We start from the raw sequence: 110,641 nt of genomic DNA, 5'->3' as shown, positions 1-110,641 counted from the left end.
ACATGAGCCTGGACCCGGCCGAGCGGGTCCAGCGCGGGCACAGCTTCGCGATCGTCGACGAGGTCGACTCGATCCTCATCGACGAGGCCCGCACCCCGCTGATCATCTCCGGGCCGGGGTCCGGCGACGCCAACAAGTGGTTCAGCGAGTTCGCCAAGGTGGTCAAGCTGCTGCGCCGTGACCGCGACTACGAGGTCGACGAGAAGAAGCGCACCGTGGGCGTCCTCGAGTCCGGCATCGACAAGGTCGAGGACCACCTGGGCATCGACAACCTGTACGAGTCCCTGAACACGCCGCTGATCGGCTTCCTCAACAACGCCATCAAGGCCAAGGAGCTGTTCAAGAACGACAAGGACTACGTGGTCCTCAACGGCGAGGTCATGATCGTCGACGAGCACACCGGCCGCATCCTGGCCGGGCGTCGCTACAACGAGGGCATGCATCAAGCGATCGAGGCGAAGGAGGGCGTGAAGATCAAGGCGGAGAACCAGACGCTCGCCACGATCACCCTCCAGAACTACTTCAAGCTCTACGACAAGCTCTCGGGCATGACCGGAACGGCCGAGACCGAGGCCGCCGAGTTCATGAACACCTACTCGCTCGGCGTGGTCCCGATCCCGACCCACAAGGAGATGATCCGGGCCGACGAGGCGGACCGCATCTACCGCACCGAGAAGGCGAAGTTCGACGCCGTCGTCGAGGACATCGTCGAGCGGCACGAGAAGGGTCAGCCGGTGCTGGTGGGCACCACCAGCGTCGAGAAGTCCGAGTACCTCGCCAAGCTGCTGACCGCCCAGGGCGTCGACCATGAGGTGCTCAACGCCAAGAACCACGCCGGTGAGGCCGCGATCATCGCCATGGCCGGTGCCAAGAGCGCCGTCACCGTCGCCACCAACATGGCCGGCCGCGGCACCGACATCATGCTCGGCGGCAACGTCGAGTTCATGGCGCATGCGGCGCTCGAAGCCCGGGGCCTGGACGCCGAGGAGGACCCGGAGGGCTACGAGGCCGCCTGGGACGAGGAGCTCGAGAAGGCCAAGCAGGCCGTCTCCGAGCAGCACGACGAGGTCGTCGAGCTCGGTGGCCTGTACGTGCTGGGCACCGAGCGTCACGAGTCCCGTCGCATCGACAACCAGCTGCGCGGTCGCTCGGGCCGTCAGGGTGACCCCGGCGAGTCGCGCTTCTACCTCTCGCTGCAGGACGACCTCATGCGGCTGTTCAACTCCGGCGCCGCGGAATCGCTGCTGGCCCGCGGCGGTGTCGACGAGTCGATCCCGCTGACCGGACGGATGGTCTCCGGTGCGATCGAGCGCGCCCAGAACTCGATCGAGTCCCGCAATGCCGAGATCCGCAAGAACGTCCTGAAGTACGACGACGTCCTGACCAAGCAGCGCAAGAAGCTGTACCAGGAGCGCGCCCAGATCCTCGAGGGCGAGGCCCTCGACGAGCACGTCGACCGGTTCATCGACGAGGTGATCGGCGGGACGGTCGACGAGCACACCAAGGGCCGGACGCCCGAGGACGTCGATCTCGAGGAGCTGTGGGGTGCGCTGCGGCCCGCCTATCCCGTCTCGATCACGGCCGATGAGCTGATCGAGGAGGTCGGCGGCAAGGAGAACCTGGGTGCCGACGTGCTGCGCGAGGAGATCCTGGGTGATGCGCGCGTGGCCTACGAGAAGCGCGAGGAGGAGCTCGGCGAGGAGGGCCTGCACCAGCTGCAGCGCCGCGTGCTGCTGTCGGTCATGGACCGACGCTGGCGCGAGCACCTCTACGAGATGGACTATCTCAAGGAGGGCATCGGCCTGCGTGCGATGGCGCAGCGCGACCCGCTCATCGAGTACGAGCGCGAGGGCCACCTGATGTTCAACGACATGATCGCGGGCATCAAGGAAGACGTCGTCGGCTACATCTACAACCTCGAGGTGCAGGTCGAGAAGACAGAGCCCGTCGTCCCTCAGGCCGTCAGCGACCTACTGCGCAGTTCCACGGCGATGGGCAAGGCCGCCGCCGCTGCCGCGAAGAAGGCCGATGCTGACGAGTCGGAGAAGGAGCCGGACGAGGCGACCCCGGGCGAGGCCGCCTCCGACGCGGAGGACGACGCGGCGACCGAGGCCCCCGGAGGCACCGCGGACGCGGAGGACTCCGCCGGGGAGTCCGCGCAGCGCGTCGAGGCCTTGGCGGGGGAGAAGCAGGTCGTGCTCACCGCTCGCGGACTCGACGACGGACCGAACTCCCGGCAGCTGCGCTACTCCTCTGCGGAGGGCAGCGACGTCCAGGACGAATCGACCCTCTCACGAGCGCAGCGTCGCCGCCGGGCCCGCCAGGGCACGTCCTCCGCCGCGACGGCATCCGACACTCCACAGGACAAGCCGGAGGGAGCCCCGACGGGCTCGAACCGGGCCGCCCGGCGAGCCCGCAGCAGACGCCGAGGGTGAATCAGCCGATCTCCAGGACCGTCACCCGCCAACCGGAGTGCCGCAGCTCCCACCGCATCGCCAGGAAGCGCGCACGGTCGGGTTCACGCAGCACACAGCTCGCCTCGACCGTGTGCTCGTTGACGACGCAGGTGCGCACTCCGCTGACCAGAAGACGCTGCGGCGGCGCATAACCGGTCGTCGCCCGCAGTCGCCGGGTGAGCGCCGCACGCCGGGACAGCAGCGACCCGACCTCGGGTGTGACGATCCGCGACAGGGCGTTCTCCGGCCGCATGTCGCGCACGATCTCCACGGCACGGCGCGCTACCGGGGCGACCATCCGCTCGACCACACGGGGGTCGTGCAGGGACAGGGTCTCGGGGGCGTCGCTGGTCGCGGCGGGACGCTGGCCGGTGGTGGTCATCAGTGCTCCTGGCGGGAAAGGGATGCGGGCACGATCAGCTCCTGCCCGGGTTCGAGATGGTCGGGATCCGGCCCGATGACCAGGTGATTGGCCTCATGGAGCGCCGGCCAGGCCGACGCGATCTCGGACGGGTCGTCCGGGGCAGGACCGAGCAGATCGTCGGTGATGCTCCAGAGGGAGTCCCCAGCGTGCACCTCGACGGTGCGCGGGGGAGTCGAGGGCGTCGAACCCTCCTGGGCGGGCGCCGGGGCAGTCGACGGTTCGGTGCCCTCGGTGCCTGCGGCATCCGTGTTCAGGGGTGCGGCGTCGCCCGTCGAGGGCTGTTCGCCCCATCCCAGCGGGGGCAGCTGGGGGGAGTCGCCGTCCTCATCCGTGGTGGACCCGGGAGCCTCTGCGACGGGCTCGGGATCGTGCTCGGGCTGCGAGGGTGCCGTGTCCGAGGGGGCCGTGTCCGAGGGTGCCGTGGGCACGAGCTGCGAGGACACCGCGGTCGTCAGCGGCCTCGCCGCATCGCCCTCTCCGGCACCCGGATCGGCCGCGGTGGCCGGGACGAGCACGAGACCGGTCGCCGTGGTGGCGACGGCGGCGCCGAGCGTCACACGCGATGCCACCCGGGGCGCGAGCACTCGCAGGGCGAGGAGCACCGTCACGCCGGTGCGGCTCGCGGGCCCGGCGAGAAGAGCCATCACAGCCAGAGACCAGATCACGACGAGATACCCGCAGAGCATCGTTCCGAAGCCGGCGATCGTCATCAGCACCGCCGCGATCAGCGCGTCCTCGTCCGCACCCCGGGACGCCGTCGGCCACAGGGCGGTCAGCGCGCTCGCCATCACCAGCGCTCCGACTGCCGCGAGCACCGCGCTCACTGCGGCGGATGCCGGACGGGCGGCCGCAGTCGCCGCGGTCTCGTCGTCGGACCCCATGTGCTCCCCTGTCGTCGCTGACTCTGCGCGTTCTCGATCACATCATGCCATTTGATGCAGTTTGATGTCGTGCGAGCTGATGTAGAGCAAAGTAATGCGGACTGCATTCGCGACGCAAGTGCGCAGGGCACGGTGTGGACCGGGACGGTCGGGGGAGGAAGGGCATCGGTGCTGCGGTCCACGAAGCGCCGCAGGGCGACGCGGGCGGCGAGCGGACTCTGCCGTGGATCGAGCACGTCGGGACCGTCCGGACGCCTACAGTGACGCCATGCGATTCGAGCGGATCTTCGAGGACCTGGAGGCGCGCTTCGCCCACCATGAGCGCGAGGAGATGCGCGCGGTCTCCGAGGACCTGGCCCGGGCCGAGCGCGCCCAGCTGTCCCTGGCGGACCGCTTACGGGGTGCGGGAGGCAGCCCGCTCGCCCTCCACCTCGGGACGGCGCTGCGCCTCGAGGGAACCGTGGAAGATGTCGGGGAGGGATGGGTCTCGCTGCACGAGGAGGGCGGCCGTCGCCGCACCGTCGTCCCGCTGCCGGCGATCGCCCTCCTCGAAGGGCTTCCGGTCCGGGCGCGACCGGCGGAGGAGACCCGGCGCTCAACGCTGGGACTGGGATCCGTGCTCCGGTCGATCGCGCGGGACCGCAGCGTCGTGCGCCTGGAGACGACGGCCGGGGGCATCATGGGACGGCTCGCGGCGGTCGGGGCAGATGCCGTGGACGTGCATTCCCTGCCCACAGGGGAGAGCGGCGCCGCCCCCGGTTCCACCCGGATCACCGTGGCGATGGGTGCCCTGCTGGCGGTGCGCCCCCGCTAACGCTTCCCCTCGGACTTCTGGCGCTCCAGCGTGCGCTCCTGCTCGAGGATCTGGGCCGTCGCCGCATAGCTGCGCTCGATGTAGGACTCGATCTCGGAGACCTCGACCCGCCACTGTCCGCGCCCGCCGACCTTGATGGCGCGCAGCTCACCGGATCGGACCAGGGCATACGCCTGCGACGCCGAGATCGACAGCATCTCAGCGACATCGGACAACGGTACGAAGCGAGGCGTCATCGATCATCCTTTCCGGACGGGACCGTCCGTCTGCGTCGGGGACAGTGTCCCATTCTCGCGTCTCCGCCTGGAGGAACCATGTGGACAACGGCGGCCCGCGCCGGAACGAACCGGTCGTCCACAATCGCGCCGACTGCCCTCGCAGGGCACCCACCGTCCCGTAGCCTCCCGGGAGGACTCGGCCACGGGGGCCGGGCACGAGGGCGGGAGGATGTCGTGGCGGGGACTGCACCGGTGATGAGACTGCGTCGGCCGCGATGGAAGGATCCCCGGCTGATCGTCGGCATCATCCTGGTGGTGGCCAGCGTGCTCATGGGCGCCCTGCTGGTCTCCCGCCTGGCGGCCACGGTCCCCGTCCTGGTCGTGCGCAGCCCCATCGTCCCCGGAGACGTGATCGATCCCGAGGACCTGACGACGGTCCAGCTGCGTCTGGGCGAGCAGGAGGACCTCTACGTCGGCACGGTCGAGGCGATCCCGGAAGGAGCCGTCGCCACCAGCGCGATCCAGGCCGGAGAGCTGCTGCCGCTGTCCGCCGTCGGCCAGGCCTCCGACGTCCCGCTGCGACCGATCGTGATCCCCGTGGACACGACCGTCGCCGAGTCCGTGGCGCCGGGAGCGAAGGTCGAGCTCTGGCACACGGGCTCCGCCCCGGAGGACGGCGGCACGGGGAAGGCCGAGCTGCTGGTCTCCGACGGCATCGTCCGACACATCGACGAAGGAAGCTCGTTGGGGATGCGCTCCATGTCCGTCGAGGTGCTGGTGCCCCGTGACGATCTCGCCGCCGTCCTGCAGGTGCTCGCCCAGGAAGAGCGGCTCGACGTGATCGGCGTGCCCGGAGCGTACGGGGTCACCCCATGATCGACATCGTCCTGTGCGCCTCCGGCAGCGATGAGGTGCGGATCGTCCACGACCTCGCTCAGGACCGCAGTCGCAGAGCTCGAGTGGTGCGTCGGTGCGCTGATCTCGCCGAGACCCTGGCGGTGACCGCAGCCGGAATCGGGGACGTCGTCCTGATCGACGTCTCCGTCCGTGGGCTTGGCCGGGAGCCCCTCGCCACGATGATGCGCGAGGCCGCAGTGGTGGGATTGCGCTCCGAGGACGCCCCGGAGCAGACCACCCTGGGGCTGCGGCGCGTCCTGCCCGCCGGCTCATCGATCGAGGAGATCCTCACGGCGATCTCCGCCGCCGTCGCCTCCGACGACGAGGACGCCGCGGCCTGGGTGCAGGAACCCATCGGTGCGGCGCCCGAGAGGTCCGGACGGCTGGTCGCGGTGTGGGGCCCGACCGGCGCCCCCCGCCGGTCGACGATCGCGATGAACCTCGCCGCCGAAGCGGCGCTGGCCGGGCGGGAGACGATCCTGGTGGACGCCGACACCTACGGTCCCTCGCAGAGCCAGATGCTCGGAGTGCTCGACGAGACCCCGGGCCTCGTCGCCGCCTGCCGGGCCCACGATCGCGACACCCTCGACGAGGACACCCTGGACTCGCTGCTCCCGCTCGCCCAGCCGCGTCTGCACCTGCTCAGCGGGATCGGCGTACCAGCGCGCTGGGCGGAGGTGCGGCGCACCTCGATGGACGGGGTCTGGCAGGCGCTCTCGCGCCGCGGCGAGCTCACCGTCGCCGACGTCGGGGCCGTGCTCGAGGAGGACGAGGAACTCAGCTATGACACGGCCGCGCCCCAGCGCAATGCGGCGACGATCAGCGCGCTCGAGAACGCCGACGCCGTCCTCGCCGTGGTCGCTGCGGATCCGGTGAGCATCACGCGCCTGGTGCGTGAGCACTCCCGGCTCGAGGATCTCGGTGTGCGTGAGCTGCACGTGGTGGTCAACCGGGTCGGTTCCCCGGTACCTGCGGACACGGTGCGCGAGCTGATCGGCTCCCGTCTGCCGTCGTCCTCCCTGTACGTGCTGCCCGACGATCCCGTCGCCTGCCGGACCGCGGCCTGGGACGGCGCGCTGCTGGCGGAGTCGGCACCGCGCTCGCCGCTGCGCAAAGGACTGCGGGAGCTCGCCCGGTCCTCGGCGCTGCTCGGCCAGGAGGACCCCGCCTCGGGCCCGGTGGAGGCCTCTGCGCCCGGGTGATCCGCGCGGCCCGGGTGAATCGCGCGGCCCGGGTGAGCCGCGCGGCCTGGTGAGCTGCGCGGGTGAGAAGATGGCGACCATGAGGATCTATCTGCCGCTGACGACCGAGGACCGCGTCGCCTTGGAGACCGCCGCCCCGGAGCTGGACCTGGCAGCGGGGAGGGCGGCCTGGGGCGTGCACGCCGAGGCGCTCCGCGACCGTCCCGACCAGGACGAAGAAGGTCTGGAATACGAGGCGCTGCAGGACGCCGTGCACATCGCCTACCTCGCCGGCCCGACCGATCGGCGAGCCCTCGTCGTCGCCGCCGACGCCTCGGATGCCACCCTCGAGGTCGCCGGGGAGGACGGCGGCGCCTTCGGAGTCATCACCGCCGCACGGACCCAGGCGCGCATCGCCAGCTTCCATGTGACCGAGCTGGACGCGGCAGCGGCCGATGCCGACGACACCGATCCCGCATTGCTGTGGTTCGACGCCTCTGAGGGCGGCGACGCTCTGGCCTTCCTCGACGGCGCGCAACAGCCCTGATCACCGGAAACGGCGAGATCGCAGGTGGCTCGATCACAGGCCGGGCCGTGACCCCGCCCCCGGGTCAGTCGTCGGCGCGATCCGCGTAGGTCCGGGCGGACTTCTCCTCGGCGCGCAGCACCGTGGAGACGTAGGGGACAGCGGCCTTCTCGAGCCGGGGGCCCAGCAGCGGAACCTTGGCCACCAGGTCGCCATCGATGTCGACGCTGCAGGTCAGTTCGCCGGTGGGGGCAAGACGCAAGGATCCCTTCAACCCGGCGGGGGTCCCGGCCACCTCGAGCTCCATGGTGCCGCTGCGGCTGCCGTCGGGCTCGGGGGCGGACCACGTCTGGGTCTCCCGGATGGTGATGGTCGAACCCACGAAACGACGGGCGATGTCCGGGACCTTGTCCGTCGGCATCGTGAGCTCGGTCCGCACGGTGAAGGCGCCGACCGGGTCGCCGTCGACCTGGGAGGACGCGCTGGTCGCCTTCAGGGTCTCCCGACGGATCGCGGTGTACTCCTGATCGGCGTACATCGTGGCGGCGGTGCGCGCCGACAGCGGCAGGGTCAACGTCTCGCGGAGCTTCATCCTCGTCCTTCCCGGGGGAATCGGTCCGTCTCAGCCTACGGCAGGAGCGGCGGCGGCCCGGTCGCGTCCACCCCGGGGGCTCGCACTATCCTGGGCCCATGCCGAGCCTGTCCAAGTTCCTCGCCGACGCCCGCGCCCTGACCGGAAAGGAGGCCGACTGGCTCCAGCACCTCGTGGGGGACTGGAACCTCGTCTCCGATCTGCTCCGATCCGATCTGGTGCTGTGGATCCAGAGCGCGAAGGGGCCGCAGGCCGTGGCCCACTGCCGGCCCGCGACCGGCTCCACGGTCTATTACGAGGATCCGGTCGGGACCCTGCTCGAGGCCGACGCGGTCTCCGAGATCCCCGCGCTGCTCGAGGGGGCGGAGCCCGTCGGCGGATCCACCCCGATCGAACGTGAGGGCCGGGAAGCCACCGGTCTGCTGGTGCCGGTGCGCAAGAACGGCAGCACGCTGGGGGTGCTGGCGGCCGAGAGCCCGGTCAGCGACGGGATCCGCTCGACGAACGAGATCCGTCAGCATCAGCTCGGGGTGCGTGTGCTGCGGATGCTCCAGGCGGGCGCCTTCCCGATCGAGGGAGCGCCTATCCCACCCCGCCGTGGCGCGCCGAGGGTCGGGGACGGCGTCGTCGAGCTCGATGGCAATGGGGTGGTCCAGTGGACCTCGCCGAATGCGCTGTCCGCGTTCCACCGCTTCGGCGTCGAGGGCGACATGGAGGGCATCACCCTGGCCGAGCTGTCCACCGACGTGCTGCAGACGCGCAGCCCGGTGGACGAATCCTTGCCCCTGGTGCTCATGGGGCGCGCCGCCTGGCGCTCCGACATGCAGGCCCGCGGTGGGACGCTCTCCCTGCGCGCCGTGCCCCTGACCGAGAAGGAGCAGCGCACGGGTGCGATCATCTTGGTGCGCGACGTCACGGAGCTGCGCCGCCGGGAACGGGAGCTGATCACCAAGGACGCGACGATCCGCGAGGTCCACCACCGGGTCAAGAACAATCTCCAGACGGTCGCGGCGCTGCTGCGCATGCAGTCACGACGCATGAAGTCCGACGAGGCGCGTGACGCGCTGAGCGAGGCCATGCGCCGGGTCTCGACGATCGCCCTGGTCCATGAGTCCCTGCTGCAGGGTTCGGAGGAGGCCGTCCACTTCGACGACGTGATCGATCGCTGCCTGCGCCTGGCCGTGGACGCCGCCAGCGCGACCGTGCACCGGGCGGGAGCGCCGCGGCTCACCGAGTCCCAGGTGGAGGTGCGCACCGAGAAGAGCGGTCGGGTGGGGTCGATCCGGGCGGAGGAGGCGACTCCGCTGGCCTTGGTGGTCACGGAACTGGCCACGAACGCGGTGGAGCACGGGCTCTCGGAGACCGGTGGCACCCTGAGCGTGCGCAGCGAGCGGACCGGCTCGCATCTGGTCATCAACATCGAGGATGACGGCGAGGGGATGGGAGCGGCCAAGCCGACCGGACTGGGCACGAACATCGCGCTGACGCTGGTGCAGGGCCAGCTCGGGGGGGCCCTGACCTGGCAGGACTGTCCCGACGGGGGGACCCGGGCGGTGGTCGACGTGTACCTGGATCCGCTCACGCTCTGAGCGGACCGCCCGGGGCGGGGAGAGCACGATGACGTCGGCGACGCGCACGCACCCCGCTCCGGGCGGAGGTCCGGCGAATCGGTGGCCCGGACCGCAGGACGAGGGGTCAGCTGGCGCGGCGGGCGCGCGCGTTGCGACGCTTCAAGGAGCGACGCTCATCCTCGGAAAGACCTCCCCAGACGCCCGAGTCCTGACCGGACTCGAGGGCGAACTTCAGGCAAGCCGTCATGACGTCGCACTTCTGGCACACCGCCTTCGCCTCCTGGATCTGCGTGATCGCCGGTCCGGTGTTCCCGATCGGGAAGAACAGCTCGGGATCATGGTTGAGGCACTCGGCACGGTGGCGCCAGTCCATCGTCACTCTCTCTTTCCAGGACGCCACGCCCCACCCCGTAGGGCGTGGCGCGGCGAGGGTCGCTCCGGGTGGGGCGTTCTCGGGTCTTCGGCTCGTCGATGCGGATCCGGCGGCGGCGACAGCTGTCGCGGATCTCGACGTCAGAGCGAGCCGACCTCCATTCTCTGGGCAGGTCGCGGCCTCGACAAGGGTCTGCGTCGCCGAGCTGGGTGGCACTTCCCACAAGCCGGGACCGGGGCGTGATGCCCGGCACGAAGACGTTGAAAATGGCCGCGAAGAGTGCTGGGAGCAGGCGCGCGACGCGGGAGAGGGTGGGGATGACCAGGGGAGAGGCGATCCGTCGGAGGACGCCGACGACGGATACAGTCTCCTCATGCCCACCGATGCCCACTCCACCGGACCCACCGCCTCGCGAGTTGCTGGCTCCGGTCCCGACGGCGCTCCCGGTCCGCGGATCCGCCCGACCGTCGCCGCGCTGCTCGGGGTCGAGACCCTGTTGCTGGCGGCCGCCGCCACCGGCTGCTTCGTGCTGGTCGCCGGCGGGGGATTGAACGGCCGGTTCGGCACTGGGCTGGGGATCTTCCTGCTGATCTTCGCGGCCGGTACCGCGCTGGCTGCACGGTCGATCCTCGTCGCCGGCCGCTTCGGTCTCGGATACGGCATCACCTGGCAGCTGTTCCAGGCGCTGGTCGGCGCGAGTCTCCTGCGCGGCGGCCTGTACTGGCAGGGCGGTCTCGCCCTCGGCCTGGCGATCGTGCTGTTCGTGCTGCTGCTGAACCTGGTGCGGTCGACCCCGTTGCCGGGCGGTGACGACTGATCGACGTGCTGTGAGGGACGATCGGCAGGAGATCGGTCCGGAGTGGAGTCTGATCGACGTGCTGTGAGGGACGATCGGCAGGAGATCGGTCCGGAGTGGCGTCTGATCGACGTGCTGTGAGGACGGGCCCTGCCCCGGAGCGCCGCTCCGGAGCAGGGCCCGTCCTCGGGGTGGACCGTCCGACCGGCCCGGTGTCCTCAGGACGGCTGCGCGTCACTCACCCCCGGCCAGCGCTGCCGCCGGCGCCGTGCGGGCTGCGGCCCGTCCCGGCAGGACCGAGGCCGCGCCCCCGGCGAGGATCGCGAGCAGCAGCACCAGGCCGACCTGCCCCCAGGGGATGGTGATCGTGACCGGGTAGGTCGATCCCAGCAGAGCGTTGATGCCGAACACCCCGTACGCGCTGCCGATGATGATACCGAGCACGGCTCCGACCACGGCGAGCAGGACGCCTTCCCAGCCGAGCATGGCCCGCATCTGGCGCCGCGTGGTGCCCAGCGCCCGCAGCAGGGCGTTCTCGGATGTGCGTTCGACGACGCCGAGGCTGAGGGTGTTGGCCACTCCCACCAGCGCGACCACCACGGCGACGGCGAGCAGGGCCACGACGATGCCCAGGAGGATGTCGAGGATCTGCCCGTACATCTCGCGTTCGGCGCCTCCGACGTCGGTGCTGACCGCGGACCAGCCTGACGTGGCGGTCTGCTCGGTGATCGAGTTGGCCAGGGACATCACGTCGATGTCGGCACGCTCGGCGGTGCCCGGGTCGGCGAAGTCGCCCAGGACCACGGGGGTGGCCCCGCCTCCGGCGATCTGCTCGAGGGTGGCTGGCGTGACCAGGGATATCGCCAGGTTGGCGTCGATCTGCACCTGCAGCTGCTGCGGGGTCCCGTCGGCCCCCTCGACCTGCAGGGTCTGACCGTCGGTGACACCGAATCGCTCGGCCCGATCGGACCCGAGCAGCACGACGCCGTCCTCCAGCTCGTCCGCCATTCCGGGCCGGTGGGAGGTCTCGCGCACCGCCTCGGGGGACGCGCCGTACAGCGTCATCGGTTCGGTGACCCCGACGTCGATGTCCGTGCGGGCGGCGGGCTGAGCTCCGTCGATGCCCTTGATCCCGGCGACCTGTTCGACCCCGTCCTCGGGCATTTCCTCGGCGCTGACGATGAGGTCGATCGGGCGTCGGGAGTCGAGTTCAGTGGTGAGGGTGGTCTCCGCCGTGCGCGCGCCGACGGCCATCATCGTCATCAACGTGGTGCCGATGAGCAGGGCCGCGATGGTGGCGGCGCTGCGCCGGGGATTCCGGGCGACGTTGGCGCTGGCCACCTTCGCCGGAAGCCCGCCGACGTGCCCCATGATCGCGCCGATCAGGGAGGACAGCGGTCGGGTGAGGACGATCAGCACCAGCAGCATGCCGGTGAAGCTGATCACGCCCCCGGCCATCGCCAGCAGGATCCCGAGTGAGGGCGTTCCCTGCACGGCCAGCACTGTGCCACCGACCAGGGCGAGGACGCCGAGCACGACCGCGACGATGCCGATCAGGCCGCGGGCGCCGAGGCCGCGGCGCTGCGAGGGCGGCTCGGGCCGCAGCGCCTGGAGCGGTGCCACCCGGGTTGCCGCGCGCATCGGGGCCAGGCTCGCCCCCCGGGTGATGACCACGCCGGCGATCACCGGCAGCAGCACCGACCACAGGCCGACCGGGACGATCAGGAGCCCGTCGAGCCAGCCCAGCGCGTCGGCCGCGCCGAGAGCGGCTTGGACCAGCAGGTGCCCACCGACCAGGCCGGCGACGGCTCCGAGCACCCCGACCAGCAAGGATTCGCGCAGCACCACGCGACGCACCTGGCCACGGGTGGCCCCGAGGGTGCGCAGCAGGGCGAGGGAGCGGGTGCGCTGAGCGATCGTGACCGCGAAGGTGTTGGCGATGACGACGGCGCTCGTGAACAGGGCGATCACCACGAACACTCCGAGCATCAGCCCCAGCGAGGCCGCGCCTTGGGTGACGTTCTCGGTCGCCTCCTGCTCGGCCTCCTCGACGGTGCGCACCGAGAGATCGCCGCTGCTCGCGGACTCGGCGACCGTCGCCGGGTCCGTGTCCTCGGGGACGGATGCCAACCAGGTCTCGGTGAGCGTGCCCTCCGTGGGGCCCAGCAGGGCAGCGGCATTCGCGTCCGAGACCAGCACCCGGGGCGTGCCGCCGAACACGGAGCCCTCCGCGGTGGGGGCGAGTCCGGTGACCGTGAAGCTCGTCTCCTGGCTGGTGGGAGAGAAGTCGGCCGGCAGCGTGACGGTGTCGCCGAGGGTCACCTTGAGAGCTTCGGCGGCCGCGGTGTCGAGCACGACCTCGTCGGCCTCCGAGGGCAGCTCGCCCTCGGCCAGGGTCTGCTCGGCCGTGGCCGAGGGCGGGAGCATGGTCGCGGAGAGGAAGGCGCTGCCGCCGTCCTCCTGGGAGCTCAGCTGCAGGTAGTTGGCCAGCAGCGGCCAGGTCTGCTCGGCGCCGTCGATCTCGGGAGCCGCCAGCGGCTGCTCGGCGGCGAACTGCTGGTCGGTCAGGGGGCGGGAGATCTCCAGATCCGCCCCCTCGTACTGCTGGGTGGCCTGGGAGGCCAGCGAGGCCTGCATGAGGTTGCCGGCCAGCACCATGATGGCAACGAACGCGCAGGACAGCGCGATGGTCAGGACGGCCGCGAGGTGGCGGCGCAGCGGGGTGAGCTTCAGCGGGGTGCGGCGTGCCATCAGAGCCTGCCCCGCAGGTCCTCGTCGGCGGCCAGGCGGCCGTCGGCCAGGGAGACGATCCTGTCCGCGCGCTCGGCGGCGTCACGTTCGTGGGTGACCATGACGACCGTTTGGCCGAACTCGTCCACGGACAGGCGCAGGAAGTCCAGCACCTCCGCGGTGGTGTGCGAGTCGAGGTTGCCGGTGGGCTCGTCGGCGAAGACGACAGCGGGCGAGGTGACCAGCGCGCGCGCGATCGCGACGCGCTGGATCTGTCCACCGGAGAGCTGCGAGGGCAGGTGGTCGAGGCGGTCGGTCAGGCCGAAGGCGGCGGTGATGGTCTCCAGCCAGGCGCGGTCCACGCGCTTGCCGGCGAGTTCGAGCGGCAGCAGGATGTTCTGCTCGGCGCTGAGCATCGGCAGCAGGTTGAAGGACTGGAACACGAAGCCGACCCGCTCCCGGCGCAGGCGTGTCAGGGCGTCGTCGGAGAGATCGGTGATCTCCGTGCCGTCGATGCGGATCGAGCCGCCGTCGACGGCATCCAGGCCGGCCAGGGTGTGCAGAAGGGTGGACTTTCCGGAGCCGGAGGGGCCCATGATCGCAGTGAACGCTCCACGAGCGATGTCGATGTCCACCGCGTCCAGGGCGGTCACGGCCCCCGCACCGGTGCCGTAGGTGCGGGTCACGCCGCGGGCGACGATGGCGGGTGCGGTGCCCTCCGCGCTGGCGGGCGGGGCGGGGACGGGCTGGGCTGTCATCGGGATCCTTCGTCATGGGGTGTGCTGTCATGAACGATGTTCCCGTGCCCGACGACGGCGAGGCGTCAGCCTCGGGTCGCGACCTGCCGGAAACGGCCCGACCGGGGGATGGGGAGGGGTCATACCAGGGGATGACGACGGCGGTGTCGTCTGGACCGGCGGACAGGTGGGGCAGGTGGGGCAAGTAGGGACGCCGGGACGGGCGCGTCTGCGGACTCGACGGCACCGCCGGCTCCGACGCCTCAGTCGGCTCAGTCGGCTCAGTCGGCGCCCGGGGCGACCAGCCCGGTCTCGAAGGCGATGATCACGGCCTGGACCCGGTCGCGCGCCCCGAGCTTGGCCAGCACACGCCCCACATGCGTCTTCACGGTCGCCTCGGCGACGAAGAGCCGGGCCCCGATCTCCTGGTTCGAGTAGCCGCGGCCCATCAGCGTGAGCACCTCCCGCTCCCGCTCGGTGAGAGCGTCCAGGGCCGAGGTGTCCTGTTCCTGCGGTTCGGGGGTCGCGACCACGCGGGCGAGCAGGCGACGCGTGGCCGACGGGGCGATCACGGCGTCCCCGCGATGGACGGTGCGGATCGCGCCGAGCAGGTCCTCGGGCTGGGCGTCCTTGAGCAGGAACCCGCTGGCCCCGGCACGGATCGCCGAGACCACGTACTCGTCGATGTCGAAGGTGGTCAGCACCACGATCTTCGGGGCACGGCCCTCAGGGGCCTGCTCGAGGATTCGCTGCGTGGCCTCGATGCCGTCCATCCGCGGCATGCGCACGTCCATGAGCACGACGTCGACGGTGCGGGCGCGCAGGTCCTGCACGGCGGCGGCGCCGTCGACCGCCTGCACGACGACCTCCATGTCCTGCTGCGAGTCGATCACCATCGCGAAGCCGGCGCGCACGAGCGGCTGGTCGTCGACCAGGGCGATGCGCAGGGGACGGTCGAGCGGATCGGTCATCGGGGATCTCCTCCGGGGTGGGACGGGTCGGGGTCGGGGGCGGCGGATCTGGTGACGGGGCCGGCGGGGTCGGCGGGGTGACCCGGGGGGCCGTCGAGGCGCGCGGGGACGGTCCTGCTGCCGACGGTCTCGCCGCCGCGCAGGGTGCCGTCCAGCGGGACCACGGCCCGCACCCGGTATCCGCGGCCGGGGAGGGGCCCGGCCTGCAGGGTGCCGCCGAACACGGACATCCTCTCGTGCATCCCGGTCAGGCCGTGGCCCTGACCGTCGGACGCGGGGTCGGTGCCCTGGCCGTCGTCGAGGATCTCGATCTCCAGGTTCGCGGCGGTGCGATGGATGCGGACCGCCGCGGAGGCGCCGGCCCCGGCGTGCTTGAGGACGTTGGTCAGCGATTCCTGGACCAGGCGGAACACGGACATGCCGAGCGCCTGGGAGAGGTCCTCGAGATCGCCGTCGAGGTCGAGATCCACCTCGAGCCCGGCGGCGCGCACCCGGTCGGCCAGGTCCTCGAGCATCGCCGGGCCGGGCTGGGGCCCGAAACTGGTCTCGTCCTCGTGGCGCAGGACGCCCAGCAGGGAGCGCATGTCCGCGAGCGCCGCCCGCCCGGTCTCCCCGATGGTGCCGAGCACGTCGACCGCCTTCTCGGGCTGCTGGGAGGCGACGAACCGGCCGCCGTCGGCCTGGGCGATGATCACGGAGAGGGAATGGGCGACGACGTCGTGCATCTCGCGGGCGATGCGGGCCCGTTCGTCGGCGACCGCGAGGGCCGTGCGCTGCTCGCGCTCCCGGACGGCCTGCTCGGCGCGGTCGCGGATCAGGGCGAGTTGGCGCACTCGGGCTCGCTGGAGGTTGGCCAGCGCCCAGATCGCCACGACCGTGATGGAGCCGACCAGCAGCAGCCCGGCGAAGGTCGCCGCGGACTGCAGCACCCCGCCGTAGGGCGTGAAGTATGCCAGCAGACTCCAGAACCCGGCCTGGGCGAGGACGCCGAGGAACCCTGCTCCCACACCGATCCAGCCCACGGCGCGCCCGCCGTACGCGACGGCGCAGAACATGGCGTAGAACGTCATCACATCGCCGGCGACGACGGGCAAGGTCGCCAGCATGTGGGAGACGGCGAGGGTCCCGATGACGATGACGCCGAGCAGGGGGCGCACCCGACAGAGCGCTCCCGCGGCGATCATCGGCACGGTGAACAGGGTCCACCAGCCGAAGCTCCCGGTGCCGACGGAGAAGACGAGGACCAGGAGCGCGCCGGCTCCGAAGCCGATCAGATCGACGGTGCCCGGGTTCTCGATGATCCAGCGGAACGGGTCGTGGCGCCGGGAGCGCCCGTGCGGCGCGACCGTGCTCCGAGGGGATCCGTCCGTCATGATCTCGAGGGTACGGGCAGTCGGCGGTCCGTTTCGTCAGACCGCGGTCGGATGCCGGGGCCGACCGGCGGCGCCGGGGGATCGATACGGTCCGGCGCGTCGGAATGGGGGTCTGCATCCGACGCGTCAGACCGCATGCTCCCGGAATGGGCGGATCCGGATGCTCCCGCGGCGGGGAGGCCGGGGGTCAGAGCAGGGTCTGTGGGCCTTCGAGGAGCTCCGGCCCGTCGTTGCCGACGGTGCCCACGGCCGGATCCACCTCGCGCAGGGCGAGGGTCGCATCCGGGAGCAGATGCGCATCGTCCAGGATCCACTCCTGGGCGGCGTGGCGATCCTCCATCCCGGGGTCCAGCCATGCATCGAGCTGGTCGCGGCGCAGCATCACCGGGGTTCGGTCGTGGATCTCGGCGAGCTCCCCGGTCGCCGCGCGGGTGATGATCGTGGCGCTGAGCAGGAAGCGACCGTCCTCGCTGGCGGCAGGTCCCTCATGGCCGCCCGGGCCCCTCCACCAGGAGACCAGGGCCGCCATGTACAGCGGGGACCCGTCGGCCGGAGCGATGAAGAAGGGCTGCTTGCGCTTGCCCGCAGGGGCGCGCACCCACTCGTAGTAACCGTCCATGGGAACGATCGCCCGGTACCGGCCGAGGCTCCCGCGGAAACTGTTGCGCTCGGCGAGGGTCTCGCGGCGGGCGTTGAAGGTGCGCGAGGAGAAGGATTCGTCCTTCGCGAAAGGAGGCAGCAGGCCCCAGCGGGCGATGCGCAGGGCCCGCAGCACCTCACCGGTCTCCTTGTCGATCGATTCGGTGACCACGTGGATCGGTGCGGTCGGCGGGATGTTCCAGCGGCTGCGCAGGCGGGGGTCGCTGAGGTCGACCGCGCCGAGGTCGTCCATCAGCGGCTCGACCTCCTGGAAGAACGCGAAGCGGCCGCACACGTCAGTCCCCGGTCCGCGCGGCGCGGGGACCGGACGTGCTCTCGGCATCGGGCTCGTCGCGGTCCTCCGCATCGGGCACGGCCCCCTCGGAACCGACGGCGGGCACGCCCCGGCGCGGGGTGAGGCGGGCGTCCTCGCCGGTGTAGGCCTCCGCGTCGCGGTGGAGGTTCCGCAGCCGGATGTCGCGGCCCGCATCGACGATGCCCTCGTGCTTGGCCTCGGCCTTCTCGGCGCCCTTGTACCCGCGCATCGGCAGGTCGAGATCGTCCTCGGCCGGCTTGCCGGCCTCGAGCTCCTTGGCGCGCTCGAACTCGGCGTCGACCTCCGCGCCGAGAATGATCACGATGTTGATGATCCACAGCGCGAACAGCACCGCCATGATGCCGCCGATGGCACCGTAGCTGGAGTAGCCGGCGACGGTGCTCATGTAGATCGACAGCGCCACCGCGGCGACGGCGATGCCGAGGATCGCAAAGACGCCGCCGGGGGAGATGAGCCGGAAGGGCTTGTCGACGTTCGGCGCGCCCCAGTACAGGATCGAGATCAGCGCGAAGGCGATCAGCAGGATCACCGGCCACTTCGCCCAGGCCCAGATCGGCAGGAACGAGTCGGTGAGGAAGGCGAGCAGGCCCTCGGCCCCGATGGTCGAGGCGATCGGGCCCAGCAGGCTGTCCACGATCGACTGGCTGAGCAGCACCGAGACCAGGACCAGCAGGATGCCGAGGATCAGCGCCACGGTCAGGCCGAGCATCGACAGGGTCAGACGGACGAATCCTCGTCCTTCGGGCACCTCGTAGATCTGGTTGGCGACCCGGCCGTAGGCCTTGATGTACGCCGACGCCGACCACAGGGCCGTGGCGATACCGATGATCAGCGCGATGGTGCCGCCGGTCGCCGATCCCATGAGGGAGTCCAGGGTGGAGTCGACCGCTCCGCCGACCTCCATCCCGCTGCCGCCTGCGCCGGAGGAGATGGCGTCCTTGATCAGGCCGGCGATCTCATCCTTCATGTCGGACAGCAGCAGCGTGGCCAGCGAGAACAGGGCCAGCATCGTCGGTGCGATCGAGAGCACCAGGTAGTAGGTCAGCTTGGCGGCCTGATCGGTTCCGCCGTCCCGCATGAACTCCGCCAGCACGCGCTTGGCCATGTACGCCAGGGTGCGCCCGCTCAGGCGGGGAGACCCGGAATCGGGGGAGGACTCGGGGGAATCAGCCATGAGGAGGACTCCTGGGTGAGGACGATCTCGGGGACGGGATGTGTCGACATCCTGCCATGGGAGAAGTCGGGGAGGGTTGTCCACAATTCCTGACATTCGCCTGTCTCGGGTGCCGATCCGTCTTACAGTGACCGGCGTGCGTGTTTCACGCCACAGCTCAGGACCGGGAAGGACCGGTCGGTCGGGGTCGGGAGGGGACCGGATGGACACCGCCACCGTCATCGAGGCCGAATCGCGGGAGCTGATCCGTCGACGCGGCCTGGACGTGCACGCCGATCAGCTCGAACCGCTGATCCGAGAGGTGGTCACCGACTACGACCGGCGCTCATCCTCCGGCGAGGTCCCGGTGCTGCACGACGACGAGACGATGGTGGCCGAGGTCGCCGCCCGCATCGGCGGGTTCGGACCGCTGCAGGAGATGCTCGATGACCCCACGATCGAGGAGATCTGGCTGAACTCACCCAGCGAGGTCTTCTGCGCGCGCAACGGGCGCAGCGAGCTGACCACGATCGTCCTGTCGGACACCGAGGTCCGCGGGATCGTCGAGCGGATGCTGGTGAGCTCGGGGCGCCGGCTGGACATGAGCACCCCCTTCGTGGATGCCCTGCTGCCGGACGGGTCACGGTTGCACGTGGTGATACCCAGCGTGACCCGCACGCATTGGGCGATCAACATCCGCAAGTTCGTGGCCAAGGCCTTCGACCTCCCAGGACTGGTGTCCCTGGGCGCGCTGACGCCGCAGGCCGCCGACTTCCTCGACGCCGCGATCGCCTCGGGCCTGAACGTCGTGTGCAGCGGGGCGACCGGCGCGGGGAAGACAACCTTCCTGCGCTGTCTCGCCCAGTCCATCGGATCTCGGGAACGGGTCGTGACCATCGAGGAGGTGTTCGAGCTGGGGCTGGGCCTGCGCGACGTGGTCGCCATGCAGACCAGGCAGGCGAACCTCGAGGGCACCGGCGAGATCTCCATGCGCCGCCTGGTGAAGGAAGCGCTGCGAATGCGCCCCAGTCGCATCATCGTCGGCGAGGTCCGCGAGGCAGAGTCGCTGGACATGCTGATCGCCCTGAACAGCGGCCTGCCGGGGCTCGCCTCGATCCACGCCAACTCGGCCCGCGACGCAGTCGTCAAACTGTGCACCCTGCCCCTGCTCGCCGGGGAGAACGTCTCCAGCCGCTTCGTCGTCCCCACGGTCGCCAGCGCCATCGACCTCGTCGTCCACCTCGACATGCTGGCCGACGGCCGACGTCGGGTGCGCGAGATCGTCGGGCTCAGCGGGAGGGTGGAGGACGAGGTCGTCGAGATCGCGGATCTGTTCTCGCTGCACGGCGAGCGCCTGATGCGCGGGGACGGTCATCCTCCGCACCCGGAACGCTTCGTCCGCTCCGGGCACGACCTGACCGCACTGCTGGGCGTGGCGGAGGCGGCATGAGCGACGGTGCGTTCCTCGGTCTGGTCGTGGGACTCGGCCTGCTCTCGATCTGGTGGTCGCTGTGGGAGCAGGACGGCCCGGAGACTCGTCGCGGACGGATCAGTCGCGCCATGGACCGGCTGCGCGACGACCTGGTGACGGTGGGACTCACGTCGGTTCCACCGGCCGCGGTGCCGGCGCTCAGCGTGGGGCTCGGCCTCGTCGTCGCCGCCGCGCTGTGGGCGACCTCCAGCGCGGTCGTGCCGTCCCTGACGATCGGAGCGATCTCGACTGTGCTGCCGGTCGTCTTCCTGCGCTCGGCGGCCCGCCGCCGGGCGACCGCGCTGCGCGAGGTCTGGCCGGAAGCCGTCGACCACATCAACTCCGCCATCCGGGCCGGGCTCTCATTACCGGAGGCGCTGGTCCAACTCAGTCGCAAAGGCCCGGAGGAGCTGCGGCCCGCCTTCCATGAGTTCTCCCTGGATTACCAGGCCAGCGGTGATTTCGCCGCGTGCCTGGATCGGCTGAAGGTGCGTCTGGCGGATCCGGTGGGCGACCGGATCGTCGAGGCGCTGCGGATCACCCGCGACGTCGGCGGCACCGATCTCGGGGGACTGCTGCGCACCCTCGCCTCCTTCCTGCGGGAGGACGCCCGGACCCGTGCGGAGCTCGAGGCGCGGCAGTCCTGGACCGTCAACGCGGCGCGGCTCGCCCTCGCCGCGCCCTGGCTGGTGCTGGCGCTGATGTCGACCAGGCCCCAGGCGGCCCAGGCCTACGATTCCTCGCTCGGAATGGCGATGATCGTCATCGGTGCCGTGGTCTCGCTGATCGCCTACCGCGTCATGCTGCTGATCGCCCGCCTCCCGCGGGACGAGCGGGTGCTGCGATGATCGACTCCGGAGCCGTCGTGATCGGAGCCCTCCTCGGGCTCCTGCTCGGCATCGGGCTCGCCCTCCTGGCCGGACTGCTCCCGTGGTTGCGGAGCCGGGATCTGGGAGCCCGTATCGACCCGTACCTGCGGCGGTCGCGGTCCGCCTCCCTCTTCAGCGCTCCCGCCGCGACGAGTCGCGCCCGGGTGGTCACCGAGAACCTGCTGGGGCCGGTCGCCCAGCGCGCCCTGGGCCTCCTCGAGCGCCTCACCGGCGGTGCCGACCAGCTCGAGCGACGGCTCAGGCTGGCCGGCCGGCGCTCCTCCACCGACTCATTCCGCATCGAGCAGGTGATCTTCGGGGTGATCGGCCTGGTCGGCGGCGTCGTCATCGCCCTGCTCTCCATCAGCACCCGAGGAGCGAGTCCGCTGCTGGGCCTGTTCATCGCCGTCCTCGGCGTGCTCTCCGGGGTGCTCCTGCGGGACTACCTGCTGGGGATGGAGATCTCGCGTCGCGCCTCGCGCATGGCCCGCGAGTTCCCCACCGTCGCCGATCTGCTCGCCCTGGCGGTCGCGGCGGGGGAGAGCCCGATCGCCGCGATGGAACGGGTGGCCCGCACCTCATCGGGCGCGCTGCCGGACGAGTTCGCCGCCACCGTCGCCGATATCCGTTCCGGCACCAGCGTCTCCCAAGCCCTGGCCTCCCTGGGAGCCCGTACCCCGCTGCAGTCCCTGGGGCGGTTCGGCGAAGGCGTCTCCGTTGCCATCGAACGGGGCACGCCCCTGGCTGACGTGCTGCGGGCCCAGGCCCAGGACGCCCGCGAGTCCTCCAAACGCGACCTCATGGAGACCGCCGGTCGCCGCGAGATCTACATGCTCATGCCGGTTCTCCCGCGATAGGGGTACTACTTCTCTACTGGCGCGCTAGGAATCCACCGAACTGCGCGTGGCGCTTGAGCGTCGTCCGGATTTGGTCCTTGATTGACGAAGGGAGCGTGTTCTGGCTGCTGTAGGCCTTGAGTTCAACGATGCAAGTTGATTGCTGGCTGTCGGGTCGACTGATTGAGATGTCAGCGCGAAGGTTGGCGTGCGGAGACCTCAGCTCAGCCTCGGGGGTAGCTGGCACGCCAAGGATGGCTAGGCTCTTTGCGATTCGAGCTCCAATCTTAGTGGGGTGGCGGGTTACGCCGCCGTCATACCAAGCGCGAGCATCTCTTGCACGCTTCGATTCGCGTTCCCGCAAGGGGGCATAGGATGACGGGTCCCACTGCTCTGTGACGATCGAGTAGAAGTGAGTGCCCTTGAAGCGATTTAGATAGGTCTGACTCGGGATGAAGCCTGGGTTGTCGAAATCTTGACAGAGTTGCTGCAGGTCTGCGGCGGCAATCGGAACTAGACGCACATCGAAGTAGAGGCGCGCGCGATTGAGTTCTGCAAGCGGGTACGTCCGCTTGTCCAGATCGTTCAGCTCTCGGTAGAAGGAGTTCCAGTCAAGCTTGTATCCGTCGCGAGCTTTGGTGAAGCCTGCAACTCGAGTGATTCGGGCTGCGTCGGCGACGGGCCAGAGCATCACGACCTGGTATTCCGACAGATCCTGGAGTTTAGATGCGTGCTGAGCGAGTAGCTCGCCAACGAGTTCGATGGTTCGCCCCAGCGTAGGGGCCTCATCAACCACCGCTTCGATGTCCTCGCGAAGCACCTCGAAGTCGGCGAGCGGCTGTGACTGGTTGTGAAACTCGAACGTCTCTTCCACGATTTCTGCCCAGTCCTTCTTCTCTGGGCCGATGAGCTCGAAATCCTTGGCGAGAAGGATCCGTTCATTCCTGCTTGTTGCGGCGATGAGTTCGTCCCTGAAGGACTCGCTTGTCGTCAGCCAAAGGAATAAGACCGGTGTGTCGGCGAGGCCGCGGCGGTCTAATAGGCTCAGGCGCTCGATGAATTGAGAAGGAATCGATGAGCTCTCCGCGACGTTTTCTTCGTACTCGTCAACTACTGCGATAAGAATCTTCGGCTGATTCCGGCGCCCCATGGCTTCACGGATTTCTTGAAGCAGCGCCGATTCGGAGGTGATCGCTTGACGCGAGAGCTCGATGACCTTGGATTCTGGAAGGTGGGTTGCGAGCTCCCTTGAGGCCGAGCTTTTGCCCGCACCACTGCGTCCGTAGATTGGAAGGAACCGGATCCCTCCGCTGATCTGCATCCCAGTACTGGCCTTTTTGACCATTTCGATTAGCGGGCGGTTAGGGCGGAGGCTGGCGCGGAAGTCGGGGTCCAGGCTCTCGTACCGGGAGGGGAGGCGCACGTTCATGTGCTGAGGATACCGGCTTGTTTTGAAAAGTGCGCTGAACGTCAGGGGTGCTCATCAGGTCAGAGTTGGCACAACCAGGGGCGCCAGCCCGCCGGGGCGGAAGGTCTCGCCGAGAGCGATGTACCGACCGACTGAGTAGACCTCGATCTCCTTGGTGCGACGGCCGGGAGCTTCGTCCATGAGGCCCCACACGTGCAGTCCGCGGCCGCTCTGGCTGCGTTCGACCCACGCACCGGGGTTCGCCTGCAGTACCCGCTCGGCAAGCGGTGACAGGGCCCCTTCTGCATCGAAGCAGTCGTCCAGGTCGATGCAGCCGATGCCGTCGCCGAGCACGTAGCCCAGCCCCCGGCCGACGGTCGAGGCGGCGGCGGTGTCGTAGTCGGTCCAGGTGCGTGCGTCGGTGGACGAGGCGGCGCGGTTGGTCCGGGCCTGGAGGGGGAGCTTCCGGCCGTCGCGCGTGATGGTCCAACGCACCCAGCGGGCGCGGGCGCGGAGCTCGGCGGGGATGGCGGCGGCCTCACGGGTGATCGACTCGGCGGCGGCGACGGCCGCGCGCTCCTCGCGGCGGCGGGCGCGGAAGGCGCGCTGGCGGCAGGCGGCGGAGCAGTACTTGGCGGGGCGGCCCTGGCGCTCGGTCAGGGTGTCGACGGGGGTGCCGTCCACTGGGCAGGCGGTGAAGCGGCTCATCGGGCCACCTCCGCCAGGGCGAAGGTGTCGGCCTCGAAGTCGTGCTCGGCGACGTACACGACGACCAGGGCATCGCGGTCGGTGCCGGGGCGGATCAGGCCGACGACGTCGCGGTAGTGCGGGTCCACGATCCAGCGGGCGCCCGCGGCGACGGCGCGGTCGATCTGGGCGAGGAAGTCGGGGTCGCCCTCGACGCGGAGGACGGCCTGGGCCTGGTCGATGAGGGAGCTCTTCGTGTTCAGCATACTCCCAGTCTACTCTCAGGAACTACGAAAAGATAGCCTGACCTGCAGGTTGAGTAGCGCTAGTAACGTATTGATGCGGCGACCTGCGGTGCCTCTGGGGGTGTCCAGAGGGGTTCGATACGTCTTTGTATCGTGCCAGGTCAAATGCGTTTCTGAATCGTGCAGCCGGTCAGGCCCTATGCGAACCGTACCGGGAGCTTGCCCGGGGGCGGGGGCTGGGGAGGTACCCCATCACCCCAGGTCACCCGGGCATTGCGTTTACTCTACGGGACACGGGCGAGCGGAGCCGGAAGCTGGTGGTGGAGTCCACCGCCGGGGCACGGTCGCCCGGCTCCGCTCGCACGTGGGTCAGGCGCCTGCGGTGGCGAGGTCGATGCGGACCAGCGCAGCGGGCTTGGGGAAGGCGAAGCCGACCCGGAGGGTAGCCCGGAGGGCCACTCGGTCCGAGGTGAAGTGGCTGTCGTGCGAGACAGCAAGCGTCACGTCTTCACGCAGCACAGTGACGATCTGCGTCGCGTCGAGCATCCACAGCGAACCGGCGGCGACGTGGCGGCTGGAGACCACGGGCAGCCCGGCGACCACCGAGGTGTCGGCCAGCAGCGCGCGGTTGGAGTCGGCCTGGTCCTTCAGCACAGCCAGGGCCAGGAGGTCCGCCGGGTTCACCAGCAGCACGGAAGGCGCGCCGCCCTCGGCAGCCGCCGCGGCCTTGGCCTCGTGGATGGAGTCCAGCGAGTCCAGCGCACCGGACACCACGGTCGGGGTGATGGACCCCAGGCCCTTGGCGGCGGGGGCGGCGAGGTTCCCCATGAAGCCCTTGTCGACCTGGAGGGTGAGGGCCCGTGCGAGAGACTTCCCCACCTGGTCGGCGGCGGAGGGGGAGGAGTCCTCGGCGAGCTCCCGGGAGATGGTCGTCAGCCCGGCCACCTTGGCGGGGGTCACCTCGATCTCGTCCAGGGTGGGGTCCGAGGGGGCGATCTCCTCGCCCTCAGCGGTCCATGCGGCGGCGGCGTCCTCGACCAGGACGGGCACGCGGAAGGTCTTGCCTGAGGTGGTCACCCGCTGGGCGATGGACGGCTGGAACGCCAGCGCAGCCTCGGCCACGGGGTCGGTGATGAGCGCGCCGTACTCGGCGGGCAGGATGCCGCGGTTGGACTCGGCAGTGGTCAGCATGGTCATGAAAATGCGCCTCCTGAAGGCGGTTGTGAACGTGGTGAGTGTTCGCAGACCTCGGAGCCGCCAGGACTCAGTGAGGGCGGTCCCGCCAGGAGACGCATCGCGATATGAAGTTGGGGTGCGGCGCCGCCGCCGGGACGGCCACCGCACCCCGAATACTACCTGGTCAGCCCTGCTTCAGGGCGTCGCCCCAGGTGCGGGAGGCCGGCCGCTCGCCGCCGGTCCCGGTGTGCGGGCTGACACCCCCGCGCAGCCCGTACTTCTTGGCCGTGTCCCGGGCGGTGGCGCGGAGCCGCTCGGCGTCCAGCCCGTCCTCGCCGATGAACGAGGCCAGCTCGTGGCCGTCTGCGGCGAACAGCTCGGGCGTGAGGCGTGTCCCGCGGAGGGCCTCGGCAAGGGCGAAGGCGGCCAGGGCGTCGCGCTGGGACTCGGCGGCCTCGGCGCGGGTCTCGGCCTCACGCAGACGGGAGCGGTGCCCGGCGGCCTCCTTCCGGAGCTTGGCCACCAGGCCCTCATCCTCAGAACCGGCGTTCTCCGCGTCGTTCGTGCCGGCGACGGCCTCCTGGGCCTCGTCGGGCTCCTCGTGCGCGGGAGGGGCGTTCTCTGCACGCTGAGCGTCACTCATCGGCTGCTCCTGCTCGTCGTGCGGGGCGGGTGACGTTGCCGCGGCCGTCGAGGCGCTCCACCACCTCTCGGTGGTGGATGCCTCCGGCGTGGTGGAAGCGGACGGCGAGGTGCGAGCCTGCGGGCGGGTCGATGAAGTAGCCATCGGTCAGGGTCCTTTCGGTGGTGGTCATGGGGCGGGTGCCCCGGTACCGGTCGTGGTCGGCCGCCGCGGTTGCGGAGTCGGGCTCGTAGTGCGGGCAGGCGGTCGTGTGGCGCCAGGTGAGCCCTCGCAGCCACTCGCGGCCGCAGGCGGGGCAGTTGGGCAAGGCAGTGGTCATGGGGTGCTCCTGGTGCTGTAGCGCACGGACTGGGCCGCGACGGCGTTCTGGTCGTGGACTCGGGTCAGGGCGGCGGCGATCTGCGGAAGCATGTGCGCAGGGATGAACACCGAGCGGTTGCCCTGCTTGATGACGGCGCCGCCCCGCCCGGCCCCGCCCGCCCGCTGCACACGGAGCGGCTGGACCGGGCGGGGCTCGCCGGTCATCGGCCCGCCCCGCTCTCAGTGACGATCGCCCGGCGGGCGCGGCGGCGACCGGAGGCGACGCCCGGGGGCAGCTCGATGCCGTCCAGCTCGTCGCGAAGGTCGTCCCGCTCCTGCTTGACGCGTTCAGCCTCACGGCGCTCCCGGGCGAGCTGCTCGTCTCGCTCGGCGATCTGCTCGCGCAGCTCGGCATTCTCGGCCTCGACGCGCACAGCGCGGTCCTCGGCGGCCAGCCGCGCAGATGCCTGCTCGGCGAGCTTCTTGTCGATGTTCATCGTGTTCCTTTCGGTCAGGCCCCGGCGGCGGTCGCCGTGGGCTGGTCTCGGGTTGTGGCGGAGGTATAGGCATGCCCGCCCCAGACACCGGCCGGGGCGCGGGAGGCCTCGGCGAAGTCACGGCAGGCGGCAAGTAGGGGGCAGGCGCCGCAGGCTTCAACGGCCCGCGCAATGGCCGCCGGGTCGTGGTCGGTCAGCCAGTCGTCGCCATGTCCGTCGTCGCGGCAAGGCACTGCCCAGCTCGGTGCAGCGGCCAGCCCGGCCCGGAGCCGTTCCCAGGCGGACCGCGCCGGTGCCGGGAACTTCGGGACGGCGCGCTGTTGGCGCTTGAACATGGCCGGCCACTGGGTCGATTCGACGTGCAGGCTCATCGGTCCTCCGTCCAGCGGGCAGTGGCCTCGGCGACGCGGTCGAGGTAGGCCATGCCCGCCTCCGTGCCGTGGGCCTCAGCGATGCCCCGGGCGGTGGCCTTGTCGAGGCGGTCGACCATCGCAGACAGGGCGTGGAGCAGGTCGCCGGAGACCGGGTCGGACGCGATCGAGAAGGCGCCTTCGGAGCCGTGGGTCGAGCCGTCCGGCAGCAGGGTGTTCCGCCGGAGGATCACCTCGGTGAAGGGCCCGGGCGTGGGCTGGTCGTCGGTCACTGGAAGGTCCTTTCGGTTGATGGTGTTGAGGCCCCCGGACCCACCCCGACCCTCATAGAGGGGTCGGGGAGGGTCCCCAAAGGGGAGCGGGGAGGGAGCGGGGACCCTCGGGGTGTCACGCTTGATCTGCGGTTTCATTTCGGGGCACCTCCGCGGGGACCCTCCCCGGGGGTCTCGTCCTCCCCGTCCGGCGGGAAGTGCACCGAACCGGGGCGGGGGAACCACCTGACGGTCGTGCCCTTGCCGGGCTCGGAACGCACCAAGTTCGCCGCCTCGGCCGCCTTCGCAGCCTGGGGCCCGTCGCCCTTCTGGAAGGCGCACCCGGCGGTGCGAAGGCGGCTCTCGATCTCGCCGGTCTTGATGCCCGGCTCGGCCTCGATGACCTCAACCACGGCGGGCATGAGGCTGTTGATCTTCCGGGCTGCTCGGCTTGCTCGTCGGCTTCCACGCCCCGTGAGGGTGAGCAGGCGCGTGGTGCGGTCAAAGTGGAGCTGGTCCTCGGCCACGTCGATGTCGCGGCCATCGGCGCGCAAGAACCTCGCGGGATCGTCCTTGGCTTCGGGGTCCTTGGTCAGGTAGATGAGCGAGTCGCCCCAGTCCTCCACGGCCGACGAACCGCGGGTCCGCTCGCCGTCCCAGCCCGCGTGGACAGACAGCACGACGTCCCGTGCACCGGCCTCGGCCCGCGCGAAGCGGTCGAGCTCCAGCAGCCACGACTGCACCTGTCCGGCGTCGTTCTGGCTCTCGCCGGTGAAGGCGCGCCCGAACGGGTCCACGATGATCGACTCGACCTCGTGGCGGCGGAGCAGCGCGCCCAGCCGGTCGAGTTCCGAAGGCGTGGCGAACGGGTTCGCGACGCCGCGGAGGTTGACCAGGAAGAACCGCTCGGGGTCGATCCCCAGGTCTGCGGCCCAGCCGGTGATCTGGGCGCCGGACACCTCGAAGTTGAGGAAGGCGACCCTGCCGTCGACCGGTCGCACGTCGAAGGCGCCGAGGAAGGGCTCGCCGGTGATGAGCGACCGCGCCAGGTTGAGCTCGAAGGTCGTCTTGCCGGTCTTGCGCTGGGCAACGATGGTGGTCGAGGCCTCCCACGGGATCAGCCCCTCCACCCGCGCGGCGGGCGGGGGAGGCTTCAGCAAGTGGTCGGTCAGCGTTCCTGCGTCCCACTCGGTCGGTTGGGGAGCGTGGGCCGCCTCGAAGCGGCGCCGGGCCTCCTCGCGGACCTGGAGGCGCTGAACCTCACGGGCGACCTCCAGCTCGAAGATGCCCGCCGGAGTCTCGGAGCCCCTCGGCGCCTGTTCACCGTCAACGGCTGAGAACACCGCCGCCGGGTCGAGCGCAGATGCGGGGATCGGCTTGGCCCAGCCGCCGATATCCTCAACGGCATCTGCCCAGCGCGCCTCGTTGTCGGCCGGGGTCCAGCCCGGGTCCGTAGGCGCCTCGGCGAGAAAGCGCTCGCGGAGGACGGCCAGCGGGAAGGCATCCGGCGCGGCGTTCGCCACCAGCACGAGGCGGTTGGCGACGTTGAGGGTGAGCTGCCGCCAGCCGTAGCCGTTTGGATGCTCGCCTTCGGACCACTCCCAGGCCGCTCGGAGCCCCTGGAACTCTCCCTCGGCAGCCGCGCGCAGGTACTCGACCGCGGATGCAGGGAAGGGCCCTTCTTGAGGCTCCTCGGAGGCGATGAAAGTCGGCTTCGGGCCGAGTCCGTCTACAGGCGCCGGTGCGACGGCCTCAACTGGCCGGAGCCAGGCCTCGGCGACCTGGGCGGGCAGCTCGGCAATCGCGGCGTCCTCGGCGATGCCGTAGGCGCCCTTGGGCATGACGGACCCAGGCGCCACGAGGAAGCCACCGCGCGCCTTCACGTCGATGCGCATGCCCGCGCTCCGGAACCGGAGGTTGGAGGAGCGGAAGAGTGCCCTGCCAGGTGGCCGGAACAGGGCGTGACGGCCGCCGGACCCAGAGCGCGTGACGAAGGTCGGCGGAAGGTCGACCGGGCACAGGGCGGCCCAGTCGTCGAGCGCCCCGGCGGCGTCCTCGTCGATGCCTATGACGCCGGACTTCTCGGTGTCGATGCCGAGGTTGAACCCCCGACGCACCCAGCCCTTGATCGTGTCGAGGTCGCGCGTGGACGCCGCCTGCCAGCCCGTGATCGCCGGGGACTTCTCTAGAGCCTTCACCGGAAATAGATAGAGGCCCATTCCGGCGAGCTTCCTCGCATTTACGAGCAAGGATTCTCGGGCGGTAGACTTCCCGGTATCGGTTGTCCTTTCACGGCCGGTTCGGTTCGCGCTAGCGCCCGTCTCGGTTCGCGCCGGGGCGGGCGCTCCGTCGTCTTGGAGGGCGTTCACCGGGCACCGCCGGTGAGCATCGCGGCGAGGCGGTGTCGCTGCTCGTCGGTGAGCGGTGGCGCCGTCGCGAGGGCTTCGTCAATCCAGCGGGTGAGCTTGGCTTCTTTGAGCTGCTGACGGGCCGGTGTGGGGTCCTGACGAGTGCGGACGGCGTTAGCGACGGCCGAACGGGCGAGATGGACGGGGTCGGACGTCTTGCCGGACATGGAGGTTCTCCGTGGTGTCCGGGCAAGTGCCAGCCGCTGAGCTGGCTATCGGTCTGCTTCTCGCCTTACGCGGTGTCGCCGTGAGGGACCGCACCGAGTCGTCTGCCTAAGCCCTGTGCCGCCGGGGCTGTCTCCCCCTTGCGGGGCGCCCCTGATCGCGACTTTCGTTCTTCTTGACGGTCGATACCCTACTCCCAGAAGTCGATGGCAGAAAGCGCCTCTCGATACCCTGGCGTGCTTTCCAGAGCCGGAATCGCTACTACGTAAATGCGTAGTAAGTCGCCCCAGGTCGGCGGCCGCGCAAGCCCTCAGGGGGCCTCGGTTTCCGTTACCGAGTCGTTACCAACCCAGCGCACAGCCAGCCGATCGGGCGACCACTGCGACCCGCTCCCGGCAGGCTTCAGAGTGAAGGTTGCGAGGGCGTCGAGCACCGCCCGGCGGACGTCCAGTGAGGCCCCGGCCCATGCGGCGTCCACCGACTGCTGGCGAGCTTCAGCGGAGAAGGCGGCGAGGACGGGGGAGGGCATCGAGGCGGACAGCTCCAGCTCGGCAGCGGCGATCTGAGGGCGCAGCCGCTCGGTGATGCGTGAGAGCTGGCTCGCCTCGATCAGCCCGTCGGCATACTCGTCGGCAGCGCGGTCGAGCCGTGCCTGGAGCCCCGCCAGACGGTCAGCGGCGGCCTGTGTGCCGCCCCGGTCGGCCGACAGCACCGTCGGCCCATCCTCGGCCCGGAGACGGGCGAGGAGGAGTCCCTCGACGGCCTCGTCCACATCCTCTGCCTTGGCCCTCGTGCAGAAGTTGACTGCGCAGACGTAGGCCCAGGGGCGGCGGCCGCCGGTGCCGTCCTTGCGGGTGAACTTCGCCCCGACCTGAGACCGCATCCGGGCGCCGCACTTGCCGCACAGCAGCTTGCCGCTCATCAGGTAGCGGACCTCCGTGCCGCGTGAGGTTCGCCGGGCAGGGTCGGTCAGGAGTGCGATCAGCTGGTCCTGCTCGTCCTCCGAGAGGATGGCGGGCCACTTGCCCCGGGTGATCATCGGCGCATGCGCACGGCGCCTCTCACCTTCTTTGGGAGTCGGGTACAGCACCCGCCTCCCGGCGTTGCGCTCGCGTAGGAGAACCTGCCGAAGCACCGTCGCGTTCCACGAGCCCTTGCCGGAGGGGGTCGCCACGCCGCGGGCGTTCAGGTCGGCGCACACCGACCGGAGCGAGGCCCCAGCCAGCACCCGGCGGGCGACGTCCTTCAGGATCGGGGCGACCTCGGTGTCGAGTTGCTCGGTCCCGTCGAACGCGCGCGTCCAGCCCCAGGGCGTGATGCCGTGCGAGCGGCCTTCCTTGGCGCGCTCCAGCATCGCGCGCTTCACGCGCTCGGCGGTGCGCTCGGCTTCGGCGGCGTCCCACGCGGCCAGGGTGCGGGCCACGGCGCGCCCGTCGGCGGTGTCGAGACGGTAGTCGCCAGAGACGACAGTCTTGATCTGCACCCCGCGCCGCTCCACCAGCTCGATGAGGTCCTCGTTCTCCTTGGGGCGCCGGGTGAGCCGAGAGGTCGAGTAGGCGAGCACGGCGCTGAACTCACCGGCCCGGGCCCGGTGCAGCATCTCGGCGTACGCGGGGCGCGCCTTCTTCGACCTGGTCGAGGCGCCGCGGTCGTTGTCGGTGAAGACGGCTGCGACGGTGTAGCCCAGCTGGGCGGCGAGCTCCCGGCAGTCGGCTTCTTGCCTGCGCACGCCCGCCTCGTCCCCGCGGTCGTCGCGGGAGATGCGGGAGTAGATGGCGGCGGACAGCGGGGCGGGGGCGTCGTGGGTCATGCCGTCAAGGGTAGTACCCCAAAGCGTGGTCCGCTCCCGTGGTGTTCTTCGTGATGCCCCTGGTGATCGTCTTCGCCATCTTCCCCGGCCTCGCCGTCCTGGAGATCTCCGTCTGACCGTTCGAGCGTCCCCGAGAACCTGCCCACCATCCATCCCGATCGCAGCACCGCACCATCTGCAGTTCCGACCCCGTCCCGGGCTCCACCCGGGCCATCGGCCGAGGAGGCTGACATGACCGTCCACCGCACCCGCCTGCACCGCTCGTCCCGCCGCGTCGTCGCACCAGCACCCGCCCGAGGAGCCGAAGGTCCCCCGGGACTCGCCGCACGCCTGGTCGCGCGCCTGGGATCCGAGCGCGGGGACGTCCCCGGATGGGTCCTCATCACGCTCATGACCGCCGGGATCGTGGTCGCACTCTGGGCCGTCGCCTCGGACCAGATCGTGCAGATCTTCGAGAACGCCATGGCCCCCTTCCTCGGCGGCAGCCTCTGAACGAGCCTCGCGTCGACCCCCGCTCCGAGGTGACCGCCGTGCACCGCCACCCGCAGCACCCGAGCCCGCCCCGCGGACGAGTCACCCGTGCGCGGTACGCACGGCCGCTGGTCCACCGACTGCGCAGTGAGGAGGGCTCGGCCGTGGTGGAGTTCCCGATGGTCGCCGTGCTGATCGTGCTGATCGCCCTCGGAGTGGTCCAGGCCGCGCTCATCGTCCACACCCGTAACACCCTGATCGACGCCGCGGTGCAGGGGGCACATCATGCCTCGCTGGTCGGCGCGAGCCCGGAGGACGGGGCGGAGCGTGCCGAGCGACTCATCGGCGATCGCTTCGGCGACTCGTTCCAAGCCGAGGCGACGGCCGCCGAGAGCGCCGACGGGACCATCGAGGTGGAGGTCAGCGCGACGCTCCCGCTGGTCGGCCTGTTCGGCCCCGCCGGAACGCTCACCGTCGAGGGGCGCGCGATCGATGAGGAGACCTGGTGAGCAGGCGGTGCGGCGCACAGCGAGCCCGGTCCACAGCACTCCGCCGCACGCACGCCGATCCCCACGGCTCCCGGGTGGGACCGCGCCATCGCCGGGGGTGGCTCGGGGAACCGGTCGGCCTCGCGGCCGAGGACGGCAACACCATCGTCGAATTCGTCGTGCTCGCCGCCGCTCTGCTCATCCCCTCGCTGTATCTGGTCCTGACCCTGGGGTCGGTCCAGGCCGCAGTGTTCGCCGCCGACACCATCGCCCGCGACGCGGCCCGCATCCACGCGGTCGAGACCGATCCGGACCGGGCGACGATGCGCACCCAGCAGCACGCCGCGCTGGTCCTCGAGGACTTCCGCCTCGAGGACGGGGACGTCGTCGAGATCTCCTGCAGCGAGGATCCCTGCTCGAGTCCCGGGGGCACCGTGCGCGCCCAGGTCCGGATCCCCGTCCCGGTCCCGGGGCTCGGGCCGATCCTGGGGGAGACGGGCCCCGTCGCCGTCGGCGCCGCCCACGCCGTTCAGGTGGATCAGTACCGCGCCGACAGCGGAGGGGACCGATGAGCGTCCGACGCCGACACCGCGCTCAGCCGGGACGTCGACACCGCGCTCAGCTGGACCGCCTGCGCGCGCGGCTGCGAGCGACCCGTGGATCCATCACCATCCTCACCACCGGGGTGCTGGTGGTGATCCTGATGGTGATCGGCGTGGGCACCGCCATCACCGGGGTCCACCTCGAACGCACCGAGCTGCAGCACGCCGCCGACAGCGCGGCCCTGGCCGCCTCCCAGGCCGTGGACCCGGCGCGCATCTACGTCGACTCCTCCGGCGCGGCGATCCATACCGGGTCGGCCCGCCGCGCCGCCGTAGAACAGCTGCGCAGCTACCCGATCGATTCGACCCGCACCGAGGACCTCCGCGTCGCCGACGTCTCCGTCGACGCCGACGGGACGGTCCATGTGGTCCTGACCGCGCGGACGCACCCGCCCCTGGCAGGATGGTTCACACGACGGACGAACACGTCCATCCCCCTGACCGTCGAAGGAGAGGCCAGATCCCGATGACCGCACCCCGCACGGCGCTGCTCGCACCCGACAAGTTCAAGGGCACGCTCAGCGCCGCCGCGGTCACCCGGGCCCTCGCCGCCGGCATCGCACGGAGCGCCCCCGAGGTGACGGTGCGCTCGTGCCCCATCGCCGACGGCGGTGACGGCACCGTCGACGCCGCGCTCGCCGCCGGCTCCCAGGCCCGCACCACCACCGTCACCGGCCCCACCGGTCTGCCCCACAGCGCCCGATGGGCACTCGCGGACGACGTCGCGGTCGTGGAGCTCGCCGAGACCGTCGGCCTGCACGCACTGCCCGATGGGGACCTCGCCCCGTGCACCGCCTCCACCCGCGGACTCGGCGAGCTGATCCGCGTCGCCCTCGAGGCCGGTGCCCGCACCATCATCGTCGGTCTCGGCGGCAGCGCCTCGACCGATGCGGGCGCCGGACTGCTCCAAGGCCTCGGGGCCCATCTGCTCACCGTCGACGGCACCGACATCGGCACGGGCCTCGAGGGGCTCTCCGCCCTGGCCACCGTGGACCTCGCCCCGGCTCTCGCACTCCTGGACGGGGCGAGCCTGGTGGCGGCGAACGACGTCTCCAACTCCCTGCTCGGCGCGGACGGGGCCGCCGCCGTGTACGGACCGCAGAAGGGGATCCCCGCCGCACGGATCGAGCACGCCGACGCTGTGCTCGCCGCCGCCGCCGCGCTATTGGACCCCGCCTCCCTCCACCGCGACCTCCCCGGGGCCGGCGCAGCCGGAGGCACCGGCTTCGCGCTGTTCCTGCTCGGTGCCCGGCAGCGCTCGGGCGCCGATGCTGTGTTCGAGCTGATCGGCGTCGACGCCCAGCTCGCCGCTGCCGATGTCGTGGTCACGGGGGAGGGGAAGCTCGATGAGCAGACCCTGCAGGGCAAGGGGCCGGCCGAGATCGCCCGTCGTGCCCGCGAGCGCGGACTGCCGGTGGCGGCCGTGGCAGGCGCGATCACCCTCGACGAGCAGACGCTGCGCCGGGCAGGCATCGAGCGCAGCTGGGACCTCGTCTCCCGCGCCGGCTCCGTCGACGAGGCGATCGCCCACTCCGAGCGCTGGCTGGTCGAGGTGGGCGAGGAGCTCGGTCACTGGCTCGCGGACGGCGCCGCTCCGGTCGACGGACCCGCGCTCGGAGATTCCGGGGCCGCCGAGGAGGATTCCATCACGGCGTGAGACCAGGCGGACGGGTGAGACCGTGCGGACGGGCAGGACAGGGCGGACGGGTGGGATCGGGTGGGACCCGGCTGCCGCCTGGGCCCCGGGTCGGCTTCTGAGATTCCCCGGGCCCGCGGGATCGCGGTCGGTCGGTCGAGGCGATCGGGTCACCTGCCGTAGACTCTCGCCTCGTGGCTTCCATCGACTTCTCCGCAGAGATCTCCCGACTCCAATCGACCCTGTCGTCGATCGAGCAGGTGACGGACATCGAGGCGCTCGACGCCAAGATCGCCGACCTCGAGCAGCAGGCCTCGGCCCAGGACCTCTGGGATGACGTCGACAACGCCCAGAAGGTCTCCGCAGCCCTGTCGCATGCGCAGTCCGAACGCCGCCGCATCAGCGAGCTCGAATCCCGCATCGAGGACCTCGAGGTGATGGTCCAGCTCGCGGCCGAGGAGGACGACGCCGACACCCTCGCCGAGGCCGAGCAGGAGCTGACCAGCATCCACAAGACCCTCGACGAGCTCGAGGTGCGCACTCTGCTCTCGGGCGAGTACGACGAGCGCAGCGCCGTGATCACGATCCGCGCCGGCGCCGGCGGCATCGACGCCGCCGACTTCGCCGAGATGCTGATGCGCATGTACCTGCGCTGGGCCGAGCGACACCAGTACACCACCAAGGTGATGGACACCTCCTACGCGGAGGAGGCCGGGCTCAAGTCGGTCACCTTCGAGGTCACCGCCCCCTTCGCCTACGGGACCCTGTCCGTCGAGGGCGGCACCCACCGCCTGGTGCGCATCAGCCCCTTCGACAACCAGGGCCGGCGCCAGACCTCCTTCGCCGCCGTCGAGGTGATCCCGCTGATCGAGTCCACCGACTCCGTCGAGATCCCCGAGAACGACCTCAAGGTCGACGTCTTCCGCTCCTCCGGGCCGGGCGGCCAGTCCGTGAACACCACGGACTCCGCAGTGCGCATGACGCACCTGCCCACCGGCACCGTGGTCTCCATGCAGGACGAGAAGTCGCAGATCCAGAACCGCGCCGCCGCGCTGAGGGTCATGCAGTCCCGCCTGCTGCTGCTGAAGAAGGCCGAGGAGGCCGCCGAGCGCAAGGAGCTGGCCGGTGACGTCAAGGCCAGCTGGGGCGACCAGATGCGTTCCTACGTCCTGAACCCGTACCAGATGGTCAAGGACCTGCGCACCGAGTACCAGGAGGGCAACCCCTCCTCGGTCTTCGACGGCGAGATCGACGGATTCATCGACGCCGGCATCCGCTGGCGCGCCGCAGGGAGCACGTCCGACTCCTGAGCTGCTCTTCTCGGGTGAGCCCGTCGGCCGCCCCTGAGCGGCGCTTCCCACGGGCCTTCCGGTCCCGGTCCTGCGCCGCCCGAGCCGAAAAGGGGCCTTCCGGTCCCGGTCCTGCGCCGCCCGAGCCGAAACGGGCCTCCCGGTCGGTCCTGAGCGGTCCTGCCCGCTCACGGGCCGTCGCCCGCGATCGACGACCCCGTGCGCGGGACCGGGTGAGCAGCGGCACGCGACCTTGACCAGGTTTTGACCCGGATTGGGACTCCGCCTGCGGCGATCCGTGCGGCTGCACGCCTACGCTGGAACAGCACGACTTCCCCGAAGCGAACAGGCACCCGTGATCCGTTTCGACAGCGTCACCAAGACGTACATGCGAGGCCAGCACCCCGCGGTGGAGAATCTCGACATCGAGTTCACCCGCGGGGAATTCGTGTTTCTCGTCGGCGCCTCGGGCTCGGGGAAGTCCACCATGATGCGCATGGTCCTCAAGGAGACCGCCCCCACCCGCGGCACCGTGTACGTGGCCGGCAAGGACCTCTCCCGCATCCCGTCGTGGAAGGTGCCCGCGCTGCGCCGCGACATCGGCATGGTGTTCCAGGACTTCCGCCTGCTGCCGTCGAAGACCGCCTACCAGAACATCGAGTTCGCGCTCGCCGTGATCGGAACCCCTCGCAAGGTGGTGCGTCGGCTCGTGCCCGAGATGCTCGAGATGGTGGGGCTGGAGGACAAGGGCAAGAGACTGCCGCACGAGCTCTCCGGCGGCGAGCAGCAGCGCGTGGCCATCGCCCGCGCCTACGTCAACCGCCCCACGATCCTTCTGGCCGACGAGCCCACCGGCAACCTCGACCCCTCCACCGCCGAGGGGATCCTCGACCTGCTCGGCGAGATCAACGAGCGCGGGACCACGGTGGTGATGGCCACCCACGACCATTCGGCGGTGGACCGCATGCGCCGCCGGGTCGTCGAGATGGTCAGCGGCCAGGTGGTCCGCGACGAGGCCGGTGGTCTCTACGAATCCGAGACCCCCGTCAGCGTGATCTCCGGGCACCTGCCGGACGACTCCTCCCACCGTGAGGAGCACCCGCTCGAGAGCCTCGAGGTGGATTCCCCGGAGGAGTCCGACGCCCCCGCCACCGATGTCCTCGACGAGGAGCTGATCGACGAGCGCGAGGCCCGGCTCGACCGGGACGAAGGCGCCTTCACCGAGGACGAGGACGCGGAGGGGCCGCGATGAGGGCGCGCTACATCGTCGGCGAGATCATCACCGGCCTGTGGCGCAACATCGCCATGGTCATCTCCGTCGTCATCGTCACCGCGGTCTCGCTGACCTTCGTGGGCACGGGCCTGCTGATGCAGAAGCAGATCATGGACATGAAGGACACCCTGGTCGAGCAGTCCCAGGTGACGATCTACCTGTGCTCCCCGCACTCCACGTCCGCCTCCTGCGCGGGCGGGGCGGCCACCGATGCCCAGATCGCATCCGTCCAGGAGGCCCTCGAGGGTGATGTGCTCTCGCCGTACATCGCCTCCACCGACCAGCGGTCCCAGCAGGAGGCGCTGGCGATCTACCAGGAACAGTTCGCCGGGGAGGGGTTCGTCTCGAACTTCACGGCCGAGGACATGCCGGTCTCCTTCCACATCACGCTGAAGAACGCCGACGACTCCGCGGCCGTCGTCGAATTCTTCCGGGGCCGTGACGGCGTCGACGAGGTCACGGACCTGCTCAGCGCCTTCGCGCCGTTCATCGACGTCCTGAACCAGTCCACCCTCTTCGCCCTCGGGCTGGCCGTGCTGATGCTGATCGCCGCGCTGCTGCTGGTCGCGACCACGATCCGCATGTCGGTGGCCAACCGTCGCCGTGAGATCGCGATCATGCGCCTGGTCGGTGCGTCGAACCTCTTCATCCGCCTGCCGTTCCTGCTGGAGGGGGCCGTCGCCGCGATCATCGGCGGGGTCATCGCCTCCGGGATGCTGTGGATGGGTCTGCACTACATCGTCCAGGGCTGGCTCGCTCCGACCCTCGGCGAACAGCTGATCACGGTGGGCGTGGCGGACCTGGTCTGGGCCGCCCCGGTGCTCATCGCCCTGGGAGCGGTCCTCTCCATCGCCTCCTCCGTGGTCTCCCTCAACCGATACCTGAAGGTGTGAGCATGTCCCGCAGCATCCAGCGCCGTCCCCTGTTCCTCCTCGCCTCCGCGCTGCTGGTCCTCACCCCTGCGCTCGCCGGCCCGATGTCGCCGGCCTCCGCCGACGGGGACAAGGAGGACAAGGTCGCCGAGAAGGCGGAGGTCGATCAGAAGCTCGAGGACATTCGCATCTCGCTGGGCGGGGTCAGCGACGAGCTCGCCGACACCTACATGGCGCTGGCCGAGACCGAGCTGCTGATCCCCCAGGCGCAGCAGGAGCTCGAGGACGCCCAGGCCGAGCTGGCCGCCGCCCAGGCGGAGAACGAGCGGATCGGGGACCGACTGACAGCGGCCGAGGCCGAGGAGGACGAGCTCACCGGCGCGGTCGAGACCGGGCAGGCCGAGGTCGACAGCAGCGACGAGGAGCTCGCCGAGGTCGCGCTGTCCGCGTACAAGGGAGGCGGCATGCCCAGCCCCTCCTCCATCTACGTCGGCGGCCAGAGCCCGCAGGAGACCGTCGACCGGTCGATGAACTACCAGTTGACGATGGCCTCCCAGGGCAGCCGACTGGACACCTTGCGCTCCGATCAGGCCGTCACGGAGAACTCCGCGAGCCGACTCACCGCTGTGCGCGAAGAGATCGACGATCTGAAGATCGAGGCGGAGGAGGCCGTCGACCGCACCTCGGCGGCCGAGGACGCCGCCGCCGATGCGAAGGCGGAGCTCGACGCCCTCTACGCCACCCAGCAGAGCCAGCGCGATGACCTCGAGGCCAAGAAGGCCCGGTACCAGGAGGACGAGGCGAATCTCGAGACCCGCAGCTCCACGCTGGACGAGGAGATCGCCGAGCTGGCCCGGCAGGAGCGCGAGCGCGAGGAGCGAGCCCGCCAGGAGCGCGCCGAGGCGCAGGCCCAGAACAAGGGCGGCGGGAGCGGCGGCTCCTCGAGCCGGTCGGCGGACACGGGGGGCGGCTGGGTCTACCCGGTCGACGCGCGTCTGAACTCGAACTTCGGGTGGCGGTACCACCCGATCTACCACACCCGCAAGCTGCACGCCGGGGTCGACTTCCCGGTGGCCTGCGGCGTGCCGGTGGGGGCCACCCACTCCGGGCGCGTCATCGCGCACGCCTACACCAACGGTGGCGGGCGGAAGATGATCCTCAGCCACGGCATCCACAACGGCAAGCTGGTCACCAGCTCCTATCACCACCTGCAGAGCTACGGCCCGCCGGTGGGCACCCAGGTCTCGGCCGGGGACACCATCGGCCGCGTCGGCACCTCCGGCTCCTCGACCGGTTGTCACCTGCACTTCGAGATCCAGGAGGACGGCAACTCCGTCAACCCCACGGGCTACATCTGAGATCCTGAGGATCCTCACCGGGGCGAGTGGGCGTGTCCGCCGCCGCGGCCCGGGCGCCACCGCCGGGGTCGAGCACGCCATATTCCCTCGCGTCCCTCGGTGACCACCGCGTATGCTGAAGCATCCGGTCGAGGCGGCAGCCCGACCGTCGGACGCACAGCAGATCGGCTGCAGAACGGAGGGACCCGATGTCGGCGAAGAAGGGCGCGGCGAAGAAGAAGGCCGCGACGGACAGCGGTCCCGAGAAGCGGCTCATCGCCTCGAACAAGCGCGCGTACCACGACTTCTTCATCGACGCGACCTGGGAGGCGGGCATCGTGCTCACCGGCACCGAGGTCAAGTCCCTGCGCGATCGCGGTGCATCGCTGATCGACGGCTACTGCTTCGTCGAGGGCGGGGAGGTCTGGATGGACTCCGTCCACATCGCCCCCTACGTCATGGGCACCTGGACCAACCACGCCACCCGGCGCAAGCGCAAGCTGCTGCTGCACAAGCAGGAGATCGTCAAGCTCGCCAGCAAGTCCCGCGAGAAGGGCTTCACCATCGTGCCGCTGGAGCTGTACTTCCTCGGCTCGAACGCGAAAGTCGTCATCGGCCTGGCCCGCGGCAAGAAGGAATGGGACAAGCGCCAGACCCTGCGCGAGAAGCAGGACCTCCGCGAGGCGCAGCGCGCCATCCGTCAGCGCGAGCTGGTCTGAGCCCTCCCGCCCGCGTGAGGCTCCGGCGTCCGGTCGGCGGATCGAGCGACCTCCCGCTCCAGTCGCGTGACCGTCTGTCTGCTCGAGGCGAGCGTGCCCTCCTCGGTCGTCTCGAGCATCTCCCGCATGGTCAGCGCCCGGCGGGCATCCTCGAGCGCGCGCTGACGCAGACGGGCCGCGGAGAGCGGATTCTGCGCCCGCCGCTGGGCGAGGGAGTGCTCGAAACGGCTCTTCGCCCGGTGCTGGAACACAGCGGCGAGCACGGCCAGGGAGGACGGGGACGTGGGATCCTCGAGCCCGGTCTCCTCGGCGGCGAGGTCGAACTGCTCCTCGGCCGGGAGGTACGCGCCCTGCCACTGCAGGACATGCGCGTACCGGGTGCGGCGCACCGCGCGGACGAGCGCGGGCAGGGTGGGGTCCTCCAGGGAGCGACGACCGGCGACGGCGGCCTCGTCGAGGCGCCCCAGCATCCGCAGGTGGGCGACCGTGCGGGGGTCCTGCGGGTTCTCGGCGCACCAGGCGGCCAGGGCGGCGGGGTCCTGCACCGACTCGCGCAGGGTCTCGTCGTCGACGATGACCTGCACGCCCGCCGCGGTGAATCCGATCGGTCCGTCCATCGACCCATCATCCCGCGCCCCTGCGGCCCGGTCCAGCGTCCCCGGCTTCGCCGTGAGCTGAGGGATATCCGCTTCAGATCTACCGCCGTACGCGGTAGACTCGAGGAACACGCAGCGGGCTCGCCCGCACGTCGTGGATGTTTGACAACACAACAGTGAGTGCACGGAACGGCCGTCCAGACCGTCCAGTTCTGTGCTGCAGACCCACGCCAGGGGCCGATCGGTTTCGACGGTAGTTGTCCAGCGAGGGGAAGCGGGCCGAGAACCCAGAGTCATCTCGTTAATGTCCTCTGGAAACCAATAAGTGCCGAACCCAAGCGCACTGACTTCGCTCTCGCTGCCTGATCAGCGTTAGCAGTCTGGAACCCCGGGCTCGCTCCTGACCCGGATCGTTCCATCATCCAAGGAGCCACTGCTGCCGACCTTCGTCATCGAGGTCGGATGAACACCTCAGAGTGACTGAGTCCGTCGACGACGCGTTCGCACGAGCGTCGGGACTGAGAAAACGCCATTGCGAACTGCGCCCGGAGAAGCCCTCGCTCCGCACTATCGGACGCGGGTTCGATTCCCGCCGGCTCCACGAGTGCACTCACGATGAAGGACCCCCTCACCTGCGCAGATGCGTGGTGGAGGGGGTCTTTTCATGCCACGGAACGATGCGTCCCCACATCCCTGGACTCCCTATATCCCTGTACTCCCCACAGCACTGGACTCCCCACATCACTGGACCGTGCGTTCCAGACCGTGCTCCGCCTCGGTGAGTTCTGCGGTGTCGTTCCCATACGGCGCCTTGGCAACGACTGCGCAGAGGTCGGCGGGATCAGAGGTGGGCTGGTGGCGCCGGAAGCGGCCGGGATGGCTCGAGTTCTGCGGTGTCGGTGCCGCGCGGCGCTGGGGCAATGGCTGCGCAGGGGTCACGGGGTGTCAGGGACTGCGGGGGTGAGGGCTGGGTCGGGCCAGGCCGGGCGCCTGTGATGGGAACCCCGATGCCCTCGGCCCGCCTCCGAGCCCGGTGAGTTCTGCGACGTCGGCGTGCGTCCCTCCTTCGTCCGCTGTCGCGAGCGTGGCACACTCTGTCGGATGCATGAGTCCGCGCCGCCCGCTGGCCCGCGCCACGGCGTCGAGGCCGGCGCCCCGTCGCGCCACGGCGTCGAGGCGGCACCTGCCCCGCGCCACCGCGTCGAGGCCGGCAGCGCTCCTCGTCGACGGGTCGAGGTGGTCGACTATCTCCGTTTCGTGGCCGCGCTGTCCGTCGTGGCCTTCCACTACCTGTACAACGGGATCAAGAACGGCAAGGTCCAGGGCATCACTCACGAGCCCGTGATCGCCCTTGCCCAGTACGGCTATCTGGGCGTGAACCTGTTCTTCATGATCAGCGGCTTCGTCATCGTCCAATCGGTCCGGGGGAAGACGGCCCGGCAGTTCGCCGTCGGCCGTGCCCTGCGCCTCTACCCGGCGTTCTGGGTGGCCGTGCTGATCACCGCCGGGTTCGCGCTCGTCCTGGGCGGGGAGCGGATGAGCGTCGACCTGGAGCAGGTGCTGGTCAACCTCACGATGATCCCGACTCTGCTCGGGCAGCCCTTCGTGGACGGCGTCTACTGGACGCTGCTGTACGAGCTGGCGTTCTACGCGGCCGTGTTCGTCCTCGTGCTGCTGCGCCAGAACGGCCGTGTGGCGGCGATGATGCCGGCCTGGGCGATCCTCATGGCAGTGGCCTCCCAGCTCGCCCCGCACTTCGCCGCGAACACCCCGTTCCTCGGCGGGTACTTCGGGTACTTCGCCGCCGGAGCCGTCATCGCCGCGATCGCGGACTCCGGGTGGAGCGTGTACCGCAGCCTCGGACTCCTCGCCGCCTACGTGACCGTCGTCCCGTACCACGACCCGGTGCTCACAGTGCTCACGACGATCCTGTTCGCCGTCATGCTCGCGACGCTCAGTCCGGCCGTCCGCAGCTGGCGGCTCCCCGGGTCGGCGACCGCCGGGGCGCTGACCTATCCGCTGTACCTGGTCCATGCCCACATCGGCTACATGCTGCTGACGCGGTTCGCGACCGAGGAGAACAAGTGGATCGTCTACACGCTGATCCTCGCGTTCGTGCTCGCCCTCGCGTACCTGCTGCACATGGGCGTCGAGAAGAACCCCCGTGCCCGCCGCTTCTGGAAGAAACTCCTGGACGGCACCGTCGGAGCGCTGGTCGGCCTCGTGCAATCCGTGCTCGACCCCGTGCTGTCGCGCATCCCGGGCGCCCGGTCCGATGCTCCGCGCCCGACGGACGACGACCGTGCGCCAGGAGGAACATGACCACGACGCCCCGAGAAAGGACCTCTGGTGACGCAGTGACTCTTCGTCTACGGCACGCTCGTTCCCGGCCGCACCCATGAGCACGTGCTCCACGAGGTGGACGGCCGCTGGGACCGCGGGACGGTCTGCGGGCATCTGCGGGAGCACGGCTGGGGAGCCACGCTGGGATATCCGGCTCATCGCATTTGAGGGTGTAGCAGGGGTCTGAAGCCTCCTGCTTCGAGGAGGCCGCGGGCGATGTAGTGGGTGAGGTTGCGGAACCCGAGGGCGGAGCCGCGGAGGTGTTCGAGTCGGCCGTTGATGGCCTCGGTCGGGCCGTTGCTGGTGCCGGGCCGATCGAAGAACGCCAGCACGTCCGCGGCCCTTTTCGTCAGGGTTCGGCCGAGCTTGGCCAGCTCGGGCAGGGCGTCGGGGACCTTCTTGCCAAGCGCCCCGATCAACTTCTCCATCATCACTCTGGCCTTCGCTCGGTCGGGCTCTCGATAGGCGGCGACCATGGCCTGGTAGATCTCCCAGGTCACCTCGACCGCGACGTGCTTCTCGCGCTCGAACAGCGCGCTGAGGCGCTCGCATTGGCGATCGGTGAGCAGCTTGGTGCCGGTGTGGAGGGTGCGGCGGGACTTGTAGAGGGGGTCGTGCTTGCGGCCTCGGCGCTGGTGGAGCTGCTGCTGGACGCGTCGCCGGCAGTCATCCAGCGCGTCCCCGGCGAGGCGGACGACGTGGAAGGGATCCATGACCGCGACCGCGCCCGGGAGCGCCTCGCCGGTCGCGGTCTTGAAGCCGGTGAAACCGTCCATCGCGACCACCTCGATCCGGTCCTTCCACTCTTCGGGGCGCGCCTGGAGCCAGGCCTTGAACGCGGCTTTGGAGCGGCCGGGGATCATGTCCAGGAGCCTGGCCGGCCCGGTCTTGTCCCTGGCGGGGGTGAGATCGATGATCACGGTGACGTACTTGTCGCCGCGCCGGGTATGACGCCAGACGTGCTCGTCGACCCCGATCACGCGGACGGCGTCGAAGCGGGTCGGGTCATCGATCAGCAGCCGCTGGCCCTCGGCCAGGACGGCGTCGTTGGCGGTGTGCCAGGCCACCCCGAGCCCGGCGGCGATCCGCGCGATCGTGAGGTGATCGACGACCAGGGCTTCCAGCGCCCAGCGCATCCCGCCGCGAGAGAGTTTCGCCCGCTCGGGTGCCGCAGCGGTGGTGTCCTCGCGCCACCGGTTCCCGCAGTGATCACACCGGTACCGGCGGATCCGCAGCAGCAGCGTGGTGGGCCGGTGACCGAACGGCTCGTGAGCGAGGGACCGGGTGATCGAGCCCCGCGAGGTCGCTCGTGCCCCGCAGGCGCGGCACCACGGATCCTCCTCAGCGAGCCGGCACTCGAGCACCGCCCGTGAGGCCGTGATCCGCTGCCCCACGGCGACCAGGCCAAGCTCCGCCAGGCGCGTGAAGGTCGTCAGATCGGGGTCGTCAAAGGTAGCGTTGAGCATGTCGAGGTCTTCCAGATGGCGAGCGTCAGAACTTCCATCATCGGGAGACCTCGACGTCTATCCCGGCAATGACGCGCCCACCCCACGCCCCGCGACTACCCCCTCAACTGCGATGAGCCGGATATCCCGCCATCGTGCTGGCCGACGACGGGCAGGAGGTCTCGGGGATGGTGCTGACCTCCCCGGACCTCACCGAGCACTGGGACCGTCTCGACGACTTCGAGGGGGAGGGGTACTCCCGGGTCGTCACCACGGTGCGTCTTGCCGACGGGGCCGACGTGGAGGCCCAGATCTACCAGGCGGTCGACACGGCGCTGCCCCCGGAGAGCTGAGAGTCACACCTCAGGCGTCGTAGCCGAGGCCGTGGCCGAGCTGGTACCGGTTGCCGTCGGTGTCGACGTAGACGTAGGGGCGGCCGTCCATGTGCTGCTCCTTGGCGTAGCCGGGGACGTCGTTGGGGGAGGCGCAGCGTCCCCGATCGTCCACCGCGACGGCCGCGGCGTCGATCGGGAACGTGATCGGCAGCCGGCCGCTGGGGGAGAACCCGCCGAGCGCCGCCTCGACCATGATCTCCTCGCGCGTCTCGAAGCCGACGAGCAGTCCGTCGGCCAGCGGTTCGATCGAATCCAGCAGCCAGGGGTACATGGCGTCCAACCCGATGACGAGGGTGTCCACGCTCCCGCGGATGCGGCGCAGCTTCTCGATATCGATGTGGGCGTGCTCGCCGATCGACAGATCCGTGATCCCGACGAAGTCGAAGTACGCCCCGACGAACGGCTTCATGAGCACGATCGCGACATCCGCGCGGCGGTGGTCGGTGGTGAAGTCGATCTCGGGATGCGCCTGCTCGAGGCGTCCGCGCAGCGTGTCCAGCTGCTTGACGGTGAGATCCTTGGCCATCAGCTCCACGTAGACCGACCTCCCGGCCAGGGAATCGGCCGTCAGCGGCAGCACCGCGTCGTGGTTCTTGGCCAGCACCACGGAGCGCCGGTGGGCGTCGGTCGCCGCGGCCCGGGCCGACGAGTTCTGGACCACGCGGTCCGCCTCCGCCGGATCCGCGTAGGGGTTCTCGAACAGGCCGAGCGTGAACAGCTCCTGAAGCAGCAGCTGCGCCGCCTCGTCGAGCCGCTGACCGGTGAAGTGCCCTGCCATGTACGCCTCACGGACGGAGGCGACGTCGTTGGTGTCGGCGAACATGTCGGTGCCGGCCATCACGGCACGGCCCACGCGCTCGGCGGGGGTGAGGTCCTCCACGCCCCAGGCCATCTTCGACATCACGCCGGAGTCGGAGTTGATGTAGCCGCGATGGCCCATGGTCCGCAGCAGGTCCATCACCTCCTTGTTGAAGGCGAAGCCGACCTGTTCGAAGCCCGTCAGGCGTCCTTGCGGGGTGGAGGACTTCTCGTCCGAGGGGATCGCGTAGTACGGCATGATCGAGGAGGTGCCCGCTTCGATCGCCGCCTGGAACGGCGGCAGGTGGTACTCCTCGAGGGACTCGGGCGTGGGATAGATGTTGAAGCGGCCCTCCGCGTAGTGCGGATCCGTGCCGTTCTCCCGCGCGCCGCCGCCGGGGAAGTGCTTGGTGGTCAGGGCGACGCCGTCGGCCGCGAGCCCGTCCTCGCCCTGGAACCCGCGGACGAGGGCGGACATCGCCCGCGCCACGAACTGCGGGTCCTCGCCGAAGGTGCCCTGCCCCCGGAACCAGCGCGGGTCGGTGAACACGTCCGCCATGTACATGTAGCCCTTGCGCAGGCCGGAGGTCACCCACTCGGCGCGCGAATGCGCGGCGAAGGATTCGATGACCTCGAGCGAGCCGGTCGCGGCGAGGCCCAGGGTGCCGGGCCAGGCGGTGAAGGGCTGGTCCTCCGCGGTGGCTCCCATCTTGAAGCCGCCGGTCTCGTTCTTCGAGTTCCCCGTGACGATCACGGGGATGCCCCAACGGGTGGACTCGGCGACCTCGTTCATCGCGTTGATCCAGGTGGCGATCCGCGCCCCGGTGGGCTCCTCCCGCATGATGAAGTGGCGCATGTGCAGCGCGGTGATCATCTCGGTGGTGCCCTCGAAGGGAATGCCCGCGCTGGTGTGGGGATCGAGCTTGATCGGCAGATACTGCTCGTCGAGCGCGCCGTCGTGGCTGGTGAAGTCCTTGGTGGGTTGGGAGATGCCCATCGGGCGGGAGCTGATGACCATCAGGCCGAGCTTCTCGTCGGGGGACATGCGGGCCACCAGGTCCGCTGCGCGCTCGACCGGGCTCAGCCGCCAGTCCTCGAACGGGGTGAGCTCGCCGTCCCCGTCGAGATCACGGAAGCGCAGGCCGTCGACCTCGAGGATCCTCTTGACGCGGCTGGACAGCGTGATCTGGGCTGGCATGGGTGCTCCGGGGCTCGTGAGGGACGGATCGGTGCGCGCGGGCCGAGGGGCCGGGATCAACCGGTGATCAGGGACTCGTAGCCGAGGGAGACGAGGTGCTCCCGAGACATCGCGAGCGCGTCGAAGATGTCGCGGCCATAGGTCTGGTCCTGCTCGATCAGCAGGTGGCGGGCACCGGAGGCGATGCCCTGGTCGATGACGGGCTTCCAGTCCAGGGTGCCCTGGCCGACCTCGGCGAACTGGACGATGTCGCGCGCCCAGAAGTCTCCGAATGCTGTGCGGTCCCCCGCGGCGGCGCCGGCGAGCGCGGCCGCCGGCGGCAGGACGATGCGGAAGTCCTTGAGGTGGACCAGGTCCAGCACGCCCGTGAAGTCGGCCAGGGTCCGCTCCGGGTCGCGGCCCCCGCGCTGGACCCAGTGGCAGTCGATCTCGTAGCGCAGGTGCGGTGCCTTCTGGCGCAGCTGGTCCAGGAGGGTCACCCCTGCGAGTTTCGCGAACTCGACGTGGTGATTGTGATAGCTCAGCGAGATCCCCTCCTCGGCCAGACGACGGGCGTACTCGTCGGCCTCGTGGGCGAAGGCGTCGAAGTCCTCCTGGGAGGCCATCGCGCCGAGCGGCATCATGCCGATGCGAATCATGGTCGTGCCCAGGCGCCGGGCGTGCTCGACGTGGAGGTCGAAGTGGTCCTGGAGGGTCAGGTCCTCGCTGCCGGCCGGAGCGGACGTCTTCGCAGAGATCGCGGCGACCTCGATGCCGAGGCTCTCGCGCGCCTCCTCCATCGCGGCCACGTTCTGCTCCGTCATCGGGATCTGCGAGACCTCGACGACCTGGAAGCCCGTCTGTCGCACCCGTTGCAGGACGGGGAGGACCCCCTCGTCCGCGATGTGCTCCTTGAGCATCATGAGCTGGATCCCGATACGAGCCAAGTGAACCTCCTGTGGTCGGTCCGGGCACCCTCACCCGGGGCGGCAGGCCGTCGCCCGGCCGCGTGTTCCCCACGCTATCGAGCGAGGCCCGCGGTGTCGGCCCATTTGCCGGGGGTTGCCCTGTCCGCGAGGTGCACCGGGGGCGCTCCCTGCACCGGCGGCAGCGCAGTGCTCCCGGGGCCGGCACAGTGCACCGGGGGCCGGGCGGTGCACCGGGGTCGCACGGTGCGCCGGGGGTCGGGCGGTGCTCGCGGGGAGGCCTCATATCCTGGGGGGATGATCTCTCGGACGAGCCCCGGACCAGCGCCGCCGCCCGCGGACCTTCCGGTCGACAGGGCGCGCGTCGAGGCGCTGTGCGCGGCGTTGGTGCCGGAGCCGGGAGCCCGACTCGAGGGCTTCGCACCTGTGGTCGGGAAGACCCCGCTCGGCGAGGGCTGGGACAACGTGCTGTGGCCGGTCGGCGCCGTCCGCGGTGAGCCGGTCGTGCTCCGCGTGGTCCGACGGGCCTCGGCCGTGCCGCTGCTGCGACGGGAGATGGTGGTGCTGCGCCATCTCGCCAACGTCGACGAGCAGCTGCCGATGCGGATCCCGACACCGCTGGCCACGACGGATCACGCCACGCTCGTGCCGTGGATCCCAGGCCGCACCGCGGCCGAGGCCGGGGAGGGCTCTGGCGCAGAGGTGGCGTGGTCCGTGGCGCGCATGCTGGCACGGGTGCACTCGCTGCCGGCACCCCGGGTCGATCCGAACCCCGTGCGCGGGGTCCCGCTGGCCGCGCGCACGGAGGCCTTCGAGCGCGATCTCGAGCGCTCCGGGGTCGATGCCGCCACCCGTCGAGGGGCCCGGAGCGCGTGGGACCGAGGCCTGGACGCGGCGACCTGGGATCGTCCAGCGCTGCTGATGCACGGCGACCCGCACCCCGGGAACGTCGTGGTCCCGGCGCCGGGAGCGGTACGGAGCGCGGCGCTGATCGACTGGGGCGATGCCACGATCGGGGACCCCGCGAGCGACCTCGGCGCCCTGCTCCTGCACGAACCGTCGGACTCGGTGCTCGGGGTCTATCGGGCCGAGGCGACCTGGCGCGGCGTCGCGGACGAGGCGGGCTGGTCGGCCCTCGTCGACCGGTCCTGGGCCTGGGGCGCGCGCCTCGCGCTCGCTCTGCTGACGGCATACCCCGGCGGGAACCCTCTGGGGCGGGCCGGGCGGCACCTGCTCGATGCATGCCGGTGACGCGGGATCACACCGGCTCACAGGGCGTCGGTCCACGCCTCTCGCCCCTCGCCCTGCGGGATCGCGGCGATCCCGTACCAGAGGGTGAGGATCTCCAGCCAGCGCTTCTCCACCTCGCTCAGCGGCTGGACGGACTCGTACCCCTCCCGCAGGGCCGTCCGGGCCGACCTGGGCGTCGGCCCCCAGTCGGTGAAGCGGGTGGCGAGGTAGACCGAGGCCCGGGCGAGGTCGTCCACCCGGTGGGCCGGTTCGATCTCGTCGAGATCGAGCACGCCGACCACCGTCGAGTCGCGCACCAGGATGTTCGCTGCCCGATAGTCGTGATGGACGAGCTGCTGCTCCGTCTCGAGCGGAGGGGCGTCGGTCAGTCTCTGCGCGAGAGAACGGGAGGCCTCCGGCGCGAGCCCACGGTCGGACTCGATGATCCAGCGGCCGAGGCGCCGGGCAGGATCCTCGACCGTCGTCGGGGCCTGCGAGACCATCACCGACGAACCATGCTCGAGGGGCCGCAGCGCCGCATGCAGCTGCGCCAGCGTGCTGCCGGCGGAGCGCACCGCCGCGAGATCGGCGACGTCCAGCCACTGCCCGGACACCTCGGGCAGGAGGGCGGCTGACAACGGCCCGGACGGTCCCTCGAGTCCGACGCGGACGCGCCCGTCCCGTGCCGGCAGGGGAGCGGCCACCGGCACACCGAGCGCAGCCACCGCGGACAGCAGCCGGGTCGAGGACTCGAGCGCCGGGAACCGCTCCCGCGCGCGCGACCACTTCAGAACGAGGTCGCCGTGGTCGCCGTCCACCCAGACGATCGCATTGTGATCGCTGATCACCAGGCGCGGGCAGGAGCGGACGGTGACGTCCCAGGTCTCCGCGAGCGCAGCCGCCACCCAGACGGCTGCGTCCTCGAGAGTGGTGAATCCGAAGCGCTTGCGCAGAGCGATGACCGGATCGGTCGATTCCCACAGCATGGACAGTCCCGGGGCCAGCATCGCCCCACCGTAGCGGGGCCGGTGCCCTCTGATCGTGCATGGCATGCCCGCGGAACTGCCGCCGACCTCCTGGGGCAGAACGGTCACCGCCGTCCTCGGGACCGAGCACGACGGGCTTCTCGGCGGCCGGTGGTGCTCCCGGCCCGGGGCGGGAAGCAGGACCGCCCTCGACGTGGGGTCGCCGCCCGGCGCGCGCGGTGCGGCCGGGCGGTCCGCCCCGCCGGGTCAGCTCTGCACGGCGGCGCGGGAGGCGACGAACGCCTGGACCGCGGCCTCGACGTCGGACTCGGTGTGCGAGGCGGAGAGCTGGACGCGGATGCGGGCCTTGCCCTGGGGGACCACGGGATAGGAGAAGGCCGTGACGAACACGCCGTGGGCCAGCATCGCATCGGCGACCTTCCCGGCCAGCGCGGCGTCGCCGAACATCACGGGCACGATCGCGTGCTCGCCGGGAAGCAGCTCGAAGCCCTCCTCGCTCATCCGCCGGCGGAACAGCTCGGCGTTGTCGAACAGCTTCGTGCGCAGCTCGGCGCTGCCGGCGACCAGCTCCAGCGCGGTGAGCGTCGCGGCGACGATCGCGGGAGCCAGGGAGTTGGAGAACAGGTAGGGGCGGCCCTTCTGACGCAGCATCGCGACGATCTCGGCGCGGGCGGAGACGTAGCCGCCGCTGGCACCGCCGAGAGCCTTGCCGAACGTGCCGGTGTAGATGTCCACCCTGTCGGAGACCCCGAAATGCTCCGGCGTGCCGGCGCCGGTGGCGCCCATGAAGCCGACGGCGTGGGAGTCGTCGACCATCACCAGCGCGCCGTACTCGTCGGCCAGATCACAGATCCCCGGCAGCGGGGCGAGGAAACCGTCCATGGAGAACACGCCATCGGTGACGATGATCGTGCGCCGCGCCCCGGCGCCGCCGTTCTGGGTACGGGTGGCCTCCAGCTGGGCGCGGAGATCCTCGAGGTCGGCGTTGCGGTACCGGTAGCGGGCCGCCTTGGACAGGCGGATCCCGTCGATCAGGGAGGCATGGTTCAGCTCATCGGAGATGATCGCATCGTCCTTGCCGAACAGCGGCTCGAACACGGCCCCGTTGGCGTCGAAGCAGGAGGAGAACAGGATGGTCTCCTCGGTGCCGAGGAAGGCGGAGACCTCCCGCTCCAGCTGAAGGTGGAGATCCTGGGTGCCGCAGATGAACCGCACCGAGGCCATCCCGAAGCCGCGCTCGTCCAGCGCCTGCTTCGCGGCGTTCACCAGGTCGGGATGGTCGGCCAGGCCCAGATAGTTGTTCGCGCAGAAGTTCAGCACCTCGGCGCCGCCGCGGCCCATCGCGGCGGCCGTGATGCGCCCGGACTGCGGGGTGGAGATGATGCGCTCGTGCTTGAAGGTGCCGGCCTGCTCGATCTCGGCGAGCTCGGCGGTCAGCTGGTCCTTGAGGTCCGTGTACACGGGGATCCTTCCGTTCGGGGTCGATCAGGTGTGGGGACGAGGCGGGTGGAGGAGCGCAGTGGGCACGGAGCCGGACGCGGCGAGCGACGCGAGCGACCGCGTCAGCCGAGGTTCTCCCAGTCCAGCAGCACCTTGCCGCCGTCGCCGGTGCGGGCGACCTCGTAACCGCGGGCGAAGTCCGCCGCGGGGATCACGTCGGTCACGGTGCGGGTGACCTTCGTGCGCAGCGCGGGCGAGCTGGTCAGCATCGCCGACATCGCGTTCCAGGTCTCGTACATCTCCCGACCGTAGATGCCCTGCAGGGTGAGCATGCGGGTGACGACCATCGTCCAGTCGATCTCGAAGCTCTGCGAGGGCAGCCCCAGCAGCGAGATCTTCCCGCCGTGGTTCATGTTCTCGATCATCTCCTGCAGCGCCCGGGGCTGCCCGGAGATCTCCAGGCCCACGTCGAAGCCTTCGCGCATCCCCAGCTCCGCCTGCGCGTGACGGATCCGGGTGGAGGAGACGTCGATCGTGGCATCCGCCCCGCTGTCCTCGGCCATCGCCAGGCGGTGCGGGGCGATGTCGGTGACGGCGACGTACCGGGCACCGGCGTGGCGGGCGACCGCCACGGCCATCTGCCCGATCGGACCGGCTCCCGTGATCAGCACGTCCTCACCGATGATCGAGAACTTCAAGGTGGTGTGCACGGCGTTGCCGAAGGGGTCGAACAGGGCCCCGAGCTCCGGGCTGATCAGCTCGGTGCCGCCGTCGTGCTCGTGGACCCACACGTTGAAGTGGGGGATCACCACGTACTCGGCGAAAGCCCCGTCGCGCTGGACCCCCACCGAGCGGGTGCGGATGCACATCTGCTTGCGGCCCGCCCGGCAGTTGCGGCACGTCCCGCACACCACGTGCCCCTCGCCGGACACCCGGTCCCCGACCCGCACATCGGTGACATCCACCCCGACCTCCACGACCTCACCGTAGAACTCGTGGCCGGGGGTGAACGGCACCGTGTCGCACATCGCCTCGGCCGAGGAGTCCCAGGCCAGGATGTGCAGGTCCGTGCCGCAGATCCCGGCGCGCAGCACCCGGATCTTCACGTCCAGCGGGCCGGTGCCCGGTTCGGGCAGGTCCACCATCGTCAGCCCGGGCCCGGGCTCCGTCTTGCGCAGCGCACGCATCATCGCGGCAGCGATCCTCCTCCGTCTCGTCGGCCCGCCGGTGCGGACCCGCCCCCGATGGTAGACGGCTCCGGGCGCCGCGTCCGACGGTCGCGCTGCCGACGGTCGCGCTGTCGACGGCGAGGCCCGGCGGCGGACGGTACGGTCCCGCGGCGGCCGCGGGAAATGCTCGCGACCCGGGGCGGCCCGGCCACGTAGAATGGGCCCGCCATGACCACGCCCTCCCCGAGCCCCGACCTGCGCCTGTCCTATCCCGCCGAGCTGCCCGTCTCCGGACGCCGCGAGGACATCATGGACGCGATCGCGCAGAACCAGGTGACCGTGATCGCCGGTGCCACGGGCTCCGGCAAGACCACCCAGATCCCGAAGATGCTGCTCGAGATGGGCTACGGGACCGACGGCCGGCTGATCGGTCATACCCAGCCGCGGCGGATCGCCGCCCGCTCGGTCGCCCAGCGCATCACGAGCGAGCTCGGCCAGACCCTGGGGGAGGGAGCCGTCGGCTTCCAGGTCCGCTTCACCAAGCAGACCGCCCGCGGCACCCGGCTGAAGCTCATGACCGACGGCATCCTGCTCGCCGAGATCGGCCGCGACCGCCTGCTGAAGCGCTACGACGCGATCATCATCGACGAGGCCCACGAGCGGTCGTTGAACATCGACGTGATCCTCGGCTACCTGCGCCAGATCCTGCCCCGGCGCCCTGACCTGAAGATCATCATCACCTCGGCGACGATCGACCCGGAGCGGTTCGCCGAGCACTTCGGCTCCCGCCGGCCCTCGGGCGAGCTGGACCCCGCCCCGATCATCGAGGTCTCCGGCCGCACCTATCCGGTGGACATCCTCTACCGCCCGCTGGTGCTCGAGGCGGACCTGGACGAGGACGACGAGCTCGAGGACATCCACTCCACCGAGCGCGACCTCACCCAGGCCGTCATCGATGCGGTCGACGAGCTCGCCGCCGAGGGGCCCGGCGACATGCTCGTCTTCCTGCCGGGCGAGCGCGAGATCCGTGAGATCTCCGAGGCCGTGACCGCCCACCTCGACCGCGGCACGAGGGGCAGGGCGGCCCTGCCGGTCGAGGTGCTGCCGCTGTTCGGGCGGCTGTCCGCCCAGGACCAGCAGAAGATCTTCTCCCCGCCGCCGGCGGGCACCTACCGTCGCATCATCCTGTCCACCAACGTCGCCGAGACCTCCCTGACGGTCCCGGGGATCACCTACGTCATCGATTCCGGGCTGGCCCGCATCTCGCGCTACTCCCAGCGCACCAAGGTCCAGCGCCTGCCGATCGAACCGATCTCGCAGGCCAGCGCGAACCAGCGCTCCGGCCGCTCGGGACGCACCGCCCCCGGCATCGCGATCCGCCTGTACTCCGAGGAGGACTTCGCGGCGCGCGACGAGTTCACCGAGCCGGAGATCCTGCGCACCTCGCTCGCCTCCGTGGTGCTGCTGATGACGTCGCTGGGCCTCGGGGACGTGGAGTACTTCCCCTTCGTGGAGCCACCGGCCACCCGCGCCATCACCGACGGGGTGCGGCTGCTCGACGAGCTCGGCGCGATCGAGGACGCCCCGCGTGAACCCGGCGGCCGTCGCCTCACCCGCGTCGGCCGCACCCTGGCCCGGTTCCCGCTGGACCCGCGGATGGCGCGGATGCTCATCGAGGCCCACCGACTCGGCGCTCTGCGCGAGGTGCTGATCATCGTCGCCGCGCTGTCGATCCAGGACCCCCGCGAGCGACCCCTTGGCCAGGAGCAGCAGGCCAAGGAGAAGCACAAGCGCTTCGAGGACGAGACCAGCGACTTCCTCGCCTTCCTGAACCTCTGGAACCACCTCCAGGACCGCCGCAAGGCGCTGTCGAACTCCGCGTTCCGCCGCGAGGTGCGCTCCGAGCACCTCCACTACCTGCGGATCCGCGAATGGTGGGACCTGCACGCCCAGCTGCGCGACATGGCGAGGGACGCCGACCTGTCCAGGAACGAGAACGACGCCTCCCCGCAGGCGATCCACCAGGCGCTGCTGGCCGGGCTGCTCTCCCACGTCGGCCTGGTCGATGACCGCACCCGCGAGTACACGGGGGCCCGCGGCGCCCGCTTCATGCTGTGGCCGGGATCGGCCCTGGCCAAGAAGCGCCCCGACTACGTGATGGTCGCCGAGCTGGTCGAGACCAGCCGGCTCTGGGGCCGCACCGCCGCGCGCATCGACCCGTCCTGGGCGGAGGAGACCGGCTCCCACGTCGTCAAACGCTCCTACTCGCAGCCGCACTGGTCCTCGAAACGCGCTTCTGCCATGGCCCATGAGAAGGTCAGCCTCTACGGGGTGCCGATCATCGCCGACCGCGTCGTCGGCTACGGCCGCGTCGACCCCGTCGCCGCCCGCGACATCTTCCTCCAGCACGCGCTGATCGAGGGCGATTGGCGCACCCGCCACCACTTCTTCCGCGACAACCGCGCGCTGATCGCCGAGCTCGAGGAGCTCGAGGCGAAGGCGCGGCGCCGGGACCTGTTGATCTCCGACGAGCAATTGTTCCGCTTCTACGACGAACGAGTCCCGAAGGACGTCGTCTCCGGGGCGCACTTCGACTCCTGGTGGAAGACGCAGCGCCACGAGAGCCCGGACCTGCTCACGCTCACGGAGCAGGACCTGCTGGCCGCCGACGAGGACGCCCGTGAGGCGATCCTGGCCGATTTCCCCGATACCTGGGTGCAAGGGGACATTACGCTGCCGCTGAGCTACTCCTTCGGCGACGTCGGGGGGCGGGGGCCCGACGGCGTCACCGCCACGATCCCGCTCGACGTCCTCAACCGGGTCCGGACCCGCGGACTGGACTGGCTGGTGCCGGGGATGCGCGAGGAGCTGATCACGGAGCTGATCCGCTCGCTGCCCAAGGTGATCCGACGCCACCTGGTGCCTGCTCCCGAGAGGGCCAAGGCCGTCGCCGCGCGGTTGCACGACGACGACCCCGACGCCGGTGAACCCTTCCTCGAGGCGGTCGCCGACGAGCTGGTCGCGCTGCCCGGCGTGCCCGACGACCTGGAGCTGTACGGCCCGGAGTTCGACCTGTCGAAGCTCCCGGGGCATCTGCGGATGCACTTCCGCGTGGTGGACACCCGGGGCAAGCAGATCGGCGCGGGCGACGACCTCGAGACGCTCCGGGGACGGCTGAAGCAGCGCGTGGACGCCTCCGTCTCCTCCCGCGGGGACGACGTGGCCCGCTGCGACCTGGCCACTTTCCCCGAGGCCGGCGTGCCGAACGTGCACGAGTCCACCGTCGGCGGGCTCAAGGTCACCGGTTATCCGGCGTTGGTGGCTCGCCGTGCGGAGGACGGGCAGCTGCAGCGGGTGGACCTCGCGGTTCTTTCCACGGCCGACGAACAGGCCCTCGCCCACCGCGACGGCGTCATCGCCCTGCTGGACCGCGAGCTGGGCACCGATCTGCCCGCCGTGCTGAATGCGCTGCCGAACCCCACCAAGCTCGCCGTCGCGGGTTCCGACTACGCCTCGACCGCGGCGCTGCTGGCCGATGCCTCCCGCGCCGCGACCATCCATCTCGTCGGCGATGCGCGGGTGCGCACCCGCGCCGAGTACGACGCCCTGCTGGCCCGGGTCCGCGACGAGCACGACGCTCTCGCCGCCCGGGCCGTCAAGGACGCCGCGTCGGCGCTCGCCGTCGGGGCCCGGCTCCACAAGGAGCTCGCCCGGGTGCCCTCGCTGTCGGTGCTCTCCCACCTCACGCGGATCCGCGAGCACGCCGCCGCTCTGCTCGGGGACGGCTTCATCTCCCGCACGGGGCTGGAGCACCTGCCGGATCTGTCCCGGTATCTCGAGGCCGATCGGGTCCGGCTGGAGAAGCTGCCGGAGAATCCCCGGCGCGACGAGCAGCTGGCCTGGCAGATCGCCGACCTCGAGCAGTACTGGGCCGGCGTGCGCGCACGGCTGTCGGCCCCTCGGCGCACCGAGCGGGACGTCCAGGAGATCGACTGGCTGCTGCAGGAGCTGCGTGTGAGCCTGTTCGCCCAGACGTTGGGCACGAAGCAGACGGTCTCGGACAAGCGGATCCGCAAGGCGATCTCCGCCCTGTCCTGACCACAGCGGCCCCTGAACCGGCGGCCCCTGAACCAGTGGCCCCTGACCACAGCGGCCTCTGAACCAGCGGCCCGAAGCCCGCGCTCGGACGGCCCCGGCGTGGTGTGGGGCACGGAACCTGTGTCCGTGCGGTCACCTTGCAGAACTTTTACATTTCAGTCTCCTCGGTCGTGACGCCGACGCGCCGCCGACGTCACCGTCGGTCCGCCCCGAGCGCCGACGGAGCGACGACCGGGGACGACGCGGTCCCACACCACATCTGCGGCCGGTGGGGTTCCGGTCATGATCACCCAAAGGCTCATGGCTCGCGTCGTCCGGTGGGGCGTCGGGGGTCTTTTCACGCCGTGATCGCATCGTTACGTTGGCACGGCCCGGAGCACCCGGGCGGTGCCCACGGCCCCCGGACCTCCGAAGGATTCACTGTATGACCAGCACACTGAACACCCCACTGTCCCGTCGGACTCTCTTCGCCACCGGCGTCCTCGGCCTCGCCGCCGCGACGACCGCCGCTACCGTCGCGCCCGCCTCGGCGGCGGAGCAGGAGTGGACGGAGGAGTTCATGACGCGCCCGGAGACCCTGGAAGGCTTCGCGATCGACGCCATGGACGACTGGCAGGTCGAGAACGCGAAGTTCGTCATCGCCGTGGTCACGGGCCACGACCTGGGCGAGGAAGCGGCCACGATCGCGCTGGCCACCGCGATCGTCGAATCGTGGCTGTACAACTACGAGCCCGCCGTCGATGCCGACTCCGGCGGCCTGTTCCAGCAGCGCCCGTCCATGGGCTGGGGCAGCTACGACGAGGTGCGGCACAAGAAGCTCGCGATCGAGGCCTTCCTCGGGGTCGGGGAGCACGCCGCCGCTCCCGGCCTGCTCCAAGCCGCCCCCGACTACGCGTCCTGGGATGTCGGCGCCGTCGCCCAACTGGTGCAGGGCTCCGCGCACCCCGAGCGCTACGGGCAGCAGGTCGCCACCGCCCGGGCCCTCTGGGACCGCTACTCCGACGACGTCGAGCCGTACACGGGCTGAGTGCCGAGCCGTGCACCGACCGTGCGCTGCGGGAGCTGATCCCTGCGCGAGAGGACGTCGGTGCCGGGGCCTCGCAGGCCCCCGACATCGTCGTCCTCGTCCTCCTCGGTGCGGCGTGTCCCCGAGGTGCCCCGGCGTCGTTAAGCTGGGGTCATGTCACCGTTGCCATCCGTGAGCTACTCCATCACGATCCGACTCGAATTCGCGGCGCGCTCCGCAGCCGTCAGCGACATCACCGGCCGCATCGAGAGACACGGGGGCACCGTCACCGCCCTGGACGTGTCCGCCTCCGGGCCGGAGCGGATGAGGGCCGACGTCACCGTCCTCACCGCGGGCCACGACCACGCCATGGAGGTCGTCGAGGACCTCAAGGACATCGAGGGCGTCGAGCTCGGCAAGGTCTCCGACCGCACCTTCCTCGCCCACCTCGGCGGCAAGCTGAAGATCGAGTCGAAGGTCCCGATCCGTCACCGCGACGACCTCTCGATGGTCTACACCCCCGGGGTGGCCCGCGTGGTCAAGGCGATCGCGGAGAACCCTGACGACGCCCGCCGTCTGACCATCAAGCGCAACACCGTCGCGGTCGTCTCGGACGGCACCGCGATCCTGGGGCTGGGCGACCTCGGCCCGCTCGCCGCGATGCCGGTGATGGAGGGCAAGGCGGCCCTGTTCAAGCGCTTCGCCGACATCGACGCCTTCCCGATCTGCCTGGACGCGCACTCGGTCGACGAGATCGTCGCCCACGTCAAGGCGATCGCCCCCGTCTTCGCCGGCATCAACCTCGAGGACATCTCGGCCCCGCGCTGCTTCGAGATCGAGGACCGTCTGCGCGCCGAGCTGGACATCCCCGTCTTCCACGACGACCAGCACGGCACCGCGATCGTCGTGGTGGGCGCCCTGCGCAACGCGCTGCGCGTGGTGGAGAAGGACATCGCCTCCGCCCGCATCGTGCTCTCCGGTGCCGGGGCCGCCGGCACCGCGATCCTGCGTCTGCTGCGCGCCGCCGGTGCCCGCGACATCGTCGTCACCGACATCGACGGCATCATCCACGACAGCCGCGAGCAGCTCGAGGGCCGCCTGCCCTGGATCGCGGAGGTCACCAACCCCCGCGGGCTCACCGGCACCCTCCACGACGCGATCGCCGGCGCGGACGTCTTCATCGGGGTCAGCGCCGGGAACATCCTCACCGCACAGGACGTCACCACGATGGCGGACCGCTCGATCGTGTTCGCCATGGCCAACCCGACCCCGGAGATCGACCCCGCCGAGGCCGCCCAGCACGCCGAGGTCGTCGCCACCGGGCGCAGCGACTTCGCCAACCAGATCAACAACGTGCTGGCCTTCCCGGGCGTCTTCCGCGGCCTGCTGGACGCCCACGCCACCCGGGTCAGCGACCGCATGCTGCTGGCCGCGGCGAAGGCCCTGGCCGACGTGGTCACCACCGAGGAGCTGAACCCCACCTACATCGTCCCCAGCGTCTTCAACGAGGGCGTGACCAAGGCCGTGGCCAACGCCGTCGAGCAGGTCGCCCGCGAGGAGGCTGGGACGATCGACACCATCACCGGGGCCATGCCGGCGGTGTACGCCGACGAGATCACCCTGGAAGGCTGAGGCCCGGAACCGACCGGCCACCCCTCCCGGCAGTGGCGCACACGGCATCGTGTGCGCCACTTCTGCGCCCGGGCCGCGCCGGGACCGTCATACCGTGTCATGGGGTGTCGTCAGCAGCTCGTGTCGGCCAGTACGGCAGCCCTCCCCGTGGCGCACGCGGCGCATCGCGGGCACTGGTATCCCGGCAACGGCATCTCCAGCTTGTTCTTCACCCTCGAGAAAGCGCTGTGGCAGGACCGGGAGCTGCGGCGTGGCATCAGCCTCGCGATCGATCGATCGGCAGGCTACGGGCTCGGCACTCGCCGAGTCGCTCGTCAGCGGCGTTCGTCCAGCAGGGGCTCCGTCGACGTCCGCTCGGACTCCGTCGGCACGACGGCGTGCTCACGCCGCAGACGCTCGCCGATCCACAGCCCCACTCCGAGGGCGATGCCGATGACGTCGAGGAGGATGTCGGCGCCCTCCGCCCCGCGCTCGGGCAGCAGCACCAGCTGGATCAGCTCGATCAGCAGGGCATGGCCGGCAGCCACGATCACCACCCAGCCCATGGGGAACCGCCGGCGCGGAGCCAGCAGGCGACCGGCCGCCCAGACGGTCAGGGCGAACACCACGAGATGGACGATCTTGTCGATCCCGACGACCCCGGCCCCGGGCATCCCGCTCGGGACCGCCGGCAGATAGAAGCCGATGTTGGCCACGAGGGCGAGCACGAGCACCCCCACTCGCCACGGCAGCGACCCGCCGACGCGACGGACCTCGTGCGGGAGGTGACGGCAGAACTCGAGGGCGGCATCCATGACCGCAGTGTTCCAGCGACCGCCCCTGACCGCCCGGAGGCAGGGCCGTTAAGCTCGGGGCAACGACACCGATCGAGGGAGCAAACCATGTCCTCCACGTCCGACCCGTCCCGGATGGACCCGTACAGCGACGACCCGGGCAGCACTGCGGTGCTGGACCGCCAGCTGCAGGAGCAGGAGCAGACCACCGACGACGGCGACCACGACCGGTTCGCCCACTACGTGCGCAAGGACAAGATCACCCAGGCGGCCCTGGGCGGCTCCCCGGTGATCGCGCTGTGCGGCAAGGTGTGGGTGCCCGGCCGTGATCCCGAGAAGTATCCCGTGTGCCCCGAGTGCAAGGAGATCTACGAAGGGTTCCGCGCGCCGCGGGACGGCGGCGGCGACGGCGACTCCGGCGGTTCGGGCAAAGGCGGCGGCTTCCGTGGCTTCTTCGGCGGGCGCCGCTGACCGTCCTCGGGAGATCTCGCTGACCACGGCGTATGGCGTGGACCTCGGCGTGACCTGCTGACCTCGCCGGGTGCCGGGTCCGCACCGCTCGTCGCGGGCCGCACTGCTCGCCGTGGGCCGCACTGCTCGCCGTGGGCCGCGGCGCGCCCGGCGACTTCCTCACATCGGGTCCAGCGGCGGGTCGTCGGACGTCGGCGGTACGGTGGATCCCGCTGTGAATACGACTCCCTCCCTGTTCTCCACCAGCGATCCGCGCCGGCCCTCCGAGGCCGCCGCCCGGTCGCTGCCGGTGGCCTACCCCGAGCGCGCCGCCTGGGGCACCGTCCCCAAGTTGCGCGCCTGGCAGGCCGAGGCCCTCGAGCTGTACCGCACTCGTGATCCGAAGGACTTCCTGGCCGTGGCCACGCCCGGCGCCGGCAAGACCACCTTCGCTCTGCAGATCGCTGCCGCCCTGCTCGCAGAGGGCACGGTCCGCCGGGTCACGGTGGTCGCCCCGACCGAGCACCTGAAGACGCAGTGGGCGGACTCCGCGGCGCGCGTGGGCATCTCCCTGGACCCGAACTTCACCAACGCCCAGGGCGCCCACGGCTCCCATTACCAGGGCGTGGCGATCACCTATGCCCAGGTGGGCATGCACCCGGCGTTGCACCGCGCCCGCACCGAGGCCGAGCGCACCTTGGTGATCCTCGATGAGATCCACCATGCCGGAGACTCGCTGACCTGGGGCGACGGGGTGCGGGACGCCTTCGACACGGCGACGAGGCGGCTCGCGCTGACGGGCACCCCGTTCCGCTCGGACTCCTCGCAGATCCCCTTCGTGGTCTACGAAGAGGACGGCGAGGGATTCTCCCGCTCGAAGGCCGACTACACCTACGGCTACGGCGAGGCGCTGCGCGACCACGTGGTGCGCCCGGTGCTGTTCATGACGTACTCGGGGCGCATGCACTGGCGCACCAAGACCGGTGACGAGGTCTCCGCACAGCTCGGCGCGCTGGAGACCAAGGACATCACGCAGCAGGCCTGGCGCACCGCCCTGGACCCCCAGGGGGAATGGATCCAGTCGGTGCTCGCGGCCGCGGACCGCCGCCTGACGGAGGTGCGCCGCCACGTCCCCGATGCCGGCGGACTGGTGATCGCCACCGACCAGAAGGCCGCGCGCGCCTACGCGGCCACCCTCCAGGAGATCTGCGGCCAAGCCCCCACCGTCGTGCTCTCGGACGACGCCGGCGCCGGCAAGCGCATCGAGGACTTCTCCGCGTCCGAGGACCGCTGGATGGTCGCGGTGCGGATGGTCTCCGAGGGCGTGGACGTGCCCCGCCTGGCCGTGGGCGTCTACGCGACCTCGACGGCCACCCCGATGTTCTTCGCCCAGGCCGTCGGCCGTTTCGTGCGCTCACGGACCCGGGGTGAGACCGCCAGCGTGTTCCTGCCGACGGTGCCGATCCTCATGGCCCACGCCGCGGAGCTCGAGGCCGAGCGCGACCACGTGCTGGACCTGAGGCCCCCCGAGGGCGATCCGGAGACCGGGCTCGACGAGAACCTGGTCGAGCACGCGAACCGCCCCGAACAGACCAGCGACCAGCTCGAGATGACCTTCGAGGCGCTCGAGTCCGAGGCCTCCTTCGACCGTGTCCTGTTCGACGGTGGCGAGTACGGCGCCGGTGGCATGATCGGGAGCGAGGACGAGCAGGAGTTCCTGGGCATCCCCGGACTGCTCGACCCCGAACAGATGCGCACCGTCCTCCAGCAGCAGCAGGCTCAGCAGCAGGCCCGTCGGCAGAAGAGCGGGACGGCCGAGCAGCCCACGACGCCGGGCGTCGTGGACCACCGGCAGCTGATGGAGCTGCGCAAAGAGCTCAGCACCCTGGTCTCGGCCTGGGCCAAGAAGTCCGGCGCGCCCCACGGTTCCGTGCACAACACCCTGCGCAGCCGCAGCGGCGGACCGGCGGTCGCCCAGGCCAGCGCCGAGCAGATCCAGGAACGCATCGGCATCGTCCGCGGCTGGTTCGTCGGCCGCCGCTGATGATCCTGGGGCCCGGCGGTGTCGGGCGTGACGTGCTTCCGGGAGGGCGTGGGCGCATGGCTGCGGAGGGCGCGTGGTCGACTGCTGGCGCTCTGCCGGGCGCGCTGGTCATATAGCCAGCGCGCACGCTGACGCGCCAGTCACCGACGAGGACACACCCGCCGCGCCACCGCCGCGCCACCGCCGCGGCGCCAGTCACCGACGAGGACACACCCGCCGCGCCACCGTCGTGCCACCGCCGCGGCGCCAGTCACCGACGAGGGTCGACCCGCCGCGCCACCGCAGCGCCCACGTCACGCCGCGTCCGCGTCACGGGGAGGCTCGAAGCAGAGTCCGACGTCAGGGCAGGACGCGGGCGGCCTCGACGCCGTCGGTGACGGTGGGGATCGCGACCGGCCCGTCCGGCCCCTCATCGGCCGCCAGTCCCAGTTCAGCCGTCGACGCCGCATGCCGTGCTCGGGCCGCCCGCACCCTCTGCGGGGCGCTCAGGGACTCCACCGGGTCACCCCCGAGGATCATCGGGCTCTGCAGGGGTCGCAGCGCGGTCCGCGCCCAGTCGGCGGAGGCCTGCTCCGAGATCAGCTCGGCGGTCAGCTCCCGCTCGAACTCCGCGACCTCCTCCTCACCGGGCAGCACCAGCTCCGCCCGCGCCTGCCCGCCCACGAGCAGGCGGTAGGCGCTCTTGCCGGCCCCGAGGGTGGCCTTGTCCTGCGACCGCTTGCCGACCGGGTGCATCTGCCCGTCGGACCCCTCGCGCTCGACCAGCTTGTACACGAACCCCGGGGCCGGATGGCCGCCGCCGGTGACCAGACGGGTGCCGATGCCGTAGCCGTCCAGAGGGGCGTCCCTCAGCTCCTCGACGCGGTACTCGTCGAGGTCACCGGTGGCGGTCACCCGAGTGCCCGTCGCGCCGAGGGAATCCAGCAGCGCGCGCACCGGGGGGGCCTGCGCCCCCAGGTCGCCGGAGTCCAGTCGCACCGCCCCGAGCTCAGGACCGGCGAGCTCGACGGCGCGGCGCACCGCCGATTCGACGTCGTAGGTGTCCACGAGCACGGTGGTGCCGACGCCCTGGGAGGCGAGCTGGGCGCGGAAGGCCTCCGCCTCGGTGTCGAACAGCAGGGTGAAGGCATGCGCGGCGGTGCCGGCGACCGGGATCCGGTAGTGGGCGCCCGCGGCGAGGTTGGAGGTGGAGGCGAAGCCGACGATGTAGGCGGCGCGAGCCGCGGCGATCGCGGCGTCCTCATGGACCCGCCGCCCGCCCATCTCGATGCAGGGGCGCCCCCGCGCGGCGGTGATCATGCGGGAGCCGGCCGAGGCGATCCCGCTGTCATGGTTGAGGATCGACAGGATCACCGTCTCCAGCATCACGGCGTCCTCGAAAGTGCCCTCCACCCGCAGCACGGGGGAGTTCGGGAAGTACAGCTCGCCCTCCTCGTACCCGTGCACGTCCCCGGTGAACCGGTAGTCCGCGAGGTGCTCGAGCATCGACTCGTCGAGCACGCCGATGCTGCGCAGGTAGCGCAGATCCGCGTCGTCGAAACGGAATTCGGCGATCGCTTCGAGCACGCGGGCGGTGCCGGACAGGACGCCGTAGCGGCGCCCCGAGGGGAGGGACCGCGTGAAGACCTCGAAGACGCAGCGTCGCGAGGCGGTGCCGGCCGCACGGGCACCGTGCACCATCGTCAGCTCGTAGAGGTCGGTGAGCAGGGCAGAAGTCACAGTGTCCACCGTAATGCGTGGCGGGAGGTTCGATGGTCGGACGCGCCCCGTAGACTCGTCCGCGCCGCGTCCGGCCACCAGCGGACTGATCGGGCGGCGGCGTGACACAGGAGGAGCACGAATGTCGGTTCAGCTGCGGCAGGCCGAGCCCGGGACGGGCTCGGTGACCGACCCCTCCGGCAGCGTCCAGCTGGGTGTCGATCCCGACGGGCCCTGGGCCGCCGTGGTCTGGAACGACCCCGTGAACCTCATGAGCTACGTGGTGTTCGTCCTGCGCCGGCACTTCGGGTACTCCCGGCTCGTCGCGGAGCAGCTGATGATGCAGGTCCACGAGGAAGGGCGGGCCGTCGTCTCGCGCGGCTCCCGGGAGCGGGTCGAGACCGATGTCCAGGCCATGCATTCCTTCGGGCTGCGGGCGACGCTGGAGAGGGCGGGGGAGGACTGATGGCCCACGCGTTCCGCCGTCGCCCCGATGGCAGCCTCGCCTGCCGGCTCGACGGCGAGGAGAAGGCGATCATCGCCCAGGTCGCGCAGGAGACCTCGGACCTGATCCGGGCCGACCTCGGCATCGACACGGGCTCCGACCCGCTGCAGCGCGCCGCCGACAGCGAGGATCCGCTGCGCCGGCTGGAGGCCGAGTTCGCCGGGCGCGACCCTCGTGAGCCCGCCGATTCCGCGGTGAAGCGGCTGTTCCCGGCCGCCTCCGAGGATTCGACGCTCGCGGGCGAGTTCCGCCGCTTCGGGCAGCAGGATCTCGCCGACGGCAAACTCGCCGACCTCCGCACCGTCATGTCGATCCTCGATGCCACCGGCCACGGCCACAGCGAGGTCGTCATCGACGACGAGCAGGCGCTCGCGCTGCTGCGCGCCATGAACGACGTGCGGATCGTGCTGGCCGATCGCCTGGACCTCCAGCGCGACGGCGACTTCGATACCGTCCAGATGCTCCAGCAGATCGGTGAGCGCGTGGAGGGAGCGACGGGGCCGGACGACGAGCAGGTCGGCTCCGACATCGTCATCGCGGTCTACGAGCTGCTGTCCTGGCTCCAGGAGAGCCTGCTCAGAGCGCTCGACTGACGGTGAGGAGCTCGCTCGTCGGGGTGGTTCACCCAGGCTCTCCCGACCGTCACCGGAATGTGATCGGACTGTGAAACGGCACGCAGTGAGCGCGCCGTCACTGCCGTCGGTACGGATCGACACTAGCCTTGCGGGGATGAACAACGCGCCGATCGGGATCTTCGACTCCGGGGTGGGCGGGCTCACCGTCGCCCGGGCCATCCTCGACCAGCTGCCGCAGGAGGAGGTGGTCTACATCGGCGACACCGAGCACGGTCCGTACGGACCCCGCCCCATCGCCGAGGTGCGCTCGCTGACCCTGGACATCATGGACGACCTCGTCGAGCGCGGGGTGAAGATGCTCGTGATCGCCTGCAACACCGCCTCGGCCGCCGTGCTGCGCGATGCGCGCGAGCGCTATGACGTCCCTGTGATCGAGGTCATCCAGCCGGCCGTGCGCCGCGCGGTCGCCGCCACCCGCAACCAGCGGGTGGCCGTGATCGCGACCCAGGGCACCGTCACCTCCCGCGCCTACGAGGACGCCTTCGCCGCCGCCCCCGACCTCGACATCGTCACCCAGGCCTGCCCTCGGTTCGTCGAGTTCGTCGAGAACGGGGTGATCACCGGCGAGGAGCTCATCGACGTCGCCGAGGCGTACCTCAGGCCGGTGCGCGAGGCGGGGGTGGACACCCTGGTGCTCGGCTGCACCCATTACCCGATGCTCGCCGGTCCCATCAGCTACGTGATGGGGCCGGAGGTCACCCTGGTCTCCTCCGCCGAGGAGACCGCGCTGGACGTGTACCGCCAGCTGCGCGGCGCCTCCCTGCTGCGCGAGTCGGAGCGCCCACCGCGGCACGTCTTCGCGCAGACCGCGGAGGGTGCCGGCAGCGAGTCGTTCGTGCGGCTCTCGCGCCGATTCCTGGGCCCGATGCTCGATGTGACCGCGAGCCTGCCGGTGGTGACGGCATGAGGATCAGGGTCATCGGCTGCAGCGGCAGCTTCGCCGGCCCCGACGGAGCGGCCTCCAGCTACCTCCTCGAGCACGAGGACGCCTCCGGGCGCACCTGGCGGGTGCTCATGGACCTCGGCTCCGGCGCCTTCGGGCCGCTGCAGTCCGCCATCGATCCGGCGGACCTCGACGCCGTGATCGTCTCCCATCTCCACCCCGACCACTACCTCGACCTCACCGGCCTCGAGGTGTTCTGGGCCTACCATTCCCGCGACGACCTGCCCCGGCTGCCGATCCACGCCCCGCAGCCGCTGCCGGGACGGCTCTCCTCGGTGCTGGGCCGGACGGGGAACGTCCCCGACGGCGTGACCCGAGAGCCGTTCACCCATCATGTGCTCGAGGACGAGCAGCGCTTCTCGATCGGGCCCTTCGACATCCAGGTGCGCGAGGTCCTGCACCCGGTGGAGGCCTACGGATTCCGCGTCGCTGCGGGGGACACCGTGCTGGCCTACTCCGGGGACACCGATTCCTGCGACGCGCTCGACGAGATCGCCGACGGTGCAGACCTGTTCCTGTGCGAGGCCGGATACATCGAGGGCCGTGACGACCGCTTCAGCGGCGTCCACCTCACCGGCCTGCGCGCCGGACGGGCCGCGGTCGCCGCCCGGGCGGGGCGCGTCGTGCTCACCCACGTCGCCGCCTGGACGGACCCGGCGGTCCCGCTGGCCGAGGCCCGCAGCGTCTACGACGGCCCGCTCGAGCTCGCCGTGCCGGGCGCCGTGTACGACCTGGACGGCGCCGACCGCTCTGTGTGATCCGGTCCGCGGCGCCGGGATCGGAGCCGGCAGGCTCCGGCGGAGCTCGTCGCACGTCCGCTGAGGACCAGCGGCTATCCTCGATCCGTACGCCTGAGCGACACGGAGGAGAACCCGCTCGATGAGCACCCAGAACCCCACGCCCACCGGTGACCGCGTCGACGGTCGCACCCCGGACCAGCTGCGCGAGGTCCGCATCGCCCGCGACTGGCTCGACCACGCCGAGGGCAGCGCCCTGATCGAGTTCGGCCGCACCCGCGTGCTGTGCGCGGCCAGCTTCACCGAAGGCGTCCCGCGCTGGAAGAAGGGATCCGGCTCAGGGTGGGTCACCGCCGAGTACGCGATGCTGCCGCGGGCGACGAACACCCGCGGCGCCCGCGAGAGCGTCAAGGGGAAGATCGGAGGGCGCACCCACGAGATCTCCCGCCTGATCGGCCGCTCCCTGCGCGCGATCATCGACCTCGACGCCCTCGGCGAGAACACCATTCAGCTGGACTGCGACGTGCTCCAGGCCGACGGCGGCACCCGTACCGCCGCGATCACCGGCGCTTACGTGGCGCTGGCCGACGCGATCACCTGGGGCAAGCAGCACACCTCCGTCCCCGCCGCCCGCGAGGTGCTCACCGACTCCGTCAGCGCCATCAGCGTCGGGATCGTCGGGGGTCGACCGCTGCTGGACCTCGAGTACCGCGAGGACGTCGAGGCCGAGACCGACATGAACGTGGTGGTCACCGGATCCGGCTCCTTCGTCGAGGTGCAGGGCACCGCCGAAGGCGCTCCGTTCGACCGAGCGGAGCTGGGCTCCCTGCTGGACCTGGCCACCGGCGGCTGCGAGCAGCTGACGGCGATCCAGCGCGACGTCCTCGCCGCCCAGCGATGACGGACGAGGTCGCGGCGGTCCCTGACGGTGCGCGGGTCATCCTGGCTTCGCACAATCGCGGGAAGCTGGCCGAGCTGCAGCGGATCCTCTCCGCGGCGGTGCCCGGGCTCGCCCCGGAGGCGATCATCTCCTCTGCCGGCATCGACCTCCCCGATGTGGTCGAGGACGCCGTCACCTTCGAGGGCAACGCCCTGCTGAAGGCGCATTCTGCCGCCGAGGCGACGCGGCTGCTCGCCGTCGCCGACGACTCCGGCCTGGCCGTCGACGTGCTCGGCGGCAGCCCGGGGATCTTCTCGGCGCGATGGAGCGGACGCCACGGGGACGACGAGGCCAACAACGATCTGCTGCTCGCGCAGCTGTCGGACGTCCCCGAGGTGCACCGCAGGGCACGTTTCGTGTGCGCGGCGGCCCTGGTCGCCCCGGACGGCACCGAGACGGTCGAGCGCGGTGAGATGCCGGGCCGACTGCTGACCGAGCGCCGCGGGGACGGGGGCTTCGGCTACGATCCGCTGTTCCTGCCCGACGGGCAGACGCGGACCTCCGCCGAGCTCTCGGCCGCGGAGAAGGACGCGATCTCGCACCGCGGCATCGCGTTCCGCGCGATCTCCCGCCACGTGGCCCGGCTGCGGGGATGACAGCAGCCGCCTGCGTCGTGCGGTGACGAACCGACCGAGCGGATTCGGTCCTGAGCTCGTCGTGCAGGATCGGCTCAGGCGGCGCCGACGTGGGCGAGGGCGCGGCGCACCAGGAGGTCGCGCCCTCCGTTCATCTCATCCAGCGGCGAGGATTCGGCCAGCAGCTCGTCGATCCCGAACCAGGCCAGATCCAGCGCGTCCTCCTGGGGTGCTGTCTCCCCGTCGACCGGGACGATGTAGGCCATCGAGATCGCGTGCTGGCGCGGATCGTGGAACGGGGAGAGCCCCGGCGTGGGGAAGTACTCCGCGACCGTGAACGGCACGGGGGAGACCGGGATCCGCGGCAGCGCCATCGGCCCGAGATCCTTCTCGACGTGCCGGGTGATGGCCTCGCGGATGGTCTCGTGGATCATGACCCGCCCGGAGACGATCGCACGGACGATCTGCCCGTCCCCGGAGGCACGCAGCAGCAGGCCGACCTCGACCACGGAGCCGTCGACGTCGGTGCGCACAGGCACCACGTCCACGTACGGGATCGGCAGGCGGCGGCGCAGCTCGTCGATGTGCTCGGGCTCGAACCAGGCGCCCTCGGCGTCCACGGCGGTACGGCTGTTCATCGCGGTCCTCCTTCGGGGTGGACGGCGGGGGAGTCGGCGCCGGAGCTCTCCGTGCCGACGGTCGCGGGGCCGTCGGGCCGCGCCGGAGCGGTCGCGGCGAGCTGGGCCGGCGCGAGCTGACCCTTCTCGACGAAGAAGCGGGGGTTCTGGTCGCGGTCGGCGACCTTCACGGCATGGTCGACGTCCACCCCGGCGATCATCCGCACCCGCCACGTGGTGCCCTCGAGCTCGACGGTCGACAGGGTCGCATTGGGGATCGAGGGCAGCGGCTGCTCGATGATTCCCGAGAGGATGAACCGGATCAGGGTTCCATGAGCGACGACCAGCACCTTCTGGCCCGGGTAACGCTGCTCGAGCGCTTCGAGGGCGTCATAGCCGCGGTCGGCGACGGCCTGATGATCCTCGCGGCCCGGGAAGGAGCGATCGGGCCAGCGCCTCTCCATCTCCTCGACCGGCCGACCCTCGGCCGCACCCCAGTCGATCTCGACCAGCCGGGCGTCGGTGCCTCCGAATGCGATCGCGTGGTCCTCGCCGATGATCCGGCCGGTCTGCTCGGCACGCTGCAGCGGCGAGGAGATGATCACGTCCCAGTCCACCGGGGGCAGCTGGTCGAAGGCGCGGTGCGCCTGCTCGATCCCGGTGCCGTTCAGGGGGATGTCCGAGGATCCCTGGAAGAGGTTCTGCAGGTTGTAGTCCGTCTGCCCATGGCGGACGAGCCCGAACAGGGTCATGGGGGAGTCTCCTCATCACGATCGCGGTCAGTGCGCGAGAAGGGACTCGAACCCTCATGCCCTCGGGCACTGGAACCTAAATCCAGCGCGTCTGCCAATTCCGCCACTCGCGCGCCCCGACAGCTTATCGGGCCGGCAAGGATGCTCCGGTCGGCCCGGGAAGGGTGCTCCGGGTAGGCTCGGGCCCTGGCGGCGCGAGGCACCCTGTCCGCTGTGGGCAGCCCGAGCACCCGTTCCGCCTCCTCGACACGATCCCGTCCCGACCTCACAGGAGACCTCCATGAGCGCCCTCGCTGGCAAGACCGCCGTCATCACCGGATCCTCGCGCGGAGTCGGGGCCGCCACCGCGAAGCTCCTCGCCGGACAGGGCGCGAACGTCGTGATCAACTATCGCCAGAAGGCGCCGCGGGCGAACAAGGTCGTCGGCGAGATCGAGGCCGCCGGCGGCAAGGCCGTCGCCGTCGGCGCGGACCTCACCGAGTCGAAGGACGTCGATGCCCTCATGCAGACCGCCCTCGACTCCTTCGGCAGCCTCGACCTGCTGGTCCTGAACGCCTCCGGCGGGATGGAGGCCGATCTCGGCGAGGACTACGCGATGCGCCTGAACCGCGATGCCCAGTCCGCCGCGCTGAGCGCCGGGCTCGAGCGTCTCTCCCCGGGGGGTCGCGTCGTCTTCGTGACCAGCCACCAGGCCCACTTCATCGACCAGGTGGAGACCATGCCCGAGTACGAGCAGGTCGCCCGGTCCAAGCGCGCGGGGGAGACCGCCCTGACCGAGCGGGTCGGCGAGATGTCCGAGAAGGGCGTCTCCTTCGTGGTGGTCTCCGGCGACATGATCGAGGGCACCGTCACCGCCACGCTGCTGAACCGCGCCCGTCCCGGCGCGCTCGAGGAGCGCCGCGAGGCCGCAGGCAAGCTCTACTCCGTCGAGGAGTTCGCCGCGGAGGTCGCGGCGATGGCGAGCGCCGAGGTGGAGACCGGCCATGTCGAGCTGGTCGGCGGTGCCGACGACTTCCTCGCCCGCACCCGGCGCTGAGCCGACCCGCATCGTGCCGATTCCGATCGTGCCGATTCCGAACGGACGGCATGCTCGCGATACGATCGGCGCAATCAAGCCCTGACGACCCCCGGAGGCAGTGGTGGCCAAGAAGAACAGCCTGGACGACATGCGCGACGAGGCGTACCGCCGGCAGGACAACCTGGCGTCGGACATCGACGAGCTGGTCGACCGTGTGAACCCCAAGAATGCGGTGACCCGCTGGAAGAACGAGATCGTCGGCTCGGTGAAGGGTTTTTCCGACGCCGGTGACGGGAAGACCTCCTCGGTGCCGCTGACGGCCATCGCGGGAGGCGTCATCGGCGTGGTGGTGCTCGGCGCAGGTGTGGCGATCGCCGTCGCGGCCTCGCGCCGCGAGCCCACTCAAGGTCAGAAGGTCGCCCGGACCATCAAGCAGACCCGGCGTCAGACCGCTCGGTCCGCGAAGGACGTCCGTGCGGCGCTGAAGAAGTCCTCCCTGCCCGGCTCCACGGAGGCGGAGAAGTACGCCGGGGAGCTCAGCGCCGTCCTGCAGGACGTCGCGAAGAAGGCGGAGAAGAGGTCCGCGGCCGCGGGCCGCTGACCTCGCTCTCGTCGATCCCTGGCGTCGCCCCGGGTCGCCTCAGTGGCGGCCCGGGGCGTTCTTCAGCTCTCCGGAGACGTACAGCCACTGGCCCTTCTCGCGCACGAAGCTGGAACGCTCGCGCAGCTCGCGGCGCCCTTCCGGGGTGCGGGCGATCGCGGTGAACTCCACGATCCCCTCGTCGTCGAAGGGTCCGCCGCCGCTGGTCTCGGTGACCAGCAGCCGCTTCCATTCCATCTCGTCGCCGACGGAGCGGGCGAGCTCGCGGTAGGAGGGGCTGGTGCTCGGATGCCAGGTGCGCAGCAGGTGGTCGGCATCCCGGACCACGTGCGCCGTGAAGCGCGAACGCATCAGGGCCTCGGCGGTACCGGCCTGGCGTGCCCGGCGCATGACGGGGCCGCAGCAGGCCCCGTAGCTGTCGCCGGTGCCGCAGGGGCAGCGGGTGTCGTCGGCGAGGGGGGTCGGGGTGATGCTCATCCTTCGATTATCCAGCCCGACGCGCAGCGGCGGGACCCGTCGGGGTGGGAGACGACCGACGGCAGGGCCTCGGGCGCGCCCTGATGACCGGCCTGATCGGTCGGATCGACGCCGCGGCACCCGCCCACCCCGACATCACGCTGCTCGCCGACCCGCCCGGACCGCCGCTGTACCGCGCCCTGGGATTCGTCGATCCGGAGCCGGGCGCGGCGGGGCGGCTCCCCCGCTGAGAAGGGGCAGTCTGCTCTCCCACGGAGCGTCAGCGGCGCGACCAGCCCGGGGTGGACGGGCCCACCGTCGGCCGCCAGCCGGTCTCGGACATGAACCGCACCGAGGAGACCCGCAGCGAACGGCGCTGGGTGTCCAGTCGCGTGCCGACGATGGCCTGGGTGATCTCCGGGTAGAACTTCGCAGGCGTCGTGACGCCTGCCTCCATGGCCAGGTCCTTGGCCCAGCGGGCCTTGGTGATCGGCTCGCCGCCGACGTTGTAGAAGCCGCTGTCGGCGCGCAGGGCCGCCACGAAGGCGCGGCCGGCATCCGAATGGTGCAGCAGCGTCACGTAGTTCTCCGGCTTGCCCAGCAGGATCGGGTCGCCCTCCCGGGTGGCCTTCAGGGCGTGCGTGGTGTGGGGATCGCGGCCGAACAGCTGGCCCAGGCGCAGCACCACGGAGCTGCGGCCGGCGGAGGCGAAGTCCACCGCAGCGCGCATCTCGGCGACGCGGGGCCGGAACGCCTGATTGTGCACGCTCAGGCGCTGGTCCTCCCCGATCCACTCCGAACCGTTGTCCGGGTACAGATAGATGGTGGACTCCTGGATCAACTTCCGCACGCCCGCCTCGGCTGCGGCTTTGGCGACCGCGACGGAGGCCTCGAGGTGGAGTTTGTCGTCCTCGCGCCAGGCCAGCGGCCGCAGCCCGGCCATGCCGACCGGCACGTGGGCGAGGGCATTGACGACGACGTCGTATCCGCGGAAGGCACGGGCCAGGTCGGAAGGATCGAACACGTCGGCCACAGCGGCGCCGCCGCCGCGACCCTCGATGATCGGTACGCCGGAATCGCGTCGGGTGATGCCTGTGACCTCGTGCCCGGCGGCGACGAGCGCCTCCACGGCTTCCTGGCCGAGCACTCCGGTGGCACCGGTGACCGCGATCCTCACGCTGACCTCCTTCGGCGAGGGCCCGCGGGGACCCTCGAACGTCGACCTTCCTGGGGGAACGAGTCTATGTGATCGCTCCAGGTCCCACGGCCGGACGATCGAGGTGGAACGGTGCCAGCACGCCCTCGCCGGAGAGGCTGTCGGCTCCCTCACATGGTGGCCCGGCGAGTTGGCGTCACCGCGCCAGGCAGGTAAGGTTCTTTCCTGTTCGGCGCCATTAGCTCAGTTGGTTAGAGCAGCTGACTCTTAATCAGCGGGTCCGGGGTTCGAATCCCTGATGGCGCACCGACAGTCGAAGCCCCACCGGATGGCCGGTGGGGCTTCTTCGTGTCCCGGAACAGGCCGAGGCCGTCGACGAGGTCCGCCACCGAGACGCTGACGGCCGCGGCTGTCGACCTCGAGCACCCTCGAGCGCATTGGCTGGGCGCATGACGATTCGACACCCCGACGCCTGCGTCGACGATCTCGACGCCGCCGCACGTCTCCACGGCGTGCTGCCCCAGCTGCCGACACGGACCGCCGACGATGGGCGGAGATCGGGGTGGCGCCGTTCGGCGGTGTCGTCACGGACGGATTCTGTGCCATGGGAGACCTCCACGGACTTCTCGTCCTCGTCTCCGCCGGTCGGCCCTGGATGCCGACCGAGGACCGCATCGCCACGATGTCGTCGCTCGATGTCCGCATCGATGCTCCGCGGCCGCTCGATCTGCGCCTCGGGGCTGCGAGAATCCGCAGCTACGCGGACTGACCGCCGCGAGCCAGCAGATGGGCCACGTCGACCAGGTCACCGGCGGCCAGAGTCGGGGGCATCATCGCGCTCGGGTATGCAGCGGGGGGCGTGCCGCGGCGTATCCACGCGCCGCGCAGACCGGCGCGCACCGCGCCGTCCACGTCCCAGGGATGCACCGCGACCAGCATCGCATCAGCGGGGGCGACGTCAGCAGCATCGACCGCGTACCGGTACGCCTCGGGTGCCGGCTTCCAGCATCGCGGCCCTCGCACGTCCAGCAGCAGATCGAAATGGTCTCGCAATCCTGCGCGTTCCAGCAGGGCTTCGGTGACCGCCGCACTGCCATTGGTCATCGTGATCAGGCGAAACCTTGCCCCGTGCAACGCTCGGACCCCGGCAGGGACCTCCGGATGGACGTCCAGTTCGGAGAACCCGGCCACCACGTGCTCGATCGCGTCATCGGTGAGCGCCGGTCCCTCCGTCCCTTCCGTCAATGCCCGGAGACCATCGCGAGCGACGTCGGCGAGGTCGGCGTATCCTCCTGCAGCGGTCAGAGCGAACCCATCGCGCAGGACCCCGGCGAACCACGGACGGAACGCCGTGGGCGCCACGCCGACCGACGCCAAGCGGGAGCGCATCCCGGCCATGTCGCTGAGCGTCTCGTTGACGTCGAACACGAGGACTTCCGGGGCAGGCGACGCAGTCGGCATGGACTCGACGCTAGCAGTGACCCGAGCACTCCTCGGGTGCGGATGCGCGGGTCCCCGTGCGAGTGCACCCGTGACATCGCCGACCGTCAGGATCTCCGGATCGGAGGTCGTCAGGTTCCGGTCGACCACGGCGTGGTCGGGGATCTCCCGTCCTGCCCCGCGGGCAGACCGCTCGGTCCAGGCGTTTCGTCCGTGGTCGCAGGAGGATGGCCTTCCTGCACGAGCCGGGCGGGCCTACGGTGACCGCAGTCACGGACTTCGTTCGATCCCCGTCGAGGAGGAGCACGTCATGACGTCTGCGAACAACACCCCCACTCCGGCACCCGGCCGCCCCAGCAGCCGGCCGCCGTCGCTCGATGAACCGACCGAGCCCACCGGCCCCCTGGAGCCCACACCGGACCAGGAGGCAGCTCAGCCCCGGACCCCGACGGGGGCGGAGCCCGGCCCCGAGCGCTCGACGACCGCGCAGCAGGGCGAGTTCCTCACCACCTCGCAGGGCGCACGGCTGCAGGACACCGATCACTCGCTGAAGGCCGGCCGGCGCGGCCCGGTGCTGCTGCAGGATCATCACCTGCGCGAGAAGGTCACCCACTTCGACCACGAGCGGATCCCGGAGCGTGTCGTGCACGCCCGCGGTGCCGCGGCCCACGGCGTCTTCGAGGGGTACGGAACGGCCGAATCCGTCTGCCGCGCCGGGTTCCTCGCGAAGGGGAAGCGCACCGAGGTGTTCACCCGGTTCTCGACCGTCGTCGGCTCCCGCGGCTCGATGGACACCGCGCGGGACACCCGCGGCTTCGCCACCAAGCTCTACACCGACGAGGGCACCTTCGACCTGGTCGCGAACAACATCCCGGTCTTCTTCATCCAGGACGGGATCAAGTTCCCCGATGTCGTCCATGCCGCCAAACCCCACCCGGACCGGGAGATCCCACAGGCCCAGAGCGCGCACGACACCTTCTGGGAGTTCGTCTCCCTCCACACCGAGGCACAGCACCACACCCTGTGGTTCATGGGGGACCGCGGGATCCCGCGGTCCTTCCGGATGATGGAGGGCTTCGGGATCCACACCTTCCGGCTCGCCAACGCCGACGGGGAGACGTCGCTGGTGAAGTTCCATTGGAAGCCGACTCTCGGCGTCCATTCCCTGACGTGGGAAGAGGCGCAGATCCTCGGTGGCGCGGACCCCGACTTCCACCGCCGCGACCTCTCCGACGCGATCGAGGCCGGGGCGCACCCCAGCTGGGAACTCGGCATCCAGGTCTTCCCCGACGACGAGGAGCAGTCCTTCGAGGGCATCGACCTGCTGGATCCCACGAAGTTCGTCCCCGAGGAGTTCGCCCCCGTCCAGCCGATCGGACGCATGACCCTGGACCGCAACCCCAGCAACTACTTCGCCGAGACGGAGCAGGTCGCGTTCAACCCCGGCCATCTGGTGCCCGGGATCGATGTCACGGACGACCCCCTGCTGCAGGTGCGCCTGTTCTCCTACGTCGATACCCAGCTGACCCGCCTGGGAGGGCCCAACTTCGCCCAGCTGCCGATCAACCGGGCGCACGCGCCGATCAACGACATGCTGCGCGACGGCTACGGCCAGCAGGGCGACCACGCAGGAGTGGCGCCGTACCAGCCCAACTCACTGGACGGCGGCTGCCCCTTCATGGCCGGAGAGATGGACGGCGCCTTCACGGACCTGCCCGTGCGGGTGCCCGAGGGCGTGAAGGAACGGGAGCTCTCGGCGACCTTCGAGGACCATTACAGCCAGGCCCGACTGTTCTGGCGCAGCATGACGCCCCTCGAGCGGGACCACATCGTCGACGCCTACTCCTTCGAACTGGGCAAGTGCTACGAGAACGTCATCCGCGAGCGCCAGCTGCAGTGCCTGGCGAACATCGACGTCGACCTGTGCACCCGTGTCGCCGCGGCGCTGGGGATGCCCGCTCCGGAGCCGACGGTCCCCGCCGGCGACGAGAGCGACGGCCCGGTGAGCACCAGCGGGGCGCTGTCCCAGCTCGGCGGGACCTGGCCGACCGACGGCCGGATGATCGGCATCGTCGTCGACCCTGACGGGGACAACTCCGCCCTGCTGGCGCTCCACGAGAAGATCGTCGCCGCCTCGATGACACCTCTGGTCATCGCGCCGCACGGCGGTGAGGTGGCCGGAGTCCCCGTGGGCCGCACGTTCGCCACTGCGGCGTCGGTGGAGTTCGATGCGCTCCTGCTGGCGGGCGCCCCTCTCACCGCTCCCGACTCCCGGCCGTCGGTGGACCCGAAGGCCGGCGCACCCGGCTCCGGTGCGATCGAGCCGCGGGTCGGAAAGCTGATCGACGAATGCTGGCGCCATGCGAAGGCGATGGGTGCCTGGGGCGAGGGGCGCGGTGCGCTCGAAGCGCACACGGGGTCCGGCGGCGCCGGCATCGTGCTCGGCGACGAACCGTTCACGGTGCTCGGCGAGATCCAGTCCCTGCTGGGCGGTCACCGCGTCTGGGAGCGGTTCGTCCCCGCGTCACGGTGAGATCGTGACGCGCCTCGGCCCCTACTCCTCGCCGGTCCGGCCGTCGATGAGTTCACGGATGATGTCGAGGTGGCCGACGTGCCGTGCGTACTCCTGTACGAGATGCAGGAGCACGCGCTCGAGGGTGGCCGGTTCGGCACCGTCCCACCGCGGTCCGGGTCGTCCTTTCTCCTCCAGGGCGTGCGCGTCGACGATGGTCCGGGTGCGATCCGCCTGCGCGCTGAGCGCTCCCAGGAGGTCGGATACGGAGTGGTCGGGACCGACGTGCCAGGCCCCGTCGCGCTCATCGCCCCAGGGATCGGCCACGTCACGCCCCTCGAAGCCCCATTCCAGCCAGCGCCGTTCGACATGGGTCAGGTGGGAGATGAGCTGGAGCGGCGTCCACCCGCTGGGCAGGCGGCTGGAGCGGAGCTCGGAGTCGGCGATTCCGTCCAGCTTGGAGACCAGGACCGCGCGGAAGTAGTCCAGATAGCGAAGCAGGACGTCGTCGCGCGAGGCCGCAGGGTCTGTCGGTGCGGGAAACGCTGGTCTGTGGTCGGCGGTCATCACGAGATTGCTCCCTCTCTCACGTCTCGGTATCGGACTGTACGCAGTGGGCGCACCTGGCGGAAAGAGGTAAAGGCTTCGACCCGGAGGCCATGGCCCAGGATCCGGAGCCCCACTGCAGGCAGGGGAAGCGCATCCGGGCGCTCACCATGATCGCGTCGTCGGTTCGTCCCGACCAAGCGTTCACCTCGTGGTGTTCGAGCCCCGAAGCGGGCGCCACCTGGGGTGACACCTGCCCTGGCATCGATTGTCGCGGTCCTCCCGACTCCTGGTGTTGACCACCCCCGGGACCCCGGCAACACTTGCAAAACCACCGGCGAACGGTGTGGCGTCTCTCGTGAGGAGAGTTCACATGGAAGCCAGAACGAAGGTTGCGCTGGGTGTTCTGGGCGGCTACGTCCTGGGTCGCGGAAAACGATCCAAGTTCGCACTGCTCGCCCTGGGTTACCTCGCCGCCAAGCAGGGATCTCGACAGCTCGAGACCGCGAAGTCGTCGATCTTGGAGTCCGATGAGGGCAAGGCCTTCACGCAGCAGCTCACCGGGGGACTGGCCACTGCGGCGAAGGGTGCCGCCACAGCTGCTGTCGGCAAGGGCGTCCACAGCGTGAGCCAGAACCTCAAGCAGCGCACCGCGCTGCTGCAGGAAGGATCGGGCTCATCCGAGGATGAGGACACCGACGAGGCCTCCGAGGAGGAGCAGGACCCGGACTCGGGGACCGAAGAGTCCGACGATGCCGAGAGCGCCGACGAGTCCGACGAGGGCAGCGCTTCCGAGGATGCCGAGGATGCGACGCCGAAGAAGAAGCCGGCGGCCAAGTCCGCCTCCCGCTCCACGGGCAGCTCGACGCGCAAGGCGACGAGCGGGTCTTCGCGGAAGACCCCGAGCAGCTCCACCAAGAAGACGGCGAGCAGCACCACGAGCCGTTCCCCGGGGAAGTCCCCGAGCCGGTCCCGCTCCACCTCGTCGAGCGCGAAGAAGTCCACGGGCGGGACCGCGAAGCGGAAGGACGAGTCGCATGAGTGAGGACACCACGAAGGAGACCCAGAAGCCATGGTGGAAGGCCGCACTGGACGAACTTCCCGTGGGTGACCTGCGTTCTGACATCACCGATTACGCGAAGGCGCTCGCGGAGAAGGGCACCTCGGGCCTGACCGACAAGTTGAACGATCTGACCCAGTCGCTCACGCCGGGCGATGACGAGAGCGCCGGCGGCGAGGGACTCAAGAAGGGTGCCGAGAAGCTCGCGGAGGGGAAGAACCCCGCCGCTGCCGGCGCCTCGGCGCTCGCCACCGGAGCCAAGGAGAAGCTGACCCCCGGCTCGGGTGGCGGCGGGTCCTCCGGCGGCTCGGGGGAGGTCAAGAAGTTCTCCAACATCGTCGAGCACATCGACGTGGGCGTTCCCGTGCGGGTCGCCTACAACCAGTGGACGCAGTTCGGCGACTGGACCAGCTTCATGAAGAAGGTCGAGAACGCGGAGCAGCAGTCCGAGGAGAAGGTGGAGTTCAAGGGGCAGGTGTTCCTCTCCCACCGGACGTGGGAGTCCACCATCGTCCAGCAGGTCCCCGACGAGCAGATCGTCTGGGAGTCGAAGGGCGAGAAGGGCCACCTCGACGGCTCGGTCACCTTCCATGAACTCGCGCCGCGCCTGACCCGGATCCTCATCATCGTGAACTACTACCCGCAGGGCTTCGTCGAGAAGGTCGGCAACATGGGCCGCCCGGTGGGCAAGCGCATCCGCGTGGAGTCGAGGCTGTTCGCCCGCTATGTCATGACCACGACGATCCTCGACGAGGACGCGGTCGAGGGCTGGCGCGGCGAGATCCGAGACAGCGAAGTCGTACGAACACACGAGGAAGCCCTCGAGGCGGAGCAGGCCGAGCAGGAAGAAGCCGAGCAGGACGAGGGCGGTCAGGACGATCCCGAGCAGGATGACACCGAGCAGGAGGCCGCAGAGCAGGACGATGCGTCGTCAGAGGACGGCGAGAGCTCGGACCCCGAAGACGGCGAGCAGGCCGAGGACGGAGACCAGGAGCCCGAGGAAGACACCGAGAGCGACCAGGAACCGGACGACGCGGAGGGCGACTCCGAGGCGTCCGAGAGCACGAAGGCCGGCGATCCTCCTGCGGAGGAGGACGACGATTTCGAGTACGTCGATGAAGAATCCGAGAAGACCGGAGGCACATCATGACCGCCAGCACCGCCACCCAACAGCGCTCCAAGGGCGGGTACGTCGACCGCCCATCGTCCAGCTCCCTCGCCGACGTCGTGGAGATCATCCTCGACAAGGGACTCGTCATCGATGCCTTCGTGCGCGTGTCCTTGGTCGGCATCGAGATCCTCACCATCGACGCCCGCATCGTGATCGCCAGCGTCGACACCTATCTGCGATTCGCCGAGGCGACCAACCGCCTGGATCTGTACCAGAAGGGCGGCAAGGACATCACCGAAGTCATGGGCGAGACCCAGGAACAAGGCGCCAAGGGCAAGGTCGGTGGCGCTCTCGAGGGTGCCAAGGACGCGCTGACCTCCGATGACACGAAGGAGGACGAGAAGGCGGACAAGAAGGAGGAGAAGGCCGAGGCGTGATGGAACCCACCGAGCTGCGCACCCAGGACGAGGCCGCTCCGGGGGACGGGCTGTACGTGTACGGCATCGGCCGTGCGGACGCCTCGCTCCCGGAGGGCCTGGTCGGCGTGCTCGCCGGCCGGCCCCGGCTGCAGCGCCGCGGCGACCTCGCCGCGGTCGTCTCGGAGCTGCCCGAGGATGCAGATTTCGGGACACCGCAAGATCTCGTCGCCCACTCGGCCGTCCTCGATGCGATCGCAGAATCAGTCGCGGTGCTGCCGATGCGCTTCGGCACGGTGGTCCCTTCCGCCGACGACCTCGACCGCGAGCTCCTGGCAGAGCCCGACGATCTCGTCGCGGCGCTGGACGGGGTGGACGGCGCGGTCCAGTACACCGTGCGCGTGCGCTACGACCAGGACGTGGTCCTGCCGGAGATCATCCGCTCGGATCCGCGCCTTGCCGGTCTCCAGGAAGCCATCGCCGGTACCACCGAGGACGAGACCCGCACCCAGCGCATCGAGCTGGGGGAGGGGATCGTCTCCCACTTCGATGCCCTTCGGGGGCCCGACGCGGAGGCACTGCTGGAGATGCTCGATCCTCTGGTGCGCGATCGCTCCGTCCACGAGACGAGCCAGGCGGGAGACGTCGTGGACGTCGCTCTGCTCGTCGCCCGCGCCGATCAGGAGGATGTCGAGGCGGCGATCGAAGATGCTGCCGAGCGCGATCATCCGCGGCTGAGGTATCGCCTGCTGGGGCCCCAGGCTCCCTACGATTTCGTCGGGGGAGGACGCTGATGGGAATCCTGAGCGGGTTGCTCACTCTGCCGCTCGCGCCGATACGGGGCACCGTCTGGGTCGCCGAACAGGTGCGCGATGAGGCGGAGCGGGAGTTCTATGACCCCGCGGTCATCCGGCGCCAGCTCGACCAGATCGCCGAGGCCCGCCGCGAAGGGACGATCGAGGAGCACGACGCCGATGCGGCCGAGCGCGAGCTGGTGCGCAGGCTGATCCGATCGCACAGGAACGAGGGAGGCTGACATGGCACAGACCAAGAGCACGAAGGGACGCGACGACGAGGACACCGCCGAGGACCGGAGCCAGTCCGGCGACGACCAGGATTCCGGCGGTCACCAGAAGAAGAAGGTCCTGACCGCCAAGGGTGCGATCCGTCGCTCCATCGAGCAGCTCGAGGAGCTGACCGGTCGGACTCCCGAGAGCGTCATCGCCGTGGAGCGGGAGGACGACGGGTGGAAGGTGTCGCTGGAGCTGGTGGAGACTCGCCGCATCCCCGATACCGCAGACATCCTCGCCGAGTACAGCGCTCGCATCGATGACCGCGGCGAGCTCGCCTCCTACCGCCGAGAATCGCGCTACACGCGCGGCCGCGTCGATGGCTGACGGCCTCCCGACGGCCGACGCTCCCGGAAGGAGATCACCGCGATGACCATCGTCCCCCGGTCCGAGAAAGGCATGGAGCCCCGCCGCGAGAGCGAGGGAACCCTGATCCATGTCGTCGAGACCCTCCTCGACAAGGGACTCGTCCTCAACGCCGACATCATGGTCTCCGTGGCCGGCGTCGAGCTGCTGGGCATCCGATTGCGCGCGGCCCTGGCCTCGTTCGAGACCGCCGCGCGGTACGGACTCGAGTTCCCCGCCGGGACCGATATCAGCACGGCCGCGTGGCAGGATGCCATCGAACAGAAGGAGACCTGTCCCGAGTGCGGCAAGCGTGCCCCGCTCGAGATGCTGATGCGCGAGTACTGCCCGTGGTGCGGCTGGCAGAGTGCGCTCGCCGTGCGCGAGGGTGATGCGGAGCGCGGTGACCGTGCGGCGGAGCTCTCCGAGGGCGCCCAGGACGATGGCGCCTCCAGCGACGACGGAAGCCCGGCGGCCACGAAGGGCGGCAGTGCTGGATCCTCGGGATCGGGCCGCTCACGTGCTCCGCAGAAACGGGCGACGGGGGCGGACGGCGGATGACGGCCCTCCCCGGCACTCCGGCCCCGGGCGCGGACAGGCACGAGGGGATCGAGCCTGTCCGCGATCCGCGCGTGACGCTGGTGGAACTCGTCGACACGCTGCTGGACCGCGGGCTGTATCTGAATCTCGATGTGATCATCTCGGTGGCGGACATTCCGCTGATCGGGCTGAACCTGCGCGCGACTCTCGCAGGGATGGAGACCATGCTCGAGTACGGCATGATGCGCGACTGGGATCAGCGCACCCGCGAGTGGGTGCAACGGACCGCGGCACGGGACCTGCCCCTGGAGGACGGCGAGGAGCTGCTGTCGAAGACCCCTGGCGGGTACTTCTCCGACGATGGCTTCCACCGGGACTGGCGACCCGGAGGCGTCTACCTCACCACGCATCGCCTGCTGGTCTTCCGTCGCGATCCGCGCGAGGTGCTGTGGCAGGTGCCCCTGCACAGCATCCGGACCCTCGCCGTGCGCGAGGAGACGACGATCGGCGGGGAGACCCTCGAGCGACTGCACCTGACCGTCGACGACGGACCCGAGGCGGTGCTGTCGTCCTCCTCCCCGCGGCGCCTGCGGGAGATGGTGCTGCAGCAGGCGCCCTCCGCGCGCCGCGCGCTCGATGTCCACCCCGAGCGCCGGGCCGAGGGCGAGCATGACGGCACCGCAGCGCTCGTCCAGGGCCACCTGTGGTTTCGCGAGGACCGTGCCGGCCGGGCCGCATGGCGCGGCGGCACCGGTCGGCTCGACGAGGACGGCTTCACCTGGCAGAGCGCGATGGATGCCCGTCCGGCGATCCGGCTGGCCTCCGGCGAGCTGCGCGCGATCTCCCGCGGTGCGGGCCCCGCTCCCTTCGACGACGTCACCGTGATCCAGCTGACGACCCCCACCGGAGAGGTGGTGCTCGCCGGGGACCCGGAACGCTGGGAGCCGGTGCTGGGTTCCTTGGTACGCCGCCCCACGACGGGGGGCTCCCCGTCCGCCAGCGAACCGAAGGAGGCCGCCGATGGGCCTGCAGATCGATGAGAACAACCTCAAGCACGGCGTGCTCACGCTCGTGGTGACGCTGGTCGAGATCATCCAGGAGGCCCTCGAGACCCAGGCGCTGCGCCGGCTGGAGGGAGGGGACCTGACGGACGAGGAACAAGAGAGACTGGGCGACGCGCTGCTCGAGCTCGATGAGGCGATGCGCGAGATCAAGGCGCAGAACGGCATCACCGGGTCCGTCTCCGATCTGCACCGAGGTCTCGACGACGTGGTCGATGATGTGGTCGACAAGCTGATCAATCCCCAGCGCTGGGCGGAGGAGAGCGAGGACCGTGATCGATGAGTGAGCAGGCTCTGTACGTCTACGCCATCGTGCCGCCGGAGGGCGCCGCGGAACCCGGATCCGGGATCGACGGCCGGGAGGTGCTGGCGGTCGGGGATCGGCACGGCGCGGTCGCGCTGGTGCACCGGCAGGACACCGTGCCCTTCGAGGGGCCCGACGACGACGTGCGCCGGTGGGTGGTCCAGCACAGCGAGGTCATCGACCGGGCATGGCAGACGGCAGGCACCGCGCTGCCCGTCTCCTTCAACGTGATCGTCGGACCCTCCGAGGGGGCGTCGCCCGAGGAGAGCCTCCGCGGATGGCTCCGCGAGAACGCTGCGACCGTCCGGGAGCGGCTCGCGGCCCTCACCGATCACGTGGAGCTGCGCATCGAGATCTCGGTGGACAGCTCCACGGCGGACGACGACCCGGAGATCCAGCGGCTCGAGGCCGAGATGGCCGCGCGACCGGAAGGCGTTCAGCGCCTGTACCGCAAGAAGCTCGACACGCAGCGTCGGGATGTCACCGATCGTCTCGCCGATGAGCTGTACCCGGAGCTGCGTCGGCGCATTCTCGCGCACGCCGTCGACGTCGTGGAGAACCGCCGCTCCCGCGCTGCCGAGGGCTCGGTCCCGGTGCTCAGCATCGCGGTCCTCGTCGCCGAGAGCGAGATCGCGCCGTTGGGTGTGGAGCTGGCCGACATCCGCGACTCGCGTCCCGGGATCGACATCCGTTTCCTGGGACCGTGGCCGCCCTACTCCTTCGCCGACCTGCCGGCGATGGGCCCGGGCCCGACCAGCGAGGGCGCCTGACCCGGTCGGCACCCAGCACCGCGACCTCGTGATCGCGTGACTTCGCGGCCTCGCGGCCTAGCGGCCTCGTGTCGACGGAGACCGCGCCCGCGAGCCCTTCCGCGATCGCACCCCGGTCAGTCCGCGGTGAGCCGCCCGCGCAGGTCAGCGGCGGTGTGCGGGCCCTCCTCGGCGAGGATCCCCCGGGCGTCGTCGGCCTTGTCCTGCACGCCCCACAGCAGCACGCCGCGCACCCGTCCGTCGCGCAGGTAGAACACGACGCCCCGGGCGTTCGGCTCGATCCAGTCCTCGATCACCTCCAGCGAGGTGTCGACCTCGCCGACGGCCTCGTAGCTGAACTCGAAGACATCGGAGTAGAACAGAGGGGTATGGGTGTAGGTCTCCTCGGCGCCGGCCATGATCCTGCCGACGGTCTCTCCCATGGTGGTGGCATGGTCGACGTGCTCGACCCTTCGGCGGCCGAGCCGTGCATCGGGATAGCTCGCGACGTCGCCCGCGGCCCAGACCCCCTCGGCCGAGGTCCGCAGCTGCTCGTCGACGACGATGCCGTCGTCGACGTCGAGCCCTGCGTCCTCGGCGAGGGAGGTCAGCGGTGCGATGCCGATGCCCACGACGACGGCGTCGACGTCGATCGTCGAACCGCCCTCGAGCGTCAGCTCGATCCGGCCACCGTCGATCTCGCGGCCGGAGGCCACCGTCGATTCGGGACGCAGCGTCACCCCCTGCTCGGCGTACGTCTGCTCGAAACGTCGGGCGAGGCCGGGCGGGAACGGCGTGGACTGCAGCACCTGATCCGGGTAGATCAGCGTGACCCGCGTGTCGTGCTGGACCAGCGCCGCCGCGAGCTCGGTGCCGATGAATGATCCCCCGATCACGGCGACGCGCAGGTCCCGGTCCGCGAGCTCCCGCAGGCGACGGTAGTCGGCCAGGGTGCGGAAGTGCAGCACCCGGTCGGTGCGGGGAAGGTCCAGGCGGTGCGGGGTGCCACCGGTGGCGAGCAGCAGCTTCTCGTAGCTGATCCTGCGCCCGCCGGCCACGACGGTGCGAGCCCCCGGATCGATGCGGTCCGCAACGGTCCCCGGGCGAAGGATGGCGCCGGTGTCGTCGGCGGTGTTCATCCAGTTGTCGTCGACCGTGAAATCGGGATCGGTCCACAGCTTCTTCGTCAGCGCGGGCCGGGTGTAGGGACGGTCCGCGTCGGCCCCGAGGATCAGGATGCTGCCCTCGGGGTCGATCTCGCGGATCCCGCGGGCGGCCCCGTCGGCGGTCATGCCGCTGCCGACGAGCACATAGGTGAAGGTCTCGTCGGTGCCCGTGTCGGTGCTCATGGTGTCCTCCTGGTGATGGGGTCAGACGGTGCGGACCGAGCCGGCGTCGACCCGGTAGTCGGAGCCGGTCACGAAGCCGGCGCGCTCGGAGCAGAGGAATGCGATGACCGCGGCGACCTCATCGGGTTCACCGCGGCGCTCGGTGACCATGCCCGGGCGCTCCTCGTCCAGGAACGTCGCGATCGCCTCGTCGATGTCGGTGCCGTTCTGCTGCGCTCTCCGGCGCATCATCTCGTCGGTCATGGGTGTTGCGATGAAGGCGGGGGAGACGGTGTTGACCAGGACGCCGTCGCGGCCATAGGCGCGCGAGAGACCTTTGGCGAGCGCGTTGAGACCTGCCTTGGAGACGACGTAGGGGAGCTCGTCCTCATAGGGTTGGACGGCGTCCTCGGAGGACAGCAGCACGATCCGTCCGTATCCGCCGCGGCGCAGGCCGGGCAGCATCGCGCGGGTCACGCGCACGGCGCTCATCAGGTTCGACTCGAGCGTCTCGTGCCAGCCGGCGTCGTCGATCTCGTGGAAGTCGCCGTCCGGTCCGTGGATACCGGCGGCGCAGACGAGGATGTCCAGGTCCCCGACCGCATCCTGGACGGTGCCGGTGAGGCGGGTGACGGCGTCCGGGTCGGTGAGGTCTGCGACCGCGGTCGTGAGGCGGTCGCTGTCGAGAATCGTGGCCGCCTGCTCGAGGCGGTCCGGGACCATGTCGGTGAGGACGACCCGGGCGCCCTCCTCGAGCAGGGTGCGAGCAGTGGCGAACCCGATGCCGGAATCGCCCCCGGTGACCAGCGCCGCGCGTGCTCCGAGTCCGAGTTCCATGACAAGCCTCCTGCGTCGTCGGCTGCGGCCCCGGGCGGACCGTTGCTCTCGTCGCACCACCGAATCGCCGGCGCGGCGACCCGGCTGCGCTCGATGGTCCTCGTCGTCTCAGCAGGGCCGGTCGCTCCGTCGTGGGACCACGTTCTGGTCCTTCAGCGCCCGGGCGTCGTCACCGTGGCCGGCCTCCTCCGGACGCTGGTGACAGAGATGCTCATGGCCTACGTATACACCGACGTGAGGGCGCCCGCCGACCTTGTGGACCGGTCGGTTGCCTCCGGGGGCGATGCGAGATGCTCTCGGCGAGACCGGCGGTGATCCGCGCCGCCTCGTGCTCCGGCGCGCCGGGATCGGCCAGCAGTCAGATCGTGGTGCTGCGAGGCCATCATTCTCCGACGCCAGGGATGCCGGGAGAGCTGCGCGAGGGGGACGGCCGTTCGGAGCCGCAGGCCCTGCCCGCGTTCGCCATCGGCGCGAGGCTCGGCATCGGCGCGACGCTCATGGCTCGGCGTGCTTCTTCACGATCAGCCAGTACGTCTCGGGGTCGAGCTCGTCGACCCCCTCGCGCCGGGTCTGCCCGCGGGCCTCCGCGGCGATCGCCTCGAGGTCGTAGTCCTCGGGACGGTCAGACTCCCCTGGCTCCGGGTGGTTCTCGATGACGCTCCTGATCACCTGAACCAGGTCGGCGTGGTCCATGGTCGCCTCCTTCGTCGGACGAGTGATCGGTCGACTCTAGGACGGATGCCGATCGCACCGCACCGGCCCGACCGCTCGATCGGTCGCCGTCATCGACGATCAACGGCCATCGGCGGATCCGTTCGCGGCATCCGTGTCGTGACGATGCTTGCGGTGGCGTTGGTGGGACGGGCGCGCGCCCTGGAAGCGATGGGCGTCGGCGATCTCCCAATCGTGCGCCCACGCAGAGTCCGACGTGCCGCTGAGCAGCTCTCCCTCGTCCAGCCAGGTGTAGAGCTCCCCGTAGGTCACGACCCGGGCCGGGTCGATGCGGCGCAGCACATGATCCGGACCGAGATCGTCGAACGACTCAAGGCCCATCGACGCCAGCAGCTGCAGGGCCGACTGCACCGTCTCCTGCTGGAATCGCATCACCCGTGGTCCCTTGTCCTCGACGACGACGGCGCGGCTGCGACGCGGGTCCTGCGTCGCCACCCCGCTGGGGCAGGTGTTGGTGTTGCACCGCTGGGCCTGGATGCATCCGGTCGCCATCATCATCGGACGGGCCGCGTTGCAGAAATCCGCGCCGAGGGCGACGCGCCGGATGATGTCGTTGCCGCCGGCGATCTTCCCCGAGCATCCGATCGCGATCCGTTCTCTCAGACCTGTGCCGACCAGCGCGTTCTGAATGGTCACCAGTCCGTCCGACAGGGGCGTCCCCACGTGATCCTCGAGTTCGAGCGGTGCTGCGCCGGTGCCTCCTTCGGCGCCGTCGACCGAGATCCAGTCGGGGGTGATGCCGGTCTCCAGCATGGCCTTGCACAGGGACAGGACCTCCGAGCGGTCGCCGACGCAGAGTTTGAATCCGACCGGCTTGCCGCCGGACAGCTCGCGCAACCGGGCGATGAAGTGCATCATTCCCACGGGGGTGGAGAATGCGGTGTGGGCCGCCGGGCTGACGCAGTCCTCGCCCTGGGCGATGTCGCGTGCCGCGGCGATCTCGGGCGTGATCTTGGCTGCCGGGAGCACGCCGCCGACGCCGGGTTTGGCACCCTGGCTGAGCTTGATGAGCGTGCCTTTGACCTCGGGCTTGTTCACCTTCCTGGCGTACTCGTCAGGGTCGAACTGTCCCTCGGAGGTGCGGCAGCCGAAGTACCCCGAACCGAACTCCCAGATGATGTCGGCGCCGTACTTCAGGTGATATTCGGACAGTCCGCCCTCTCCGGTCTCCTGCGCGAATCCTCCCTCTTTGGCGCCGTAGTTCATCGCCATCACGGCGTTCCCGGACAGGGACCCGAAGCTCATGGAGGAGATGTTGAGCATCGAGGTGTCGTACGGCTGGGTGCAGTCGGGCCCGCCCAGCCGGACCCGTGGCGGGCTCTGCATCGGCTCGAGCGGGCTCGAGGCATGGAGGATGTGGTCGTACCCCGCGCTCGTGATGTCGTTCTGCGTGCCGTACGCATCGTCCGACCCGAGGCCCTTGGCGCGCCGGTAGATCATCGTGCGGGCGTCCCGGTCGAAGGGGCGGCCGTCGGTGTTGGACTCGATGAAGTACTGCTGGATCTCCGGGCGGATGGCTTCGGCTGCCCAGCGGGCGTGGCCCAGCACGGGGTAGATCCGCAGGATCGAGTGCCTGCGCTGCAGGAGATCGCGCACCCCGAGAGCTGCGACAGCGGCGGTCCCGATCGCGGCGGCCGCCAGCTTGGGGCCTGGACGAGAGGTGCGGAGGGAGCTCATGAGTCCTCGATTCGTTCGTCGTCGGGTACGTGGCGCGCTGCGGGCTGCGACCGCCCCGGACGCAGCCGTCCATGACGTGCCGGCTCCGACCTCGGCGCAGGACTGTGAGAACGGAGCAACTCGCCGCAGGCGACGTGACGCCGATCGTAGTCGTGGCGGGGAGACGAGGTGGCGATCGCTGCGCCCACGGGTCATCGCTGCGCGTCCCGGGGTCACCGTCTGTATCGGGGTCGTCGGGACGTCCGTCGGCGAGGGTCCGTGGATCGTCCTCGTCCTGATGCGCAGGGACGCCGAACACGCGAGCCCGGTCGAGCGGTCTGTCGCCTTCCGCGCGTGTGAGCTGACACGTACCGCGAAGGATCGCCGGGGACGGACAGCGCGATGGCGAGTACGGCGGTGGGGCCCGGACCGTCCGCACGGCCGTTCTGGTCCCGGGCCTGTTGCGCCGTGAACTCCCCGCAGAGATCGTCAGGTAGTGCACGGGGTTCGCCGCCGCACTCGGCCTCCGTGGGCCGAGCCCTGATCAGGTCGCGAAGAAGCTGCAGGCGAGTCGGCACAGATCCTCGTGCGGAGCGTCGCCGGAGGCATCGTGGCGCAATCTGCGCACCGTCTGTTCCCGCACGGCATCGCAGAGCACGAGAGCGAGCACGGTGCGTGCCGCAAAGCTCGGGTCGATACCCGTACGAAGCAGCCCCTGGGACGAGAGTGCGGTGAAGCAGTGCGCGAGCACGTGCTCGTGCACGCAGCGCAGGCGGGCCATACGCCACCGTCCCGGATGCTCCTCGCTGATCGCGTCGGCGTCCAGCTTCGCGAGCAGTTGGATCTGCGGTGAGGTCGGGTCCCACGTCTCGACCAGGCCGCGCAGCAGCGCGTGCTGGTCGGTGCAGAACTCGTCCTGTCTGTCGAGCGCATCCTGAGCGTGCTCCTCGAGGCGGTCGATCACCCTGTTCAAGATGTCTTCCTTCGAGGCGAAGTGATGGAGCATGCCGGGATGGGAGATCCCGACGCGTCGTGAGATGTCGCGGAGACTGGCGCCGTAGTAGCCGAACTCCCGGAACAGCTCGGAGGCGCCGTCGAGGATCGCCTGGGGGCGGTCGACCGGATGCTGACCGATCGTGGGTGGCACCGTATGAAGCGTCCGCGTCGGGACCGTCGGCACAGAATTCGAGGTCGTGGGCAGGGAAATAGTCATCAGACATCACTCCTGGTTTCAGCGCTCACGAGCATCGGGCAGCTCGGTGAAGGATTCGGCTCGAGGATCGTCACGGTCCGGTGATATGGATCGATATCGTCGATGAACTGCTGCAGCTGGGCGACGGCCGAGTGCTCGCAGTGCTGCGTCCGCTGCAGGTCGAGGACCATCGGTGCTTCGGGGTCGAGCGCCTTGGCACGACGGAGAATCGGGTGGAGCGAACTCTCGCTCCGGTCCGTCACGCACCCCTCGACGGCGATGCGGATCTCGTCCTCGCCGACGTCGGCGTGGACGATCACGGAGAGCGTGTGTCTCATGAGGTGGTCCTTTGCGCGCAGTAGAACGACAACGGCCACTGGCTGAACCTGTTATCAACCTATGGGCAGCCTGCTCGAATAGCAAGTGCGCGCATCTGCCGAATGCTGGTCCCGGACTGACATGAGGCGATCACCGCGGCGACCGGCACGGCACGACCGTTCAGTCCGTCAGGTGGGTCCTCGCGGCGCGGTCGGCAAGGACGTCCGGACGGGGTCCGTCGGCGTGGACGCGATGTCCCGTCGGGCCCGGATCCGCAGCCATACCCGCCAGGCCTTTCGGCTCGGTCCTTCCCCGTGGACCTGGAGTGCCTCACCCGCAGACTCGGTCACACCACGATGCGCAGGGGTTCCTCCAGGACAGCCTGCAGTTCCTGGAGGAAGGCCGCGGCGACGGCACCGTTGAGGACGCGATGGTCGACGGTCAGCGTGAGAGTCATGACCGTGCGGCTGTGCAGCTCACCGTCCCGGAGCACGGGCTCCTCCCCGGCGGCGCCGACAGCCAGGATCGCCGCCTCGGGCGGATTGATGATGGCGTCGAACTCACCGATGCTGAACATGCCCAGGTTGCTGATGCTGAACGTGCTGCCCTGGTACTCGTGGGGCTCCAGTTTCCCCTCGCGGGCGCGGGTCGCGAGGTCGCCGGACTCGGCAGCGATCTGCCCGACGCTCTTCCGGTCGGCGTCGCGGACGACCGGCACGATCAGACCGGCCTCGAGGGCCACGGCCAGGCCGATGTGCACCCGGCCGCGCCGGATGATCTTGTCTCCGCCCCAGGCGGAGTTCACCTCGGGGTGGGACCGCAGGGCGACGGCAGCGGCGCGGACCAGCAGGTCGGTGACGCTGATGCGCGTCCCGACCTCCTCGAGGCGGTCGTTGACCTCGCGGCGGAATGCCAGCAGGGCGTCGGCATCGATCGTCGTGCTCAGGTGGAAGGTCGGCACGCCGGCCATCTGGCTGAGGCGCTCGGCGGTGATCCGCTGGTTGGCGTTGATCCGGACCTCATCGTCGGCCTCGCCCGCCGTGGCGGGCTCCGGTACGGCGGCGGGAGCCGGGCTCGAAGCGCCGCCCCGGGCTCTGTCGTCCCCGACGTCCGCGCCGGCGCCGGCCTCGAGCGCCTTCTCCACATCGGCCCGGACGATGCGGCCGCCGGGGCCCGACCCATCGAGCGATCTCAGCTCGATGTCGTTCTCACGGGCCAGCTTGCGGGCGAGCGGAGAGCGGAACAGCGGTTGGCCGCCGTCGTCGGGCGGCGACGACGCATCTTCGGTCCCCGTCGGCTCCGCATCGTCCGACGCGGGCCCCGCGGTCTCTTCGTCGCTCTCCACCTCGTCGGAGTCCGACCGGGCCTCGTCGACGTCCGGCCGGGTCTCATCGGAGGTCCGTGCCGGTTCCTCGCTCTCGGCGTCCGCCGTCCGCTCCTCCTCGTCTCCGTCCGGCACCGGCTCCTCGTCCGGCGTGTCCGCCGTCCGCTCGTCCTCATCTCCGTCCGCCGGCTCATCGTCGGGCGTGTCCGCCGTCCGCTCGTCCTCATCGCCTGCTCCCTCGTCGTCCTGGTCCTCGGACCCGTCGTCGACGCCGGAGCCGTCACCCACCACGGCGATGGGCTCTCCGACGGACATGGTGTCCCCCTCGCTCACCAGCAGGCGCTCCAGGATCCCGGCGTCGTAGGCCTCCAGCTCCATGGTGGTCTTGTCGGTCTCGATGTCGGCCAGCGTGTCGCCCTTGTGGACCTCATCGCCCACCTGCTTGTGCCAGTGGCTGATGACTCCCTCCTCCATGGTGTCCGAGAGGCGGGGCATGGTGATGTCGGTCATGACTTCTCCTGGCCGGTGAAGCTGGTGGCGTCGAGGACGTCGCGGATGACGCGCCGGAGGTCGTCCGTGTCGGGCAGGGCAGCCCGTTCGAGAGGCTTCGCGTAGGGCAGAGGCACCTCGGCGGCAGCGACGCGCCGTACCGGAGCGTCGAGGAAATCGAAGGCTCCCTCCTGGACGGAGGCGGCGACTTCTGCGCCGATGCCGTAGCTGAGCCAGTCGTCCTCGTGCACGACGGCCCGCGTGGTCCTGCGCACGGACTCGCAGAAGGTGCGGCGATCCAACGGGCGCAGGCTGCGCAGATCCACCACCTCGACGGAGACACCGTCCTCCTCCAACTCCTCCGCGACCTGCAATGCGGTGCGGATCCCGCGCGAGTAGCTGATCACCGTGATGTCGCTGCCCTGGCGGGCGACGGTGGCCGTGCCGATCTCGGTGACGTGATCGCCGTCAGGAACCTCCCCCTTGGTGTTGTAGAGGCTCAGGTTCTCCAGCACGATCACGGGGTCGTCGTCACGGATCGCCGCCGTCAGCAGTCCCTTGGCATCGGCGGGATTCGACGGGGCGACGAGCTTCAACCCGGGCACGTGCGCGTACCAGACCTCGAGGTTCTGCGAGTGCGTGGCCGCCAGCTGCTGGCCGCCGCCTCCCGGCGCGCGGATCACCATCGGCACCGCGGTCTGCCCGCCGAACATGGTGTAGATCTTGGCGGCGTGGTTGACGACCTGGTCGAGCGCCAGCAGGCTGAAGTTGAGGGTCATGTATTCGAGGACCGGACGCAGGCCCAGCATGGCGGCACCGATGGCGATGCCGGTGAAGCCTTCCTCCGAGATCGGGGTGTCGCGCACCCGCTTCGGACCGAACTCCTCGAGCAGCCCCTCGGTGATCTTGTAGGACCCCTCGAACGTCCCGATCTCCTCCCCGATGAGGAAGACGTCCTCGTCGCGCTGCATCTCGGAGCGCAGGGTCGAGTTGAGGGCCTCGCGGTAACTGATGACCGGCATGTGCGTGCTCCTGTTCGAGGCGGTGGCTACAGCGTGATGACCCGGTCGCCGGGCATCGCGCGGGGGGCGTTGGCGACCTCGGTCGAGTACGCGTTGGTGAACAGGTCCGACGGATCCGGCGACTCGCTGGCGCCGGCGACCTCGACGGCCTGCTCGATGGTCTCGTCGGCGTCCCGCTCGATGGTGTCGGCCTCCTGCTCGCTGAGCACGCCGTCCTCGATGAGGCGGGAACGCAGCCGCGGGAGCAGATCCTTCGCGGCGAGTTCGGCCCGTTCCTCGTCGGTCCGATAGCGGGCCGGGTCGACGACGGAGTGGCCTCGGAGCCGGTAGCTCATCGTCTCCAACAGGAAGGGCCGGTGTTCCTCCCGCGCCTGCTTCAGCGCCGCCCGTGCCGCGTCCCGGACGGCGATCGGGTCGTCACCGTCGACCCGCCGGCCCTCGAACCGGTAGGACTCCGCCTTGCGGAACAGCTCCGGTTCGGCCGAGGCCTGCTCGACCGGGGTGCTCATCCCGACGCGGTTGTTGATGACCACGAAGACGATGGGCAGTCCCCAGAGGGAGGCCAGGTTCAGCGTCTCGTGGAACGCGCCGGTCGCGCTGGTGCCCTCGCCCAGGAGGCACATGACGGCTTCGGACTCCGGCCCCGCCTCCTGGCGGTGGGAGACCGCCATCGCGGCTCCGGTCGCCGGCGGCATCTGGCCCCCGACGATGCCGTAGCCGCCCATGAAGCGGGACTCGGCATCGGCGAGGTGCATCGAGCCACCCCAGCCTCCGGCCAGGCCGTCCGTGCGGCCGAACAGCTCCGCCATCACGTGGCCGGGATCGAGCCCACGGGCGATCGCATAGCCGTGGACCCGGTAGTTGGCAAAGAGGTAGTCGCGCTCCTCCATCGCGTCCATCAAGCCCACGACGGTCGCTTCCTCTCCGACGTTCAGGTGGCAGTACCCACCGATCTCGGCGCGCTGGTACATCTCCTGGGCCTTCAGCTCGAAGCGCCGGATCACGGTCATCTGCTGGAAGTAGGAGCGCAGGGTCTCCGACTGCTCGGTCTGCTCGCCCTTCGGCTGATCCGGCTCGGGCTGTTCGGCTTCGGTCTGCTCGTCCTCGGTCGTGTCGAGCTCCGGCTGCTCGGCTTCGGTCTGCTCGTCCTCGGTCGAGGCGGGGTCTTCCGTCGGGTCGCTCATGAAGCGCCCTCCTTCATCGCAGGTCCGCTTCCTACCCTAGTCTTCCCCCTGTGTTCCAGCAGGGGCGCCGGCGGAGCGAACGGCCCCGACGAGGACGCGGCCGCTGGGCGGAACGGCGCACCGGCGCTCCGACCGTGCGGTCCGTGACACATGGTGACGACCGTTATACGTTCGAGGTCCCGACCTCGAGTTCCCGGAGGCTCCGATGGCCTACCCAGTGCATCTCGTCGTCGACGGTCAGGAGCATGACCTGACCGTCGATCCCCGCACCACCCTGCTCGACGCCCTGCGCGACCACCTCGGGGTCATGAGCCCGAAGAAGGGGTGCGACCACGGACAGTGCGGAGCCTGCACGGTGCTGGTCGACGGCCGGCGACTGAACTCCTGCCTCGCCCTCGCCGTCGCCCATGACGGCGCCGAGATCGTCACCGCTGAGGGGCTGGCCCCCGAGGGCGAACTCTCCGCCGTCCAACGTGCCTTCGTCGAGCAGGACGCCTTCCAGTGCGGGTACTGCACACCCGGCCAGGTGTGCTCCGCCACCGCGATGCTGCAGGAGGCCGCCGATGGGCGCCCCAGCGTCGTCACCGCCGATCTCGACGCCCCGCTCGACCTGACCGATGAGGAGATCCGCGAACGCCTCAGCGGGAACCTGTGCCGCTGCGGCGCGTACGTCAACATCGTCGCCGCCGTGCGGCAGGCGGCGAGCGGGGGAGAGCAGGAGCGATGAGACCCTTCGACTACGAGCGAGCGGCCGACCCGCCCGCGGCGGTCGCCGCCGTCGCCGGCCGACCCGGAGCGAGCTTCCTCGCCGGGGGCACGAACCTCGTCGACCATCTGAAGCTGGGAGTGGCCGATCCAGACCTCCTGGTCGATGTCAGCCGGTTGGATCTGGCCGATGTCGAGGAGCTGCCCGGCGGCGGACTGCGCATCGGAGCCATGGTCCGCAACAGTGATCTCGCCGCGCATCCGCGGGTGCGGCGGGACTATCCGGCGCTCTCGCGCGCCCTGCTCTCCGGCGCCTCCGGACAGCTCCGCAATGCCGCGACCACCGGGGGGAACCTGCTCCAGCGCACACGCTGCGTGTACTTCCAGGACGTCACGACCCCGTGCAACAAGCGCGAACCCGGCTCGGGCTGCTCGGCCATCGGCGGATACGAGCGCTACCACGCCATCCTCGGCGCCTCCGAGGACTGCGTCGCGACCCACCCCTCGGACATGGCCGTCGCGCTGGTCGCTCTCGAGGCGACCGTGCTCGTGCTCGGCCCCGCGGGGGAGCGCCGCCTGCCGATCACCGAGCTGCACCGTCTGCCGGGGGACGCGCCGCATCGCGACACCGTCCTCGAGCACGGCGAGCTGATCACCGCCGTCGAACTCCCGCCGCCGCGTGCCGCTGCCCGCATGGTGTCCACCTACCGCAAGATCCGCGACCGCGCTTCCTATGCGTTCGCGCTCGTCTCCGTCGCCGCCGTGATCGAGCTCGATGAGCAGGGTCGGAACATCCGCGGGGCCCGGATCGCCTTGGGCGGCGTGGCCCATGTTCCGTGGCGGGCCCGTCGTGCGGAAGAGGTGCTGCGCGGTGCCGACGTCACCCGGGCTGCTTTCCGCCGGGCCGCCGAGACCGAGCTCGAGCAGGCTGCACCGCTCGCGGGCAACGCCTTCAAGGTGCCGATGGCCCGGGGAGCGTTGGTCACGGTGCTCTCGGAGCTGACCGGCCTCGCGGACGAGGACGACGACGATGAGTGAGCTGCTTCCCGCCCGGGCCATCGGCACGGCCCGCAGCCGGATCGAAGGTCCCGACAAGGTCCGAGGACGCGTCCCCTACGCCTACGAGCACCCTGTCGAGGACGCCCTCTACCTCTACCCCCTGACCTCGACGATCGCCCGCGGCCGCGTCACGCGGTTCGAGGCCTCCGCCGCCGAGGCCGTCGACGGCGTGGTGCACGTGCTCACCTGTGACAACGCTCCCCGTCTGGCGGACGACTCCGACGGGGAGCTGGCCATCCTGCAGGACGACACCATCGGCTTCCGCGGTCAATACCTCGGCGCGGTCGTCGCCACCACCCCGGAGGTGGCGCGGCAGGCGGCGGAGCTGGTCGTCGTCGACACCGCGCCCGAGCAGCATGACGCCGCCTTCCGAGCCGACCATCCCGGCGCCCGGGAGCCCGAGGGCGGCGCCGACGACGTCATGGAAGGGGACGTCGAGACCGCGCTGGCCACCGCCGACATCGTGCTGGACCAGCGCTACTCGACACCGAGCGAGCACAACAACCCGATGGAGCCGCACACCACCGTCGGCCGCTGGGACGAGGACGGGCTCACCCTCTGGATGTCCACCCAGGGCGCACATCCCGCGCAGCAGACGCTCGCCCCGCTGCTGGGGATCGACCCCGAGAAGCTGCGCATCATCAGCCCGCACGTCGGGGGCGGCTTCGGCTCCAAGGGCCTGCCGCACGCCGATGCGGTGCTGACGGCGCTCGCCTCGCGCGCCGTCCCGGGGCGGGCGGTGAAGTACGCGGTGTCCCGCCAGCACATGTTCCCGCTGACCGGCTACCGGGCGCCGACCTCTCAGCACGTGCGGATCGGCGCCCGCGCCGACGGGACCATCACCGCCTTCTCCTTCGAAGCCGTCGCGATGTCCTCGACCACCAAGGAGTTCCCGGAACTGGCGACCAAGCCCGCCCGGTCCATGTACGCCGGTGAGAGCCGCCTGATCACCCAGCGCGTGGTGCCGCTGGACGTCCCGGTCCCCTCGTGGATGAGGGCACCGGGAGAGGCGCCGGGCATGGTCGGTCTGGAGATCGCCATGGACGAGCTCGCCGTCGCGTGCGGGATCGATCCGATCGAGCTGCGCGTGCGCAACGAGCCCTTGCGCGACCCGGACACCGGCCTCCCGTTCAACCGGCGCCGCCTGGTGGACTGCCTGCGTGAGGGTGCCGACCGCTTCGACTGGGACCGGCGCAGCCCAGCTCCTCGCTCGCACCGCGACGGTGGCTGGCTGATCGGCCTGGGCGTCGCCTCCGCGACGTATCCCGCGATGCGTCAGCCCGGCTCGCAGGCCCGGGTCACCCGGACGGCTGATGGCTTCCAGGTCTCGATCGGGGCGGCGGATCTGGGCACCGGCACCTGGACAGTGCTGACCCAGGTCGCCGCCGATGCTCTGGACGTCGACCCGGGCCAGGTCGTGCTGGAGATCGGCGACACCGACCTGCCCACTGCCACGGTCGCGGGCGGGTCGACCGGCCTGGCCAGCTGGAGCGCCGCCGTGATGGAGGCAGCCCGCATCTTCCGTGACGAGCACGGCGAGGCGCCCGACGTCGGCGACTCGTCCACGGGCACCGCGGGCACGAACCCGGCGGCCGAAGGGCTGGCCACACACTCCTATGGGGCGCATTTCGTGCAGGTGCGGGTCCACGAGGCCACCGGGCAGATCCGTCTGGACCGCATGCTGGGCGTGTTCTCCGCCGGGCGCATCATCAATCCGCGCACGGCCCGCTCCCAGTTCACCGGCGGCATGACGATGGGCGTCGGCATGGCGCTGCACGAGAAGGGCGAGCTCGACCCGCGCTTCGGCCATGTCGTCAATCACGACCTGGCCGAGTACCACGTGCCGGTCAACGCCGACATCCCCGAGATCGAGGCGCACTGGCTGGACGAGGAGGACCCCACGGCTGGGCCCCTCGGGGCGCGCGGCATCGGGGAGATCGGCATCGTCGGCGCCGCCGCCGCCATCGTCAATGCCGCGTACCACGCCACGGGAGTGCGAGCGCGCGCCCTCCCGGTCTTCGGCGACACATTCCTGCGGTGAACGACGACGCCCCCGTGACGGGTGCACGCCCCCTCGGCCTGGTGCTCGCCGCCGGCTCCGGCACCCGCCTGGGACGCGGCCCCAAGGCGCTTCTTCCGCACGATGGCGGGTCCCTCGTCGAGCACGTCGTCCGTGCTCTGCTCGACGGGGGCTGCACCGAGGCCGTCGTCGTCGTCGGCGCCGGCGCCGGGGAGGTGCGTGGGGTGCTCGCCGCCGCCGCGGGCGTGCGATGCGTGCAGAACCCGCAGTGGCGCGCGGGCATGGGGTCGTCCCTGCGCATCGGGCTCGCCGACGTGGGCCCGGGGCGGGACGTCCTGGTCACGCCCGTGGACCGGCCGGGGCTGTCCGCCGCCGCAGTGCGACGGGTGGTCGCGGCGCACCGCGGCGACATCACCGTCGCCGCGCACCGGGACGGCGCGGGCCGGTTGCAGCGCGGCCACCCGGTGCTGCTGGGAGCCGCCTGGACCGCCGCCGCGGCCGCGGCCGCGCACGACGACGTCGGCGCCCGTGAGCTGCTGGCTGCGCGGCAGGACCGAGTGCAGTGGGTGGACTGCTCGGACCTCGAGGACGGTGCGGACGTCGATCTGCCCACGGACCTGTGGCGACTCAGCCAGGAGGGCCGTGCAGCGCTCCCTCCCCGGCGCTGAGGCGCGAAACCTGGTCCCGCCCTTCGCGCACGGCGAGGATCTCCGCCAGGATCGCCACCGCGACCTCGGCAGGTGTGGCGGCGCCCAGGTCCAGGCCGATCGGGGAGTGCAGTCGGGTCAGCGCCTCGGCCGTGACCCCCGCGTCCCGCAGCGCCCTGCGCCGGTCACGGTCGCTGCGGCGGGACCCCATCGCCCCGACGTAGGCGACGTCCAGCTCGAGGGCGCGCGCCAGCACAGGGACGTCGACCTTGGGGTCGTGGCTGAGCACGCAGATCGCACTGCGATGGTCGATGTCGCCGCGCTCGGCGGCCGCAGCGAGGTGCTCGTGCGGCCATGCCCGGATCACGTCCGCTCCGGGGAACGCCGCCGGATCGGTGAAGGCCGGTCGGTGATCGCACAGAGTCAGATGCAGCCCGAGCGGACGTGCGGCCGCGACCAGCGCGTGCCCGAAGGCGTTCGCGCCGTAGACGACGAGATGTGCGGGGCGGATGCGTGTCTCGACGAACAGCTCGAGCGGCTCGCCGCGGCCGCTCGGTGGTGCCCATCGCAGCGTCCCCGTGCGACCGCCATGGATCATCGTCGCCACCTGCCGCGCCCCGTTCTCGAGCACCTCGGGCGGGAGCAGGGAGGACAGCGCGGACGGTATGTCGACCTCGGCGCCGACGACCACCGGCTCAGTATCCCTCGAGCTCCCGCTGCCCCGCTCTCGGGGAGTCAGGCGCAGCACCACCGCAACGGGGTCCTCCGGTCCGTCCACGACCGTCATCCCCGCCAGGGGCTGGACCATGACCTCGAGCGTGCCCCCGCACATGAGGCCCGCCGCGAAGGCATCCTCGTCGCTGTAGCCGAAGCGCTCCCGGGACGCCTCGCCGCTGGCCATCGCTCCCTGGCACGCTTCCAGCACGGCCCCCTCGACACAACCGCCCGAGAGGGAACCCTCGATCGACCCGTCGGCTGCGACCACCATGGAGGTGCCGACCGGGCGGGGGACCGAGCCGTCCGCGTCGATGATCGTGGCGACCGCGCACGCGCGCCCCCGTACCGGGTCGCGCAGATACTGCCGGGCGGTGCGAAGGACATCGAGCACGCCCACCATCCTAACTATCGGCGCAGGTCAGACCAGACCGGCCGGTCGGCAGCCGTGGACGGCGGCTCCCGGTGGCGCTACGTTGCCCGGATCGAGGCATGACGAGAAGGCCACGCGTGACGATGTCCCAAGCCATCGGCGCCGTGCTCCGGACAGCGGGCCCGCCCCACGGGTCGGTCGTCGCGCGGCCGCGAGAGGAGACGACGATGGGACCTGGCGTGCCGAAGCGTGCTGCCCCGATCCGGTCGGCAGGACGCAGAAAAGGGCCGCGGTTCTCCGCTCTGCAGCTCGGAGCGAAGGCATTGCAGTCCACGGCGCCGCTGCACGGATTCGACGCGTATCTCGTCGGCTTCCATCCCGCGAAGAGCGATCCCTCGATGCAGATGGAGGCTCATCATTTCTGCAAGGTCGTCAACGACGATCTCATCCAGTGCATCCTGTTCGACGGCAACGACGAAGCCGCCCACCTCATCGGCCACGAGTACATCGTCTCCGAGGCCCTGTTCACCACCCTTCCGGACGAGGAGAAGGACTACTGGCATCCTCACAACCACGAGATCCTTTCCGGTGAGCTGGTGGCGCCCGGCCTTCCGGAGATCGCCGAACGCGAGCTGATGCGCGAGCTCGTCAATTCCTCCGGGAAGACCTGGCACACCTGGCACACCGGCCGTCACGACAGCGGCGGCGGGGACTCGCTGCCGATGGGCGAACCGATGCTCATGTGGTCGTTCAACCGCGACGGCGAATGCGATCCCGCGCTGCAGTCCGCCCGCGACGAGGCGCTGGACGTCGATACCGCGGCAGTCCGCCGCGGACGCCAGGAGCTGTCGGATCGTGCTCACCCCCAGCGCGGCGTCGACGCGCTGAAGGACCGGTTCGGCGACACCGCGCCCGTCCCGGGCGTCCTCGATGACGGGGCCGTCGACGGCGAGTAGTTCTCTGCGGCGTGCCCCAGGCTGTTCGGGCCGCGATCACGCCGCGGGCGGGTCAATCGACATGACGCTTCTCCTCGATGCGCCGCGCGATCGCCATCTCCACCGCGGTGCCCAGCAGGTAGGTCACCGATGCGGTGAAGGAGGCGAACAGCCACGACAGGGGTGTCGGGAGCAGCACGCCGAGGAGGGCGGCCAGGCCGACGGCAGCCGCGATCGAGAGCAGGTTCAACGAGGACCCCAGGGCGATGACCGTGGTGGTCTCGCCCTCCAGGGAGCGTGTGAAGGCGCGGGGGGCGATGACTTCGATCAGGGCGAAGCTCGCGACGGCGGCCAGCAGGAACAGGATGATGTGAGCAGGCCGCGGACTTCCTTCGATGCTGGTGAGCATGGCCATGGTGCTCGTGATCATGACCGAGTAGCCGAACGCGCCGGAGTTGTTCCGCAGCGACAGACGCAGTTCGCGGACGTAGAGGCCCAGCTCCGGGGCCGGTCCGGCCGCTCGTCTCGGCATCGCTGTGTCTCCTCCCGCCCACGGGCATCCAGGGTGGGCTGGGATCGGTTCCCATGACGTGCATGCCCCGGTCACACGGGTGGCCGAGCGGCCGGGTGCTGAACGAATCGATGAAGGGACTATACGGTCGCCTGCTCCTCCAGGCTGAGGGCCAGCACCTCGGCGAGGTGGACGGCCGTCCGGTGGGTGTCGCCCTGCGCGATCTGCGTGCGGCAGCTGAAGCCGTCCGCGATGACCAGGGTATCGGATGATGCCTCGCGCACAGCCGGCAGCAGTACTCGCTCGGCGCACGCCATCGACACGTCGTAGTGACCGTTCTCGAAGCCGAAGTTCCCGGCGAGGCCGCAGCAGCCGGAGTCAGGGACCTCGGCGTCGATCCCGGCGCGTCGCATCAGCTCGAGATCGGCGTCGAAGCCCATGACGGCGTGCTGGTGGCAGTGGGTCTGCACGAGCGCTTTGCGACGCACCTGAGGTGGCTCCCAGTCCTCTGGCGCGCGTTCGAGGAGGAACTCGGCCATGGTGCGCGTCTGGCCGGAGAGCCGTTCGACCAGCTTGTCGTCGGGAAGCATCTCCGGCATGTCCGTGCGGAAGACCGCGGTGCAGGAGGGCTCCAGGCCGATGATCGGGGTGCCCGCTTCCAGCCACGGGAGCAGCACGCGCAGGGTGTGGCGGAAGACTCTCTGGGCCACGGAGAGCTGGCCGGTCGAGATCCAGGTCAGACCGCAGCACACGGACGCCTCCGGGATCACCACGTCGAACCCCGCGGATTCCAGCAGGGCCACGGCTGCCCGGCCGATGTGCGGCTCGAAGCGGTTGGTGAAGGTGTCGGGCCACACCACGACCGTGGTCGCGGCGCGCGGGTCCGGCTCGGTCCGGCCGGCAGTGCGATCCGCCCACCAGGCGGCCAGGGTCCGGTCGGCGAAGTCGGGGGCGTCCCGCTCGACAGCGATGCCGGCGGCCCGCTTGCCGATCGTGGACAGGCCCGGCGCGCTGAGGGCACGGTTGACCAGTCGTGGAACACGCGAGGCGAGACGTGCCAGCAGGGGCAGCCACCCCATGGAGTAGTGCGCGGCGGGGCGGATCCTGCCCTTGTAGTGGTGGTGCAGGAACTCGGCCTTGTAGGTCGCCATGTCGACGTTGACGGGACAGTCCGTCTTGCAGCCCTTGCAGGAGAGGCAGAGGTCCAGGGCGTCGCGCACCTCCGTGGAGCGCCAGCCGTCCTTGATGGGGGAGTCCTCGTGCGGACTGAGCATCTCGAAGAGCAGCCGTGCGCGGCCTCGGGTGGAGTGCTCCTCCTCCTTGGTCACCATGTAGGACGGGCACATCACCCCGCCCTCCTGGCTGCGGCAGTTGCCGATGCCGACGCATCGCATCGTGGCCCGCGTGAAGCTTCCGTCGTCGGCCGGGTACTGGAACATCGTGCGATACGGGGTGGGGTCCCAGTCGGTTCCCAGACGCAGATCCTCATCCAGCCGGTTCGGCATCACGACCTTCCCGGGGTTCATCAGGTTCCGGGGGTCGAAAAGAGCCTTGACCTCGCCGAAGGCCTCGACGATCTCGGGGCCGAACATTCGCTCGAGCAGCTCGCCGCGGGCCTGGCCGTCGCCGTGCTCCCCGGACAGCGAGCCGTCGTAGGAGGCCACGAGGTCGGCGGCTCGTTCGAGGAAGCGACGGAACCCCGCCACGCCCTCGGCGGTGACGACGTCGAAGGGGATCCGGGTGTGCACGCACCCCTGCCCGAAGTGCCCGTACAGCGATGGATCACCGAGGTCGAACTCGTGGAAGAGCTCTCTGAGGTCCCGCAGGTAGTCCCCGAGCCGCTCCGGCGGTACGGCGGAGTCCTCCCACCCCGGCCAGGTATCGGACATGCCCGGTGGGCGGGCGGTGGCACCGAGACCGGCCTCTCGGGCCTTCCACATCTGGTCCTCCTTGGCCGGGTCGTCGGAGAAGTTGACCTTGGCATCGTGCTCGGTGCGACCGAGAGCCTCGAGCAGCTCGTCGATCCGTCGGTCGGCTTCCTCGGAGCTCTCGCCGCCGAACTGCACGAGGAGCCACCCGGCGCCCTCGGGCAGCAGAGCCCGGGCCTCCTCGCCGATGTGCTCGGCGGCCTCGAAATAGATGAGCTGGCTGTCGACGCCTTCGAGCACGATCGGATCGGAGTGCTGGAGGATCGTCGGCACGGCGTCAGCCGCCTCGGTGATGTCGTCGTAGCCGAGGACGACCATCGACTTCTGCTTCACCGTGGGCATGAGCTTCAGCTCCGCCCGCAGGATGGTCGCCAGCGTCCCCTCGCTGCCCACGATCAGGCGTGCGATGTCGAAGGACGACTCCGGCAGCAGCGCATTGAGGTTGTAGCCGGAGACGCGGCGCGGGATGTCCGGGAAGCGAGCACGGACCAGGTCGCCGTAGTGGTCGGCGACATCGCGCAGGCCGCTCAGGATGTCGGACTCCGGCCCGCCGCGCGCGGACGCCCTCGAGCTCCTCGTCGCTGGTGGGCCCGGCCCACCAGCGCGTCCCGGCGTGGGTGAGGATCTCCAGAGCGACGACGTTCTCGTCCGTCTTGCCGGAACGCTGCGCGGTGGCACCGCACGCGTTGTTGCCGAGCATGCCGCCCAGTGCGCAGTGGCTGTGGGTGGAGGGCCGGGGGCCGAACTCCAGGCCGTACGGCGCCAGCTGCGCATTCAGCTCGTCCAGGACGATGCCCGGCTCCACCAGGCACGTCTGCGCCTCGGCATCGACCGAGATCAACCGATTGCAGTACTTCGTCCAATCGATGACCACGGCGACGTTGGTGCACTGCCCGCCGAGGCTGGTCCCGCCCCCGCGGGGCAGCACGGGCGCACCGTGCCGAGCGCACACGTCGATCGCCGCGGCACCGGCCTCGACGCTGCGGGGCACGACGACCCCGATCGGCACCTGCCGGTAGTTGGAGGCGTCGGTGGCATAGCTTCCGCGGCTGCCGGGGTCGAAGCGGACCTCTCCGTCCACCTCGGTGCTCAGGTCGTGCTCCAGGGCTCGGGTGTCGAGGCCGGGGGATCGCCGGGGCGGGGGCGTGGGGATCTGGATGACATCGAGGGACATGGACGATTCACCTTCCGAAGGTCAGGACAGCGAAGATGCCGACCGACGTGACGAGCGGGCGACGGAGGCGGGAGCGGTCTCCCGCAGCCATATCAAGGGCTCGAGCAGAGGCGGCAGCATGAGAGGTGCGGACTGCGCTCACCGGTTGCTCGAGAGCTTCTCGTAGAACTCGGTGAGCTTCTGCCGCATCCCGTGGGCGATGACGCCCTTGGTCTCGGGATCGCCCTTGGCCATCGCTTTCGCGGCCTTCTTCGCCTGGATCGTCTTGATGCGCGGTGGGAGGGGCGGAATCTCCTTGTCGACCTTGAACTCCAGGACCACGGGTCGGTCGGAGGCGAGCGCCTCCTCCCAGGCACCGGCCACCTTCGTCGAATCGTCGCAATACACGCCATGCAACCCCAGCAGTTTCGCGTACTCGGCGTACGGGACGTCGGGAATGAATTGGGAGGCCTGGAACGTCGAGTCGCCGGCCATCGCCCGCTGTTCAGGAGTCCTTCGTGCTCTGAGGGCGGAATTCCTGCGCCTTCGTCTTCACCCCCTGGGCGATGATGCCGAGGGCGCTCTCATCGCCCTTCAGCACGGACTTGGCCGTGTCCTTCGCCTGCTGGAAGGTCGCGTGCGGGGGGATCGGGGGAATGTCCGGGTCCACATGGACATCGAGAACGACAGGTCGGTCAGCCGCCAGGGCATCGTCCCACGCCGCCCCGATGTCCTCGGGCCGGGTGACGGTGATGCCTCGCAGTCCGATGCTGTCGGCGAAATCGGCGTAGGAGACCTCGGGCAATCGCTGGGACTCGAGGAAGTTCGGTGAACCCTCCGTGGCGCGGATCTCCCAGGTGACCTGGTTGAGATCGTTGTTGTGGAGCACGGCGACGATCAGCCGCGGGTCCTCCCACTCCTCCCAGTACCGCTTGATCGTGATCAGCTCGGCCATCCCGTTCATCTGCATGGCCCCGTCGCCGACCAGGGCGATCATGGGCCGATCCGGGTGACCGAACTTGGCTCCGATGGCGTACGGCATTCCGGGGCCCATTGTCGCGAGCGTGCCGGACAGCGAACCGCGCATGCCATCGCGCACCTTCAGCTGGCGGGCGTACCAGTTGGCCGCCGACCCCGAATCGGCGGACAGCATCACGTCCGCGGGCAGGCGCGGGGACAGCTCCGCGAAGACGCGCAGAGGATTGATCGGGTCCGAGTCGACCATCGCCTCGTCGGCCATCACCTCCCACCACCGGGCGACGTTGTGCTCGATGGTCTCGCGCCAGCTGCGGTCCGTCTTCCGCTCGAGCTTGGGGAGAAGAGCTCGCAGGACGCTGCCGGAGTCCCCGATCAGGTTGACCTCATAGGGGTAGCGCATCCCGATCATGGTGCCGTCGATATCGATCTGCACGGCGCGAGCCTGGTCGAACTCCGGCAGGAACTGCGAGTACGGGAAGCTGGAGCCGATCGTCAGCAAGGTGTCGCAATCACGCATCATCTCCCAGCTCGGGCGGGTCCCGAGCAGGCCGATCGCGCCGGTGACGTACGGCAGCTCGTCTGAGAGGACGTCCTTGCCCAGGAGCGCCTTGGCGACGCCGGCCCCCAGGAGGTCCGCCACCTGTTGCAGCTCGGTGGCTGCAGACCGAGCGCCGGCGCCGGCCAGAACGGCCACCTTGCTGCCGCTGTTCAGCACGTCCGCGGCGCGATCGATGGCGGCGTCGGACGGGATCGGATCCTGCGGGAAGTCGGTCCCCAGACTGGAGGGGACCATCTTGAACGAATGGGTCGGCGCGCGGTATTCGGCCTCCTGCACGTCCAGGGGGATGATCACGGCCGTCGGGGCGCGTCGTGCCTCGGCGACCCGGAAAGCCCGGTCGAGGACATTGGGCAGCTGCTCCGGGGCCATCACAGTATGGACGTAGTCGCCCGCCACGTCCTTGAACAGGTTCTGCAGGTCGATCTCCTGCTGGTAGGAACCGCCGATCGCCGTCGTGTTGGTCTGCCCCACGATGGCGACGACGGGAACGTGGTCGAGCTTGGCGTCGTAGAGTCCGTTGAGCAGGTGCACCGCCCCGGGCCCCGAGGTGGCCATGCACACGCTGGTCCGTCCGGTGAACTTGGCATGGCCGACGGCTTCGAACGCGCTCATCTCCTCGTGACGGGACTGGATGAACTTCGGGACCTCGGCGGGGTCCGCGTCCGACCAGGACGCGACGATGCCGTTGATCCCGTCGCCGGGGAAGGCGAACACCTTGTCGATGTCCCAGTCCATGAGCCGGCTCAGCAGGAAGCGGGCCACTGATGTGTCTGCCATGTCGTGTCCTCCTCGATTGCGGTGCCTCGCACGGCACGATCGGCGACATCCTCGCGAACAGTTCCTCGGCGCGGAACGACATCGAAGCCGTGGACCGACCGTCCGGCCTGCGCCGGTCATCGGGTCATCGTGCCCCGCCGTCTCCGCGCCCCACGACGACGGCATCGGCCGTGTCCGTGGTCGGGTGGTCGTGCATGCCTTCGCGCTGCGCGTGGGCGGTGGGGGAGATGTATGCCCGTACCGTCCGTCCCTCGTGTTCCGCAGGCTATGCCCGGGGCAGGGGCCCAACAAGGGCGGTCGCCGAGTGGATCGTCCTGGAAGGCGGATCGGTGCCGCAGCCGCCCGCGCGCGAGGACGGCACGGTGCAGAGCACAGGCGAGCACGGCCGGGATGCTGTCGACGGGAAAAGCGTCTGTGCCTGCGGTGTCGCCGTGCGGCACGGTCGTCTCCATCATCGTGGCGCCATGCTCGGCCGAGCAGCGCGAGCGCGAAAGAACTTGACGGTTCAGTGGCCTTCCGAGCGGTCCGCGGCTCAGTCCCGCGGGGTCCGCAGCTCCCCGCTCGTGACGAGGTGCTCTGCCACCGCGGTCAGTTTCGTGTTGGTCCGGCTGCTGATCTCGGAGAGCAGGTAGAAGGCTTGGGTCGCGGTGACCTTGTAGCGCTCCATCAGAATGCCCTTCGCCTGCCCGATGAGATCCCGGCTCGCGATCGCTTCATGGAGTTGCGTGACCTCGCGCGCCTCCGCGAAGGCCACAGCAGCGTGCGCGGCCACCAGCAGACCGATGTGTTCGGATTCGTCGGTGAACACATCGGGCCTGCTGGAGTAGAGGTTCAGGGCGCCGAGGTTCTCCCCTTCGACGAACAGCTGGAACGCCAGCATCGCGCGGACACCCGTCTCCTCGGCGGCGCGCCGCGAGAAGGCCGGCCAGCGCTGCTCGGTGTTCATGTCCGGGATCCGTACCGTCGTCTCCTCGTAGACCGCGGAGAGGCAGGGGCCCTCGCCTTCGTCCATCTGGATCGCATCGACCTTGCTCGGCAGTTCGCTCGTCGGGGCCTGCGACGTCAAGTCCTTCCGGCCCAGGACCACGCTGATGGACCCCTCCTCGGCGCCGGGGATCATCTGCACAGCGGCGCGGACCATCGCCTCGAGCAGCTCGTCCGCAGAGCGGTCATACAGGTCCTGTGCGAGATCGGCCAGCTCGACGGCGAGCGGATCCTCGCCGATCGCCTCTCCCTCGTTGTGCGAAGAACGCTGCCCCAGACCATCGCCCGTGCGAGATCCCACGACGTCCCCTCTCTGCCATGGACGCGATCACAGCGCATGCCGCCCGATCCATGGGTCGCCGGTGCGCATGACCCTTGCATCTTATGTCGTGGGGACGTCGTGCACGGAGGCCCGCCGGACGTCGCCTGCGATCAGCGGAACCGCTGCACGGCCTCCGCGGCGTTCTCGGCGAGTTCGCGGATCTCCTCGTGCTCGGTGCGGGCGAGCACCTCGGCGACGGTGCCCTGCGCGAGGATCCGACCCTGGCCCAGGAAGGCCACCTGCGGGCACATGCGCTGGACCAGTTCGAGGTCGTGCGACGCGATCAGCACGCCGATGCCCAGGCGCTCGATGATCTCCCGCAGGGTCGCGGAGATCTCCCCGCGCATACCGGGATCCACCGCTGTCAGCGGCTCGTCCAGCACCAGGATCTCCGGCCGCGTGGCGAGGGCGGTGGCCAGCGCGACCCGCTGCGTCTCGCCGCCGGAGAGGGTGCGCATCCGACGAGTCAGGTACTGCTCGCCGAGGCCCACCGTCGCGAGCATCTCGGTGGGGGAGACGGCATGGGTGCGCCCGCCCTTGCGGGCCTCCTTCGCGGCCAGCGTCAGCCGGGAGGAGACCGTCTCCTGGGGATCGGAGATGGTCATCGCGTACTGGGAGACGAAGCGCACCGCGGCGGTGAAGGCACGGCGATCCTTGCCGCGCAGGCGGTGCACACTGCGACCATCGAGCGTGACCTGTCCGGCGCTGGGCTTCAGCACTCCGCGGAGCACCCGGACCAGGGTGGTCTTGCCCGCCCCGGAGGGGCCGAGCAGACCCAGCGGGGCCGCGCCGGCACGGAGCGTCAGGTCCACGCCGGTCAGCACCGGCTCCCCGGGGTATCCGGCCTGGAGGGCGGTGGCGGTCAGCGTGGTCGAGGCAGGCATCGGGCTCTTCTCTCGAGGGGGTGGGGACGACGTGCACGGTAGCCGGGAGAGCTGGGCCGGATCTGCATCGGCGGCGCCGCCGTCCGATCGGTCCGCGATGTTCCGTCCCCGCAGCAGGTCACATACGGTCAACGGACGGAACGGATCCGCACGATCTTGCGGGCCAGGACGGAGGCGCTCGCATGGTCGGCCGACGGACGGCGCGGAGCATCGCCATCGCTGCGCTGGCGCTGCTGACCCTCCTCGCCACGGGGTGCCAGGGGCACTTCCCGGCCGACGCCCAGGGCACCCTGGACCGCGCGACCGGCGGCGTCCTGCGCGTCGGCATCAGCGAGAACGCCCCCTTCACCGAGGTCGCCGAGGACGGAACCGTCAGCGGCAGCGAGGTCGAACTGATCCAGGAGTACGCCGCGAGCATCGACGCCGAGATCGAGTGGACCCCGGCCGGGGAGAACACCCTGGCCGCCATGATGAAGGCCGGCGATCTCGATGTCGTGATCGGCGGACTGGCCTCGGATGCTCCCTGGACCTCGAAAATCTCCCTCACCCGCCCATACACGACCACGACTGGGCCGGACGGATCCCCCGTGAAGATCGTGATGGGGGTGACGCCGGGCGAGAACGCGCTCCAGGTGGACCTCGAGCGCTTCCTCGCCGAGGAGGTCGGAGACCTGTGATTGCGGAGAAGGGCGACGGCGGCGAAGAGGCGACCGGGTCGGGCGATGACGCCTTGGGCGAGCGGCAGCGAGCGGTGCTGCGCCGTGCGATCCGCCTCGAATGGATCACGCTGGGGTGGATGGCGGCCACGGTCGCGCTGGTCGCCCTGGTCGCGGGCCAGTCCCAGGCGATGCGGGCGGCGTGGGCCGAGGACATGCTCTCCCTGCTGCCGCCCCTCGCCTTCCTGGTCGCCACGCGGCGCATCCGGAAGTCCCCAGACCGGCAGCACCCGTACGGGTTCCACCGCTCGATCGGCGTGGCGCACCTGGTCGCAGCACTCGCCCTGCTCACGATGGGCGGCTACCTGTCCATCGATTCCGTCATCGGGCTGGTGAAGGTCGAGCGACCGCCGATCGGGCTCACGGTGATCGCCGGCCACACCGTCTGGGCAGGATGGCTGATGATCCTCGTCATGGTGGTCACCAGCATCGGACCCGTGATCCTCGGCCACAAGAAGCTGACGCTCTCCGAACAGCTGCACGACAAGGTGCTGTTCGCCGACGCC

The 110,641-nt window shown here is 70.3% G+C and carries 112 protein-coding genes, 2 tRNA genes and 1 other RNA gene (2 of these 115 cut by a window edge); 58 read left to right on the top strand and 57 right to left on the bottom strand.

Translation table 11 applies throughout. The features are described 5' to 3' along the window. Positions 1-2,435: the 3' portion of a preprotein translocase subunit SecA gene (secA, locus tag BH708_RS06555; protein ID WP_076807548.1), read on the top strand. 565 nt of this gene lie to the left of the window's left edge; the window shows 2,435 of its 3,000 coding nt (coding positions 566-3,000); its start codon lies beyond the left edge, outside the window; its stop codon occupies positions 2,433-2,435. Between the two features lies 1 nt (position 2,436). Here secA and BH708_RS06550 read toward each other — a convergent pair whose 3' ends face one another. Then, entirely contained in the window at positions 2,437-2,838 is a 402-nt protein-coding gene (locus BH708_RS06550) for an Rv3235 family protein (RefSeq protein WP_076807546.1), read from the bottom strand. Further along, positions 2,838-3,761, bottom strand: a complete 924-nt coding sequence (locus tag BH708_RS06545) for a LysM peptidoglycan-binding domain-containing protein (RefSeq protein ID WP_076807544.1) — start codon at positions 3,759-3,761, stop codon at positions 2,838-2,840. The genes BH708_RS06550 and BH708_RS06545 overlap by 1 nt, the downstream gene beginning before the upstream one ends. Positions 3,762-4,029: 268 nt before the next feature. Between BH708_RS06545 and BH708_RS06540 the strand changes: the two genes are divergently transcribed. Beyond that, a complete protein-coding gene (locus BH708_RS06540) occupies positions 4,030-4,575 on the top strand; it encodes a hypothetical protein (protein WP_076810895.1) in 546 nt (181 codons plus the stop codon). Here BH708_RS06540 and BH708_RS06535 read toward each other — a convergent pair. Beyond that, a complete protein-coding gene (locus BH708_RS06535) occupies positions 4,572-4,811 on the bottom strand; it encodes an AlpA family transcriptional regulator (protein WP_076807541.1) in 240 nt (79 codons plus the stop codon). The two genes, BH708_RS06540 and BH708_RS06535, sit on opposite strands and share 4 nt — an antisense overlap. A gap of 216 nt (positions 4,812-5,027) precedes the next feature. On the opposite strand from BH708_RS06535, the gene BH708_RS06530 reads away from it, so the two are divergent. From BH708_RS06530 to BH708_RS06520, 3 genes are all read left to right on the top strand, one after another. Further along, positions 5,028-5,669, top strand: a complete 642-nt coding sequence (locus BH708_RS06530; RefSeq protein WP_157235788.1) for an SAF domain-containing protein — start codon at positions 5,028-5,030, stop codon at positions 5,667-5,669. Further along, positions 5,666-6,892: a pilus assembly protein CpaE gene (locus tag BH708_RS06525; protein ID WP_076807537.1), complete on the top strand. Its 1,227-nt coding sequence runs from the start codon at positions 5,666-5,668 to the stop codon at positions 6,890-6,892. The genes BH708_RS06530 and BH708_RS06525 overlap by 4 nt, the downstream gene beginning before the upstream one ends. Before the next feature lie 79 nt (positions 6,893-6,971). Then, positions 6,972-7,418, top strand: coding sequence for a hypothetical protein (locus BH708_RS06520; protein ID WP_076810893.1), 447 nt, complete (start codon positions 6,972-6,974; stop codon positions 7,416-7,418). A 64-nt stretch (positions 7,419-7,482) separates the two neighbouring features. On the opposite strand, the gene BH708_RS06515 is transcribed toward BH708_RS06520, so the two are convergent. Then, a complete protein-coding gene (locus BH708_RS06515; protein ID WP_076807535.1) occupies positions 7,483-7,989 on the bottom strand; it encodes a DUF2505 domain-containing protein in 507 nt (168 codons plus the stop codon). A gap of 98 nt (positions 7,990-8,087) precedes the next feature. Between BH708_RS06515 and BH708_RS06510 the strand changes: the two genes are divergently transcribed. Continuing rightward, positions 8,088-9,578 carry a sensor histidine kinase gene (locus tag BH708_RS06510; protein WP_076807533.1) on the top strand — a complete coding sequence of 497 codons (1,491 nt, stop codon included), beginning with the start codon at positions 8,088-8,090 and terminating at the stop codon, positions 9,576-9,578. A 106-nt stretch (positions 9,579-9,684) separates the two neighbouring features. Here BH708_RS06510 and BH708_RS06505 read toward each other — a convergent pair whose 3' ends face one another. Beyond that, the gene (locus BH708_RS06505) at positions 9,685-9,933 is read right to left on the bottom strand and encodes a WhiB family transcriptional regulator (protein WP_010549779.1); all 249 of its coding nucleotides are present in this window, start codon (positions 9,931-9,933) and stop codon (positions 9,685-9,687) included. A gap of 373 nt (positions 9,934-10,306) precedes the next feature. Between BH708_RS06505 and BH708_RS06500 the strand changes: the two genes are divergently transcribed. Continuing rightward, the gene (locus tag BH708_RS06500) at positions 10,307-10,750 is read left to right on the top strand and encodes a hypothetical protein (protein ID WP_076807531.1); all 444 of its coding nucleotides are present in this window, start codon (positions 10,307-10,309) and stop codon (positions 10,748-10,750) included. Between the two features lie 213 nt (positions 10,751-10,963). Here BH708_RS06500 and BH708_RS06495 read toward each other — a convergent pair whose 3' ends face one another. The 6 genes from BH708_RS06495 to BH708_RS06470 form a co-directional block, all read right to left on the bottom strand. After that, positions 10,964-13,480, bottom strand: a complete 2,517-nt coding sequence (locus BH708_RS06495) for an ABC transporter permease (protein WP_076807529.1) — start codon at positions 13,478-13,480, stop codon at positions 10,964-10,966. Continuing rightward, positions 13,480-14,217 carry an ABC transporter ATP-binding protein gene (locus tag BH708_RS06490; protein WP_076807527.1) on the bottom strand — a complete coding sequence of 246 codons (738 nt, stop codon included), beginning with the start codon at positions 14,215-14,217 and terminating at the stop codon, positions 13,480-13,482. Before BH708_RS06490 ends, BH708_RS06495 begins: the two co-directional genes overlap by 1 nt. Positions 14,218-14,477: 260 nt before the next feature. After that, positions 14,478-15,167 carry a response regulator transcription factor gene (locus BH708_RS06485; RefSeq protein WP_076807525.1) on the bottom strand — a complete coding sequence of 230 codons (690 nt, stop codon included), beginning with the start codon at positions 15,165-15,167 and terminating at the stop codon, positions 14,478-14,480. Beyond that, positions 15,164-16,540: a sensor histidine kinase gene (locus tag BH708_RS06480; RefSeq protein ID WP_083713332.1), complete on the bottom strand. Its 1,377-nt coding sequence runs from the start codon at positions 16,538-16,540 to the stop codon at positions 15,164-15,166. The genes BH708_RS06485 and BH708_RS06480 overlap by 4 nt, the downstream gene beginning before the upstream one ends. A gap of 187 nt (positions 16,541-16,727) precedes the next feature. Next, entirely contained in the window at positions 16,728-17,474 is a 747-nt protein-coding gene (locus BH708_RS06475; protein ID WP_076810891.1) for an SOS response-associated peptidase, read from the bottom strand. A 1-nt stretch (position 17,475) separates the two neighbouring features. Then, on the bottom strand, positions 17,476-18,690 hold the full coding sequence (locus tag BH708_RS06470; protein ID WP_076807523.1) for a YihY/virulence factor BrkB family protein: 1,215 nt from the start codon (positions 18,688-18,690) through the stop codon (positions 17,476-17,478). 202 nt (positions 18,691-18,892) lie between these two features. Between BH708_RS06470 and BH708_RS06465 the strand changes: the two genes are divergently transcribed. From BH708_RS06465 to BH708_RS06455, 3 genes are read left to right on the top strand one after another with little or no spacing between them, the layout of a single operon-like run. Continuing rightward, entirely contained in the window at positions 18,893-20,119 is a 1,227-nt protein-coding gene (locus BH708_RS06465; protein ID WP_076807521.1) for a CpaF family protein, read from the top strand. Further along, complete coding sequence (locus BH708_RS06460; protein ID WP_076807519.1) at positions 20,116-20,988, top strand: type II secretion system F family protein; 873 nt, start codon at positions 20,116-20,118, stop codon at positions 20,986-20,988. The genes BH708_RS06465 and BH708_RS06460 overlap by 4 nt, the downstream gene beginning before the upstream one ends. After that, complete coding sequence (locus BH708_RS06455; protein ID WP_076807517.1) at positions 20,985-21,866, top strand: type II secretion system F family protein; 882 nt, start codon at positions 20,985-20,987, stop codon at positions 21,864-21,866. Before BH708_RS06460 ends, BH708_RS06455 begins: the two co-directional genes overlap by 4 nt. Positions 21,867-21,879: 13 nt before the next feature. Here BH708_RS06455 and BH708_RS06450 read toward each other — a convergent pair whose 3' ends face one another. The 13 genes from BH708_RS06450 to BH708_RS06390 form a co-directional block, all read right to left on the bottom strand. Further along, on the bottom strand, positions 21,880-23,274 hold the full coding sequence (locus BH708_RS06450; protein WP_076807515.1) for an ATP-binding protein: 1,395 nt from the start codon (positions 23,272-23,274) through the stop codon (positions 21,880-21,882). Positions 23,275-23,328: 54 nt separating this feature from the next. Next, positions 23,329-23,961: a hypothetical protein gene (locus BH708_RS06445; protein ID WP_076807513.1), complete on the bottom strand. Its 633-nt coding sequence runs from the start codon at positions 23,959-23,961 to the stop codon at positions 23,329-23,331. Then, positions 23,958-24,206, bottom strand: coding sequence for a hypothetical protein (locus BH708_RS06440; RefSeq protein WP_076807511.1), 249 nt, complete (start codon positions 24,204-24,206; stop codon positions 23,958-23,960). Before BH708_RS06440 ends, BH708_RS06445 begins: the two co-directional genes overlap by 4 nt. A gap of 348 nt (positions 24,207-24,554) precedes the next feature. After that, positions 24,555-25,382 carry a phage major capsid protein gene (locus BH708_RS06435; protein WP_076807509.1) on the bottom strand — a complete coding sequence of 276 codons (828 nt, stop codon included), beginning with the start codon at positions 25,380-25,382 and terminating at the stop codon, positions 24,555-24,557. A 163-nt stretch (positions 25,383-25,545) separates the two neighbouring features. Beyond that, on the bottom strand, positions 25,546-26,004 hold the full coding sequence (locus tag BH708_RS06430; protein WP_076807507.1) for a hypothetical protein: 459 nt from the start codon (positions 26,002-26,004) through the stop codon (positions 25,546-25,548). After that, complete coding sequence (locus BH708_RS06425; protein WP_076807505.1) at positions 25,997-26,323, bottom strand: hypothetical protein; 327 nt, start codon at positions 26,321-26,323, stop codon at positions 25,997-25,999. Before BH708_RS06425 ends, BH708_RS06430 begins: the two co-directional genes overlap by 8 nt. Further along, positions 26,320-26,529, bottom strand: a complete 210-nt coding sequence (locus tag BH708_RS06420; protein ID WP_076807503.1) for a hypothetical protein — start codon at positions 26,527-26,529, stop codon at positions 26,320-26,322. The genes BH708_RS06425 and BH708_RS06420 overlap by 4 nt, the downstream gene beginning before the upstream one ends. Then, positions 26,526-26,801, bottom strand: a complete 276-nt coding sequence (locus BH708_RS06415) for a hypothetical protein (RefSeq protein WP_076807500.1) — start codon at positions 26,799-26,801, stop codon at positions 26,526-26,528. The genes BH708_RS06420 and BH708_RS06415 overlap by 4 nt, the downstream gene beginning before the upstream one ends. A gap of 14 nt (positions 26,802-26,815) precedes the next feature. Beyond that, on the bottom strand, positions 26,816-27,172 hold the full coding sequence (locus BH708_RS06410) for a WhiB family transcriptional regulator (protein WP_076807498.1): 357 nt from the start codon (positions 27,170-27,172) through the stop codon (positions 26,816-26,818). After that, positions 27,169-27,444, bottom strand: a complete 276-nt coding sequence (locus tag BH708_RS06405) for a hypothetical protein (protein ID WP_076807496.1) — start codon at positions 27,442-27,444, stop codon at positions 27,169-27,171. Before BH708_RS06405 ends, BH708_RS06410 begins: the two co-directional genes overlap by 4 nt. Before the next feature lie 134 nt (positions 27,445-27,578). Further along, positions 27,579-29,792: a bifunctional DNA primase/polymerase gene (locus BH708_RS06400; RefSeq protein ID WP_256386311.1), complete on the bottom strand. Its 2,214-nt coding sequence runs from the start codon at positions 29,790-29,792 to the stop codon at positions 27,579-27,581. After that, the gene (locus BH708_RS06395) at positions 29,789-29,998 is read right to left on the bottom strand and encodes a hypothetical protein (RefSeq protein ID WP_076807493.1); all 210 of its coding nucleotides are present in this window, start codon (positions 29,996-29,998) and stop codon (positions 29,789-29,791) included. Before BH708_RS06395 ends, BH708_RS06400 begins: the two co-directional genes overlap by 4 nt. A 308-nt stretch (positions 29,999-30,306) precedes the next feature. Beyond that, positions 30,307-31,806: a recombinase family protein gene (locus BH708_RS06390; protein ID WP_076807491.1), complete on the bottom strand. Its 1,500-nt coding sequence runs from the start codon at positions 31,804-31,806 to the stop codon at positions 30,307-30,309. Positions 31,807-32,037: 231 nt separating this feature from the next. Between BH708_RS06390 and BH708_RS20295 the strand changes: the two genes are divergently transcribed. From BH708_RS20295 to smpB, 10 genes are all read left to right on the top strand, one after another. Beyond that, positions 32,038-32,298, top strand: a complete 261-nt coding sequence (locus BH708_RS20295; RefSeq protein WP_076807490.1) for a hypothetical protein — start codon at positions 32,038-32,040, stop codon at positions 32,296-32,298. A 143-nt stretch (positions 32,299-32,441) separates the two neighbouring features. Continuing rightward, positions 32,442-32,786 carry a TadE family protein gene (locus BH708_RS20290; protein ID WP_076810888.1) on the top strand — a complete coding sequence of 115 codons (345 nt, stop codon included), beginning with the start codon at positions 32,442-32,444 and terminating at the stop codon, positions 32,784-32,786. A 74-nt stretch (positions 32,787-32,860) separates the two neighbouring features. Next, complete coding sequence (locus BH708_RS06375) at positions 32,861-33,337, top strand: hypothetical protein (protein WP_076810886.1); 477 nt, start codon at positions 32,861-32,863, stop codon at positions 33,335-33,337. Further along, complete coding sequence (locus BH708_RS06370; RefSeq protein WP_083713329.1) at positions 33,334-33,837, top strand: pilus assembly protein TadG-related protein; 504 nt, start codon at positions 33,334-33,336, stop codon at positions 33,835-33,837. Before BH708_RS06375 ends, BH708_RS06370 begins: the two co-directional genes overlap by 4 nt. Continuing rightward, complete coding sequence (locus BH708_RS06365) at positions 33,834-35,024, top strand: glycerate kinase (RefSeq protein ID WP_076807488.1); 1,191 nt, start codon at positions 33,834-33,836, stop codon at positions 35,022-35,024. Before BH708_RS06370 ends, BH708_RS06365 begins: the two co-directional genes overlap by 4 nt. Positions 35,025-35,197: 173 nt before the next feature. Next, positions 35,198-36,313 (top strand): peptide chain release factor 2, encoded by a 1,116-nt coding sequence (gene prfB, locus BH708_RS06360; RefSeq protein ID WP_076807486.1) that lies wholly within the window; start codon positions 35,198-35,200, stop codon positions 36,311-36,313. A gap of 334 nt (positions 36,314-36,647) precedes the next feature. After that, entirely contained in the window at positions 36,648-37,544 is an 897-nt protein-coding gene (gene ftsE / locus BH708_RS06355) for a cell division ATP-binding protein FtsE (protein ID WP_076807484.1), read from the top strand. Continuing rightward, positions 37,541-38,458: a permease-like cell division protein FtsX gene (gene ftsX, locus BH708_RS06350; RefSeq protein ID WP_076807483.1), complete on the top strand. Its 918-nt coding sequence runs from the start codon at positions 37,541-37,543 to the stop codon at positions 38,456-38,458. Before ftsE ends, ftsX begins: the two co-directional genes overlap by 4 nt. 2 nt (positions 38,459-38,460) lie before the next feature. Further along, a complete protein-coding gene (locus tag BH708_RS06345) occupies positions 38,461-39,795 on the top strand; it encodes a murein hydrolase activator EnvC (RefSeq protein ID WP_076807481.1) in 1,335 nt (444 codons plus the stop codon). A gap of 188 nt (positions 39,796-39,983) precedes the next feature. Continuing rightward, the gene (gene smpB / locus BH708_RS06340) at positions 39,984-40,493 is read left to right on the top strand and encodes an SsrA-binding protein SmpB (RefSeq protein WP_076807480.1); all 510 of its coding nucleotides are present in this window, start codon (positions 39,984-39,986) and stop codon (positions 40,491-40,493) included. On the opposite strand, the gene BH708_RS06335 is transcribed toward smpB, so the two are convergent. Then, the gene (locus tag BH708_RS06335; RefSeq protein WP_076807478.1) at positions 40,475-41,110 is read right to left on the bottom strand and encodes a hypothetical protein; all 636 of its coding nucleotides are present in this window, start codon (positions 41,108-41,110) and stop codon (positions 40,475-40,477) included. The genes smpB and BH708_RS06335 overlap by 19 nt on opposite strands. A 212-nt stretch (positions 41,111-41,322) precedes the next feature. Between BH708_RS06335 and ssrA the strand changes: the two genes are divergently transcribed. Together ssrA and BH708_RS06325 are read left to right on the top strand one after the other, a co-directional pair. Further along, positions 41,323-41,693: a transfer-messenger RNA gene (ssrA, locus tag BH708_RS06330) on the top strand. Between the two features lie 497 nt (positions 41,694-42,190). Further along, the gene (locus BH708_RS06325) at positions 42,191-43,411 is read left to right on the top strand and encodes an acyltransferase (protein WP_083713327.1); all 1,221 of its coding nucleotides are present in this window, start codon (positions 42,191-42,193) and stop codon (positions 43,409-43,411) included. Positions 43,412-43,587: 176 nt separating this feature from the next. Here BH708_RS06325 and BH708_RS06320 read toward each other — a convergent pair whose 3' ends face one another. After that, positions 43,588-44,898 (bottom strand): ISL3 family transposase, encoded by a 1,311-nt coding sequence (locus BH708_RS06320; RefSeq protein ID WP_076806357.1) that lies wholly within the window; start codon positions 44,896-44,898, stop codon positions 43,588-43,590. 131 nt (positions 44,899-45,029) lie between these two features. On the opposite strand from BH708_RS06320, the gene BH708_RS06315 reads away from it, so the two are divergent. Continuing rightward, a complete protein-coding gene (locus BH708_RS06315) occupies positions 45,030-45,230 on the top strand; it encodes a gamma-glutamylcyclotransferase family protein (RefSeq protein WP_076807476.1) in 201 nt (66 codons plus the stop codon). Positions 45,231-45,240: 10 nt separating this feature from the next. Here BH708_RS06315 and BH708_RS06310 read toward each other — a convergent pair whose 3' ends face one another. Together BH708_RS06310 and BH708_RS06305 are read right to left on the bottom strand one after the other, a co-directional pair. Next, positions 45,241-47,268 carry a glycoside hydrolase family 3 protein gene (locus BH708_RS06310; protein WP_076807474.1) on the bottom strand — a complete coding sequence of 676 codons (2,028 nt, stop codon included), beginning with the start codon at positions 47,266-47,268 and terminating at the stop codon, positions 45,241-45,243. A 56-nt stretch (positions 47,269-47,324) separates the two neighbouring features. Continuing rightward, positions 47,325-48,194, bottom strand: a complete 870-nt coding sequence (locus BH708_RS06305) for a sugar phosphate isomerase/epimerase (protein ID WP_083713326.1) — start codon at positions 48,192-48,194, stop codon at positions 47,325-47,327. Between the two features lie 276 nt (positions 48,195-48,470). On the opposite strand from BH708_RS06305, the gene BH708_RS06300 reads away from it, so the two are divergent. After that, positions 48,471-49,424, top strand: coding sequence for a phosphotransferase (locus tag BH708_RS06300; RefSeq protein ID WP_076807470.1), 954 nt, complete (start codon positions 48,471-48,473; stop codon positions 49,422-49,424). Between the two features lie 17 nt (positions 49,425-49,441). On the opposite strand, the gene BH708_RS06295 is transcribed toward BH708_RS06300, so the two are convergent. The 3 genes from BH708_RS06295 to tdh all read right to left on the bottom strand — a co-directional run bounded on the left by BH708_RS06295 (position 49,442) and on the right by tdh (position 53,016). Then, positions 49,442-50,410, bottom strand: a complete 969-nt coding sequence (locus tag BH708_RS06295; RefSeq protein WP_076807469.1) for a phosphotransferase enzyme family protein — start codon at positions 50,408-50,410, stop codon at positions 49,442-49,444. A 225-nt stretch (positions 50,411-50,635) separates the two neighbouring features. Beyond that, on the bottom strand, positions 50,636-51,850 hold the full coding sequence (locus BH708_RS06290; RefSeq protein ID WP_076807467.1) for a glycine C-acetyltransferase: 1,215 nt from the start codon (positions 51,848-51,850) through the stop codon (positions 50,636-50,638). A 101-nt stretch (positions 51,851-51,951) separates the two neighbouring features. Beyond that, positions 51,952-53,016 (bottom strand): L-threonine 3-dehydrogenase, encoded by a 1,065-nt coding sequence (gene tdh / locus BH708_RS06285; protein WP_076810879.1) that lies wholly within the window; start codon positions 53,014-53,016, stop codon positions 51,952-51,954. A 210-nt stretch (positions 53,017-53,226) separates the two neighbouring features. Between tdh and hrpA the strand changes: the two genes are divergently transcribed. From hrpA to BH708_RS06270, 3 genes are all read left to right on the top strand, one after another. Then, the gene (hrpA, locus tag BH708_RS06280; RefSeq protein WP_076807465.1) at positions 53,227-57,096 is read left to right on the top strand and encodes an ATP-dependent RNA helicase HrpA; all 3,870 of its coding nucleotides are present in this window, start codon (positions 53,227-53,229) and stop codon (positions 57,094-57,096) included. 424 nt (positions 57,097-57,520) lie between these two features. Then, positions 57,521-58,123: a hypothetical protein gene (locus BH708_RS06275; protein ID WP_076807463.1), complete on the top strand. Its 603-nt coding sequence runs from the start codon at positions 57,521-57,523 to the stop codon at positions 58,121-58,123. Positions 58,124-58,276: 153 nt separating this feature from the next. Further along, entirely contained in the window at positions 58,277-59,734 is a 1,458-nt protein-coding gene (locus tag BH708_RS06270) for an NAD-dependent malic enzyme (protein WP_076807461.1), read from the top strand. 314 nt (positions 59,735-60,048) lie between these two features. Here BH708_RS06270 and BH708_RS06265 read toward each other — a convergent pair whose 3' ends face one another. After that, positions 60,049-60,528: a VanZ family protein gene (locus BH708_RS06265; protein WP_076807459.1), complete on the bottom strand. Its 480-nt coding sequence runs from the start codon at positions 60,526-60,528 to the stop codon at positions 60,049-60,051. An 87-nt stretch (positions 60,529-60,615) separates the two neighbouring features. Between BH708_RS06265 and BH708_RS06260 the strand changes: the two genes are divergently transcribed. After that, positions 60,616-60,978 (top strand): DUF3039 domain-containing protein, encoded by a 363-nt coding sequence (locus tag BH708_RS06260; RefSeq protein WP_076807457.1) that lies wholly within the window; start codon positions 60,616-60,618, stop codon positions 60,976-60,978. Between the two features lie 214 nt (positions 60,979-61,192). Next, positions 61,193-63,001 (top strand): DEAD/DEAH box helicase, encoded by a 1,809-nt coding sequence (locus BH708_RS06255; RefSeq protein WP_076807455.1) that lies wholly within the window; start codon positions 61,193-61,195, stop codon positions 62,999-63,001. A gap of 339 nt (positions 63,002-63,340) precedes the next feature. On the opposite strand, the gene BH708_RS06250 is transcribed toward BH708_RS06255, so the two are convergent. Next, positions 63,341-64,720, bottom strand: coding sequence for a nicotinate phosphoribosyltransferase (locus BH708_RS06250; RefSeq protein WP_076807453.1), 1,380 nt, complete (start codon positions 64,718-64,720; stop codon positions 63,341-63,343). A gap of 121 nt (positions 64,721-64,841) precedes the next feature. Between BH708_RS06250 and clpS the strand changes: the two genes are divergently transcribed. The 6 genes from clpS (at position 64,842) to rdgB (ending at position 69,055) form a co-directional block, all read left to right on the top strand. Further along, a complete protein-coding gene (gene clpS / locus BH708_RS06245; protein WP_076807451.1) occupies positions 64,842-65,165 on the top strand; it encodes an ATP-dependent Clp protease adapter ClpS in 324 nt (107 codons plus the stop codon). Next, positions 65,165-65,797 (top strand): DUF2017 domain-containing protein, encoded by a 633-nt coding sequence (locus BH708_RS06240; RefSeq protein WP_076807449.1) that lies wholly within the window; start codon positions 65,165-65,167, stop codon positions 65,795-65,797. Before clpS ends, BH708_RS06240 begins: the two co-directional genes overlap by 1 nt. Before the next feature lie 136 nt (positions 65,798-65,933). Beyond that, positions 65,934-66,746, top strand: a complete 813-nt coding sequence (gene murI, locus BH708_RS06235) for a glutamate racemase (protein ID WP_076807448.1) — start codon at positions 65,934-65,936, stop codon at positions 66,744-66,746. After that, the gene (locus BH708_RS06230; RefSeq protein WP_076807446.1) at positions 66,743-67,540 is read left to right on the top strand and encodes an MBL fold metallo-hydrolase; all 798 of its coding nucleotides are present in this window, start codon (positions 66,743-66,745) and stop codon (positions 67,538-67,540) included. The genes murI and BH708_RS06230 overlap by 4 nt, the downstream gene beginning before the upstream one ends. Before the next feature lie 121 nt (positions 67,541-67,661). Next, positions 67,662-68,420: a ribonuclease PH gene (rph, locus tag BH708_RS06225; protein WP_076807444.1), complete on the top strand. Its 759-nt coding sequence runs from the start codon at positions 67,662-67,664 to the stop codon at positions 68,418-68,420. Beyond that, complete coding sequence (rdgB, locus tag BH708_RS06220) at positions 68,417-69,055, top strand: RdgB/HAM1 family non-canonical purine NTP pyrophosphatase (RefSeq protein WP_076807442.1); 639 nt, start codon at positions 68,417-68,419, stop codon at positions 69,053-69,055. Before rph ends, rdgB begins: the two co-directional genes overlap by 4 nt. Positions 69,056-69,129: 74 nt before the next feature. Here rdgB and BH708_RS06215 read toward each other — a convergent pair whose 3' ends face one another. The 3 genes from BH708_RS06215 to BH708_RS06205 all read right to left on the bottom strand — a co-directional run bounded on the left by BH708_RS06215 (position 69,130) and on the right by BH708_RS06205 (position 70,516). Beyond that, complete coding sequence (locus tag BH708_RS06215; protein ID WP_076807440.1) at positions 69,130-69,672, bottom strand: NUDIX hydrolase family protein; 543 nt, start codon at positions 69,670-69,672, stop codon at positions 69,130-69,132. Further along, a complete protein-coding gene (locus tag BH708_RS06210; protein WP_083713324.1) occupies positions 69,669-70,403 on the bottom strand; it encodes a histidine phosphatase family protein in 735 nt (244 codons plus the stop codon). The genes BH708_RS06215 and BH708_RS06210 overlap by 4 nt, the downstream gene beginning before the upstream one ends. A gap of 31 nt (positions 70,404-70,434) precedes the next feature. Continuing rightward, positions 70,435-70,516: transfer RNA gene (locus BH708_RS06205), tRNA-Leu, on the bottom strand. A gap of 167 nt (positions 70,517-70,683) precedes the next feature. Here BH708_RS06205 and BH708_RS06200 point away from each other — a divergent pair. Then, positions 70,684-71,439 (top strand): SDR family oxidoreductase, encoded by a 756-nt coding sequence (locus BH708_RS06200; protein WP_076807438.1) that lies wholly within the window; start codon positions 70,684-70,686, stop codon positions 71,437-71,439. Between the two features lie 103 nt (positions 71,440-71,542). Next, positions 71,543-72,022 carry a hypothetical protein gene (locus BH708_RS06195; protein WP_076807437.1) on the top strand — a complete coding sequence of 160 codons (480 nt, stop codon included), beginning with the start codon at positions 71,543-71,545 and terminating at the stop codon, positions 72,020-72,022. A gap of 39 nt (positions 72,023-72,061) precedes the next feature. On the opposite strand, the gene BH708_RS06190 is transcribed toward BH708_RS06195, so the two are convergent. Beyond that, entirely contained in the window at positions 72,062-72,499 is a 438-nt protein-coding gene (locus tag BH708_RS06190) for a YchJ family protein (protein ID WP_076807435.1), read from the bottom strand. A 44-nt stretch (positions 72,500-72,543) separates the two neighbouring features. On the opposite strand from BH708_RS06190, the gene BH708_RS06185 reads away from it, so the two are divergent. Beyond that, entirely contained in the window at positions 72,544-72,729 is a 186-nt protein-coding gene (locus BH708_RS06185; protein ID WP_076807433.1) for a GNAT family N-acetyltransferase, read from the top strand. A gap of 29 nt (positions 72,730-72,758) precedes the next feature. Here the strand turns inward: BH708_RS06185 and BH708_RS06180 are convergent, their stop codons facing one another. After that, positions 72,759-73,655, bottom strand: a complete 897-nt coding sequence (locus BH708_RS06180; protein ID WP_076807432.1) for an NAD(P)-dependent oxidoreductase — start codon at positions 73,653-73,655, stop codon at positions 72,759-72,761. Between the two features lie 211 nt (positions 73,656-73,866). Between BH708_RS06180 and BH708_RS06175 the strand changes: the two genes are divergently transcribed. After that, positions 73,867-73,940 (top strand) — tRNA-Lys (locus tag BH708_RS06175). Between the two features lie 298 nt (positions 73,941-74,238). Further along, complete coding sequence (locus tag BH708_RS06170; RefSeq protein ID WP_157235777.1) at positions 74,239-74,403, top strand: hypothetical protein; 165 nt, start codon at positions 74,239-74,241, stop codon at positions 74,401-74,403. Here BH708_RS06170 and BH708_RS06165 read toward each other — a convergent pair. Next, entirely contained in the window at positions 74,391-75,095 is a 705-nt protein-coding gene (locus tag BH708_RS06165) for a haloacid dehalogenase type II (protein WP_076807428.1), read from the bottom strand. The two genes, BH708_RS06170 and BH708_RS06165, sit on opposite strands and share 13 nt — an antisense overlap. A gap of 289 nt (positions 75,096-75,384) precedes the next feature. Between BH708_RS06165 and BH708_RS06160 the strand changes: the two genes are divergently transcribed. Next, positions 75,385-77,607: a catalase gene (locus BH708_RS06160; protein ID WP_076807426.1), complete on the top strand. Its 2,223-nt coding sequence runs from the start codon at positions 75,385-75,387 to the stop codon at positions 77,605-77,607. A gap of 21 nt (positions 77,608-77,628) precedes the next feature. Here the strand turns inward: BH708_RS06160 and BH708_RS06155 are convergent, their stop codons facing one another. Beyond that, positions 77,629-78,153 carry a DinB family protein gene (locus tag BH708_RS06155; RefSeq protein WP_076807425.1) on the bottom strand — a complete coding sequence of 175 codons (525 nt, stop codon included), beginning with the start codon at positions 78,151-78,153 and terminating at the stop codon, positions 77,629-77,631. A 352-nt stretch (positions 78,154-78,505) separates the two neighbouring features. Between BH708_RS06155 and BH708_RS19770 the strand changes: the two genes are divergently transcribed. Genes BH708_RS19770 through BH708_RS06105 form a run of 10 tightly spaced genes read left to right on the top strand, consistent with a single transcriptional unit; the run spans position 78,506 to position 84,809 of the window. Next, positions 78,506-79,177, top strand: a complete 672-nt coding sequence (locus BH708_RS19770; RefSeq protein WP_076807423.1) for a hypothetical protein — start codon at positions 78,506-78,508, stop codon at positions 79,175-79,177. Then, positions 79,170-80,342, top strand: coding sequence for an SRPBCC family protein (locus tag BH708_RS19765; protein WP_076807421.1), 1,173 nt, complete (start codon positions 79,170-79,172; stop codon positions 80,340-80,342). The genes BH708_RS19770 and BH708_RS19765 overlap by 8 nt, the downstream gene beginning before the upstream one ends. Further along, positions 80,339-80,740, top strand: a complete 402-nt coding sequence (gene gvpJ, locus BH708_RS06140) for a gas vesicle protein GvpJ (RefSeq protein WP_076807419.1) — start codon at positions 80,339-80,341, stop codon at positions 80,738-80,740. The genes BH708_RS19765 and gvpJ (BH708_RS06140) overlap by 4 nt, the downstream gene beginning before the upstream one ends. Further along, positions 80,740-81,513, top strand: a complete 774-nt coding sequence (locus BH708_RS06135) for a GvpL/GvpF family gas vesicle protein (RefSeq protein ID WP_076807418.1) — start codon at positions 80,740-80,742, stop codon at positions 81,511-81,513. The genes gvpJ (BH708_RS06140) and BH708_RS06135 overlap by 1 nt, the downstream gene beginning before the upstream one ends. After that, entirely contained in the window at positions 81,513-81,755 is a 243-nt protein-coding gene (gene ccmI, locus BH708_RS06130; RefSeq protein ID WP_076807416.1) for a c-type cytochrome biogenesis protein CcmI, read from the top strand. Before BH708_RS06135 ends, ccmI begins: the two co-directional genes overlap by 1 nt. Before the next feature lies 1 nt (position 81,756). Continuing rightward, positions 81,757-82,116: a gas vesicle protein gene (locus tag BH708_RS06125; protein ID WP_076807414.1), complete on the top strand. Its 360-nt coding sequence runs from the start codon at positions 81,757-81,759 to the stop codon at positions 82,114-82,116. Positions 82,117-82,158: 42 nt separating this feature from the next. Further along, a complete protein-coding gene (locus BH708_RS20535; protein WP_305764399.1) occupies positions 82,159-82,695 on the top strand; it encodes a gas vesicle protein in 537 nt (178 codons plus the stop codon). Beyond that, positions 82,692-83,714 carry a gas vesicle protein GvpJ gene (gvpJ, locus tag BH708_RS19760; protein ID WP_076807413.1) on the top strand — a complete coding sequence of 341 codons (1,023 nt, stop codon included), beginning with the start codon at positions 82,692-82,694 and terminating at the stop codon, positions 83,712-83,714. Before BH708_RS20535 ends, gvpJ (BH708_RS19760) begins: the two co-directional genes overlap by 4 nt. After that, on the top strand, positions 83,695-84,018 hold the full coding sequence (locus BH708_RS06110) for a gas vesicle protein K (RefSeq protein ID WP_076807411.1): 324 nt from the start codon (positions 83,695-83,697) through the stop codon (positions 84,016-84,018). Before gvpJ (BH708_RS19760) ends, BH708_RS06110 begins: the two co-directional genes overlap by 20 nt. Further along, positions 84,015-84,809 (top strand): GvpL/GvpF family gas vesicle protein, encoded by a 795-nt coding sequence (locus BH708_RS06105; protein WP_076807409.1) that lies wholly within the window; start codon positions 84,015-84,017, stop codon positions 84,807-84,809. The genes BH708_RS06110 and BH708_RS06105 overlap by 4 nt, the downstream gene beginning before the upstream one ends. A gap of 116 nt (positions 84,810-84,925) precedes the next feature. Here the strand turns inward: BH708_RS06105 and BH708_RS06100 are convergent, their stop codons facing one another. The 9 genes from BH708_RS06100 to BH708_RS06055 all read right to left on the bottom strand — a co-directional run bounded on the left by BH708_RS06100 (position 84,926) and on the right by BH708_RS06055 (position 94,870). Continuing rightward, positions 84,926-86,137, bottom strand: coding sequence for an NAD(P)/FAD-dependent oxidoreductase (locus BH708_RS06100; RefSeq protein ID WP_076807407.1), 1,212 nt, complete (start codon positions 86,135-86,137; stop codon positions 84,926-84,928). A 21-nt stretch (positions 86,138-86,158) separates the two neighbouring features. Then, positions 86,159-86,953, bottom strand: a complete 795-nt coding sequence (locus BH708_RS06095; RefSeq protein WP_076807405.1) for an SDR family NAD(P)-dependent oxidoreductase — start codon at positions 86,951-86,953, stop codon at positions 86,159-86,161. Positions 86,954-87,448: 495 nt separating this feature from the next. Then, positions 87,449-87,646: a hypothetical protein gene (locus BH708_RS06085; RefSeq protein ID WP_076807402.1), complete on the bottom strand. Its 198-nt coding sequence runs from the start codon at positions 87,644-87,646 to the stop codon at positions 87,449-87,451. A gap of 99 nt (positions 87,647-87,745) precedes the next feature. After that, positions 87,746-89,362, bottom strand: coding sequence for an FMN-binding glutamate synthase family protein (locus BH708_RS06080; RefSeq protein WP_083713321.1), 1,617 nt, complete (start codon positions 89,360-89,362; stop codon positions 87,746-87,748). Between the two features lie 523 nt (positions 89,363-89,885). Continuing rightward, the gene (locus BH708_RS06075; protein ID WP_253705494.1) at positions 89,886-90,488 is read right to left on the bottom strand and encodes a TetR/AcrR family transcriptional regulator; all 603 of its coding nucleotides are present in this window, start codon (positions 90,486-90,488) and stop codon (positions 89,886-89,888) included. A 65-nt stretch (positions 90,489-90,553) separates the two neighbouring features. After that, entirely contained in the window at positions 90,554-90,871 is a 318-nt protein-coding gene (locus tag BH708_RS06070) for a hypothetical protein (protein ID WP_076807400.1), read from the bottom strand. A 326-nt stretch (positions 90,872-91,197) separates the two neighbouring features. Continuing rightward, entirely contained in the window at positions 91,198-92,685 is a 1,488-nt protein-coding gene (locus BH708_RS06065; protein ID WP_076807398.1) for a dihydrolipoamide acetyltransferase family protein, read from the bottom strand. Further along, the gene (locus tag BH708_RS06060; protein ID WP_076807397.1) at positions 92,682-93,686 is read right to left on the bottom strand and encodes an alpha-ketoacid dehydrogenase subunit beta; all 1,005 of its coding nucleotides are present in this window, start codon (positions 93,684-93,686) and stop codon (positions 92,682-92,684) included. Before BH708_RS06060 ends, BH708_RS06065 begins: the two co-directional genes overlap by 4 nt. 26 nt (positions 93,687-93,712) lie before the next feature. Then, entirely contained in the window at positions 93,713-94,870 is a 1,158-nt protein-coding gene (locus BH708_RS06055; protein ID WP_157235774.1) for a thiamine pyrophosphate-dependent enzyme, read from the bottom strand. 205 nt (positions 94,871-95,075) lie between these two features. Between BH708_RS06055 and BH708_RS06050 the strand changes: the two genes are divergently transcribed. Genes BH708_RS06050 through BH708_RS06035 form a run of 4 tightly spaced genes read left to right on the top strand, consistent with a single transcriptional unit; the run spans position 95,076 to position 99,322 of the window. Then, complete coding sequence (locus tag BH708_RS06050) at positions 95,076-95,597, top strand: (2Fe-2S)-binding protein (protein WP_076807395.1); 522 nt, start codon at positions 95,076-95,078, stop codon at positions 95,595-95,597. Beyond that, on the top strand, positions 95,594-96,613 hold the full coding sequence (locus BH708_RS06045) for a xanthine dehydrogenase family protein subunit M (RefSeq protein WP_076807393.1): 1,020 nt from the start codon (positions 95,594-95,596) through the stop codon (positions 96,611-96,613). Before BH708_RS06050 ends, BH708_RS06045 begins: the two co-directional genes overlap by 4 nt. Further along, positions 96,606-98,675 (top strand): xanthine dehydrogenase family protein molybdopterin-binding subunit, encoded by a 2,070-nt coding sequence (locus BH708_RS06040; RefSeq protein WP_076807392.1) that lies wholly within the window; start codon positions 96,606-96,608, stop codon positions 98,673-98,675. The genes BH708_RS06045 and BH708_RS06040 overlap by 8 nt, the downstream gene beginning before the upstream one ends. Beyond that, a complete protein-coding gene (locus BH708_RS06035) occupies positions 98,672-99,322 on the top strand; it encodes an NTP transferase domain-containing protein (protein ID WP_253705493.1) in 651 nt (216 codons plus the stop codon). Before BH708_RS06040 ends, BH708_RS06035 begins: the two co-directional genes overlap by 4 nt. Here the strand turns inward: BH708_RS06035 and BH708_RS06030 are convergent. Continuing rightward, the gene (locus BH708_RS06030; protein ID WP_076810873.1) at positions 99,282-100,409 is read right to left on the bottom strand and encodes an XdhC family protein; all 1,128 of its coding nucleotides are present in this window, start codon (positions 100,407-100,409) and stop codon (positions 99,282-99,284) included. The two genes, BH708_RS06035 and BH708_RS06030, sit on opposite strands and share 41 nt — an antisense overlap. A gap of 206 nt (positions 100,410-100,615) precedes the next feature. Here BH708_RS06030 and BH708_RS06025 point away from each other — a divergent pair, with 206 nt between their 5' ends. Beyond that, entirely contained in the window at positions 100,616-101,344 is a 729-nt protein-coding gene (locus BH708_RS06025; RefSeq protein ID WP_076807388.1) for an OBAP family protein, read from the top strand. 52 nt (positions 101,345-101,396) lie between these two features. Here BH708_RS06025 and BH708_RS06020 read toward each other — a convergent pair whose 3' ends face one another. From BH708_RS06020 to BH708_RS05995, 7 genes are all read right to left on the bottom strand, one after another. Next, the gene (locus tag BH708_RS06020; RefSeq protein ID WP_076807386.1) at positions 101,397-101,855 is read right to left on the bottom strand and encodes a hypothetical protein; all 459 of its coding nucleotides are present in this window, start codon (positions 101,853-101,855) and stop codon (positions 101,397-101,399) included. Positions 101,856-101,974: 119 nt separating this feature from the next. After that, positions 101,975-104,104: an FAD-binding and (Fe-S)-binding domain-containing protein gene (locus BH708_RS06015; protein WP_216639506.1), complete on the bottom strand. Its 2,130-nt coding sequence runs from the start codon at positions 104,102-104,104 to the stop codon at positions 101,975-101,977. Next, positions 104,040-104,936 (bottom strand): FAD-binding oxidoreductase, encoded by an 897-nt coding sequence (locus BH708_RS20110; protein ID WP_216639505.1) that lies wholly within the window; start codon positions 104,934-104,936, stop codon positions 104,040-104,042. The genes BH708_RS06015 and BH708_RS20110 overlap by 65 nt, the downstream gene beginning before the upstream one ends. A 138-nt stretch (positions 104,937-105,074) precedes the next feature. Further along, positions 105,075-105,410: a hypothetical protein gene (locus BH708_RS06010; protein WP_076807385.1), complete on the bottom strand. Its 336-nt coding sequence runs from the start codon at positions 105,408-105,410 to the stop codon at positions 105,075-105,077. A 10-nt stretch (positions 105,411-105,420) separates the two neighbouring features. Then, the gene (locus BH708_RS06005; protein WP_076807383.1) at positions 105,421-107,229 is read right to left on the bottom strand and encodes a thiamine pyrophosphate-requiring protein; all 1,809 of its coding nucleotides are present in this window, start codon (positions 107,227-107,229) and stop codon (positions 105,421-105,423) included. A 532-nt stretch (positions 107,230-107,761) separates the two neighbouring features. Next, a complete protein-coding gene (locus tag BH708_RS06000; protein WP_253705492.1) occupies positions 107,762-108,514 on the bottom strand; it encodes a GAF and ANTAR domain-containing protein in 753 nt (250 codons plus the stop codon). Between the two features lie 131 nt (positions 108,515-108,645). After that, on the bottom strand, positions 108,646-109,419 hold the full coding sequence (locus BH708_RS05995; protein ID WP_076807381.1) for an ABC transporter ATP-binding protein: 774 nt from the start codon (positions 109,417-109,419) through the stop codon (positions 108,646-108,648). Between the two features lie 182 nt (positions 109,420-109,601). Between BH708_RS05995 and BH708_RS05990 the strand changes: the two genes are divergently transcribed. Both BH708_RS05990 and BH708_RS05985 read left to right on the top strand, forming a co-directional pair. After that, complete coding sequence (locus BH708_RS05990) at positions 109,602-110,096, top strand: ABC transporter substrate-binding protein (protein WP_076807378.1); 495 nt, start codon at positions 109,602-109,604, stop codon at positions 110,094-110,096. Next, on the top strand, positions 110,093-110,641 hold the 5' portion of the coding sequence (locus BH708_RS05985) for a cation transporter (RefSeq protein ID WP_172805745.1). 465 nt of this gene lie beyond the right edge of the window; 549 of the gene's 1,014 nt are visible here — the first part of the coding sequence; it begins with the start codon at positions 110,093-110,095; the stop codon falls past the right edge of the window. The genes BH708_RS05990 and BH708_RS05985 overlap by 4 nt, the downstream gene beginning before the upstream one ends.

The sequence above is a fragment of the Brachybacterium sp. P6-10-X1 genome (assembly GCF_001969445.1).
GTDB lineage: Bacteria > Actinomycetota > Actinomycetes > Actinomycetales > Dermabacteraceae > Brachybacterium.
The sequence above is the reverse complement of the archived record's forward strand: the minus strand, read 5'-3'. Positions and strand labels throughout refer to the sequence as shown.

Bases quoted from the DNA above. Each gene is read 5' to 3' on its own strand.
- BH708_RS20295 (WP_076807490.1), top strand. From the start codon at position 32,038: ATGACCGTCCACCGCACCCGCCTGCACCGCTCGTCCCGCCGCGTCGTC.
- BH708_RS06365 (WP_076807488.1), top strand. From the start codon at position 33,834: ATGACCGCACCCCGCACGGCGCTGCTCGCACCCGACAAGTTCAAGGGC.
- BH708_RS06055 (WP_157235774.1), bottom strand. From the start codon at position 94,870: ATGAGCGACCCGACGGAAGACCCCGCCTCGACCGAGGACGAGCAGACC.
- BH708_RS06390 (WP_076807491.1), bottom strand. From the start codon at position 31,806: ATGACCCACGACGCCCCCGCCCCGCTGTCCGCCGCCATCTACTCCCGC.
- BH708_RS06335 (WP_076807478.1), bottom strand. From the start codon at position 41,110: ATGGACGGACCGATCGGATTCACCGCGGCGGGCGTGCAGGTCATCGTC.
- BH708_RS20110 (WP_216639505.1), bottom strand. From the start codon at position 104,936: ATGTCCCTCGATGTCATCCAGATCCCCACGCCCCCGCCCCGGCGATCC.
- BH708_RS06470 (WP_076807523.1), bottom strand. From the start codon at position 18,690: ATGGCTGATTCCCCCGAGTCCTCCCCCGATTCCGGGTCTCCCCGCCTG.
- BH708_RS06445 (WP_076807513.1), bottom strand. From the start codon at position 23,961: ATGAGCCGCTTCACCGCCTGCCCAGTGGACGGCACCCCCGTCGACACC.
- BH708_RS19770 (WP_076807423.1), top strand. From the start codon at position 78,506: ATGGAAGCCAGAACGAAGGTTGCGCTGGGTGTTCTGGGCGGCTACGTC.
- BH708_RS06025 (WP_076807388.1), top strand. From the start codon at position 100,616: ATGGGACCTGGCGTGCCGAAGCGTGCTGCCCCGATCCGGTCGGCAGGA.
- BH708_RS06295 (WP_076807469.1), bottom strand. From the start codon at position 50,410: ATGCTGGCCCCGGGACTGTCCATGCTGTGGGAATCGACCGATCCGGTC.
- BH708_RS06435 (WP_076807509.1), bottom strand. From the start codon at position 25,382: ATGACCATGCTGACCACTGCCGAGTCCAACCGCGGCATCCTGCCCGCC.
- BH708_RS06525 (WP_076807537.1), top strand. From the start codon at position 5,666: ATGATCGACATCGTCCTGTGCGCCTCCGGCAGCGATGAGGTGCGGATC.
- BH708_RS06345 (WP_076807481.1), top strand. From the start codon at position 38,461: ATGTCCCGCAGCATCCAGCGCCGTCCCCTGTTCCTCCTCGCCTCCGCG.
- BH708_RS06510 (WP_076807533.1), top strand. From the start codon at position 8,088: ATGCCGAGCCTGTCCAAGTTCCTCGCCGACGCCCGCGCCCTGACCGGA.
- ftsX (WP_076807483.1), top strand. From the start codon at position 37,541: ATGAGGGCGCGCTACATCGTCGGCGAGATCATCACCGGCCTGTGGCGC.
- BH708_RS06495 (WP_076807529.1), bottom strand. From the start codon at position 13,480: ATGGCACGCCGCACCCCGCTGAAGCTCACCCCGCTGCGCCGCCACCTC.
- BH708_RS20535 (WP_305764399.1), top strand. From the start codon at position 82,159: ATGACCATCGTCCCCCGGTCCGAGAAAGGCATGGAGCCCCGCCGCGAG.
- BH708_RS06485 (WP_076807525.1), bottom strand. From the start codon at position 15,167: ATGACCGATCCGCTCGACCGTCCCCTGCGCATCGCCCTGGTCGACGAC.
- BH708_RS06465 (WP_076807521.1), top strand. From the start codon at position 18,893: ATGGACACCGCCACCGTCATCGAGGCCGAATCGCGGGAGCTGATCCGT.
- BH708_RS06275 (WP_076807463.1), top strand. From the start codon at position 57,521: ATGACCAGCACACTGAACACCCCACTGTCCCGTCGGACTCTCTTCGCC.
- rph (WP_076807444.1), top strand. From the start codon at position 67,662: ATGAGCACCCAGAACCCCACGCCCACCGGTGACCGCGTCGACGGTCGC.
- BH708_RS06535 (WP_076807541.1), bottom strand. From the start codon at position 4,811: ATGACGCCTCGCTTCGTACCGTTGTCCGATGTCGCTGAGATGCTGTCG.
- BH708_RS06085 (WP_076807402.1), bottom strand. From the start codon at position 87,646: ATGGACCACGCCGACCTGGTTCAGGTGATCAGGAGCGTCATCGAGAAC.
- BH708_RS06005 (WP_076807383.1), bottom strand. From the start codon at position 107,229: ATGGCAGACACATCAGTGGCCCGCTTCCTGCTGAGCCGGCTCATGGAC.
- BH708_RS06300 (WP_076807470.1), top strand. From the start codon at position 48,471: ATGATCTCTCGGACGAGCCCCGGACCAGCGCCGCCGCCCGCGGACCTT.
- BH708_RS06370 (WP_083713329.1), top strand. From the start codon at position 33,334: ATGAGCGTCCGACGCCGACACCGCGCTCAGCCGGGACGTCGACACCGC.
- BH708_RS06155 (WP_076807425.1), bottom strand. From the start codon at position 78,153: ATGACCGCCGACCACAGACCAGCGTTTCCCGCACCGACAGACCCTGCG.
- BH708_RS06210 (WP_083713324.1), bottom strand. From the start codon at position 70,403: ATGACCCTGTTCGGGCTCGTCCGCCATGGGCAGACGGACTACAACCTG.
- BH708_RS06165 (WP_076807428.1), bottom strand. From the start codon at position 75,095: ATGCCGACTGCGTCGCCTGCCCCGGAAGTCCTCGTGTTCGACGTCAAC.
- BH708_RS06410 (WP_076807498.1), bottom strand. From the start codon at position 27,172: ATGAGCCTGCACGTCGAATCGACCCAGTGGCCGGCCATGTTCAAGCGC.
- BH708_RS06450 (WP_076807515.1), bottom strand. From the start codon at position 23,274: ATGAACGTGCGCCTCCCCTCCCGGTACGAGAGCCTGGACCCCGACTTC.
- BH708_RS06065 (WP_076807398.1), bottom strand. From the start codon at position 92,685: ATGACCGACATCACCATGCCCCGCCTCTCGGACACCATGGAGGAGGGA.
- smpB (WP_076807480.1), top strand. From the start codon at position 39,984: ATGTCGGCGAAGAAGGGCGCGGCGAAGAAGAAGGCCGCGACGGACAGC.
- BH708_RS06135 (WP_076807418.1), top strand. From the start codon at position 80,740: ATGGAACCCACCGAGCTGCGCACCCAGGACGAGGCCGCTCCGGGGGAC.
- BH708_RS06060 (WP_076807397.1), bottom strand. From the start codon at position 93,686: ATGCCGGTCATCAGTTACCGCGAGGCCCTCAACTCGACCCTGCGCTCC.
- BH708_RS06095 (WP_076807405.1), bottom strand. From the start codon at position 86,953: ATGGAACTCGGACTCGGAGCACGCGCGGCGCTGGTCACCGGGGGCGAT.
- BH708_RS06045 (WP_076807393.1), top strand. From the start codon at position 95,594: ATGAGACCCTTCGACTACGAGCGAGCGGCCGACCCGCCCGCGGCGGTC.
- BH708_RS06550 (WP_076807546.1), bottom strand. From the start codon at position 2,838: ATGACCACCACCGGCCAGCGTCCCGCCGCGACCAGCGACGCCCCCGAG.
- BH708_RS06170 (WP_157235777.1), top strand. From the start codon at position 74,239: ATGGGAGACCTCCACGGACTTCTCGTCCTCGTCTCCGCCGGTCGGCCC.
- BH708_RS06200 (WP_076807438.1), top strand. From the start codon at position 70,684: ATGAGCGCCCTCGCTGGCAAGACCGCCGTCATCACCGGATCCTCGCGC.
- rdgB (WP_076807442.1), top strand. From the start codon at position 68,417: ATGACGGACGAGGTCGCGGCGGTCCCTGACGGTGCGCGGGTCATCCTG.
- BH708_RS06515 (WP_076807535.1), bottom strand. From the start codon at position 7,989: ATGAAGCTCCGCGAGACGTTGACCCTGCCGCTGTCGGCGCGCACCGCC.
- BH708_RS06430 (WP_076807507.1), bottom strand. From the start codon at position 26,004: ATGAGTGACGCTCAGCGTGCAGAGAACGCCCCTCCCGCGCACGAGGAG.
- clpS (WP_076807451.1), top strand. From the start codon at position 64,842: ATGTCGGTTCAGCTGCGGCAGGCCGAGCCCGGGACGGGCTCGGTGACC.
- BH708_RS06015 (WP_216639506.1), bottom strand. From the start codon at position 104,104: ATGCCCACGGTGAAGCAGAAGTCGATGGTCGTCCTCGGCTACGACGAC.
- hrpA (WP_076807465.1), top strand. From the start codon at position 53,227: ATGACCACGCCCTCCCCGAGCCCCGACCTGCGCCTGTCCTATCCCGCC.
- BH708_RS06260 (WP_076807457.1), top strand. From the start codon at position 60,616: ATGTCCTCCACGTCCGACCCGTCCCGGATGGACCCGTACAGCGACGAC.
- BH708_RS06070 (WP_076807400.1), bottom strand. From the start codon at position 90,871: ATGAGACACACGCTCTCCGTGATCGTCCACGCCGACGTCGGCGAGGAC.
- BH708_RS06110 (WP_076807411.1), top strand. From the start codon at position 83,695: ATGGGCCTGCAGATCGATGAGAACAACCTCAAGCACGGCGTGCTCACG.
- BH708_RS06020 (WP_076807386.1), bottom strand. From the start codon at position 101,855: ATGCCGAGACGAGCGGCCGGACCGGCCCCGGAGCTGGGCCTCTACGTC.
- BH708_RS06520 (WP_076810893.1), top strand. From the start codon at position 6,972: ATGAGGATCTATCTGCCGCTGACGACCGAGGACCGCGTCGCCTTGGAG.
- tdh (WP_076810879.1), bottom strand. From the start codon at position 53,016: ATGCGTGCGCTGCGCAAGACGGAGCCCGGGCCCGGGCTGACGATGGTG.
- BH708_RS06040 (WP_076807392.1), top strand. From the start codon at position 96,606: ATGAGTGAGCTGCTTCCCGCCCGGGCCATCGGCACGGCCCGCAGCCGG.
- BH708_RS06265 (WP_076807459.1), bottom strand. From the start codon at position 60,528: ATGGATGCCGCCCTCGAGTTCTGCCGTCACCTCCCGCACGAGGTCCGT.
- BH708_RS06320 (WP_076806357.1), bottom strand. From the start codon at position 44,898: ATGCTCAACGCTACCTTTGACGACCCCGATCTGACGACCTTCACGCGC.
- BH708_RS06325 (WP_083713327.1), top strand. From the start codon at position 42,191: ATGCATGAGTCCGCGCCGCCCGCTGGCCCGCGCCACGGCGTCGAGGCC.
- BH708_RS06270 (WP_076807461.1), top strand. From the start codon at position 58,277: ATGTCACCGTTGCCATCCGTGAGCTACTCCATCACGATCCGACTCGAA.
- BH708_RS19765 (WP_076807421.1), top strand. From the start codon at position 79,170: ATGAGTGAGGACACCACGAAGGAGACCCAGAAGCCATGGTGGAAGGCC.
- ccmI (WP_076807416.1), top strand. From the start codon at position 81,513: ATGGGAATCCTGAGCGGGTTGCTCACTCTGCCGCTCGCGCCGATACGG.
- BH708_RS06440 (WP_076807511.1), bottom strand. From the start codon at position 24,206: ATGCTGAACACGAAGAGCTCCCTCATCGACCAGGCCCAGGCCGTCCTC.
- BH708_RS06415 (WP_076807500.1), bottom strand. From the start codon at position 26,801: ATGAACATCGACAAGAAGCTCGCCGAGCAGGCATCTGCGCGGCTGGCC.
- BH708_RS05995 (WP_076807381.1), bottom strand. From the start codon at position 109,419: ATGCCTGCCTCGACCACGCTGACCGCCACCGCCCTCCAGGCCGGATAC.
- BH708_RS06190 (WP_076807435.1), bottom strand. From the start codon at position 72,499: ATGAGCATCACCCCGACCCCCCTCGCCGACGACACCCGCTGCCCCTGC.
- BH708_RS06425 (WP_076807505.1), bottom strand. From the start codon at position 26,323: ATGACCACTGCCTTGCCCAACTGCCCCGCCTGCGGCCGCGAGTGGCTG.
- BH708_RS06105 (WP_076807409.1), top strand. From the start codon at position 84,015: ATGAGTGAGCAGGCTCTGTACGTCTACGCCATCGTGCCGCCGGAGGGC.
- gvpJ (WP_076807413.1), top strand. From the start codon at position 82,692: ATGACGGCCCTCCCCGGCACTCCGGCCCCGGGCGCGGACAGGCACGAG.
- BH708_RS06420 (WP_076807503.1), bottom strand. From the start codon at position 26,529: ATGACCGGCGAGCCCCGCCCGGTCCAGCCGCTCCGTGTGCAGCGGGCG.
- BH708_RS06010 (WP_076807385.1), bottom strand. From the start codon at position 105,410: ATGGCCGGCGACTCGACGTTCCAGGCCTCCCAATTCATTCCCGACGTC.
- BH708_RS06050 (WP_076807395.1), top strand. From the start codon at position 95,076: ATGGCCTACCCAGTGCATCTCGTCGTCGACGGTCAGGAGCATGACCTG.
- BH708_RS06460 (WP_076807519.1), top strand. From the start codon at position 20,116: ATGAGCGACGGTGCGTTCCTCGGTCTGGTCGTGGGACTCGGCCTGCTC.
- BH708_RS06490 (WP_076807527.1), bottom strand. From the start codon at position 14,217: ATGACAGCCCAGCCCGTCCCCGCCCCGCCCGCCAGCGCGGAGGGCACC.
- BH708_RS06100 (WP_076807407.1), bottom strand. From the start codon at position 86,137: ATGAGCACCGACACGGGCACCGACGAGACCTTCACCTATGTGCTCGTC.
- BH708_RS06215 (WP_076807440.1), bottom strand. From the start codon at position 69,672: ATGAACAGCCGTACCGCCGTGGACGCCGAGGGCGCCTGGTTCGAGCCC.
- BH708_RS06080 (WP_083713321.1), bottom strand. From the start codon at position 89,362: ATGAGCTCCCTCCGCACCTCTCGTCCAGGCCCCAAGCTGGCGGCCGCC.
- murI (WP_076807448.1), top strand. From the start codon at position 65,934: ATGAACAACGCGCCGATCGGGATCTTCGACTCCGGGGTGGGCGGGCTC.
- BH708_RS06500 (WP_076807531.1), top strand. From the start codon at position 10,307: ATGCCCACCGATGCCCACTCCACCGGACCCACCGCCTCGCGAGTTGCT.
- BH708_RS06505 (WP_010549779.1), bottom strand. From the start codon at position 9,933: ATGGACTGGCGCCACCGTGCCGAGTGCCTCAACCATGATCCCGAGCTG.
- BH708_RS06480 (WP_083713332.1), bottom strand. From the start codon at position 16,540: ATGACGGACGGATCCCCTCGGAGCACGGTCGCGCCGCACGGGCGCTCC.
- BH708_RS05990 (WP_076807378.1), top strand. From the start codon at position 109,602: ATGGTCGGCCGACGGACGGCGCGGAGCATCGCCATCGCTGCGCTGGCG.
- BH708_RS06455 (WP_076807517.1), top strand. From the start codon at position 20,985: ATGATCGACTCCGGAGCCGTCGTGATCGGAGCCCTCCTCGGGCTCCTG.
- BH708_RS06545 (WP_076807544.1), bottom strand. From the start codon at position 3,761: ATGGGGTCCGACGACGAGACCGCGGCGACTGCGGCCGCCCGTCCGGCA.
- BH708_RS06230 (WP_076807446.1), top strand. From the start codon at position 66,743: ATGAGGATCAGGGTCATCGGCTGCAGCGGCAGCTTCGCCGGCCCCGAC.
- BH708_RS06125 (WP_076807414.1), top strand. From the start codon at position 81,757: ATGGCACAGACCAAGAGCACGAAGGGACGCGACGACGAGGACACCGCC.
- gvpJ (WP_076807419.1), top strand. From the start codon at position 80,339: ATGACCGCCAGCACCGCCACCCAACAGCGCTCCAAGGGCGGGTACGTC.
- BH708_RS06310 (WP_076807474.1), bottom strand. From the start codon at position 47,268: ATGCCAGCCCAGATCACGCTGTCCAGCCGCGTCAAGAGGATCCTCGAG.
- BH708_RS06395 (WP_076807493.1), bottom strand. From the start codon at position 29,998: ATGTCCGGCAAGACGTCCGACCCCGTCCATCTCGCCCGTTCGGCCGTC.
- BH708_RS06540 (WP_076810895.1), top strand. From the start codon at position 4,030: ATGCGATTCGAGCGGATCTTCGAGGACCTGGAGGCGCGCTTCGCCCAC.
- BH708_RS06160 (WP_076807426.1), top strand. From the start codon at position 75,385: ATGACGTCTGCGAACAACACCCCCACTCCGGCACCCGGCCGCCCCAGC.
- BH708_RS06240 (WP_076807449.1), top strand. From the start codon at position 65,165: ATGGCCCACGCGTTCCGCCGTCGCCCCGATGGCAGCCTCGCCTGCCGG.